This window comes from Streptomyces sp. NPDC005374 (genome assembly GCF_042872225.1).
Taxonomy (GTDB): domain Bacteria; phylum Actinomycetota; class Actinomycetes; order Streptomycetales; family Streptomycetaceae; genus Streptomyces.
Map to the genome: position 1 here is coordinate 171,073 of NZ_JBIAKA010000015.1, position 87,728 is coordinate 258,800.

At 70.3% G+C, this 87,728-nt stretch carries 66 protein-coding genes and 2 pseudogenes (1 of these 68 running past the window's edge); 38 read left to right on the forward strand and 30 right to left on the reverse strand.

Annotation, left to right across the window (positions count from 1 at the left end; genetic code table 11):
- On the forward strand, positions 1 to 265 hold the end of the coding sequence (locus ACFYRX_RS33495) for a metallophosphoesterase (RefSeq protein ID WP_389107929.1). Its footprint begins 956 nt before the window's first position; 265 of the gene's 1,221 nt are visible here — the last part of the coding sequence; the start codon falls outside the window, past its left edge; it ends in the stop codon at positions 263 to 265.
- A 397-nt stretch (positions 266 to 662) separates the two neighbouring features.
- On the opposite strand, the gene ACFYRX_RS33500 is transcribed toward ACFYRX_RS33495, so the two are convergent.
- Positions 663 to 1,589, reverse strand: coding sequence for an NAD(P)H-binding protein (locus ACFYRX_RS33500; protein WP_389107932.1), 927 nt, complete (start codon positions 1,587 to 1,589; stop codon positions 663 to 665).
- Positions 1,590 to 1,723: 134 nt separating this feature from the next.
- Between ACFYRX_RS33500 and ACFYRX_RS33505 the strand changes: the two genes are divergently transcribed.
- Entirely contained in the window at positions 1,724 to 2,248 is a 525-nt protein-coding gene (locus ACFYRX_RS33505; protein WP_389107935.1) for a MarR family winged helix-turn-helix transcriptional regulator, read from the forward strand.
- A 389-nt stretch (positions 2,249 to 2,637) separates the two neighbouring features.
- Here ACFYRX_RS33505 and ACFYRX_RS33510 read toward each other — a convergent pair whose 3' ends face one another.
- The 5 genes from ACFYRX_RS33510 to ACFYRX_RS33530 form a co-directional block, all read right to left on the reverse strand.
- Complete coding sequence (locus tag ACFYRX_RS33510; protein ID WP_389107938.1) at positions 2,638 to 2,796, reverse strand: hypothetical protein; 159 nt, start codon at positions 2,794 to 2,796, stop codon at positions 2,638 to 2,640.
- 303 nt (positions 2,797 to 3,099) lie between these two features.
- Positions 3,100 to 4,002 (reverse strand): carbon-nitrogen hydrolase family protein, encoded by a 903-nt coding sequence (locus ACFYRX_RS33515; RefSeq protein WP_389107940.1) that lies wholly within the window; start codon positions 4,000 to 4,002, stop codon positions 3,100 to 3,102.
- A 326-nt stretch (positions 4,003 to 4,328) separates the two neighbouring features.
- On the reverse strand, positions 4,329 to 6,686 hold the full coding sequence (locus ACFYRX_RS33520) for an alpha-L-fucosidase (protein ID WP_389107943.1): 2,358 nt from the start codon (positions 6,684 to 6,686) through the stop codon (positions 4,329 to 4,331).
- A 272-nt stretch (positions 6,687 to 6,958) separates the two neighbouring features.
- The gene (locus ACFYRX_RS33525; protein ID WP_389107946.1) at positions 6,959 to 7,228 is read right to left on the reverse strand and encodes a transposase; all 270 of its coding nucleotides are present in this window, start codon (positions 7,226 to 7,228) and stop codon (positions 6,959 to 6,961) included.
- A 104-nt stretch (positions 7,229 to 7,332) separates the two neighbouring features.
- On the reverse strand, positions 7,333 to 8,160 hold the full coding sequence (locus tag ACFYRX_RS33530; RefSeq protein WP_389107949.1) for an SDR family oxidoreductase: 828 nt from the start codon (positions 8,158 to 8,160) through the stop codon (positions 7,333 to 7,335).
- A 63-nt stretch (positions 8,161 to 8,223) separates the two neighbouring features.
- Here ACFYRX_RS33530 and ACFYRX_RS33535 point away from each other — a divergent pair, with 63 nt between their 5' ends.
- Complete coding sequence (locus tag ACFYRX_RS33535) at positions 8,224 to 9,450, forward strand: acyl-CoA dehydrogenase family protein (protein ID WP_389107951.1); 1,227 nt, start codon at positions 8,224 to 8,226, stop codon at positions 9,448 to 9,450.
- Between the two features lie 133 nt (positions 9,451 to 9,583).
- Positions 9,584 to 10,078 carry a MarR family winged helix-turn-helix transcriptional regulator gene (locus ACFYRX_RS33540; RefSeq protein WP_389107954.1) on the forward strand — a complete coding sequence of 165 codons (495 nt, stop codon included), beginning with the start codon at positions 9,584 to 9,586 and terminating at the stop codon, positions 10,076 to 10,078.
- A gap of 36 nt (positions 10,079 to 10,114) precedes the next feature.
- Here the strand turns inward: ACFYRX_RS33540 and ACFYRX_RS33545 are convergent, their stop codons facing one another.
- The gene (locus ACFYRX_RS33545) at positions 10,115 to 10,246 is read right to left on the reverse strand and encodes a hypothetical protein (protein ID WP_389107957.1); all 132 of its coding nucleotides are present in this window, start codon (positions 10,244 to 10,246) and stop codon (positions 10,115 to 10,117) included.
- A gap of 303 nt (positions 10,247 to 10,549) precedes the next feature.
- On the reverse strand, positions 10,550 to 11,821 hold the full coding sequence (locus ACFYRX_RS33550; protein WP_389107959.1) for an aldehyde dehydrogenase family protein: 1,272 nt from the start codon (positions 11,819 to 11,821) through the stop codon (positions 10,550 to 10,552).
- Positions 11,822 to 11,957: 136 nt separating this feature from the next.
- Here ACFYRX_RS33550 and ACFYRX_RS33555 point away from each other — a divergent pair, with 136 nt between their 5' ends.
- The gene (locus ACFYRX_RS33555; RefSeq protein ID WP_389107962.1) at positions 11,958 to 12,119 is read left to right on the forward strand and encodes a hypothetical protein; all 162 of its coding nucleotides are present in this window, start codon (positions 11,958 to 11,960) and stop codon (positions 12,117 to 12,119) included.
- A gap of 66 nt (positions 12,120 to 12,185) precedes the next feature.
- Here ACFYRX_RS33555 and ACFYRX_RS33560 read toward each other — a convergent pair.
- A pseudogene (locus tag ACFYRX_RS33560) lies at positions 12,186 to 12,767 on the reverse strand (SDR family NAD(P)-dependent oxidoreductase); the annotation flags it as partial.
- A 56-nt stretch (positions 12,768 to 12,823) separates the two neighbouring features.
- Between ACFYRX_RS33560 and ACFYRX_RS33565 the strand changes: the two are divergent.
- Positions 12,824 to 13,671, forward strand: a protein-coding gene (locus tag ACFYRX_RS33565; protein WP_389107964.1) for an IS5 family transposase whose coding sequence is annotated in 2 segments (ribosomal slippage) — positions 12,824 to 13,181 and positions 13,181 to 13,671 — 849 coding nt in all. Because the reading frame shifts where the segments join, the coding sequence is not laid out codon by codon here.
- On the opposite strand, the gene ACFYRX_RS33570 is transcribed toward ACFYRX_RS33565, so the two are convergent.
- Positions 13,668 to 14,012, reverse strand: coding sequence for a DUF2750 domain-containing protein (locus tag ACFYRX_RS33570; RefSeq protein WP_389107967.1), 345 nt, complete (start codon positions 14,010 to 14,012; stop codon positions 13,668 to 13,670). The genes ACFYRX_RS33565 and ACFYRX_RS33570 overlap by 4 nt on opposite strands.
- Positions 14,013 to 14,261: 249 nt before the next feature.
- Positions 14,262 to 14,417, reverse strand: coding sequence for a DUF6131 family protein (locus ACFYRX_RS33575; RefSeq protein ID WP_389107970.1), 156 nt, complete (start codon positions 14,415 to 14,417; stop codon positions 14,262 to 14,264).
- A 386-nt stretch (positions 14,418 to 14,803) separates the two neighbouring features.
- On the opposite strand from ACFYRX_RS33575, the gene ACFYRX_RS33580 reads away from it, so the two are divergent.
- The 3 genes from ACFYRX_RS33580 (at position 14,804) to ACFYRX_RS33590 (ending at position 17,555) form a co-directional block, all read left to right on the forward strand.
- Complete coding sequence (locus ACFYRX_RS33580; protein ID WP_389107973.1) at positions 14,804 to 15,025, forward strand: hypothetical protein; 222 nt, start codon at positions 14,804 to 14,806, stop codon at positions 15,023 to 15,025.
- Between the two features lie 645 nt (positions 15,026 to 15,670).
- On the forward strand, positions 15,671 to 16,441 hold the full coding sequence (locus ACFYRX_RS33585; RefSeq protein ID WP_389107976.1) for an NPP1 family protein: 771 nt from the start codon (positions 15,671 to 15,673) through the stop codon (positions 16,439 to 16,441).
- A 127-nt stretch (positions 16,442 to 16,568) separates the two neighbouring features.
- Complete coding sequence (locus ACFYRX_RS33590; protein WP_389107979.1) at positions 16,569 to 17,555, forward strand: Ig-like domain-containing protein; 987 nt, start codon at positions 16,569 to 16,571, stop codon at positions 17,553 to 17,555.
- Positions 17,556 to 17,665: 110 nt separating this feature from the next.
- Here ACFYRX_RS33590 and ACFYRX_RS33595 read toward each other — a convergent pair whose 3' ends face one another.
- From ACFYRX_RS33595 to ACFYRX_RS33610, 4 genes are all read right to left on the reverse strand, one after another.
- Positions 17,666 to 18,499 carry a PIG-L family deacetylase gene (locus ACFYRX_RS33595; protein WP_389107981.1) on the reverse strand — a complete coding sequence of 278 codons (834 nt, stop codon included), beginning with the start codon at positions 18,497 to 18,499 and terminating at the stop codon, positions 17,666 to 17,668.
- Between the two features lie 364 nt (positions 18,500 to 18,863).
- Complete coding sequence (locus ACFYRX_RS33600) at positions 18,864 to 19,085, reverse strand: hypothetical protein (RefSeq protein WP_389107984.1); 222 nt, start codon at positions 19,083 to 19,085, stop codon at positions 18,864 to 18,866.
- 534 nt (positions 19,086 to 19,619) lie between these two features.
- Positions 19,620 to 21,356, reverse strand: coding sequence for a B12-binding domain-containing radical SAM protein (locus tag ACFYRX_RS33605; protein WP_389107987.1), 1,737 nt, complete (start codon positions 21,354 to 21,356; stop codon positions 19,620 to 19,622).
- A gap of 391 nt (positions 21,357 to 21,747) precedes the next feature.
- Positions 21,748 to 22,947, reverse strand: coding sequence for a MalY/PatB family protein (locus tag ACFYRX_RS33610; protein WP_389107990.1), 1,200 nt, complete (start codon positions 22,945 to 22,947; stop codon positions 21,748 to 21,750).
- A 365-nt stretch (positions 22,948 to 23,312) separates the two neighbouring features.
- Between ACFYRX_RS33610 and ACFYRX_RS33615 the strand changes: the two genes are divergently transcribed.
- Positions 23,313 to 25,715 carry an amino acid adenylation domain-containing protein gene (locus ACFYRX_RS33615; protein ID WP_389107993.1) on the forward strand — a complete coding sequence of 801 codons (2,403 nt, stop codon included), beginning with the start codon at positions 23,313 to 23,315 and terminating at the stop codon, positions 25,713 to 25,715.
- Positions 25,716 to 25,768: 53 nt separating this feature from the next.
- On the opposite strand, the gene ACFYRX_RS33620 is transcribed toward ACFYRX_RS33615, so the two are convergent.
- The 4 genes from ACFYRX_RS33620 to ACFYRX_RS33635 are packed head-to-tail and all read right to left on the reverse strand — an operon-like array spanning position 25,769 to position 37,546.
- Positions 25,769 to 27,001, reverse strand: coding sequence for a cytochrome P450 (locus ACFYRX_RS33620; protein ID WP_389107995.1), 1,233 nt, complete (start codon positions 26,999 to 27,001; stop codon positions 25,769 to 25,771).
- Positions 26,991 to 27,200, reverse strand: a complete 210-nt coding sequence (locus ACFYRX_RS33625) for an MbtH family protein (protein WP_389107998.1) — start codon at positions 27,198 to 27,200, stop codon at positions 26,991 to 26,993. Before ACFYRX_RS33625 ends, ACFYRX_RS33620 begins: the two co-directional genes overlap by 11 nt.
- A 42-nt stretch (positions 27,201 to 27,242) precedes the next feature.
- Positions 27,243 to 34,250 carry an amino acid adenylation domain-containing protein gene (locus tag ACFYRX_RS33630; protein ID WP_389108001.1) on the reverse strand — a complete coding sequence of 2,336 codons (7,008 nt, stop codon included), beginning with the start codon at positions 34,248 to 34,250 and terminating at the stop codon, positions 27,243 to 27,245.
- 20 nt (positions 34,251 to 34,270) lie between these two features.
- On the reverse strand, positions 34,271 to 37,546 hold the full coding sequence (locus ACFYRX_RS33635) for an amino acid adenylation domain-containing protein (RefSeq protein ID WP_389108004.1): 3,276 nt from the start codon (positions 37,544 to 37,546) through the stop codon (positions 34,271 to 34,273).
- Between the two features lie 361 nt (positions 37,547 to 37,907).
- Here ACFYRX_RS33635 and ACFYRX_RS33640 point away from each other — a divergent pair, with 361 nt between their 5' ends.
- The 11 genes from ACFYRX_RS33640 to ACFYRX_RS33690 all read left to right on the forward strand — a co-directional run bounded on the left by ACFYRX_RS33640 (position 37,908) and on the right by ACFYRX_RS33690 (position 53,886).
- Positions 37,908 to 38,144 (forward strand): phosphopantetheine-binding protein, encoded by a 237-nt coding sequence (locus ACFYRX_RS33640; protein WP_389108007.1) that lies wholly within the window; start codon positions 37,908 to 37,910, stop codon positions 38,142 to 38,144.
- A 3-nt stretch (positions 38,145 to 38,147) separates the two neighbouring features.
- Complete coding sequence (locus ACFYRX_RS33645; protein WP_389108010.1) at positions 38,148 to 41,225, forward strand: amino acid adenylation domain-containing protein; 3,078 nt, start codon at positions 38,148 to 38,150, stop codon at positions 41,223 to 41,225.
- Between the two features lie 88 nt (positions 41,226 to 41,313).
- Positions 41,314 to 44,322 (forward strand): type I polyketide synthase, encoded by a 3,009-nt coding sequence (locus ACFYRX_RS33650; RefSeq protein ID WP_389108013.1) that lies wholly within the window; start codon positions 41,314 to 41,316, stop codon positions 44,320 to 44,322.
- The gene (locus ACFYRX_RS33655; protein WP_389108016.1) at positions 44,319 to 45,440 is read left to right on the forward strand and encodes a MupA/Atu3671 family FMN-dependent luciferase-like monooxygenase; all 1,122 of its coding nucleotides are present in this window, start codon (positions 44,319 to 44,321) and stop codon (positions 45,438 to 45,440) included. Before ACFYRX_RS33650 ends, ACFYRX_RS33655 begins: the two co-directional genes overlap by 4 nt.
- Entirely contained in the window at positions 45,437 to 47,245 is a 1,809-nt protein-coding gene (locus ACFYRX_RS33660) for a condensation domain-containing protein (RefSeq protein WP_389108019.1), read from the forward strand. Before ACFYRX_RS33655 ends, ACFYRX_RS33660 begins: the two co-directional genes overlap by 4 nt.
- Positions 47,242 to 48,537, forward strand: a complete 1,296-nt coding sequence (locus tag ACFYRX_RS33665) for an MFS transporter (protein ID WP_389108022.1) — start codon at positions 47,242 to 47,244, stop codon at positions 48,535 to 48,537. Before ACFYRX_RS33660 ends, ACFYRX_RS33665 begins: the two co-directional genes overlap by 4 nt.
- Positions 48,530 to 49,828: a condensation domain-containing protein gene (locus ACFYRX_RS33670; RefSeq protein WP_389108025.1), complete on the forward strand. Its 1,299-nt coding sequence runs from the start codon at positions 48,530 to 48,532 to the stop codon at positions 49,826 to 49,828. The genes ACFYRX_RS33665 and ACFYRX_RS33670 overlap by 8 nt, the downstream gene beginning before the upstream one ends.
- A complete protein-coding gene (locus ACFYRX_RS33675) occupies positions 49,825 to 50,514 on the forward strand; it encodes a thioesterase II family protein (RefSeq protein ID WP_389108028.1) in 690 nt (229 codons plus the stop codon). The genes ACFYRX_RS33670 and ACFYRX_RS33675 overlap by 4 nt, the downstream gene beginning before the upstream one ends.
- Positions 50,515 to 50,684: 170 nt before the next feature.
- On the forward strand, positions 50,685 to 52,298 hold the full coding sequence (locus ACFYRX_RS33680; RefSeq protein WP_389108030.1) for an amino acid adenylation domain-containing protein: 1,614 nt from the start codon (positions 50,685 to 50,687) through the stop codon (positions 52,296 to 52,298).
- A gap of 50 nt (positions 52,299 to 52,348) precedes the next feature.
- Positions 52,349 to 52,843: a DUF6234 family protein gene (locus tag ACFYRX_RS33685; protein ID WP_389108033.1), complete on the forward strand. Its 495-nt coding sequence runs from the start codon at positions 52,349 to 52,351 to the stop codon at positions 52,841 to 52,843.
- Between the two features lie 53 nt (positions 52,844 to 52,896).
- The gene (locus ACFYRX_RS33690; protein WP_389108035.1) at positions 52,897 to 53,886 is read left to right on the forward strand and encodes a hypothetical protein; all 990 of its coding nucleotides are present in this window, start codon (positions 52,897 to 52,899) and stop codon (positions 53,884 to 53,886) included.
- A 53-nt stretch (positions 53,887 to 53,939) separates the two neighbouring features.
- Here the strand turns inward: ACFYRX_RS33690 and ACFYRX_RS33695 are convergent, their stop codons facing one another.
- From ACFYRX_RS33695 to kdpF, 6 genes are all read right to left on the reverse strand, one after another.
- Complete coding sequence (locus tag ACFYRX_RS33695; RefSeq protein WP_389108038.1) at positions 53,940 to 54,950, reverse strand: cytochrome c oxidase assembly protein; 1,011 nt, start codon at positions 54,948 to 54,950, stop codon at positions 53,940 to 53,942.
- A gap of 238 nt (positions 54,951 to 55,188) precedes the next feature.
- Entirely contained in the window at positions 55,189 to 55,872 is a 684-nt protein-coding gene (locus ACFYRX_RS33700) for a response regulator (RefSeq protein ID WP_389108040.1), read from the reverse strand.
- 94 nt (positions 55,873 to 55,966) lie between these two features.
- Complete coding sequence (locus ACFYRX_RS33705) at positions 55,967 to 56,635, reverse strand: potassium-transporting ATPase subunit C (RefSeq protein WP_389108043.1); 669 nt, start codon at positions 56,633 to 56,635, stop codon at positions 55,967 to 55,969.
- A 5-nt stretch (positions 56,636 to 56,640) separates the two neighbouring features.
- Positions 56,641 to 58,767 carry a potassium-transporting ATPase subunit KdpB gene (kdpB, locus tag ACFYRX_RS33710; RefSeq protein WP_389108046.1) on the reverse strand — a complete coding sequence of 709 codons (2,127 nt, stop codon included), beginning with the start codon at positions 58,765 to 58,767 and terminating at the stop codon, positions 56,641 to 56,643.
- Entirely contained in the window at positions 58,764 to 60,428 is a 1,665-nt protein-coding gene (gene kdpA / locus ACFYRX_RS33715; protein WP_389108049.1) for a potassium-transporting ATPase subunit KdpA, read from the reverse strand. The genes kdpB and kdpA overlap by 4 nt, the downstream gene beginning before the upstream one ends.
- Positions 60,429 to 60,436: 8 nt before the next feature.
- Entirely contained in the window at positions 60,437 to 60,526 is a 90-nt protein-coding gene (gene kdpF / locus ACFYRX_RS33720) for a K(+)-transporting ATPase subunit F (RefSeq protein WP_389108052.1), read from the reverse strand.
- A gap of 381 nt (positions 60,527 to 60,907) precedes the next feature.
- On the opposite strand from kdpF, the gene ACFYRX_RS33725 reads away from it, so the two are divergent.
- The 4 genes from ACFYRX_RS33725 to ACFYRX_RS33740 all read left to right on the forward strand — a co-directional run bounded on the left by ACFYRX_RS33725 (position 60,908) and on the right by ACFYRX_RS33740 (position 64,575).
- Positions 60,908 to 61,450 carry a DUF1707 domain-containing protein gene (locus ACFYRX_RS33725; protein ID WP_389108055.1) on the forward strand — a complete coding sequence of 181 codons (543 nt, stop codon included), beginning with the start codon at positions 60,908 to 60,910 and terminating at the stop codon, positions 61,448 to 61,450.
- Between the two features lie 240 nt (positions 61,451 to 61,690).
- On the forward strand, positions 61,691 to 63,646 hold the full coding sequence (locus tag ACFYRX_RS33730; RefSeq protein WP_389108058.1) for an APC family permease: 1,956 nt from the start codon (positions 61,691 to 61,693) through the stop codon (positions 63,644 to 63,646).
- Positions 63,647 to 63,751: 105 nt separating this feature from the next.
- On the forward strand, positions 63,752 to 64,273 hold the full coding sequence (locus ACFYRX_RS33735) for a hypothetical protein (RefSeq protein WP_389108060.1): 522 nt from the start codon (positions 63,752 to 63,754) through the stop codon (positions 64,271 to 64,273).
- 119 nt (positions 64,274 to 64,392) lie between these two features.
- On the forward strand, positions 64,393 to 64,575 hold the full coding sequence (locus tag ACFYRX_RS33740) for a hypothetical protein (protein WP_389108063.1): 183 nt from the start codon (positions 64,393 to 64,395) through the stop codon (positions 64,573 to 64,575).
- A 76-nt stretch (positions 64,576 to 64,651) separates the two neighbouring features.
- Here ACFYRX_RS33740 and ACFYRX_RS33745 read toward each other — a convergent pair whose 3' ends face one another.
- The gene (locus ACFYRX_RS33745; RefSeq protein WP_389108066.1) at positions 64,652 to 65,698 is read right to left on the reverse strand and encodes a LacI family DNA-binding transcriptional regulator; all 1,047 of its coding nucleotides are present in this window, start codon (positions 65,696 to 65,698) and stop codon (positions 64,652 to 64,654) included.
- A gap of 96 nt (positions 65,699 to 65,794) precedes the next feature.
- Here ACFYRX_RS33745 and ACFYRX_RS33750 point away from each other — a divergent pair, with 96 nt between their 5' ends.
- The 8 genes from ACFYRX_RS33750 to ACFYRX_RS33785 all read left to right on the forward strand — a co-directional run bounded on the left by ACFYRX_RS33750 (position 65,795) and on the right by ACFYRX_RS33785 (position 76,284).
- The gene (locus ACFYRX_RS33750; RefSeq protein ID WP_389108069.1) at positions 65,795 to 67,096 is read left to right on the forward strand and encodes an ABC transporter substrate-binding protein; all 1,302 of its coding nucleotides are present in this window, start codon (positions 65,795 to 65,797) and stop codon (positions 67,094 to 67,096) included.
- Between the two features lie 38 nt (positions 67,097 to 67,134).
- A complete protein-coding gene (locus tag ACFYRX_RS33755; protein ID WP_389108072.1) occupies positions 67,135 to 68,034 on the forward strand; it encodes a carbohydrate ABC transporter permease in 900 nt (299 codons plus the stop codon).
- Positions 68,035 to 68,042: 8 nt separating this feature from the next.
- Positions 68,043 to 68,909, forward strand: a complete 867-nt coding sequence (locus tag ACFYRX_RS33760) for a carbohydrate ABC transporter permease (RefSeq protein ID WP_389108075.1) — start codon at positions 68,043 to 68,045, stop codon at positions 68,907 to 68,909.
- Positions 68,909 to 70,684 carry a DUF2264 domain-containing protein gene (locus tag ACFYRX_RS33765; protein ID WP_389108078.1) on the forward strand — a complete coding sequence of 592 codons (1,776 nt, stop codon included), beginning with the start codon at positions 68,909 to 68,911 and terminating at the stop codon, positions 70,682 to 70,684. The genes ACFYRX_RS33760 and ACFYRX_RS33765 overlap by 1 nt, the downstream gene beginning before the upstream one ends.
- Positions 70,681 to 73,353 (forward strand): discoidin domain-containing protein, encoded by a 2,673-nt coding sequence (locus tag ACFYRX_RS33770; RefSeq protein ID WP_389108081.1) that lies wholly within the window; start codon positions 70,681 to 70,683, stop codon positions 73,351 to 73,353. Before ACFYRX_RS33765 ends, ACFYRX_RS33770 begins: the two co-directional genes overlap by 4 nt.
- Positions 73,354 to 73,397: 44 nt before the next feature.
- The gene (locus tag ACFYRX_RS33775; RefSeq protein ID WP_389108083.1) at positions 73,398 to 74,087 is read left to right on the forward strand and encodes a polysaccharide lyase family 7 protein; all 690 of its coding nucleotides are present in this window, start codon (positions 73,398 to 73,400) and stop codon (positions 74,085 to 74,087) included.
- Between the two features lie 7 nt (positions 74,088 to 74,094).
- Positions 74,095 to 74,847, forward strand: a complete 753-nt coding sequence (locus ACFYRX_RS33780) for a polysaccharide lyase (protein ID WP_389108086.1) — start codon at positions 74,095 to 74,097, stop codon at positions 74,845 to 74,847.
- Between the two features lie 204 nt (positions 74,848 to 75,051).
- Positions 75,052 to 76,284: an MFS transporter gene (locus ACFYRX_RS33785; RefSeq protein WP_389108089.1), complete on the forward strand. Its 1,233-nt coding sequence runs from the start codon at positions 75,052 to 75,054 to the stop codon at positions 76,282 to 76,284.
- A gap of 195 nt (positions 76,285 to 76,479) precedes the next feature.
- Here the strand turns inward: ACFYRX_RS33785 and ACFYRX_RS33790 are convergent, their stop codons facing one another.
- Entirely contained in the window at positions 76,480 to 77,397 is a 918-nt protein-coding gene (locus tag ACFYRX_RS33790) for a LysR family transcriptional regulator (RefSeq protein WP_389108092.1), read from the reverse strand.
- A 116-nt stretch (positions 77,398 to 77,513) separates the two neighbouring features.
- On the opposite strand from ACFYRX_RS33790, the gene ACFYRX_RS33795 reads away from it, so the two are divergent.
- Entirely contained in the window at positions 77,514 to 77,687 is a 174-nt protein-coding gene (locus ACFYRX_RS33795) for a hypothetical protein (protein WP_389108095.1), read from the forward strand.
- Positions 77,688 to 77,799: 112 nt separating this feature from the next.
- Positions 77,800 to 78,855, forward strand: a complete 1,056-nt coding sequence (locus ACFYRX_RS33800; RefSeq protein ID WP_389108098.1) for a DUF5937 family protein — start codon at positions 77,800 to 77,802, stop codon at positions 78,853 to 78,855.
- Between the two features lie 8 nt (positions 78,856 to 78,863).
- On the opposite strand, the gene ACFYRX_RS33805 is transcribed toward ACFYRX_RS33800, so the two are convergent.
- Positions 78,864 to 83,039, reverse strand: a complete 4,176-nt coding sequence (locus ACFYRX_RS33805; RefSeq protein WP_389108101.1) for a beta-galactosidase — start codon at positions 83,037 to 83,039, stop codon at positions 78,864 to 78,866.
- A 229-nt stretch (positions 83,040 to 83,268) separates the two neighbouring features.
- Positions 83,269 to 83,967: an NADPH-dependent F420 reductase gene (locus tag ACFYRX_RS33810; protein ID WP_389108104.1), complete on the reverse strand. Its 699-nt coding sequence runs from the start codon at positions 83,965 to 83,967 to the stop codon at positions 83,269 to 83,271.
- 169 nt (positions 83,968 to 84,136) lie between these two features.
- Between ACFYRX_RS33810 and ACFYRX_RS33815 the strand changes: the two genes are divergently transcribed.
- The 3 genes from ACFYRX_RS33815 (at position 84,137) to ACFYRX_RS33825 (ending at position 87,375) form a co-directional block, all read left to right on the forward strand.
- Complete coding sequence (locus ACFYRX_RS33815) at positions 84,137 to 85,366, forward strand: PP2C family protein-serine/threonine phosphatase (protein ID WP_389108106.1); 1,230 nt, start codon at positions 84,137 to 84,139, stop codon at positions 85,364 to 85,366.
- A 208-nt stretch (positions 85,367 to 85,574) separates the two neighbouring features.
- Entirely contained in the window at positions 85,575 to 86,249 is a 675-nt protein-coding gene (locus ACFYRX_RS33820; RefSeq protein ID WP_389108109.1) for an SDR family NAD(P)-dependent oxidoreductase, read from the forward strand.
- Positions 86,250 to 86,379: 130 nt separating this feature from the next.
- Positions 86,380 to 87,375 (forward strand): alpha/beta hydrolase, encoded by a 996-nt coding sequence (locus tag ACFYRX_RS33825; RefSeq protein ID WP_389108112.1) that lies wholly within the window; start codon positions 86,380 to 86,382, stop codon positions 87,373 to 87,375.
- 167 nt (positions 87,376 to 87,542) lie between these two features.
- Here the strand turns inward: ACFYRX_RS33825 and ACFYRX_RS33830 are convergent.
- Positions 87,543 to 87,728 (reverse strand): annotated as a pseudogene (locus ACFYRX_RS33830) (TetR/AcrR family transcriptional regulator); the annotation flags it as partial.

The window sequence follows — 87,728 nt, forward strand, 5'->3', positions numbered from 1 at the left end:
CCAGCCCAAGTTCGTCGACCGGGCGGCAGCCGCCGGTATCGACCTCCAACTCTCCGGCCACACCCACGGCGGCCAGATCTGGCCCTTCCACCACCTGGTCCGCCTCGACCAGCCCGCCCTCGCCGGCCTCAGCCACCACGGCCCCCGCACCCTCCTCTACACCAGCCGCGGCACCGGCTTCTGGGGCCCGCCGTTCCGCGTCTTCGCCCCCAGCGAGATCACCCTGCTGGTCCTCCGCTCCCCGAACCTGCCCACTTCGATCTAGCACTCGGGGGGGGCCGCGCACCCGCCGGAGCACTCCACAAGCCAGCGGGAGTCGGCATCGAGTGGGGCTCAGGCCCACCTCGCCCAGAACGCGATCCGAACACCGTGAGCCAGGGCAGGTTCTCGCGCCCCGCCGCGGGCGATGCCCTGCTTGGCCATTGCGTCAGCCGCGACGAACCGCCTCTCCAGATGGGGCCTGCAGAGGGCATGCGGGAGATCGTGAGGGCGATCCCCTATCAGCCACGGACGGGCTGTCAGCGGCGATACCTGCCGCGCGAGCTGCCACTGCGCTCGGTGGTGCACTACCGCTTCGGGCTGTGGCGGGCGGGACGACGGCACGGTCCTGACGGACCGCTTGCAGGGCCGGCCAGCGAGCGGGCGCGCGCCTACGGGCGCGACTAGCTCGCCACCAGCGCCGTCGCGAGCACCTCGCGCAGCCCCGTCGGCGCCCGGCCGGTCAGCGCCTCGACGTCGCCGCTCAGCTGGTTCAGTTGCCCCTCGCGGATCGCACGGCCGAACGAGGCCAGAAACCGCGCGACCTCCTCCGGCAGCCCGTGCGAGACCGCGCCCGCCACGAACCCGTCGTCGTCGAGTGCCACGCCTGTCACCGCCGTGCCGCCGATCGACGCGTACAACTCGGCCAGTTGAGCACCGGTGAACAGCTCCGGCCCCGTGATGTCGTACGCCTTGCCCGCGTGCTCGTCGCCGCCCGCCAGGACTGCCGCTGCCGCCGCGGCGCAGTCCTCGCGACTCACGTACGCCGTCGCGCCGGCACCCGAGTTGTAGGCGAACGTCCCGCTCGCCACCGCGCCTTGGGCCGGGGCGACCTGCATCTCCGCGTACAGCCCGTTGCGCAGGAACGTCCACGCCACGCCCGACACCCGCAGCGCCTCTTCCGTCGCGGCGTGGTCCGGCACGATCGCCGCGGTGTTGACGCCCACCACTGGGTTCGGTATCGACGTGTAGGCGATCAGCGACGCACCGGCGGCCTTCGCCGCGTCGATCGCGTTCTGGTGCTGCACCCGCGCGCCGGGCGGGCGTGTCGAGATCAGCAGGACGCGCGAGGCGCCCGCGAACGCCCCCACCAGCGACGCCGGTTCGTCGAAGTCCCCGAACCGCACGCTCGCACCCCGCGCACCCAAGTCCTCCAACTCTCCGACCTGCCGCGTCACGAGCACCACGTCTGACGCGTCGACGTCCTTGCGCTCGAGCAGCAGCTCGGCAGTTCGGCGGCCCAGGTGGCCGCTCGCTCCAGTGATGACCAGGCTCCTCTTCGTCCCCGTAACGCTGCTGTCGCCGTGCTGGTGGTAACGGACTGCCTTCATGGCGTGCCTCCTCACACATTTGCTTCGAATTCGAAGCATGTGAAGACTCTAACCTGCTTCGAATTCGAAGTAATAGCTCTGGCTCGTGTGAGGGTCATCACCTGCTTTGAATTCGAAGCAGGTACGGTGAGGGCATGACCGACGACCCCGGCGCCCTCCAGCCCGAGCAACTGGGCGCCGTCTTCGCACTCATGGAGGCAGTCGGCCTCCTTCAGCATTCGATCGAGCTGCAGCTACGGGCCGAGGGCGACCTCAGTTGGGTGCAGTTCCAGATTCTGGCCCGGCTGGCCGACGCCCAGGGGCAGCTGACCATGACCGAACTGGCCGACGGCGTCATCTACAGCCGCAGCGGCCTCACCTACCAGGCGTCCCTGCTGGAGAAGGCCGATCTCATCACCCGCGGCCCCAGCCCCGACGACGAACGCTCCACGCTGGTCACGATCACGCCCGCCGGCCTCGCCCGCGTCGCCCAGGTTCTGCCCGGCCACATCCAGGTCGCCCGCCGCCTGCTGTTCGACCCTCTCACCGATGCCGATCTCCACCATCTCGGCGACATCATGACGCGCGTACGCGACCACATGCGCGCCCAGCCCGCCCGCTCCGCCACCCCCCGCAAACGCCGCGCCGCCCCCGTGCCCCGGGCCGAGGGGACGGCCTGACCGGATCCTGAGTGACGCTGAGGCAGGGCTGCTGGCCGCGGTGCTCCACCACTCACCGCTTCGGCCGCGGGACGAGCGGACCCCTTGTCCTGCGGATTGCTCGTCGGACGGTCGCGGTGTGCTCGGCGACCTGGTCGGGCAGGACGGCGCCGACGGCGTTGTCGTGGGTGTTCGCGGCGATGACAGGGCGGTGCTCACCTGGCCGAGCACGTCCCCGGCCAGGCCCAGCTTGCGGCCCGGCACTCGTTTCGCCGGGTCCAGACCGGTTGTGGAGTCAGGAGCCCCGGCGGTTGCGTGGACACTCTGCGTGTCCAGCACCACCAGGGCCGGGTCCTCTATCGTCGGGCCCTCTGACACCGGTGCGGGCCTGGTAGACGATCAACGCCAGGTCAGTTACCGGCCTTCTTGTCGAACCATCCGAGCGACTGAACGACGGACGCGCCGAAGGAGAGGATGCCGAGAGGAACGATCGTGAACCAGATGGCATCGGCTTTCATGGCGGCGAGCAGGCCGATGGCGCCAATGGCCAGCACCAGGAGCACCAGCATGCCCACCAGGACACGAATCTTGGAAACCAACGGAGGACTCTCCCATGTTCAGGCGGCTCTATCGACCAGACAGCGTTCGCTACCCGTTGGACCGCCGGCGACGGTTGCCCAGCAGACAGGCAGCAAGCTCCCCGGCGTGACACCACGGCTCCGTCAGGAAGCTCATGGGGCGAGTCTCCCAACACCGCCTTCCGGAGTCTCCAGTGAAACTACGTAATCGAATACGTAGTTTCTCTGGCCGGGCCACGCACGGCCGCCGGGCAACCTCCCGGTCACCGACGTATCCCGCACCGTTGGAGATCTCTAAAAGGCCGCTGTCCGGTCTTCGCTGCGTGGGTCGCTCACCTGATGCTCCGTGTAGATGCCCGCGCGCGCCTCGCGACGCCAGGGACGCCCGTAGGTCACGGCGTCGGCGGCGGCCTCGGAACTGTCGTCGAGGTTCACGACGGCCACCGACGGCGAACCGTCCGCGGGGCACCGCGCGAGCCAGTCGCCGTTGGGAGCGACGATTCCTGACGGTGTGGTGGCGCTGAGCTCTGAGGGCATGGACAAGCTGACCCAGTAGCTGTTGACGGTGGCGTGACCTTGGGCTTGGGCAGCGGTGTTACCCGGGGTGCCGCTTGTGGAGAACAGGACGCAGCCGACATCAAGCTTCTCGTACTCCGCGAACAACTCCGGGTAGTGGATCTCCATACCGAGCAGGCAGCCGAAGCGCACACCGTCGACCTCGAAAGTCACCGGTGAGACGCCCGGCGAGTACATGTACGAAACCTTCGTCTTCGACAACAGGCGCTCGTCATAACGCGTGACGACCTCGCCGCCGTCGGAGATGACGTAGAGGCTGTTGTGTGGACGGTTCGGGTGGGTCAAGCGGTGTACCGACGCGATCACCGTCCACAACCGCAACTCGCCGGCCAGCGCGGCGATCGCAGCCAACTCCGATTGGAGCACCGGCCACTGGCAGCGATCCCAGTCCGCCGGGCCGACCTCGTCAGGGCCGTCGACGGACATGACGAACTTGCTGGGAAAGCACAGCGCGCCTTCCGGGAAGTGCACGATCCTCGCTCCCTGAGCCCTGGCCTCACGCATCAGAGCACGGACCTCACGCCCGCTTTCGCGCAGCGCTTCAACGTCACGGGGGTCGTCGCGTACGGGGCTCTGCGCTACGGCGAGCCGCACGCTCTTGACATTCCTTGCTTCCGACATGGCTTCTCCTGATGGAGTCGGAAGGAAGTGCCGGAGTGCGGACGTGTAGGACTCACTGGTCTTGGCGGCGCGGGCACGCACCTGGCGTTTGAAGTTCCTACGGGCTGTCATCGCGGCCTTCCACGCCTAGAGCGACGGTCCCCCAGCAACCTCGCCCGAGGCGATCGGGCTGCGACAACGACCTGAGACGCTGGTCCCTTTGCCTCCGACGGGAGACCGTGCTGGGGACGGTCGCGGGAGGTTCGGCGTAGGCCACGCAGTCGGTCATCATGCCGTCACTCGCAGGCCCCGTCAACAGCGTGCACGACGCACGATCACGGGTAACTTCAGCCGTGCCACGCCACCTTGAACACCCACACGTGCTCTCCCGCGGTACGGGCCGCCTCGGGTATGTCGATCACGAGGGAGCCGTTGCTGACGGTCCAGGTCAGCGGGCGTCCGTGGCCCAGCATCGTCACCTTGTCGCCGCCGCGGATGGGCACCGGGGCCTCGACAGTGAGCTTCGCACCGGGCCGGGCCAGCGAGTGGATGTAGAACGCCTCGTTCTGGCGGACCGTGAACCGCAGGTCCTCCCCCAGCTGTGCCATGCGTGACCAGTACGTCGTGTCGTATATCGCCTCGCCGTTGGTGCGCAGCCAACGGCCCGTCTCGCGCAGCCGTGTCTGCATGATCTCCGGGATCGTGCCGTCGGCGCGCGGCCCGATGTCGAGAAGGAAGTTGCCGTTCTTGGAGACGATGTCGACGAGACTCCGCACGACCTCCTCGGTCGTCATGTAGGCGTCGTCGGGCGTCGCCTGGTTGTAGCCGTAGCTGAACGGGTCGAGACCCCGGCTGGACTCCCACTTCGCGATCACCGTGTTCTCGTACGTCGTGTATTCCGGGGTCGTGAAGTCGTGGAAGCCGATCCCCGAACGGTCGTTGACGGTGACCTCGGTGGGCCGGCGCCGGTTCTTGGCGTGGTTGAAGTACTCCGCGAGCACGTGAAGGCTGTCGTTGGCACCGCCGATGTCGCACCAGATCAGCTGCGGGTCGTAGCCGTGGATCAGTTCGAGCATCTGCGGGGCCTGGTAGTCCTTCACGAAGTCCTTGCCCGCGGTGTAGCCGGTGTACGGCTCCGGCTGAAGGGTGTACGGGTTGCGCGGAGCGTGGCCCATCCACGGGTTGTCGGGGTTGAACCATTCGGGCATGGAGAAGTACAGGCCGCGGTGGAGTTCGGGTGTGTACCGCTTGGAGGCGTCGAAGAGTTCCTTGAGCAGGTCCCGCCGCGGCCCCATCTTCACGGAGTTGCGGTCGGAGACCTTCGTGTCCCACAGGGCGAAGCCCTCATGGTGTTTCGACGTCAGCACGTGGTACTGCGCGCCCGCGTCCCGGAACAGCTCCACCCACGCCCGGGGGTCGAACCGCTCCGCGGTGAAACGGGGGATGAAGTCGTCGTACGCGAAGTCCTCGCCGTACTTGTCCCGGTGGTAGGCGTAGACGGCGTTCGCCGGGTCCTGCATGTGGTTCCAGTACCACTCGGCGTACTGCTTGCCGACGGGCGACCAGGCAGGCACCGAGTAGACACCCCAGTGGATGAAGATGCCGAACTTCGCGCCCTGGAACCAGTACGGCGCCTGATGGCCGGTGAGCGAAGCGTCGGTGGGCTGGTAGTCGGCGACACCGAGGGTCAACTTGCTTTCCCTGGAGGTGACTTGTGCGCCCCGTCCGCTGACGGTCACCGTGCCGTCCCGCGTGGTGCCGGGCGTGGTGCCGGTGCGGTTGCGGATGCCGACGCGGACGCGGGCCTGCTCTCCGGGGTCGAGGCGGCGGACGCGGGCGGGCTCACTCGTGCGGGCGCCCGGCACGTCGACGCCCACGGACACGGCGTCGGCCGCCAGGACCGCGACCGTGCCGGCGTTGACGACGGTGGCCTCGACGCTCTGGGCGCCCGTGGACTCCAGCAGCGAGTTCGTGGAGCGTGCGTCCCGCAGGGCCAGTGCCCGTCCCTGGGCGGCCGGCTGGAGGGAGAGGGCGAAGACGTGCAGGGACGATTTGCCGGCCTCCGCCGGGTTGGTCGTCGGCAGCGTGAGTGCGATCGCCTCCCGTCGAGGATCCGTCCACAACTCGGACGTGCCGATCCCTACGCGGTGCTCGTCCATGGTGCCGTCCGGCTTGTAGCGGTACGCGGCCGCCAGTGAGCCGCCGCCCGCGTACCAGTCGGAGCCGCCGAGTCCGGCAGTCGTGCTCGAACCGTCCGCGTAGTGCACGGTGGCCGTACCGGAGGCGTTGCCATAGCTGCCCGCCGTGAGGAACAGGGCGGACAGGTAGCGGCCCTTGGGCAGCTCGATGCGCTGGCCGAGCGCGACCACGTTGTTCTTGGCGCCCGCGGCGGACGCCGGGAAGAGGAAGGGGACGCCGTCGACCTCGACCCGGCCGGCGGGAAGTTCCTCGCCCGGGAACGTGTAGCCCGAGCCGTCGAAGTCGCCGCCGCGAGCAGTGGCGGTGTCGATGCCGTCGTTGTCGAAGAGGGCGTCGAGCGGGACGGGTATCGGGTCGGGAACGGGAACCCACTGCCCTGCCTGCCCCGCTTGCCCGGCAGTCGGCTCCGCGGCCTGCGCCTGAGTGCCCAGGGCGATGGGAAGAGCTGCCACAGCTGTCGCACCCGCCGCGGCACCCAGAACCTGACGTCTTCCATACGTACTCACGAGCGGCCCCTATTCATCGGATGTCTGATGGTCCGGTGGGCCACAAGGCGCTGTCAATGGGCCGTTGAGTAAAGGACGTTGCACCAGTGGTCGGATGAAACGTCGCCCCGTGGGCAGCGGTAGAGCCGGCGCCACACGTCCGGGCGGGTCAGACCGCCTCGGGACGGCAGTCGCTCGCGGGCGGTCGACCGGTCCGCCGTCGCGCCGGTGGCCACCGGGGCCAGAGCGGGCGAGATCTGACGGCGAACCTTTGCGTTGGACCGGCGTCCGCCTCACGTCTTGCCGCCCCTCGCGGCGATGGAGTGCGCGGTGAGGCCGGCGCTGCAACGGGCTTGGACCGGGCCCCCATTGCGGCTGTTGCCGCTGCCGGCAGCAGCCAGGTCGCGCCTCTCGTGGCCAAGGTGATCGGTGATCTCGCCTTCGAGAGCGGACTCCAGCACGCGTTTGGTCAACTGCTGCACCAGCCCGCCCTCACCGGTCAACGGCAAACCGCTCGCGCGGGCCTGGTCGATCAACTGCCCGATCAGCTGCTCGTCCGGCATATCCCCGGCAACGCGGTCGGACGGCCCTCTTCAACCGCCTCAGCGGAGACAGAGACATCGCTCATCGGGTGCTACTTCCATGATCGGGAGCTGACCGTGGCGAATCAGGCCGGGTCGACGAATATGTCGAGCGCGAGACCGCCCGCGAAGCCGACAGGGCTGTAGGCGGTCAGATCGGTGACGCCTTCCTCCGACAGGACCTCGTCGTCGATGAACAGGTTGGCGGTGCACTTGCGCGCGTCACGCGTGAGGACGGCGTACGCGGCGTCGGCCATGATCTGCGGGCTACGGGCCTGTCCGGCGCCGCCGACCACGTTGCGTACGGCGGCTGTGTCGATCAGGGTCCGCGGCCACAGCGAGTTGGCGGCGATGCCGTCGACGGCGAGTTCCTCGGCGAGCCCGATGGTGCACAGGCTCATCCCGTACTTCGACAGTGTGTAACCGAGATGCCTGCCCACCCAGTGCGGCGCGAGGTTCAACGGCGGCGAGAGGGTGAGGATGTGCGGGTTCTCCGCTTCCCGCAGGTGCGGGATCGCTGCCTTGCTCAGCAGGAACGTGCCTCGCGTGTTGATGTCCTGCATCAGGTCGTACCGCTTCATCTCCAGCTGTTCCGACGACGACAGGTCGATCGCGCTGGCGTTGTTCACCACGATGTCGATGCCGCCGAAGGCACTGACCGCGGCGTTGACGGCGGTGCGTACGTCGTCCTCGTTACGGACGTCACCGACGACAGCCAGCCCCTTGCCACCCGCGCGCTCGACCTCGTCGACAGCGGTGTGGACCGTGCCCTCGAGCTTCGGGTGCGGTACGGCGGTCTTGGCCAGCATCACCACGTTCGCACCGTCGCGGGCCGCGCGCAGGGCGATGGCGAGTCCGATGCCGCGGCTGCCTCCCGACATCAGGACGGTCTTGCCGGCCAGCGTCCGAGTCATGGTCGAACCTCCACAATCGATTGAGGAACTAATCATACGTGGCACGAATGATATCGTCCGCGCATGACTTCCACTCCCGCACGCCAGAGCGACCGGCTCTACCACGAGCTCCTCGCCCCCAAAGAGACCCAGTCCGTACGCGCCGCCGTACGCCGGATCGCGGAGCACGAGGTGGCTCCGCACGCTGCGGCGATCGCGAACGGCGACGAGCGCACGGACGGCTTCCCCCGGCAGGTGTTCGACGCGCTCGCATCGGCGGGGGTCTTCCGGATCCCCTTCCCCGGCGAGGTCGGCGGCGACGGTCTGACCCACCCTGCGACCGCCACCGCCGCGGCGATCGAGGAGCTGGCCTACTACTCCAGCAGCGTCGCGGCCGTCTTCGACGTGCACTGCATCCTGGCGGGCAACGCGCTGCGCCAGGGCACCGAGGAGCAGCAGCAGCGCTGGCTGCCGAAGGTGGCGGAGGGTTCGGTGGTCGGCGCGTTCGCCACCACCGAGCCGGACGCCTCAAGTGACCTGTCCCCGCAGGCCGTTCGGACCGAGGCCGTGCGCACCGAGACCGGCTGGGTACTGAACGGCCACAAGCGGTGGATCTCCAACTCGCCCGTGGCCGCCTTCGTGGTGGTTCTCGCCCGCACCGGCGAGCGACTGAGCATGTTCATCGTCGACACCACACTTCCCGGCGTTCAAGTCGGCCTTGCCGACCGCAAGATGGGCAACCGCGGCCAGCTCACCGCCGACATCCGCTTCACGGACGTACACCTGTCCGACGACGATCTCCTCGGCGGCGAAGAGGGACACGGACTGCGCCACGCGCTGTCGACACTGACGTACGGCCGGATCGGCATCGCGGCTGCCGGAGTCGGCATGGCACAGGCCGCCTTCGACCACACCGTGGCCCACCTCCCGACGCGACACGCCTTCGGCAAGCCGGTAGCCGCCAACCAGCACTGGCAGTTCCTGCTCGCCGAACGTGCCACCGAGATCGACAATGCCCGCACCCTCGTCACCAAGGCCGCCCTGCGCCTGGACGCCGGCAACCCGTCCCCGGAGCCCGAGGCCGCGATGGCGAAGTACTACGCCACCAAGCTGTCGGTGGACATGGCGCGAGACGCCGTCCAGGCGTTCGGAGGCCTCGGCTTCGCGCGCGAACTGGGTGCCGACGGCAGCCCCGGCCCCGTCGAGGCGATCTACCGGGACAGCAAGATCGGCGAGATCTACGAGGGAACCAACGAGATCCAGAAGTGGGTCATCGCCCGGCAGATCTTCGGCCGGACCATCACCGGCTGACGCACCCGCGCATTCCCGCTCCTACGAGCCCCGCTTCCCGCGCACCGAGATCGCCGACCCGGTTCGGCCACCCCGAGCCTTCTCGTACGATGGACCAGACGCTACGCAGGGCTAACCATGGGTGGGATAAACGATGTCCGAGGCTCCTCTGGTACCGGGGACAGTGGCCGAACACACCATCTGCCTGCTGATCAAGCTCGGGCAGGTGGCGTTCAGGCTCGCCGAAGAAGGCATCAGCGGTACCGGCCTGCGAGTGCGTCACTACAGCGTGCTGCAGGCCTTGGCCGACAATGGAGCCATGCCGCAACTGGCGCTCGGCTCGTTCCTGCGCATCGACCCGGCGACGATGGTGACCAGTCTCGACGACCTGGAGCGGGCCGGATACGCCGAGCGGACACGCGATCCGCAGGACCGACGCAGGTACGCCGTCGACATCACCGACGACGGGCGCAAGGTCCTGGCCGACCTCAACCGCACACTCGTCGGCCTGGACAGCGAAACCCTCGCCGACCTCGGCACCGCTGAGCAGCGCTCGCTTCACGCCCTGCTGAGCAGCCTCGCCGAGAGCCCCGCCCTCACCTCCATGTTCGACACCGTCCGCGAGCAGAGTGGTGCGAAGAGGGCCTGACGGCCGTACCAGATCTTCAAGGCGGCGTGTTGGCCGCTACGACGGGTGGGCGGGCTCCTGTCCGGCGTCGACATGGAGGGAGCGGGCCAGGTGGAGCTGGGGTGTGGGCACGATGACCGGCCAGGTCCACGGGTCGGCGTCGGCGTCGGCGCGACCGGCTCGCTCCATAGGGCATCGCCGCCGTAGGGGTCCTTTCGGTGGGCGATGCGGCGCTCCTCGCCAATAAAGACCGGAGCTAATATCCGATGCGACACGTCGGCGAATCAGGCAGGACAGGACGAGCGAAGACGCTGCTCGGTCGCGGTCCCGACGCCGCAGAGTGCCGCAGTCTGAACGCGATGTCCGCCGACGGCCGGCCGGAGCTCTGGCAGCCCCCCAACCATGCTGCAGCCCCTGCCAGTTCGGCTGGCATGCCAGTTCAGCTGGCATCGAGGCCCGGGGCCAGTGACCGCGCCTCGATGCGGCGTCGGTTCAACTGTGCATGGACGCGGCGGGTCGCACGACGTACTGGCGCAGATACAGGTCGCGGTAGGTGACGGGGCCGCGGGGGCCGGGGACGCGGTCGATGTTGATGCCGGTTTCCGGCAGGCGCAGGAGCTTGAAGCCGTCGAGGAGGCGTGTGGTGGAGTTCCAGAAGACGCCTGAGCCGCCGTAGGCGTCCATGAACCGGTCTGCGGTGTCCGGGTCGTGGGTGGCGATGGCGGCGGCCAGTCCGGAGGTCTCCTCGTTGGCAATCCGGGCAGCTTCGACCGGGCCGTCCGCCTCGTCGATCGTCACCGTCGCCGCATGCTCGGAGTCCAGGGACCACTCGTAACCGCGCGCGTGGGTGTGCGGCGGCAGCGATGCCGTGATGCCCAGGTGTTCGAGGGTCTTCAGAATGCCGGGCAGCAGCTTGTCGTGGACTGCCCGGTCGATGAGGAGCAGATTGAGCCGGTTGCAGACGCCGAGCCGGTCCAGGCTGCTGGTGACCAGCTCGTGCACCAGCTTCTCGTCGGCGTCCCGGGCCACATACAGCACTCCGCCGCCGTCCGCGTGGGCCAGTGTGCGCACACCGTGCCGGGCGGCCTCCCGGCCGAGTTCCCGGGTGCTGTCGCCGCTGCCGCGCAGGATGACCAGGGGGACGGTCTCGGGCAACGACACCAGCGCGTAAGCCGCCGCTCGGTCCTCGCTCGGCACCAGCTGGATGGCGTCCGGGTTCAGTCCCGCCTCGATGAGAGCGGGCGTGATCACGTGGGTCACCAAGGCCTGGGAGGAGCGCAGGGCCGCCGAACCGGTGCGCAGGACGCCGCCGTTGCGGGACTTGAGGAACTGCGAGGCGACGTCGAGGGTCACATTCGGACGCGCCTCATAGTTCGCGCCTATGACACCCACCGGGCGGCGGCGCTCCAGCAGGACCAGGCCGTCGGGACGTTCCTCGAGGACGGTGTCCCGCAGCTCGTGCGGCACGTCCGCCAGCGTACGCAACGCCGCGGCCATGTCCTCCAGGCGGGGGCCGGTCAGCCGCAGGCGGTCCTGCAGTGCCGCCGACATCCCGCTTGAGGTGGCCGATCGCAGGTCGTCCTGATTCGCCGCTGTCAGCACGTCGCGTGTCGTGTGCAGCCGCTCCGCCATGGCCCGCAGCGCGGTGTCGATCTCCACGTCCGACGCCCGGGCCAAGTCCGCCGAGCCCTGCGCCGCCCGGACTGCGCAGGCGTGAACCGCCTCCTGGACGGAACGGGGCACGCTCATCTCGTTGCTGCTCACATCGGTCCCTTCATGGTCCAAGCGCGATACGCGGCAGATTGGCGACAGGAGGATCGTTCAACAATCCTCGAACCGGCTCCACTGTAAAACGCTCGGTTTCCTCATGGCAAGGGAAGGGTGCCTGTAGCGCGTTCCCATGGGATCTACGCGAAGCGGACTGTCGATCGAGGTGCCGATGTTGACGGGCGACTCGGTGCCGGGCTTCTCCAGGCCCACGGCGGGGGCGTGGCCGCGCAGGCCCATCGAGTCGATCATCTGGCGGAAGACGACCTTGTCGCCGTTCGTGTCCAGCGTGTAGTCCGCGCGTAGTCCGCGCCGCCTCCGGTGATCTCCTTGATGCGATGTGACAGTGGTCCGGAGAGTGTCAGTGCCCGCCAGGCCGACTCGAGCGCATCTGCCACTGGGTCATGGCGCCGAAGGCCAGAGCGGTGGCTCGGCGTGTGGTGAAGCGGGAGATGAGGGTGCCCACCCAGTTGAACGTGCCGGAGACGACGCTGGGCGGCGGGTTGCGCCGGTCCAGCGCGCGCAGTGCTGTGGTGACCACCTGGCGCGGGGTCTGCATCCGGGCACCGCGGGCCATGTCGTCGGAGCCGACCGCGTCGAAGAACTCCGTGCGGGTCGGGCCCGGGGAGAGAGCGAGCACGCGCAGCCCGGTGCCTCGCGATTCCTGCCACAGCGCCTCGGTGAAACTCGGCACGAAGGCCTTGGTCGCCCCGTAGACGGCGGCGTTCGGCCAGGGCTGGTACCCGAGCGTGCTGGCGACGTTGACCAGGAAGCCGGACAACTGGTCGATGAACGCCCTGGTGACGTCGACCAGGCTGGACACGTTCAGGCCGATCTCCTGCTGGACGCGTTCCGGGTCCTCCTGACGGAAGGGGGCGTGGGCGCCGAAGCCGGCGTTGTTGACGAGGCTGGTGACGGTGATCCCGCGCCGGGCCACTTCCTTGGCCGGCGCCTCTCCCGCGGCCGGCGCTCCGAGATGGTCGGATCACTCCAGGACCGATGATCCGGAGGTGCCGGGTGGCGCGGCCGAAGCCATGGGAAGTCGATGACGAGCTGTGGGCGGTGATCGAGCCGTTGCTTCCCAAGGTTGAGCGTCGGATCCGGCACCCGGGACGCAAGCGGCATCCGGACCGGCTGGTGTTCCAGGGCATCCTGTTCGCCCGGCACACCGGGATCGCCTGGGAACACCTGCCGCAGAAACGTGGATTCGGCTCCGGCATGACCTGCTGGCGCCGCCTGGCCGAGTGGACCGACGCCGGCATGTGGCCCCGGCTGCACGAGGTCCTCCTGGCCAAGCTTCGCAGCGCGAACGCGCTGGACTTCTCCAAGGCGGCGGTCGACGGCTCCCACATCCGCGCGTCAAAAGGGGAGCCAAAACCGAACGAAGCCCTGTCGACCGGGGCAGGACGGGCAGCAAACACCATCTGATCACCGACGCCGAAGGCATCCCGCTCGCCGTCACCTTGACCGGCGGCAACCGCAACGACGTCACCCAGCTGATCCCGCTCCTCCAGGCCGTGCCGCCCGTGCGGGGCAAGCGTGGCCGACCTCGGCGCCGACCGGACGTGGTCCTGGGCGACCGCGGCTACGACCACGACAAGTACCGCCGCCTGGTCCGGGACCTCGGCGTGAAACCGCTTATCGCCCGGCGCGGCACCGAGCACGGCTCCGGGCTCGGCACCCAACGCTGGGTCGTGGAGCGCGCGTTCGCCCACCTGCACTGGTTCCGCCGCCTGCGGGTCCGCTGGGAGATACGCGACGACATCCACGAAGCCTTCCTCACCGTCGGATGCGCACTCATCTGCCGGCGGCGACTGCGCTCCGTGTTGAGCGGCGCCGTGGGCTAGTCACCGGCCGCCAGCCGGTTGAGAACTTCCATCGGGGCGAAGCTCCAGCCAACGAGGAGCGGTCCGCTCCAGTTGATGCCGATCATGTATCCCTCTCGGGCGGCTTCAGGCAGATCACGATCGCGCCAGGCATCCAGGGACATGGATTCCACACGTAGCCCATGCCCCCAGATCTTCGCCGCCCTCTGGGCCCGGGCTGAGGTCGACCAGTAGGGAAGACTTCGCGTGCCGTCCGCAGAGAGGGGAGCCGGGCTTCCCTTGTCATCCCGAACAAACCAGACCACTCCGCTCTGACGGGCATCTCGGAAGAATGCTGCCGCTTGCGAACCGCTCTGACTCATGCCAATGACCGTAGCGTTCCCCGGCACTCATTTCGTTAGTGGTTCTAAGCGACTGAACACCCTACGGCAGCACGCCGTCCAACCCGGGGCGAGCACCGGCACCGCTCCGTCGCCAGCCGCGACCACGTCGAACGAGAGCGTAAGCCCGCCGCGTCACAGCACGGCCGGAAGCCGGTACCCACCCACACGCGGGTACCGGCTTCCGACCTGCCGTGGTGAGGCAGGCACCGTTCGAGAGGTGGGTCGCCGTCACCAGTAGTGGCGTCGGCCGGCGACCGCGTGCCCCATGGATCCCATGATCCAAAAGGCTGCGCCGACCACAGCCAGGATGATGCCGAGGGTCCACAAGATCGATATGCCGGTTAGGAAACCGATGACGAGCAGGATGATGCCGAGAGCGATCATGATCTACCTCCTGGAATGACCTGACGCGTTATCTCCCGAGTGCCCCGAAGCGGCACCATCACCCCTCCCCGAGAAGTGAGAAGCCTTCCGGCAGCGCAGACACCTCAGGCATCCAACTCGTCAAGCTGCGCTTGAACGGGTGCTGGGGGAATCGAACACCAACGGTTCGTTCTCTGGGCTTGCGCGTGGATCTCTGATCGCGCGAGGTTCGGCTGACGCAGGATCCAAGGTTTGTTGCGGCGGGACGGTGACACAGACGTGCGGCACGGATCCGGCCGCCATGCCCAGCAGCGATCCCGGTGCTGTTGCACGGTCTCTTCGATCAGGCTGCCGCGCCAGAGGCCAGGCGCGTACTCACCAACTCCCTTCTCAACAGGGTCCGGGAGATGAACCCGGCGGTGCCGACAGTGCTGCCGTTCCTGTTCCGTCTTGCGGGCAACCCACGGGTTCCTGTGCAGTCCGACCTGCTGCAACTACTGGTTTCGATCGCTGGATTCTCCGAGCCGATCGACGGACGCAACGAAGCTGTGGTGCGCTGGTTCGGCAGTGACAGCGATCATCCCGAGCGGGAAAAGTGCCGGCTGTGTTCGCGGAGAACGCGAGCGTAGTGGCGATGTCGGCGGAGGATCTGCCCCGTTCTGGCGATCGAACGAGGCTTCGGCAGGCCGCCGGACTCGTGTGAGTTCCCGCGTTCAGGCCGCTTCCGCGACTGCAGGTGGTGATGAAGGGAAGGCGACGTTCCTGACGCCGACCGAAGACACCACGCGACCTGACACGGCCGCCGACGGGGTGCTGTCCGTCTGGCACGGCGACTGCGGACAGACCCCAGCGACCCCCTCCCCACACCAGAAACTGCCGTAGTGGCCGGAAGCAGCGCCCACCGCACGGCGGATCCTGCGCCGCTGCCACCGGCAGACGCTGCTCCCTGCCGGCCGCAGATCACCACAACGGTCGACGCCGAACTCCCCTCGCGGGCCTGGTCGTTCATGACCGGAGGGGGCAAGTGTCTGCTGAACAGCCCATGTCGAGGGCCTCTCCGTCGGCCAGTACCGCAGGGGGCGTGTCGCGACGCCTGTGGGTGTGCCGACCTGACTTCCGCGCTCGCCCCATCACCCGGCGGACGTCGATCAGTTCGGCAAAATACCGCCATGAGTTTGGCGGAAAGCCCCTCCATCGGCCTCTCGGCTTGCCAGTCTCTGTCTGCACACGCCGGATGTCATGTCCGCGATCACCACATCGTCATGGAGACACCCATGCCTCGAACCGTCAGCAGGACCTCCCGGCTTGTCAGAGCCGCCGCCGTCACGGGTAGCGGCGCCGCTCTCGCCGTGACCCTGACGGGCAGCGCCTCCGCGGGCGTGCTGCAGAATCTGCCTGAGAACGCCACCACGTTCCAGAAGTACTTCGAGCCCGTGTACGACTACGACACGGACTCCTGCTATCCGGCCGCCGCCATCGACGCGAACGGGACCCTCAACGGCGGCCTGAAGCCGACCGGACCCATCACCGGGCAGTGCCGCGGCGACCACCTCGACCATGCCAACACCTACTCGCGAGCCAAGTGCGACAACGGCTGGTGCGGGATCATCTACGCCAGCTACTTCGAGAAGGACGAGGCCTCTCCGGGAATCGGCCACCGCCACGACTGGGAGTGCATGGTCGTGTGGGTCCAGCAGGGGGCGGACACGCCGTCGTACCTGTCCGCCTCCGCCCACGGTGGCTTCAGCACGCACCCGATCGCCGACGTTCCGATGAGCGGCCGGCGGGTCATGGCCGTCTACCACAAGGACGGCGCCAGCACCCACGCCTTCCGCTTCGCCAAGTGGGGCGAGACAGCCGAGAACGACACCGGCGTCTGGCACCAGGAGAACCTGCTCACCTGGGACAACCTCGCACCCAACCTGCGCACCGTCCTGAACGGCTCCGACTGGGGCAATGCCAACCTCCCGCTCCAGGACTCCAGGTTCAACGACACGCTCAACAAGGCCAAGCCGGGCGAGATCCCCTTCGACCCGTACGCATGACACAGAGTCATGACAGGGAGTCTTGGGACACGTTTTACGTGCCGCGTGCAACTGCGACCTACGCCCTCACTGTCTGACAGGGAGACGGGCCCGTCAGGGCCGAAGAGCGAGAAGACCGGGGCAGTTCGTGGGACGGCGCAAGGGCAGCATATGGATCGCATTCGTCACGGGCGTGGTGCTGATGGGCGCGAGCGCCTGCGGTGGCGGCGGCAGTGACAAGGCGAGCGGGGACGACGCAGAGGCGTCAGGCAAGCCGGGCGCGAGCACCTCTCCGTCACCGACGACGCCCGCGGGCCCGCCGATGCTGCTGGAGACGATAACCCCGCAGACGGGAACCACGGTCGGCGTGGCCATGCCGATCTCGGTGATCTTCACGAACCCCGTGGCGGCCAAGGCGCGGGCCACAGTGGAAAAGCACATGAAGGTGAGCGCCTCACAGACGGTGGCCGGCGCCTGGCACTGGATGGGCGACAAGCGCGCCGACTGGCGCCCGAAGACGTACTGGCCCTCCGGTACGACGGTGAAGATCGACGCCGACATGACGGGTGTCAGCAACGGCAACGGACGCTATGGCGTGCACAGTTACACGCACACCTTCAAGGTCGGTGACGACGTGCGCGCGGACGTCTCGGTGACCGGCCACACCATGAAGGTGACCCGGAACGGCGCACCGGTGCGCACCCTGTCGATCAACGCGGGCAGCGCCGAGTATCCAACGTGGGACGGCACGATGGCCGTCATCGACAAGCAGGAGAAGGTCCACATGACCTCCTGCAGCGTCGGCATCAGCTGCGACAAGGGCAGCCCCAACTTCTACGACCTGACGCTGCCCTGGGACATCCACCTCACCCAGTCCGGCACCTACGTCCACTACTCGACCGGCGACCCGAACCCGGGCAGCGGCAGCGCCCGCGGCTCGCACGGCTGCGTCCACCTGTCCCTGTCGGACGCCAAGTGGTTCTACGGTCAGGTGAAGCAGGGCGACCCCATCACCATCACCGGCTCACCGCGCGGCAAGGCCCCGGCCGACAACGGCTACGCCGACTTCAACCTGGGATGGGACCAGTGGCTCGCGGGCAGCGCCTCCGGAGAGGGAACGACCGCCGCCCTGTGACGGGCGCCGGTGACTGCTGTGCTCGCTTGAACAAACCCCCGGGTCTGTGACCCGCTGGATCACGCCGTGCTGTCCAGGCGCTTTCCCAGCGGGTCCATCGGTCGGGCGGGTCAGCGCAGGCCGGCGAAGAGATCGTTCTCGGGTGTCGCCGTGCCGGTGGTGTCCTGGACACGTACGAAGGTCTCCGTGCCCATCAGCTCGCCGAACCTCTCCTTGCCCATCTTGAGGAAGAAGATGTTCTCGCCCTGACTGGCATGTGCGGCCAGCGCGTCGAACTTCTGACCGCTGAACGCGGTGGTGTCCACCCACGTGCTGATCTCGTCGTCGGGCAGGCCGATCTCGGCCAGCGCGGCGGCCTCGGCGGGGTCCGGCTCCGGCATGTCCTCCTGGAACTCGCGCATGGTCTCGCCGAACCGCTGCATCATCGAGCGCGGCATCGTGGTCCAGTACACCTTCGGTGTCAGCTCGGTCATCTCCAGCGCCGTCATCGTGATGCGGTGGGCCTGTATGTGGTCGGGGTGGCCATAGAAACCGTTCTCGTCGTAGGTGACGACCACATCGGGGCGGTAGTGCCGCATGAGTTCCGCGAGCCGGGCCGCGCCTTCCTGCACGGGGGTCTGCCAGAAGGATCCGGGGACGTCGTTGCTCGGCCAGCCCATCATTCCGGAGTCGGCATAGTCCAGCATCTCCAGATCGCTGATCTTCAGGACGTCACAGCTCGCCTCGAGTTCTTGCCGACGCAGCAAGGCGACCGCCGCCGGATCATGTCCGGCATCGCCGGGCTTGACACCTCCCGGCCCATCACCGCAACCGCCGTCGGTACACGTCACGAGAACCGTACGGATGCCCTCCGCCGCGTACCGCGCCAGGACCCCTCCGGTTCCGGTGGCCTCGTCGTCGGGGTGGGCGTGTACTGCCATGAGCGTCAAGGGCCGGTAAGTCACGAAGCAGTCCTCCTGCAGAAATACGTCTTGGTCCGAGTCCACGGCGGGTGCACCGTGGTTCTGGGGCCCGGATCCTGGTGGCGCGGACGACCGTGTGGTCTCCCTCTTCCCCACCCATGCGGCGCCGGTCCCTCCGTCGATGCAACCGTGCCGACCGGACCGGCTGTTCCCGACTCGGCCACTGGCCTTCCATCCGTCCGAACACGGAGTGCGGCCGACCGGTCGGGCAGAACGTGGTGAGCGAGATCCCGGCATTGGACGCGCTGTCGGCCGGCGCTTCTCGCGGCCGCCGCCGGCGGGCCGGTCGCTTTCGGTGACCTGATGCAGGCGACACGATTCCCGGCGGTGGGCCGGCTCATACGGTTCACTGGGCCGGGCTCACGTGGTTCATCTGCTCCGGCACCGCAAGCTCGGCTTCGGCCTGAGCCGTGCGCTGGACGATTCGCCACTGTCCGGCCGACGGCTTGGAGGCTGGACGGCGTCGACTGGGGTCGTCGACGAGGTAGACACGCAGCACGGCCGTGTCGTCCTGGTCAGTACGGAGACCCAGACACAGGACCAGGCGGTCAGCCGGCTCATGCACCATCGGCCTGAACCCCTGGCGGAACCTTCCGAGCCGTCCGGCCCGGAAGGACGGCGGGCCCAGCCGCGGCCCCAGCCGAACCTGACATCCCTCCGACTTCAGCCCGCCCGTCTGCGGGCCGAGCACGTCCGGGAGGCTGTCACCGGATTCCGGGACGGTCACCCGGCCAGGGCCGGACCGAAGGCGAGTCGCGGCCCGCCTTCGGTCCGGCCCGCACCACACTGATGCAGCGCCGGAAGACCGAGGCGGAAGAACTGACCGGCCTCCAGCGCATGAGCGAGCACACGACCCGCGCGGCCACGTGAGTGAAGTCGGCGCCCCAGGCCCGGTTGGGGCCAGGCGCTCAAAGAGCTCCAGGCCGTGCGAAAGCAGGCCCAGTAGCCGCCTTGGGAATCTCGACTCATCCAGGTTCATCCGGGACACACTCGACACCACGCCGTTCGCGATCATGCGGTGTTCCTCCCGGACCGTGCAAACAGGCTGCTGCCGACCCCCGTCGGCGGGCGGGTAGTCGAGGTCGTACAACAGGCCCGAGGATCACGGGATCGCCTCGGTCGGGGACGATCCGTTGCGGACGATGCCCCAGTGGATGCGTGTCTCGTTGTGGATGTGCCAGATGTCGCCCTCTGAGAGAAGGACCGAGACCACGCCGGGGAAGGCCTCCTCGAAGTAGATGTAGGGCTTCCTGTTGTCGATGCGGGGCGAGTGGTAGTCAAGCCGGTCCTGCATGCCGTGCTGGGCGGTGACCGGGGTCGCGGGATGGTAGGTGAGGATGTTGGGGCTGGCGAGGTCGATCAAGCCGTCGTCGATCAGCCGCCCCACCTCGTGGATGGTCTCGTCGATGCTGGCGCGCGTCTCTCCGTCCAGGCCGAAGAGCACCGAGGTGCCCAGTTGCAGCCCCTGTTCCTTCACCAGGCGGGCCGCTTCCCTGACCTTCGCCTTCCAGGGGCGGCTCTCGTCCCGGCGGAGGTTCTTGTGGATGTGGTCCATGACCTGCGTCGACATGCTCTCGATGCCCATGTAGACGTAGGTGCACCCGGCGGCCTTCATCTTCCTGAGGATCTCGGCGGACTGCTCGGGCGAGTGCAGGGCCACGAGCGTGTCCACGGTGAGCTGGGCGCCCCACTGGAGCCGGCGCAGCCGTTCGAGGTCGTCGGGGTCGCCGAGGTGCGCCGCGTAGCGGGCAGGGATCTGGTCGCCGTCCGCCGCCTGCAGCTCGGCCAGTGCGTCACAGAAGTCCGCGATGTCCCGGTAACGTCCGCTCCAGAACACGGAGTCGTCGAAGAAGAGCGATTCGGCGCCGTAGTGGACGTACTCGCAGACCCGCTCGACAGCCGTACTGATCGGGTCGCGCCTGAAGCGCTTCAGGGTGCCCGCCACCTGCACCGACTCCGAACAGAAGTTGCAGCGGTACGGGCAGGCGTTGGAGACCATGAAGTGGGCGGTGCGCAGGACCGCACCGGTGTCGGGTGCGGTGAAGATCGGGAAGTGCGAGCGGATCGCGAATGCCTCGTACGGCGAGGGGAGGTCGGCGAGGTCGAGCGTTCGACCGCGCAGCGGTACGGCTTCGAAGCCGTCGTCCGAGGCGACGACGGCCAGGGCCTGGCCAGGGCCGGGGCCTTCCTCGGCGAGCAGTGCCTGGAGGAGTCCGAGGACCCGGTCGCGGTCCACCCACTGCCGCTCCAGGTCGACGGCGAGGGCCACGGCTCGCATCAGCAGGTCCACCGCGTGGTGGGCCTCGCCGGTCACGACGGCGTCGACGACCCGGGGCGCCTTGCCCTCCTGGATGACGGACAGCGGGCTGCTCGGCTTCAGGAGGACCCTCAGACCGTCCGGCGTACAGGTGATGGTCTCGTCCGCGTGCCGGCCGCCGAGGATGACGAAGGCCTCGGGGAGTTCACTCTTGACGAGGGAGGCGATCTCCAGCGCGTAGCGGTGCGCAGGCGAGACCGCGCTGATCAGGACGACCCGGGGGCGGACCTCGCGCAGCAGCCGGATCCAGCGCACTCTGGCCGCGTCGTCCCAGACCCGCGGGTCGAACACCGTCTGGTCGGTGTTGGGGTCGCTGCCGTACGGCCGGTAGCCGTCGGCCGCGGCGGCCAGCCGGTACTCCTTGGACGGTAACCGGGTCCACTCGGGGGCGAAGTCGTTGTAGTGCGTGGCCTCCGCCAGGGGGCCCGCGTCGTCGACGGCGCGGTGCACGGCCACGGAGATCGCCGTGTAGAGGCACATCGGATCACCGGGGTAGGTGATCTCCCCCTCGGCCTGGGTCATGACGGGCGCCAGGACCGACAGCACCGGGAAGTAGCGGCTTGCCGTGCGTCCCTGTGCCAGGTCCTCGAGCAGTTTCTCCCGGCGTACGCGGCGCAGTTGCCGGAAGGAAGGGATATCCGCCGAATCCCCCGGCCTATGTACGCTTACATTTCCGCTGGTGAATTGCACGCTTTCGACAGTGTGAATGGTCATCAGCCCTCCGGATCGTTAGGCGGCACTGATTGGGTGGGCCGTCTGATCCCGATTGTTCGGGTTGACACGGAGCGCCTGACAAATCGGTTCGACTGGCATGGTCTGTCGACCGTGCGTGTAATCAAGAAAAGCCCCCGTGATCTTGGTTTCCACCTTACTAGGCGTTGCCCGGTGCGAGTCAACAGGACAAAGGAGACAGTCACTTCCTTAGACGCCGGACCGCGGTGTCCATACGGTCCAGTGTTTCGTCCAGCACGTTGAGGGAGGTGCCGAAATTGAGGCGCACGAATCCGTTTCCCGCCGCACCGAAGGCCGGGCCGGAGAACAGCAGCACTCTGGCCTCGTCGCGGAAGAAGGCCATGGGATCGTCGCCCACGTCCAGGCGGCGGCAGTCGAGCCAGGCGAGGAACCCTGCCTCCGGGATCCGGTAGGCGAGCCCCGCGGGGAGCCGCTCGGCCACCCGGTGGCGGTTGCGGTCGAGCAGCGCCATGACCTCGTCCAGCCAGGGATCGCCCGAGGTCCAGGCGGCCTTGAGCGCCTCCACCGCGAGCACGCCCACCTGGCCGAAGGACAGGCCCTGCCGGGCATCGATGGCGTCACGCACGGCTCTGGGGCCCACATGGGCGACCGCGCAGCGGACCCCGGCCAGGTTGAACGCCTTGCTGCCCGAGGTCAGGGTGACGGTGCGGGCCGCCACCTCGGGACCCAGCGAGGCGAACGGAACGTGGCGGTGCGGGGCGTGGGTCAGATCCGCGTGCACCTCGTCGGAGACGACCAGCAGGTCGTGACGGAGCGCCAGTTCGGCGAGCGCCTCCAGTTCGGCCCGCCGGAACGCCCTGCCGGTGGGATTGTGCGGGTTCACCAGGAACAGGGCGCGGCACCGCCCGGGCCCCGCGTCCGCGACGGCGCGCTCCATCCGGTCCGGATCGAATCCCCAGCCCGTGCCGTCGTCCTCGATGGGCACGGTCAGCGGCCGGCGCCCGATCCGTTCGATGACCTCGACGAACGGGGGGCAGGCCGGGGTGTGCACCAGCACCGCCTCGCCGGGGGCGGTGGCCAGCTGGAGGGTGGCCAGCATCGCCTGGTTGATGTCGGTGAACAGCCGCACATGGGTGGGGTCGGGGGTGTGTCCGTATCGGCGTCGGGTCCGCTCGGCGAACACCTCGCCGAGCGGACCGCCCTCCGACTCGTCGAACCACGTCGGATAGCCGAGGTCCCCCGCGGCCCGGCGCGCCACCGCCTCACGGATCGCGGGTGCCGTGGGAAAGTCCATGTCCGCGACCCAGGAGCCCAGCACGTCCGCTCCGGCATGCGCCCATTTCTCCCCGTCCCGGCGTGACAACTCGCCGATGTCGAGAGAATCGAGTGCCGACTGTGCGGCCAAACCGGCGGATTTCATGGTGCGACCTCCCGGCCGGTCGGAAATATCCCGTTGCGGAGCCGAGACCCTGAAAGACATTGCATGAGGCAGTGCTCCCACTTCTCAAAGAAAATACTGTGACGCTCGTCACCTTGTAATGATCTGAGGTGATCGATAATCTCGCCAACCAGTTGTTGTCGCAATGTATTTGGCAATATGTCGGTCAGGGACGGGTTCGCGTGTCGAATACGCGCGTATGCGCCGCCCGGAACCACGAGACGGAAGGCGGGGAATTGACTTCCTATGCCGTTCAACTCCCAGGCGACCTGACGAGTGGCGGTCCCCGGACGAGTGGCGCTTCCCGGCCGCGCCGCACGGGAACGGCGCGCCGGAATGTCCCCGCGATGCACGACGCCGGCCTCGAAACGCTGGCGAAGGCCTGTGGCACCACCCGGGAACGCGCGGCACTCGCCGCGTTCGCCGTTCTGCTGTACCGGTACACCGGCCGCAACCACATCGAACTCGGGCCGAGCCGGGACCGCACCGAGGACACCGCTCTCCGTCTGGCGGTCACCGGGGAGGCCACCTTCCGCACGCTGGTGAAGGACGCCGAAAAGGACGCCGAAGCGGCACAGGAGCACCTGGCGGGGGGCCGCGTCCCCGTCCGCACCGGAGCGACGGTCCCGGCCGACCTCCCCTGCGAGGCGCAGCTGGTGCTGCCCGCCGTGGGCGACGGCCCGCTGCCGATCGAACTGCGCTACGACGAGTCGGTCCTCGACGCCGCCACGGCCGAGCGACTGCTCGCCCATTTCGACGCCCTGCTGACCGAGGGGCTCGCCCGACCGGACCTGCCCCTGGCCAAGCTGGAGTTCCTCGGCGAGAGCGAGCTGCACCAGATCCTCGTCGAGTGGAACGCCACCGCGGCGGACCTGCCGCACCCGCGGTCGTGTCTGCACAAGGCGTTCGAGGATCAGGCCGCGCGCACCCCGGACGCCGTCGTCGTGGCCCAGGACGACCGCCTGCTGACGTTCCGCCAGGTCAACACGGCCGCCAACCGGCTGGCCCACCGTCTGCGGAGACTCGGCGTCGGTCCCGACCGGCGTGTCGGCCTCTACCTCGACCAGTCGACCGATCTCCTGGTCGCCATCCTCGGCGTGCTCAAGGCGGGCGGCGCCTACGTACCGCTCGACCCCGGCTACCCGAGATCGCGCGTGGCCACCATGATCACGGGCGCCTCCTGTGTGGCCGTGATCAGCCGCAGCGATCTCGCCGACGGCCTCCCGCCGGCCGAGGGCCCCGGAGCCCGTCTGATCGTCCTCGACCGCGCGGCCGATGAGCTGGCCGCCGAGCCCGACCACGATCCGGAGCCGCTGGCCGGTCCGGACCACCTCTGCTACGTCATGCACACGTCGGGCTCCACCGGCACGCCCAAGCCCATCGCCCTGTGCCATCGCGGCGTGATGAACAACATCGCGGACCTCAACACCCGCTTCGGCGTGGGACCGGGCGACAGGGTGCTGGGCCTGTCGTCGCCGAGCTTCGACATGTCGGTGTACGAATTCCTCGGTGTACCCGTCGGCGGAGGCACCCTGGTGCTGCCCTCGCCCGGCCGCACCAGGGACCCCGCGCACTGGGCCGAGCTGTCGGCCCGCCACCGCATCACCCTCTGGAACACCGCGCCGGCGCTGCTGGACCTGCTCCTGGAACACCTCGACCACACCGACCGGTCCGCACCCGACGAGCAGCCCGCCCACCCGCAGCCGTTCAAGCGGGCGCTGCCCCTGCACGACCTGCGGCTGGTGATGCTCGCCGGTGACTGGATCCCCCTGCGGATGCCGGACCGCGTCCGGTCCCGCGCACCCCAGAGCCGTTTCATCTCCCTCGGCGGCGCCACGGAGGCGTCCATCTACTCGACCCTCTTCGAGGTCGAGGCCACCGACCCGGCCTGGACGAGCATCCCGTACGGGCGTCCGATGGCCAACCAGCGGGTGTACATCCTCGACGAGACCCTGCGGCCCGTACCGCCCGGCGTCACGGGCGAGTTGTACCTGGCCGGCACCGGGCTCGCCCGCGGGTACCTGGACCAGCCCGAGCGGACCGCGGAGCGTTTCCTGTCGTGGTCGTACGGACCTGTCAGCGAGCGCCTCTACCGCACCGGAGACCTGGCCCGGTTCGACGCCGACGGACTGATCGAGCTGATCGGCCGGGTCGACCTGCAGGTGAAGATCCACGGCCTGCGCGTCGAACTCACCGAGATCGAGGCGGCGCTGCGCGACCACCCGACGGTCAAGGAGGCCGTGGTGACGGCACAGACCGACGCCGTCGGCGCCCCGGTCCTGGTCGGCTACGCCGTGCCGCACGACAGCGCCGCCTTCCGGGCCGACGACGTACGGGAACACCTGGCATCCCGGCTCCCGCCGCACATGGTCCCCGGCGCCCTGCTCACGCTGCCGGTGCTGCCGCTCAGCCCCAACGGCAAGATCGACCGCAAGGCCCTTCCCGCCGCCTTCGCGCCCGTACCGGCCGGACCCGAACCCGCGGTGCCCGCCGAGGACCGGCCGCAGGGCCCCTGGGAGGAACGGCTCGGCGCGGTCTGGCAGCAGGTGCTGGGCGTCGCGTCGGTGCGCCGCGACGACGACTTCTTCATGCTCGGCGGCGATTCGATGAGGGCCATGCGCACCATGACGCTGGTACCGGGCTTCACCCTGGTGGACCTGTACCGGTGTCCGACCCTGCGGGAACTGGCCCGGCATCTGGAGGACTCCGCGGACGACCCGGCCGCCGGGCCGCCCGGTGCCCCCGCCTGACCGGCCGGCCGCAGCGGTGGGCGGCACCGTGGTGTGCCGCCCGCACCACCCCGTCACGAACTTGCCGAACATCGCACCGGGAGCCTGCTCACGCCGGTCAGGAAACTCGAGGCCATCCGCTCGACCGGCCCGGCCGGCTCCAGTTCACCGACCTGAGCGCACAACTCCTCCAGCATGACGCGCAGTTCCACCCGGGCCAGCGGACCGCCCAGGCAGAAGTGCGGGCCGTGACCGAGGGTCAGGTGCCGGTTCGGAGCGCGGGAGATGTCGAAACGGTAGGGGTCCTCGAAGATCTCCTCGTCCCGGTTCGCCGAGATGTTCCACAGCGTGACGATGCTGCCGGCGGTGATCCGCCGGTCCCTCAGCTCGATGTCCACAGTTGCGGTACGGCCGATGTGCGTCACCGGAGTCGTCCAGCGCAGCACCTCCTCCACCGCGGGATCGAGCAGTCCCTCGTCCTGGCACAGCCGCTCCCACTGCTCCGGGTGCTCCATCAGTGCCAGCGCCGCACCCGCGGACGACAGCCGTGTCGTCTCGTCCCCACCGATGATGATGTTGTAGCAGTTCAGCAGCACCTCGGCGTCGCTGAGACGGGCACCGCCGGCCTCCTCGGTGGCGAGCAGGCTCACGATGTCCTCGCCGGGCGCCTTGCGGCGGCCGGGGAGCAACCCGGCGTAGTAGAGCAGGATCTCCTGCTGGGCCTCCGCGGCCTCTTCCTGGGACTCCCGCGTACCGTCCGCGCCCAGCGCGGCCATGGTCATCTCCAGCATCGCGGCGCGGTCCGACGGCGGCACGGCGAGCAGCTCGCAGATCGCGACGAGCGGGATCTGCGCCGCGACATCGGCGACGAAGTCGCCCCCGCCCGCCTCCACCAGGGCCGCCACCAGACTCCGGGTGGCGGTTCTGACACCGTCCACGACCGGGGCCATGGCGCGGGCCGAGAACGCGCCCGTCAGCATGCGGCGCAGGGCGGTGTGCCGTGGCGGATCGGTGACCACCAGCATCTGGCCGCCCGCGGAGTCCCCGCCGGTGAGCAGGGTGCCGAGCATGTTGCCCTGCTCCGAACTGAGCCGCGCGGTGTCCCGGTAGACCGAGGCGATGTCACGGTAGCGCGTGACCGCCCAGAAGCCCGGGCCGCCGTCGCCGGTCTCGCACCGGACGACCGGGTGCTCCGCCCTCAGTTCGCGCCAGGTGTCGCAGGTGTCCGGGTCCGGATGCACGGCCGGGTCGATCAGGTGGAAGGGGAGCGTGGGCCCATCGACGACACCGGCGAGGTCAGCGGTCATGCGATGCCCCGATGAGGTCGTCCGCCCAGGATCGTTCGATCAGTTCCAGGCAGTCCGTCCGGGCGGCGGGCCCGTACGCGACCGACCACCCTGCCGGTACGTCCGCCGCCGCGGGCCACAGCGAGTACTCGTGCCGGTCGTTGACCAGAGCGAGGAAGCGGCCCGCGGAGTCGGCCGGGGCGTCGAAGGGACTTCTCACAGGTGTCTCCTGACAGGTCGGGCAGGATGCCGGCGGGATCGTTCACGCGGTGTGGTCCGGTCCGTCCAGGCGCCGGACGAGGACGGCGGCGATCTCGGCCAGGGGGCCGGGGGCGAGCATGTCACCGTGCCGGCAGGCGACCGGGTGACTCTCGATCCGCCCGCTCGTGTAGGGCGCCCAGTCGTCCGGCCCCTCGGGATCGGGCGCCTTGTCCTCCATCGCTTCGAAGAACAGCACGTCCACGTCGACGGGCCGCGAGTCGTGGCGCCGCTGAGCGCTGACGTTGTTGGTGAACACCCGTGCCACCGAGGCCAGTTGATCGCTCGACAGCGTGCTGAGCGGGCTGCCGTGCTCGGTCAGGATGCGCAGGGCCGTCGCCGGGTCGAGCGGCGGCGCGCCGCCCGGCTGCCGGAGCCCGAGCGAGTGCAGTACCTCCGCGAGCGCCTCGGGCTGGTCGTAGTCCACCGGGCGGGCGTCCGGGCGCCGGGGATAGGAGTCGAGCAGCGTCAGCAGCGCGACCTCCTCGCCCTCGGCGCGCAGCAGCCGGGCCGCCTCGTGGGCGAGGATGCCGCCCATGGACCAGCCCAACAGGTGGTAAGGGCCGTGGGGTTGGACGGAGCGCAGCTGTGCCACATGGTCCCTGGCCATCGCGGCCAGGTCAGGGACCAGGGCGGTGGGGTCGTCCAGGCCGCGGGACTGGAGGCCGTAGATCGGGCGCTCGCCGTCCAGATGGCGCAGCAGACCCGAGTACACCCAGCCGAGGCCGACGCCGGGGTGGAAGCAGAACAGCGGCTCCCGGACGCCATGCGGCCGCAGCGGGATCAGCACGTCCAGCGCGCCGTCGGGGTCCGCCTCCGGCGCCGGACCGTCGAGAAGTGCGGCCAGACCGGCGACGGTCGGGGTGCGGAACAGCGTGTCGATGCCGAACCGGGCCCCGAACCTGGTGCGCAGCCGCCCCAGCAGCCGGAAGGCGAGCAGCGAGTGACCGCCGAGGTCGAAGAAGCTGTCGTGGGCGCTGAACCGGGCTGCCGGTCCGTCCGCGCCCAGGACCTCGCCGAAGAGCGCGGCCAGCTCCTTCTCCAGGGCGGTGCCGGGCGGCCGCTCCTCGCGGCCCGCCGCGCTGCCGGGGTCCGGTGCGGGCAGCGCCCGCCGGTCCAGCTTGCCGTTGGGGGTGCGGGGCAGGGTCGGCAGGGTGACGACCATCGGCACCATGTGCCGGGGCAGGGCGCCCTCGACGTGGCGGCGCAGCGCCGGGCCGTCGACCCCGGCGCCGGGTTCCAGGACGACGTAGCCGACCAGCCTGCGGTCACCGGGCCGGTCCTCGCGGACCACGACGGCCGCCTGGACGACGTCGGGGTGGTCGGCGAGAGTCGCCTCCACCTCGGCCAGTTCGATCCGGAAGCCGTTGATCTTGACCTGGTCGTCCAGCCGTCCGAGGAAGTCCAGGTTGCCGTCCGGCAGCCAGCGCACCAGGTCCCCCGTGCGGTACATCCGGGCTCCCGGCTCGCCGTACGGGTCGGCGACGAAGCGCTCCGCGGTCAGCGAAGGCCGGCCGAGATAGCCGGTGGCGAGGCCCGGGCCGCCCAGATAGAGCTCGCCCGGCACACCCACGGGCACCGGGCACAGTCCCTGGTCGAGAACGTAGGAGCGGGTGTTCCAGGACGGGCGGCCCACCGGGGGTGCCTGGTCGAAGGGCCCGTCGCCGAGCCAGCCGGTGGCGTAGACGGGGGCCTCGCTGGGGCCGTAGACGTTGGCGACGCGCGCGCCGGGGAACGCCGCCGCGATCTCGTTCGCCACCGCGGCGCCCAGCTGTTCGCCGGCCAGCACCACCGTTCCCGCGGTGATCGCCGGGTCCAGTCGCCGGATCAGGTCGGCGAAGACCGAGGGCACCCCGCTGACCAGGGCCGGGGCGGTGACCGGGCCGTCCGCCAGGGTCTCCTCGTCGGCCAGGGCGAGCAGATCCCGGTGGATCCGGACGGTGCCGCCCGTGGCGAGCGGGCCGAAGATCTCGAAGACGGAGACGTCGAAGCTGACCGAGGTGGTGGCCTGCACCTGGCTGAGCCCCTCCGTGCCGAGGAAGCCGGCCAGCCAGGCCAGCAGGTCGGCCATGTTGGCGTGCGAGACGACCACGCCCTTGGGCCGCCCGGTGGACCCGGACGTGTAGATGATGTACGCCGGGTCGGCCGGGTTCAGGGGGCGCGGACGCTCCGCGTCGGTGACATCGCCGTCGGACCGGGCGGACAGGTCGACCGCGGGGTCGTCCAGGACGAGCCGCGGGACGTCCGCCGCGGGCAGGGCACGGTCCGTCCCGGCGGTGGTCACCAGGAGCGTCGGCCGGGCGTCCGTCAGCAGCAGGGTGATCCGGTCCCGCGGGTACTGCGGGTCGACGGGCAGATAGGCGGCGCCGGTCTTCAGTACCGCCACCAGGGCCACGAGCAGCTCGGCGGAGCGGGGCAGGGCGAGGGCGACGATGCGGCCGGGGCCGGCGCCGCGGGCGAGCAGTTCCCGGGCCAGCCGGTTGGCCCGCGAGTTCAGCTCCGAGTAGTCGAGCGTGGTGCGGCCGTCGGCCACGGCCGGCGCGTGCGGCCGCTCCTGCGCCCGGTCCTCGAACAGCTCCGGGAAGAAGCGGTTGCCGTCCCGGGGGACGGGATCGCCGTGCCACCCGCCGAGTCGGCGCAGCTCCGCCTCGGAGAGCAGCACGGTGTGTTCGTACCGGTCCCCGGGAGCGGTGGCCAGCGCGGTGAGCGTCCGACGGTAGTAGCCGCCGATCTCGGCCACCTGCTCGTCGGTGAACCGGTCGGCGTCGTAGCGCAGATGCAGGAGTACCGCGGCCGAGGTCAGGTCCTGGGAGAACTCCGCGCCGAACGGGATGCTGGTGTTGGTGACGCGTCGCTCGTCGAGCACCTCGAGTTCGGCCGTCCGGTCCAGGACCGAGCGGTAGACGTGGAAGCGGGTGAAGTTGAAGAAGCTGTCGAACAGCTCCCGGCCGCCGACGGCACGCTTGATCTCCGGCATCGGGAAACGGCGGTGCGGCTGTACGGCGATGTCGGTGCGGTTGACGGCGGCCACCAGGTCGTCCCAGGTGCCTCCGGTCAGCCGGGTACGGAACGGGAGCGTGTTGAGGAACATGCCCAGCACCCGGTCGCCGTCGCGGTCCTCGGTACGACCGTTGTAGACGACGCCGGTGACGACGTCGGGGCTCCCGGTGAGCAGGGAGACCACGCGCAGGTGGGCGGCGAGCAGAAGGGTACGCACGGGCACCCCGAGCCGTTCGGCGGCCTCGGTCAGCGCCGACGCCTCGTCCGGCGGCAACTCCACGGGGACGAGGCGCATGTCGGGCCGCCCGGTGGCGGGCCACAGCCGGGGCAGGGCCGCGAACTCGCAGTCGGCCAGGTGCTCCGCCCAGAAGGCGCGGTGCTCCTCGTCGGCCACGGCGGCGCGTTCCTCCGCGACGAACGCGCCGAACCGGGCGGCGGGCGGTTCCGGGAAGGCGATCCCGGATGTCCGGGAGTCGTCGACGCAGCGCAGATAGCGGTCGAACAGCTCGGTGATCAGCGAGCGCTCACTCCAGCCGTCGAGGATCACGTGGTGTTCCGTGACCCACAGCTGGAAGGTGTGGTCGGTCAACCGCTGCGCGTGGAACCGGATCAGCGGGGCCTGGTCCCAGGAGAACGGGGTCTGCTTCTCGGCGGTGAACCGCTCGTCCAGGGCGGTTCGCCGGCCGGCCTCGTCCAGGTGGCGCAGGTCCTCGAAGGAGACCGGGGCCGTGACACGACGGTGCACCAGCTGGAGCGGTTCACCGAAACCCTCAAGGTGGAAGGAGGTCCGCAGGATCTGGTGGTCGGCCACCATCGAGTCCAGGGCGGTGCGCCAGGCGTTCTCGGACCAGGCGGCCCGGATGTGGTACCCGCAGACGTTGTGGTAGATCCGCTCGGCCGCGTCCAGCCCGCTGTGGTAGAGCATGCCGGCCTGCAGCTGGGAGAGCGGAAAGGCGTCCTCGACGTCGGCGGGCAGCGCGGCCCGGTCCTCGGCGGTCAGCAGCGACAGCGGCCGGTACTGGGAGCCCCCGCTGCCGGGGGCGACGAGTGAGGTGTGCGGGGCCAGCTCCCGGATGGTCTGGTACCGGAGGAGGTCCTGGAGCCGGAAGTCCAGCCCTCTCTCCCGGGCCCGGCTGAGCAGGGCGATGGTGCGGATCGAGTCGCCGCCCAGCAGGAAGTAGTTCTCGTCGGTGCCCACCCGCTCATGGCCGAGCACCTCGCTCCAGACCTGGACGAGGATCTCCTCCGCATGGCTGGCCGAGGCGGTGACCGGCGTGTCGGCCGCACGGGACGGGGCGGGCAGTCGGCGCCTGTCGACCTTCCCGTTGACGGTGAGCGGGAAGCGGTCGAGCACCACGAAGGCTGCCGGAACCATATGGGGAGGCAATGTGGCGAGGAGGTGGTCCCGCAGCTCTGCGGCGCCCAGGCCGGCCCGCTCGGTAACGACGTGGGCCACGAGCCCCGGGCCGCCGTCCCGGCCGTCGTCGAGGGCCGACACCAGGGCCTCCCGTACGTCCGGATGCCCGACGAGTGCTGCCTCCACCTCCCCCGGCTCGATCCGGAAGCCCCGGATCTTCATCTGGTCGTCGGCCCGGCCGCAGTACTCCAGTTCTCCGCCGGGCAGCCGCGCCACCAGGTCGCCGGTGCGATAGGCCCGGCCGCCGGGCAGCGTGACGAAGCGGGCCGCGTTCAGCTCCGGGCGCCCGAGGTAGCCGCGGGCGAGTCCGGCACCGCGTACGTACAGTTCGCCGACGACACCGTCGGGCACGGGGCGGCCCCGGTGGTCGAGGACGTCCAGCGCGAGGTCCGGGATGGCGACGCCGATGACGCTGCCGGTGCCCTCCTCGGCGTCCTGCGCGGAGATGGGCCGGTAGGTGACGTGGACGGTCGTCTCGGTGATGCCGTACATGTTCACCAGGCGCGGTCCGCCGGGATGCCGTTCGAACCACGGGCGCAGCGTTCGCGGCTCCAGCGCCTCGCCGCCGAACACCACGTATCTGAGGGCCGGTACGGCGACGTCCGCGCGCTTCTCCTCGCGCATCAGCACGGCGAACGCCGACGGGGTCTGGTTGAGGACGGTGACCCCTTCGGCGCCCAGGAGCCGCAGGAACGCGCGGGGGTCCCGGCTGGTCTCGTAGGAGACGACGACGAGCCGGCCGCCGTGGGCAAGCGCACCCCACAGCTCCCACACCGAGAAGTCGAAGGCGTAGGAGTGGAACAGCGTCCAGACGTCGTCGGGGCCGAACCCGAACCAGTGGCGGGTCGAGGTGAACAGCCGGGCGACATTGCGGTGCGGGACGAGGGTGCCCTTGGGTTCCCCCGTGGAACCGGAGGTGTGGATGACGTACGCCAGGTCGTCCGGACGGACCTGGTGGTCCGGTGCCTCGGCAGGGTGCGCGGCGATGACGGCCGCGTCGTCCCGGAGCGAGACGACGGCGCCGGTGAAGCCGTCCAGCCAGGCGCCCGGGGGTTCGTCGACCAGTACATGGGTCAGCGCGGTGTCCCGCACGATGAAGGACAGCCGGGCGTCCGGGTACGCCGGGTCCAGGGGGACGTAGGCGCCGCCGGCCTTCTGGATGCCGAGGATCGCCACGACCAGGTCCAGGGACCGTTCCGCGCAGAGGCCGACCAGGACCTCGGGGCCCACACCGAGTTGCCGCAGGTGCCGGGCGAGCCGGTTGGAGCGCCGGTCGAGCTCGGCGTAGGTGAGCTGTTCGCTGTCGTGGCGGACCGCGACGGCGTCGGGCCGGTCGGCGGCATGGCGGGCGAACCGGTCGAGGACGGTCTCCTCGCTCGCCTCCGGTGCCGCGTGGGCGGTTTGCCCGGTGGTGGGCACCGCGAGGGTGTGCACCGGATCGCTCGGGTTCCGTACGACCTCGGTGAGGAGCTGGGCGTAGTGCCGGGCGAACTGCTCGGTCAGCCAGTCGGGCCAGGCGGCGTCGAAGCGGGCCTGCCCGTCCGGCGTGACGGTCAGCCGCAGCGTGTGGGGGTGCGGCGCGGGGGTGTCCTGGCGGGTGACGACGACCCCGTCCGGCAGCTCCCGCACGCCGGTGTGCGTCGCGCGCGACTCGAAGGCGACGGGGAGCGGCGGCTGTTCGTCGGGCCAGTCGGCACCGGCGCCGCGAGGGGCCAGGTGCCGGAGCCTTCCGAGTACGGTGCGGAAGTCCGGGTCCCCGGTCAGGTCCGCGTGGACGGTCGAGGGAGTGGTGAACGGGCCGACGGCGGAGGCGAACGCGGTCCCGCGCTCGTCACGGGTGGTGGCGATGAGGATGTCGTCGGTGTCGGTGTACCGGGCGACCAGCAGGGCCAGCACGGCGGTCAGCCCGTCGTCGTAAACGGCGCCGGCCTCCGCGCACAGGTCGCGCAGACCCGCGACGGCCGCAGCCGGCAAGCGCAACCGGTGGGGGGCGGCCCGGTCGGGAAGGACGTTCGCGAGCCGCGGGGGTGTCAGGTCCCCGGCGTCCTCGTACGCGGCGGCGGGGCCGTCCGCGGCGTACTCGGTGAACTGCGGTGCGGGTGAGGCGGGCAGGTGTGCCGCCTGCGGTCCGTCCTGGGCCTGCCAGGCGGTCAGGAGGTCCTCGAGGAGAAGGTCGAGAGACCGTTCGTCGGCGACCATGCGATGCAGGGTCAGTGTCAGCCGGAGACCGGTGCGGCCGACGGGTTCCACGGCGGCCCGCAGCAGCGGTCCCCGCTCCGGGTCGAAGGCGGCGTCCGGCTCCGCCCACAACGACGGCGGTTCGCTGTGCACCGACTGCACCAGGGTGGTGCCCTCGAAGGCGAATCGGGTGCGCAGCGCGTCGTGGCGCCGGACGCAATCGGCCACGGCGGACCGCAGCCGCGCGGCGTCCGTGGTGCCTTCGAAGGTGACGGTCAACCGCAGCTCGTGGGCTGTGTGGTCCGGCGTCAGCTCATGGGCGACGTACAGCTGCTGCTGGTGCGGTGTGGCCGCTACGGCGGTCTGCGGCAGGGTGGCCGTGGGTGTCTGCGCGGGGCCCGTCTGACGGGTGCTCACTGATCATCGACCCTTCGTCGTCACGGGTGTCGCTGCTGGGATCGTTCGGTCCGTCGGCGCCACTCGCCCAGTGCCCTGGCACGGGCGGCACCCCGGGCGGGTGTGCGGGCCGGGCGGTTGTCCGGGGTCTCCGCGTCGCCCGGGCCGCCCGGTGGGGCGTCGAGCCGCAGGGCCAGGCCTCGGACGGTGGTGTGACGGAAGAGTTCGGCGGCGGTCAGCTCCGGATACCGGTCTGTCAGCAGGACCAGCACCCGCAGGAGTCCGGCGGAGGTGCCGCCGAAATCGAAGAAGGTGGTGTCCAGGTCGGCGACCGGAGCACCGAGAACGCGTTCCCATGCCTGGCGTACGGCGTCGAGGGCCCGCCCGGCGGGCTCCGCGGCCGGCGGGCCGGGCCGGGACGACAGCGCCCGCGCCGCCCAGCCGCACGCGGTGGCCCGGTCCAGCTTGCCGTTGGGCAGCTGGGGCAGTTCCCCGACGAGCAGCCACACGGCGGGCACCATCGCCGGTACGAGAGAGGCGGCCGCGTGCCGCCGTATCTCTTCCGCCAGATCTGGTGGCGCCGGCACCGGCGTGCCGGGATCCGGGGTGTCTGGATCCGGGGTGTCTGGATCCGGGGTGTCTGGATCCGGGGTGTCTGGATCCCTGGTGCCGCTCGCGGGAACGAGACACGCGGTGACCGTGGCGCCGTCGGCGGCGACGGCGACGAGGGCGTCACGGACCGCCGGGTGGGAGCGCAGGACGCTCTCGATCTCAGCGAGTTCGACCCGCTGGCCGAGGATCTTCACCTGGCCGTCGGCACGGCCGAGGAACCGCAGACCGTTCTCGGGGTCGAGAACCGCGAGATCGCCGGTGTCGTACCCGGCGCGGCCGTCGTACTCCCGGAACCGGTCGGCGGTGAGGTCGGGCCGCCGCCAGTAGCCGGAGCCCACGCCCGCTCCGAGGATCACCAGCCGGCCCGGCACTCCGGGCGGCAGCGGCCGATCATGGGGGTCGGCCACCAGGCACTCCTCGCCCGCCAGGGGGTGGCCGATGTGCACGGGTACGTGCGGCCGTACCCGCCACACCGTCGACCACACCGTGGTCTCGGTCGGGCCGTAGCAGTTGAGCACCTCGCCGGGGACCAGTGCGTCCAGCCGGTCGGCCAGGTCGCGCGGCAGTTGCTCACCGCCCACCAGCAAGGTGCCGAGCCGGCCCAGCAGACGGCGTCCGTCCGGGTCGTCGGCCAGGATCCGCGCCACCGTGGGGGTGCACTGGTAGAGGGCGCCCGTGGGTACGTCCTGACCGGTGACCTCGCGGTGCCCGGTCAGCAGGACGGTGCGGCCCGCGGTGAGCGGCCAGTACAGCTCGAGTGCGCTGATGTCGAAGGAGACGCTGGTGGCCGCGACGGTGACGGCGGGCGGGCCGGACAACTCCCGGTCGAAGGCGGCGAAGAGCGCGGACAGGTTCTGGTGGCGGACGATCACGCCCTTGGGTCTGCCGGTCGACCCGGACGTGTAGATGACGTAGGCGGGGTCCTCCGGGCGGATCCGCGGCCATCGCGCGGGTTCGGGGGCCGCCGCGTCCGGTGTGAGGGCCACTCCCGCGGCCCCGGGGTCGGTGCCGGGCACCGGGGTGCCGATGATCGCGGACGGCTGGGCGTCCTCGATCATCAGCCGGAGCCGGCCGGCGGGGTAGTCGGGGTCGAGCGGCACATAGGCGGCGCCCGCCCGCCAGACCGCGAGCAGTGCCACCAGGAGATCGGGAGTGCGCGGCAGCCGCACGGCCACCCGGTCTCCGGGCCGTACCCCCGCCTCGATCAGTGCGGCGGCCAGTTTCCCGACCCGGTGGTCCAGTTCGGCGTATGCGACCTGTGCGCCGCCGTACTCGAGCGCGGTCGCCCCGGGGGTACGCCGGGCGTGCTCGGCGAGGTGGTCGGGGACGGACGGGAGGGACTTCGGGTGCGGCTCCTCGCCGGCCTTCTCAGCGACTGCGGGATCGCTCCTCCCGGCGCCGGTGCCGGCCCCCGGACGGCTCTCGTCGGCGTCCGCTTCCGGGCCGCCTTCGCCGGTCAGCCGCAGTCGGGTGAGCGGGACGGCCGGTTCGGTGGTGAGGGCGGAGAGGGCGCGTAACAGGTGCTCGGCGAACAGTTCGGCGGCGCTGGTGGACAGGTGGGCGCGGTCGTGTTCGACGCTCAGGCCGGCGCCGCCGTCGGGGGCCCGGTGCAGGGTCACCGCGAGCGGGTACTCGCCGGCCGCCACCGAAGGCGGGGTGAGCTGCCAGACCAGGCCGCTCGCGGTGAGCCGGGCGGGGGCGGACGCCTGGGTGCAGATGATCCCGGTCAGGGGTTTGCGTCCCGGACTGCGCTCGGCGCGGCTCACCCGCAGGATGTCCTCCACGGGCAGCTCGGCGTGGTCGAGCGCGTCGAAGAGGGCGTCGGCGGCACGGTCGCACACGGACGCGGTGTCGGCCCCGGCCAGCCGGAGTCGGACGGGCAGGGTGTTCTGGAGACAACCGATGACGTCCTGGTCGGCCTTGGCGCGGGTGGTGGCGACGGTGGCGAGCACGACGTCGTCGCTGCCGCCGTACCAGTCGGCCACCACCCCCAGGGCGGCGAGGACCTGGGCGAACGCGGTCGCCCCCGTCTCCCTGGCCCGCCGGTGCATCGCCGCGCTCAGCGCCGCCGGGATGCCCAGGGTCACCGTGGCATGGCCGGGCGGTTCGGCGGACGCGATGCGGGGCAGTGCGGTGTGCGCGGGGCAGCTGTCGAGTTCCCGGGACCAGAAGGCCTCCAGTGCCGCGAGGCGGTCGGAGCCCGGTGCCGGTCTGCGGTCGTGGGCCCTACTCAGCGGTGTGCCGTCGTAGGCGTCGGCGAGCAGTCTCAGCAGGACGGCGGCCGACTCCTCGTCGAACACCGCGTGGTGGACCCCCACCAGGCAGTGGGCGCCGTCCCCGGTGACGACGACACGGATCCGGCACAGCGGCCCCTGTCCGTGGACGAACGGGGCACCGGTCTCGGCGATGCGCGCGGTCAGCGCCGTGTCGTCCGCGGACCGTTCGGCCGCGATGTCGACCTCGGCGGCGGGGTGCAGGCGCCGCATCAGGCCGTCGGCAGTGGGATGCAGGGACGTCCGCAGCGCCGGCTGGGCGGCGACGACCGCCCGGAGGGCCGCCGTCAGCCGGTCGGGGTCGACCGGGCCGTCGACGCGGATGTGATGGAGCAGGGTCGCCCGGCCGCCCTGCTGGTCGAGCAGGAAGAATCTCGTCTGCTCGGCACTGGCCGGACCGATCGCATTCTCTGGATCTGCATCGTCAGACATTCTGAGAGCCCCCGCCTCAAATCCGTGCGACGAAATAACAGAGCCACGTTAGGAAGATCTTTTTCCGGTGTCAAGGAGGAATTCCGATTGGCCTTTCCCGGGGCGCACCGGTGGATTTCCGCGTGTAATGGGACATCGTCGATGTGACGTGCGTCACGTTGATCATCGATGGGTGGCTCTGTAGCGTGGCCTGGGTATTCAATCTGTAGGTCCTTGAGATCGTGGGCAGTTGAGGCGGCGGCCTAGTGACAGGCGCCTGGCAGGACCGGGAAATTTCCCGCCTCAGACGCGTGTGGCGAAGATTTCGGGCCAATGGAATTCGGGGGACTGTTCAGTGGAGTCGAATTCATATACATCCGGTGTGTCCACCGGTGATGCCGCAGGTCTGGCGAAGAGTCTTTGGAGTGAGATTCTGGGATCCGACGCCGATACCGGAACCGGATTTCTGGAGAACGGTGGCGATTCGTTCCGTGCAGTCCTGCTGACCACCCGTCTGTACGAACTGACGGGGCGTGAGATCGAGTACCTCGACGTGCTCGAGGCGGACGGAGCCGGGGCGATCGCCCGTCTGCTCACCACCGACACCCCAGGGAGCTGACCCATGGGCTGGGAACTGGCGCCCAACCAGATCGACCTCTACACCGCCGACCAGGCCACCGACGACCCCGCCACCTACCTCGTGAACGCGGTCTACCGGATCACCGGTCCCGTCGACCCGGACCGCCTCGCCGGAAGACTCCAGCGGCTCTGCGCCGCGCACCCCGTGCTCGCGGCCCGGGTGGTCCAGGACGGAGCCTCCTGGTTACTGGAGGAGGTGCCCGACCGCCCCCAACTGCTGTGCGTCACACTCGACACCGACCCGGACGGCACCGCGGCCCGGCAACGGGTGCACGACGAACTGCGGGTCCCGCTGGACCTGGCCGAGGGCCTGCTGCTGCGGGCCGTCCTGCTCCGGTACCGGCCGGACACCGCCGATCTCCTGCTCGTGGCGCACCACCTGGTCGTCGACGGGCACTCCATGGCACTGATCGCCCGCCGGCTGCTGACCGACGAACCCAGCACGTCCGGCCCCGCCTTCGCCGACTGGGCAGGGACCGCCCGCGACCGGCAGACCGCCCGCACCGCCGACGCGGCCGCGATCCGTGCCGAACTCGCCGCCGCGGACAGCGCGCCCTCCCTCGACTGGGCCGCGCCGGACGGCCCCCCGCCCCAGGACGAGCCGACCGGCGGAGTCGCCGAGGCCCTCGTCCCCGCCGCTCTGCACGAGGGCATCCGGCAGCTGAGCGCCGACCTCGGCATCACGGCCCACTCGGTGGTGCTGGCCGCCGCCGGGCTCGTCATCGGCCGCAACTCCGGCTGCTCCCGGCCGGTCGTCGGTACCACCGTCTCCCGCCGCCCGGCCGCCCACGCCACCACGGTCGGGTACTTCAACACCACCACCCCGGTGCCCGTCGGCCTCGACGACGGAACCACCATCGCGGACTTCCTGCGCGCCGTGCACCGGCGCGGAATACGGGCGTACCGCGAGTCGGACGTGCCCCTGTCCGCCGTCTGGCCCTCCTCCGCCGGCACCACACCACAGGTCGTGCTGGCCGCCATCGACGCCCTGCCGCACCTCACCGACGGTGAGGTGACCGCCGTTCCGCAGCAGGACCAAGGACTCGGCACGGCCCACTTCCCGCTCACGATCGGCCTCTACCAGCAGCCCGACCGGCAAGGCGGGATCCGGATGCTGCTGCGGCACCAGCGCGCCCTGGTCGACGACTCGGCCGCCGGCCTCTTCTTCCGGCAACTGCTCCACGTACTCGGCGAGTTCACGAAGTCTCCGGAACGACCACTCGGTGCTGTGGACACCCTGCCCGGCCCGGAGCTCCTCGCCGGGCTCGACACCGGGCGCGGCGAACCGCTCGACGTACCCGCCCGCACCCTGACGGAACTTTTCGAGCAGCAGGCCGCCGCCGTCGCCGACAGGACCGCCGTCGTGTGCGGCGCGGACCGTCTCACCTACCGCGAACTCGATGAGCGCTCCAGGTCCCTGGCCCTCGCGCTCGGCGAGGCCGGGGTACGGCCCGGCGACCGGGTCGGCGTCTGCCTGGACCGCGGCACCGGCCAGGTGACGGCCGTCCTCGCCGTGCTGCGCGCCGGAGCGGCCTATGTGCCCCTCGACCCGGACTATCCGCCGCAGCGCCTCGCCTTCGTCGTCGAGGACACCGGCCTGCGCACCGTCATCACCCAGGAAGGACTGCTGCCCGGGACGCAGGGGCTGCGCGTGGTTACGGTGGACGCCGAGCCCGGGAATCCGGACCGGCCGCTGCCCTCCCCGACTCCCGACGCCACGGCCTACGTGATCCACACCTCGGGGTCCACCGGCCGGCCCAAGGGCGTCCTGGTCAGCCACCGCAACGTGGCCGCGCTGCTCGCCGCCACCGAGCGGGAGTACGCACCCGGACCGGACGACGTCTGGTCGTACTTCCACTCCCTGGCCTTCGACTTCTCCGTCTGGGAGATCTGGGGCTGTCTGCTGAGCGGCGGCCGGCTCGTCGTCGTCCCCTACGACGTCTCGCGTGACGCCGAGGCGTTCCACACCCTGCTGCGTGCCGAGGGCGTGACCGTCCTCAACCAGACACCGTCCGCCTTCGCCCAGCTGGTGAACACCCGGGCCTTCCAGGACGGCGGCCTCGCGGTACGGCTGCTCATCTTCGGCGGCGAGGCCCTGGACCGCGGCATCCTGCTGCCCTGGATGGACCGCTATCCCGAGGACGTCTGCCGCGCCGTCAACATGTACGGGATCACGGAGACCACCGTCTTCTGCACCTGGCACACCGTCGACCGCGCCGAGGCACGGCGCGGCAGCCGCTCCATCGGACGCCCCATTCCCGGCTGGGACATCCACGTCCTGGACGGTCGCGGACTCCCGGTCCCCCCTGGCGTGCCCGGGGAGATCCACGTCGGCGGTGCCGGCGTCACCCAGGGTTATCTGGACCGGCCGGAGCTGAACGCCGAGCGGTTCCTGGACGGCCTGCCGGTCCTGCCCGGCCTGCGCCTCTACCGCAGCGGCGACCTGGGCCGCTTCCTGCCCGACGGCCGACTGGAGTACCTGGGCCGGCTCGACGAACAGGTCAAGATCCGCGGACACCGCATCGAGCCCGGCGAGATCCGGCACTCCCTGCTGGAGGACCCGCGCGTACGGGCTGCCGCCTGTGTGGCGCGCACCCCCGGCGGGCCGGACACCGCGCGCGTGGACGCCTATGTCGTCACCGACCGTCCCGACGCCCTCGGCGACATCCGCCACCGGCTCGCCGACCGGCTCCCCGGCCATGCGCTGCCCGCCACCCTCACCGCGGTGCCCGAACTGCCCCTGACCCCGAACGGCAAGCTGGACACCGCCCGGCTGCCCGAGCCCGCACCGGCCGTGCCCACCGCCGGCCGGGACTCCGGGCCGACGGAACCCGACGGCCCCTGGGCGGCCGTGGCCGCGACCTGGCAGGAGGTCCTCGGGGTGCCCGTCGGCGCGGACGACAACTTCTTCGACCTCGGCGGCACATCGGTGCAGGCGGTCCTGCTCATCAGCGCCCTGCGCGAGGCGAACTACCCCGACGTCCGCCTGCGGGACGTCTTCCGCAACTCCACCCCCAGGCGGCTGGCCGCCGCGCTCGACCAGCGCCCGGCGCAGTCATGACCCGACGAGTCCGGTCCGGGGGAACGGACCGTCCTCGACCCGGTCCATCGTTCCCGGCCTGGTCGCACGCACCTGAAGGAGCACCGGCATGACTGAGTCGGACCGTCCGGACAACGCCGTGGCCGTCGTCGGACTGGCGCTGCGGGTCCCCGGGGGGTCGGACCCCGGCACGTTCTGGGCGAATGTCCTCGCGGGCCGGGTCTCCCTGCCCGCCGCCCGGGAGGATCACGCGGACCCGGCCGACGGGCGACTGATCGCGGGCCAGATCGACCGCTACGCCCGGTTCGACGCCGAACTGTTCGGCATGACCCACGCCCAGGCGGCGACCACCGACCCCCAGCACCGCGTGCTCACCGAACTGGCGTGGGAAGCCCTGGAGGACGCCGGACTCGACACCGAGCGCGACGACGGCCGGGTCGGTGTGTTCGTCGGCTGCGGACCCGACGACTACCTGCACCACCACGTGATGCGCAACGACCGCGTGGTGCGCACCCAGGGCACCGAGCAGATCCTGTTCGGCAACTCCCGCGACTACCTCGCCACGGCCCTGTCGTACCGACTCGGCCTGACCGGCCCCAGCATGACGGTGCAGACGGCGTGCTCGACCTCCCTGGTCGCCGTCCACCAGGCAGTGCGCAGCCTGCTGACCTACGAGTGCGACATCGCCATAGCGGGCGGCGTGACCGTCTTCCCCGTCGAACGGCCCGAGTACCGGTGGTCCGAGGGCGGCATCTACGCACCGGACGGCCGCTGTCGCGCCTTCACCAGGGGTAGCGGCGGGACCGTTCCGTCCGGCGGCGCCGGGGTGGTGGTGCTACGGCGATCCGCCGACCTGCCGGAGCCGGGCCGGGCCGCCCGGGCCCACATCGTGGGCAGCGCCGTCAACAACGACGGCGCCGACCGGATGGCCATGTCCGCTCCGAGTCCGCGCGGACAGGCCGAGGTGATCCGCGAGGCCCTGGAGGTCGCCGGACTCGCCCCCGAGGACATCGGCTACGTCGAGGCGCACGGCACCGGCACGGTCCTGGGCGACCAGGTCGAACTGGCCGCGCTCGCCGAGGTGTACGGCGACGCGACGCCGGGCTGTGCGATCGGCGCGGTGAAGCCGAACATCGGCCACACCGACACCGCCGCCGGCGTGGTGGGCCTGATCAAGACGGTGCTGGCCCTCCAGCACGACACCGTGCCACCGGTCCCCGCCCAGGCGGGCGACGGCCCGGACGCCGAGTTGGGGGCGGCCAGGTTCTTCATCCCCCGCAAGGCCCAGCCGTGGAGCGGGACGGTGCCGAGTGGCGCCGCCGTCAGCTCCTTCGGGCTCGGCGGCACCAACGCGCATGTGATCCTCTCCCCCGCTGCCGCCGGACCCCGGTCGGTCGACGAGCCGGAAGCCGCCGACGGCCCCCGGGTGGCCGTGTTGACGGCCGCCACCCCCCAGGCCCTGCGCGACCGCGCCCGGGACCTCGCCGCCTGGCTGGACGGCCCCGGAACGGACACCGGCCTCGGCGAGGTTGTCGGCACCCTCTGGCACGGGCGGCGCCGTCTGGCGCACCGGGCCGCGATCGCCCTGCCCCCTGATCCCGGGCAGGCACACGCGGCACTGCGACAGGGCCTGCAGGAGGTGGCCGAGGGCGCGGACGTGCCACCCGCCCGGCCCGATCCCACCGTGGCCGTCCTGCTCCCCGGTCAGGGCGTACGGCTGTCGGCGGCCGATGCACCGGCCGACCGGGACCCGGCGTTCGCGGCCGACCTGACCCGGTTGCAGGACGCCGTGCTGCGCGCGGGCGGACCCGACCTGCGGGACTTCACGGCCTGGGACGGCGACGACCCCCGGCTGCTGGACACCGCGGTCGTGCAGCCGCTGTTGTTCACCCTCGGCCTGGCCCACCTGTGGTGGCTGGAGCGCTGGGGCGTACGGCCCGGCATCCTCCTCGGCCACAGCATCGGTGAGCTGACCGCCGCCGCGTACGCCGGGGTGTTCGACGTGGAGGACGCCGCGGCGGCCGTGGTCCGGCGCGGGGCGCTGATGGGCGAGGCGCCGCCCGGAGCGATGCTCGCCGTGCCGCTCGACGAGGCGGCCGCACGGGTGATCGTGGCCGGTCTCCCCGCCGACCTGTGCGGGGTCAACGGCCCCGACGACGTCGTCCTCGGCGGCGATCCCACCACCGTCGCCGAGATCGAACGGCGGTGCGCCGAGCGCGGACTCGCCACTACCCGCCTCGCCACCTCCCACGCCTTCCACACCCGCTCGATGGAACAGGCCGCCTCCCGCTTCGAGGAGTTCCTGCGCACCCTGCGACTGTCCGCGCCGCACACCAGGGTGATCTCCAACGTCTCTGGTGCGGAGCTGACGCCCGAACAGGCCACCGACCCCGGCTACTGGGCGGCCCAGCTCCGTGGGACGGTACGGCTGGCCGACGGCGTCCGCACCCTGCTCGCCGTGCCCTGCGACGTGGTCGTCGGTGTGGGCGGCAGCCGGTCGCTGACCAACCCGGTGCGCCGCGCGGCCCGAGCCCAGGGCACGGCACGACCGCCCCGGATCATCGACATGCTCGGCGGGTCCGGCCAGGACGTGACGCTCGCCCGTCACACCGCCCTGGCCGGGCTGTGGGCGGCCGGCTGCGCCGTCGATCTGGCGCCGCCCCGCCCGGACCGCCCCGCCCCCCTGCCGCGCTACCCGTTCGCGGACACCCGGCACTGGATCGAGGCGCCCGGCACGCCGTCCGAGGAGGTGGGCGCCACCCCGCCCGGCGTCCAGGAGACCGATCCGCCCGCCGACGACGACCGTCCGTCCGTCCCCGCCGCGCAGCCGGCCGGGCCGAGCGAGATCGCCACCGTGATCACCGAGATCTGGCAGGACGCCTTCGGCGGGGCGCCCCTCGCCCCCGAGGACAACTTCTTCACCCTCGGCGGCACCTCGCTGCAGGCCGCGCAGCTCACCAGCGTCATCAACGACACACTGCTGCTCGCCCTGGTGCTCGGGGACCTGTACGAGCACTCCGACCTGGCCGCGTTCATCTCCCGGGCCGAGGAACTGGCCGGCGAACGCGACGACGAGGAACTTCTCCGGCTGCTCAACGAGATCGAGGAAGTGCCGTGACCGACCTGTCCGACCGTCTGGCCGCCCTCTCCCCCGAACAGCGCAGGCTGCTCGGGCGCAGGCTCCAGAACCGCACGGCCCGCGAACCCGCCGAGGCCTCGCCGGCCGGCGCTCCGGAGCGGCAGAGCCTCTACTTCTTCGCGAGCGCCGACGCCGTCTCCGCTCCGGAGTACTACCGCTTCGTCCTCGACGCGGCACGCCGGGCCGACGCCGCCGGACTGCACGCCGTGTGGCTGCCGGAGCGCCACTTCGTGGACTTCGGCGGGCACTCGCCCAACCCGGCCGTCCTCGCCGCGGCCGTCGCCGTGCAGACCGAACAGGTGCAGATCCGGGCCGGCAGTGTCGCCGCCCCCCTGCACCACCCGGCGCGCATCGCCGAGGACTGGTCCGTCGTCGACAACCTGAGCGGCGGCCGGGCCGGCATCTCCTTCGCCAGCGGCTGGCATCCCGACGACTTCGTCCTCGCCCGCACCGACTACGCACAGCGGCGCGAGACGACCCTGCGGATCATCGACCAGGTACGGGCCCACTGGCGGGGCGAGAAGGTGAGCCACCCCACCACCGCGGGCGGCACCGCCGCCGTCCTCACCGGCCCCGCACCCGTACGACGCGACATGCCCGTCTGGCTCACCTCGTCGGGCAACTCCGCCACCTTCGCGTCGGCCGCCCGCGCCGGGCTCGGCGTGATGACCGCGCTGCTCGGCCAGACGATGCCTCAGCTGCGGGAGAACATCGCCCACTACCGCGAGGAGTGGCGCCGCGCCGGCCACCCGGGAGACGGCGACGTGGTGGTCATGGTGCACGCCTACGTCAGCGAACGCGCCGACCTCGAGGACTTCCTGCGCCCCGCGATGCACGGCTACCTGAGGGCGTACCGGAGCCAGACCACCGCCCCCGGCGAGGACGAGACACTGCTGCTGGAGAGCGCCTACCTCAACTACCTCGCCGGCCCCTCCCTGCTGGGACCGGCCGCCAGGGCGGCCACCGTCCTCGGCCAGCTGCGGGAGGCGGGCGCCGACGAGGTCGGATTCCTGGTCGACTTCGGTCTGCCCACCGCCGAGGTCCTGGCCGCCCTGCCCGCCCTGTTCGCCTGCGTCCCCGCGGAGCGTGACCGATGACCGCAGCCGCCGACAAAGCCGCGCTCACGGCCCGGCTCGCCGGCCTCACCCCGCAGCAACGGGCCGCTCTGGCGGCACGGTTGTCCCGCAAGCGCCAGGGGCCACCTCCCCTCGTGCCACGGACCGGACCGCGCGACACCGCACCGCTGGGCATGGACCAGGAACGCCTGTGGATCCTCGACCAGCTCTACCCCGGCACCGTCACCTACACCCTCGGCTTCGGACTGCGCTTCGTCGGGGAGTTCCACCACGAGGCGTTCACGGAGGCCGTGGCCACCGTGGTGCGCCGGCACGAACTGCTGCGCAGCACCGTCGAGGTGGACGGCGCGCAGCCACGGCTGCGCCTGCACCCGGACCGCGGCGCGGACCTCACCTTCGTCGATCTGTCGGGAGGTCCGGCCGCAGAGAAGGAACTGCGCCGCAGGGAGTTCGTACGGCAACAGGTGCGGCGGCCGTTCGACCTGTCCCGGGATCCGGTGCTGCGCATCGGCGTGGCCGACCTCGGCGGCGACCACCAGATCGTCCAGACGATGCCGCACTCCTTCACCGACCAGTGGTCGTACGTGCGGCTCAACCGAGAACTGCTGGAGGCCTACCGGGCCCGGCTGGAGGGCCGGGAGCCCGAACTGCCGGACCTCCCCGTGCAGTTCGGCGACTACGCGCAGTGGCAGCGCGCGTACTTCGAGACTGAGTACGGCGAACGCCACCGCGCGTTCTGGCGCGACTACCTGGCGGACGTACCGGACGTGCCCCTGCTGCCATACGACCACCCGGTCGAGACCGAGGACCGGCTCGGCCGCCAGCACAACTTCGTACTGGACAAAGACACCGCCGCCGCGTTCATCAACCGCGCCAAGGCCGCCCGCAGCACTGTCGCCAACGCCATGGCGGCCGCGTACGCGGCCCTGCTGTACGAGGAGAGCGGCGAGCGCGACATCCTGATCGGGGTGCCCAGTGTCACCCGCGGCCAGGTCGCGGTGCGGGATCTGGTCGGCTTCCTGCTCACCAATGTGCCGCTGCGGATCCGGCTGCCCGAGAACCCCACTCCGAACGACTTCCTGGCCGCGGCCCAGGCGGCGGGCGCGGCCGTCGCGGCCCACCACGAGACGCCGTTCGGCGAGATCGTCCGGACCGCCGCTCCCGAGCGGACCGCACACGGCTATCCGCTGCTGCGCACCATGCTGGTCCACCTGGACCTGGCCGAGACGGTCTCCTACGAGGTGCCAGGCGCCACCGTCTACGCCAACGCCGTGCCCGAGGGCATCTCCTCGATGGACGTCACCGTCGCCTGGTGGCACCTCGGAGACCTGGTCTACGGCCGGTTCGAGTACCGCACCGCCCTGTTCGAACCGGAGACCGTCGACCGGCTCGCCCGACGGCTGCTGCAGCTGGTCGAGCTCTTCGCCACCTCCCCGGACACCCCGCTCGTGAACCCCGCCGCCCGGGCCCGTGACACCGTCGCCGCCGCCTGGCGCGAGGCGCTCGGCCGGGACACCGCCGGACCGGACGACACCTTCGCCGCGAGCGGAGGCACCCCGCTGCTGTCCGCACGGCTGGCCCGGCTGCTGCGCGGGGCGGGCTTCGACGCCGGCGCCCGAGACATCGAGCCCGGCACCACGCCCGCCGAACTGACCGCTCGGCTCCTGGCGCGCGGGAACCCGCTGCGGCCGGGCACTCCGCCGGATGCCGCGGTACCCGGTGCGGTCGGGGTCTCGGAGGATCACCTGGAGCGCCTCTTCGCCGACGCGAGCGGTGCCCCGGTCCGCGAAGTCCTGCCCCCCACCAGTCAGGAAGACACCTCATGACCACTGCCGCGGAACCCGGGCGAGCGGTGCCACGCCGTCGGCCGCTGTTCGTACTGCTGCTGGCGCACTACCTGTCCTCGTTCGGCAACGCCGTCACGGTGATCACCGTCCCGCTGTACGTCCTCCACACCACCGGCAGCTCTGTTTCCACCGGACTGGCCGGCTTCGCCAACACCCTTCCGCTGATCTTCGCGGGAGCCGTCGGCGGGGTCTGGATCGACCGCGTCGGCGGCAAACGAATGAGCGTGCTGAGCGATGTCGTCGCGGGCGTGTCCATCGGGCTGGTCCCCCTCATCGACAACACGGTGGGACTGCCGCTGCCCGTCCTGATGGGACTGCTCTTCGGCCGCAGCCTGGGCTCGACGCCGACCGGCGCCGCACGGCAGAGCCTGATCAGGCCACTCGCGGAGCAGGGCGGGATCCGGCTGGCCACCGCGAACTCCTGGATGCAGGGTGCTCCCAGGCTCGGCCTGCTGGTCGGCGCACCGCTGGCCGGCCTGCTGATCGCCGTGTCGGGACCGGTGACCGGCATGTACGTCGACTCCGCGTCCTTCCTTCTCTCCGCTGTCCTGGTCGCGGTCGGCGTGCCCCGCAGTTCAAGTCCCGCCTCCGCCGCGCAGCAGCGGGAGGGGTTCCTGCGGCAGCTCGCCGAGGGCGCGAAAGTGGTCCGCGGGATACCCGTGGTCGGCGCCATGACGGCGTTCGTCTTCGTCACCAACTTCCTCGACGACGCCTTCACCCCCGTCATCCTGCCGGTCTACTCGGACCAGGTGCTCGGCAGCGGCCAGTACCTGGGCTGGCTGGTGGCCGCCTCCGGTTGCGGCGCCGTCGTCGGCACGTTCGGCTACAGTCCCGTCAGCGCCCGCTGGTTCACCAGCAACCGCTGGACCCTGCTGGGCTGCTTCCTCGTCATCGGCGCCCTGCGCCTGGCACTCACGGGCATGCCGGGCGTGGTGCTGAGCATCGTGATCTCCTTCCTGCTCGGCCTCGCGGCCGGTCCGCTCAACCCGGCGCTGTCCACTGTGATGATGGAAAAGGTCCCGGCAGCGCTCTTCGGCCGGGTCTTCGCCCTCACCTCCGCCGTCGGAATGAGCGCCGCCCCGATCGGCATCCTCGTGGCCGGCTGGTCGATCCACGGCATCGGGCTGCGCGGAACCCTCCTCTGCTTCGGCGCCACGTACATCGTCCTGGTGCTCGTCTCGCTGCGCAGCCGCGCGCTGCGCGACATGGACACCCCGGCAGCTCCGGCCGAGGAGTCGGCGGACGCCGACAAGGAGGTAGTTCGTGAGTGACGACTCCCCGGTCCGGGTGCAGCGGGCATCCGCGCTGGAACGGCAGTTCTGGGTCGGCGAGCAGATCGCGCCGTCGACCCGGGCCAATCGGGCCCTCGCCCTGATCCGTGCCGACGGTCCGGTCGAGCACGGTGCGCTCGGGGCGGCGCTGAGCGCGGTCGCCGCCCGCCATGAGGCGCTGCGCACCGCCTTCGTCGTCGAGCGGGGGGAGTTGGTGCGCAAGGTGCTCCCTCCCCGGGACGTCCCGCCCCCGCTGTACCTCCCTGCGGAAACCGGCAGCCACGACGCGGTCGCCGCCCTGCTGGCGGACGACTCTCTGGACCTTGGCGCGGGACGGCTCTTCCGGGCCGCTGTGGCACCAGACGACATGGGAGCCACGGTCTACCTGGCGGTGCATCACATCGCCTTTGACGGGATGTCCCAGGAGATCTTCGCCGCCGACCTGGCTCGCGCCTACGCCCTGGCCGTCACGGGCGAGAAACCCGTGCTGCCCGTCCGCGAACGGGCGGAGCCCGCCGCCCTGGCCCCCGCCCAGCGCGCCGAACTCGCCACCTACTGGCGGACGATGCTCGACGGGGCGGCCGACCTGCCCCTCCCGGGCTCTGCCGTCGGCCCCGGCCCCAGCCAGCGGCAGCTGGCCCAGGCCGATCTGGCGGAGGACAGCCTCGAGTTGCCGACCACCACCTGGCAGGCGGTGCGTACCCGGGCCCGGCACAGCGGCTGCTCGCCGTACGCGGTGCTGCTGGCGGCCCTCGGCCGGGCACTGGCCGAGCTCACCGGCGGCGCCGGCTTCTGCGTCGGGACGCCGGTGGCCGCACGAACACCCGACCAGAGCGACGAAATCGGCTATCTGACGAACACACTGCCGGTGCGCATGCCCGAACTGTCCGGGCCCGGCGTCGTCGAACGGGTCTGGGGAGCCCTGCGCGAGAGCGTCATCGGTTCCCCGCTGCCCTGCGACGAGATCATCCGTGCCGCGCGGACGACACCCGGTCGGCGGATGCCCGTGTACCAGGCACTGTTCGCCTTCGAGAACTGGGAGCGGGCGGAGCACGCCGCGGGACCGGTGCGGATCCGCGCCCTCCCCGTCCCACCCGTCGGCGGACACGCGGAGATCCAGCTCCAGGTGACCGAGCTGCCCGCCGGCACCCTGCACTGCGTCGCCCAGGCCCCGCTCAGCAGTCCCTGGCAGGGCCGGTCGGCCGCCCTGCTGGGGGCCTTCGCCGACCAGTTGGGGCTCCTGTGCACCGACGTCGCCGCCCGATCCTTCGGTCAGGAGAACGCCGTATGACCACCTCAGTGATGTGCCTGCCGTATGCGGGCGCGGGGGCAGGCGTCTACCGCCCCTGGCAGCTTCAGGAGTCCGTCGCACTGCGCGCCGTGCCCATCCAGGTCCCCGGCCGTGAGCGGGAGTTCGGCAAGCCGTTCTACCGTGACTTCTCCGAGGCCGCCGCCGGAACGGCGCGGCGGATCCGGGAAGCCGCCGCGGACGGACAGCCGTTCATCGTCTTCGGGCACAGCTTCGGCGCGCTGCTCGCCTACGAGGCGGTCCGGCACCTGGTCGACACCGGTGGCGCGCTGCCCCGGCACCTGGTGGTCAGCGGCTCCGTCAGCCCCTCCCACCGGCAGGCCGAACGGCTCGACGGTGACGACGAGGAGGTCGTCACGCGGGCCAGGGCCATCGCGTGCCGTGACATACCGGAGTACTCCGACCCCCGGCTGCGGGACATCCTGCTACCGATCATGAGGGCGGACGTGAACCTGCTGGCCGGTTACACGCCGCCCGCCCGCGATCCGTTGCCCGTCCCGATCACCGCGATCCGCGGTGACCAGGACCACCTGGTGCCCGAGAAGGAGTGGCTGGACTGGGAGGCCTTCACCTCCGCCGGCTTCGACGCCATCGAGTTCGTCGGGGGCCACATGTTCGTGACGGACCGGTGGCCGGAGCTGTGGAAGACGCTGGAGCAACTGGTGTGAGCTTCCCCGAGAGCCAGGTGTGCGCACGCCCGGTGCCCGAGGCGTGCGATTCCCCATGACCGAGCGGCCGCGCGTGCCGGAGGTGCGTGCTCGCTCCCCAGTCCTGCTGTCACTGCCCTCTGCCTCCCTCGCCGTACCGCCCGGAAGCCGCGAAGAACAGGACGTGTCCGATGGAACCCGCCACTCTCGTCGACCTTTTCGCCGCCAGCGCGGAACGGCACCCGGAGCGCATCGCGCTGGAGGTCCGGGACACCGCGCTCACCTACCGGCAACTGGACACCGCGGCAGCCCGGATGGCCGCCGTCATGGCCCGGCAGCTGCCGAACCGGCCGGCCAGGATCGGGCTGCTCGCGGCCCGCAGTCTCACCACGTACACCGGCTATCTGGCCGCGCTCCGCCTCGGCGCGGCCGTCGTCCCGCTCAACCCGTCCTTCCCGGCCGGCCGGCTTCGCGCCATCGCGGACATGACGGATCTGGACCTGATCGTGGTCGACGAGCACGCCACGGCACGGGCCGGCGAACTGGCCACCGCCGAGAGCGCGGACGGAACGGACGGAACGGGCGGCCGGAAGCTGCCTCCCCTGGTCACCTTCACCGACGCCGAGGCGGCCGGCGCGGTAGCGGTCGGCGAGGACGACGTGCAACCGGCTCCCGTCGTGCGGGTGTCACCGGAGGACGTCGCCTACATCCTCTACACCTCCGGATCCACGGGCCGGCCCCGGGGTGTCCCCGTCCGGCATGCGCGCGTGGTGCCGACGCTGCGCTGGCTGGTCGAGTACAACGCCTTCACACCCGAGTCCCGGGTCTCGCAGAACGTGGAGATCTCCTTCGATGTCGCGGTCTTCGAACTATTCGCCACCTGGGCGGGCGGAGGCGCCCTGGTGGTGCCCCGGCCCAACGACGTCGTACGGCCGACGCCCTACGTGAAGGCCAAGCGGGTCACGCACTGGTTCTGCGTTCCTTCGGTGGGCGGCATCGCCGCCCGCATCGGAGCCCTGGCACCGGACTCGATGCCGTCGCTGGAGGCCGTCATGTTCGGTGGCGAACGGCTGCTCGCCGAACAGGCCGAGCAGTGGGCCGCGGCGGCACCTCGGGCACGGCTGTGGAACCTGTACGGGCCGACCGAGGTCGCCATAGTCTGCTCGGGGCAGGACCTCGGTGGGAAGGGGTCGCTGCTCGCGGCGGGCGCCAACGGAACGCTGCCGATCGGTGAGGTGCCACCGCACCTGGACCATGTGATCCTCGACGACTCAGGAGAGCCCGCCGAGACGGGCGAGCTGTGCGTCCGGGGCGTCCAGCGCTTCGACGGCTACCTCGACTCCGCCGACGACGTGGGCCGTTTCGTGGAGTGGGGCCCGGGGCGGGCGGCGGTGGTCCACGACGGCACGGCGCCGCTGACCCGGGACCTCTGGTACCGCACCGGCGACCGGGTGCGCCGGGAGAACGGCGCCCTGGTCCACCTGGGACGCCTCGACCACCAGGTCAAACTGCGGGGCCACCGCATCGAGCTGGGTGAGGTCGACGCGGCGCTGGCCCGGCATCCCGCCGTGCGCGACGCGGTCGCGGTGGTGCAGGAGCACGAGAACGATGCCGAGTTGGTCGCCTACTACACGGGCGAGGCGATCTCGCAGAGCGACCTCACCGCGTTCCTGCGCGCCCGGCTGCCCGTCTACATGATTCCGAGACGGTTCACGCATCTGCAGAAGCTGCCGCTCAACGCCAACGGCAAGGTGGACCGCACCGCCTTCGCGGCCGGACCGCACTCCGCGGCGCGGACCGGCTGAGACCCGGATTCCAGAGAGACATGACATTACGGCGGCCCCGTCGGCCCGGAATGCGTTCAGACGCGCGAAGCGACGGGTTCGCCGGTGGCTGCATAAGCCTGATCGTGCTGCTCATCGAAATCCCGGTGGGTCTTCTGCTGGGGCTGACGTCGGCCTTCCGTGGAGGGGGCCGTCCGGATGAGCGGACCGTGGCATCCCCTCCCCCGCTGGACTGGGTTCCGGTGTTCTGGCTCGGCGGGTTCACCTGCGGCGTGCTCGTGATCGCCGTGATCTTCCTGTACTCGGCACATCCGTTCTCAGCAGCGGTCCAACTGCTCGTGGCAGCCACGGCCCTGTGCTTCACGATCGCCGCTTGGCACCACCAGTACGAGCGGGCCCACCCGCCTCCGCTCCCGACGAAGGCCGGGATGCCGCGCACCGCTTCGCACCACATGCCCGACCGTAGGGCCCACCACGACGGAGACCGAAGCACAGGCCCCACAGGCGCAGTCATGCGCTCGACCCCGCTCGCTGTCAGCCGCTCGCCCGCCGACCGGGTCCCGTAGATTCGGGGCCGAGGGGCCTGCCGAAGGTTCTCCGGAGTGGGGGGTGGTCAACGATGACCGTGGAGTCGATACCGGTGACAATGGCGCCGAGATCGCTGGTGTGGCAGGGAGACGAACTGGTCTGCGAGACCGGAGGAGGTCAGCGCTGGGACAGCGACGGGGTGGAGCGGGACGCGGCCTTCACCTGGGCTTTCCCGTTCGACGCCGGAACCGCTTCGCTCTCGGGGCGGTATTCCGCGGTGTACGAGGAGCGCGGCACCAAAGCACTGTTGCTGGAGGGAGAGCACGTCCTGCGGGAACTGGACCGCAGCTACTACCGCGCCCCGGACTACGACTATCCCCTCGCCCTGGGCAGACTCGGCAACGGACGTGAGGTCGTCGTGCACTGCCCCGACGTGTACAACGTGCTCCATATCGAGGACGCGGAGAGCGGCGAGTGGCTGACCGACGGTTGGCGGGAGCCGAAGGACGTCTTCCACTCCCGGCTCAGTCTGAGCCCGGACGGCCGGCACCTGCTCTCGGTCGGCTGGATCTGGCACCCCTACGGGACCGCCATGGTCTACGACACGGCGCTCGCACTCACCGAACCGGGCACGCTGGACGGCGAAGGTGTGCTGCCGGCAGCGGCGCTCATGAACGGCGAGGTGACGGCAGGCTGCTGGCTCGACGCCGACCGGCTGGTCCTGGCGACGGACGCGGAGGGCTCGAAGGACAAAGAGGGGCCCGCGCTTGCTCCGCGTCACCTCGGTGTGTGGTCGCTGGCCGAGGAAGGGTGGCTCCACCGCAGCCCCACCCCGGATGCCGATCCCGGTGTCGTGCTCCTGCCCCGCGGCGATCAGGTCGTCTCATTCCACGGCCACCCGCGACTGCTCGACACGGCCACCGGACGCATCGTGGCGGAATGGCCGGAGGTCGTACTGCCCGGCAAAACCACATGCTTCGGCTTCGATGACGACCCCACTCCCGTTGCTGCCCTGCACCCCGACGGCACCCGGCTGGCCGTCGCGCAGGAGGAAAGCATCGCCCTCATCACCCTGCCGTGAGCCGACCGACAGTGCCGCAGCCGCAAGTCGCAGTGACCTTCGCCCCACGCCGGTCAGTGGTCCCGAGTCTGGCGTCGGATGCTGTCGGCGACGTCGTTCTGCTCGGTCTCCCACCAGGGACGTACCCGATCGGGGGCCGGTGCCCCTCCGGGCTCCGCTCGCGGCACGGCGGCGAGTTCCGCGTCCAGACGGCGGTCGAGGACCGCGGTCTGGACGCGTTCGACGCGGGCCCACTGGAACAGGATCGCCAGCAGGAAGGGCAGGGCGACCAGCTCGGCGATGCCGAGCATCGCGCCGCCGCCGACCTGCTGGTCGTGGTGGACATCGGGCGACCAGGACGGGGCGTGGCTCAGATACCAGGAGCCCGCGATCAAGGTGCCGTGCGTCATGACGACGATCCCGGGGACCGCGTCGACCACACCGTCGAGGAAGACCAGCGCCACCCGCACCGGATGCGTGCACCAGGACGGCAGCGTCTCCTCGCGGGTCAGCACCGGCACGACGAACAGACAGCCGGCCAGCAGGAGGTGCAGATACATCAGCTCGTGCAGCCAGCCCACCCGCAGGGCCGTGGCGAAGTACGGCGTGAAATACACCGTCAGCTCGGTGGCCAGCACCAGCGCCGTACTGACCAGGGGGAAGGTCAGCGCCCGTACGACCCGTCCGGTCACGGCCCGCCGGACCCGTGCGCCGGCCCGCTGCGGCAGCGCCTCGACGGCGAGCCGCAGCGGATCACCCAGCGCCAGGCCCAGCGGCACCACCAGGTCGAGCAGGACGTTCTGTACGGCGGCCGGCCAGAACAGCACATGGTCGTAGACGGCGAGCCCGGACATCGTCGCCACGACCAGCCCGCCCAGTCCGAGGAGCGCGAAGGCGGCTGCCCTGGCAGGCGGCCAGGGCACACCGCGCCGACGGAGTCTCGCCACACCCCAGCCGTAGAGCGCGCCCAGAGCGACGGCCAGCAAAAGCGCGGGGACGTCCAGTCGCCACGACGACAGCAGACGGCCTGCGGTCAACTCGTCGAGCCGACCGGCCGACAGCTCGGTCACCGTGTAGCCCACCATCCGGATCCGCCTCCTACGCCCGCCTTGAGACGGGTCGCCTCGACCGCACAGCGGGACGGTATGCCCTCGCGCCCGCGGGCCTGGCGGCGGGGGTCCCACAGCGGCCGGTCAGGAGCTGTGCCGGGGGGGGCGCGGACAGGAGCACCGCCGGGCGATCAACACCGGCCAGAGTCCATAGTGGCGGCACACGGCCACGCAGTCGGTGCCCCGCTCCACCCGGCGGTGCGCCTCGACAGGTTCACCCTTCGAAGCGGTAGCCCATGCCGGGCTCGGTGATGAGATGGCGGGGGTGGGCGGGATCCGCTTCCAGCTTGCGCCGCAACTGAGCCATGTAGACCCGCAGGTAGTTGGTCTTGTTGCTGTGGGAGGCGCCCCAGACCTCCTGGAGCAGGTGCGTCTGTGTGATCAGTCGTCCCGGGCTGGTGACCAGGATCTCCAGCAGGTGCCACTCGGTCGGGGTGAGGCGTACGTCGCGGCCGCCCCGTACGGCCCTTTTGGCGAGCAGGTCGATGGTGAATTCCGCCGTCTCGACGAGCGCCGTCCCGGAGTCGAGCGGTACGTCCTCGGTACGGCGGACGGCGGCCCGCAGCCGGGCGAGCAGCTCGTCCATGCTGAACGGCTTGGTGACGTAGTCGTCGGCGCCCGCGTCGAGGGCTGCGACCTTCTCGTCGGACGCCTGGCGGGCGGAGAGCACCAGGATCGGTACGCGGGTCCAGCCGCGCAGGCCTCTGATGACGTCGACGCCGTCCATGTCGGGCAGGCCCAGGTCGAGCATCACGACATCGGGTTGCCTGGCGGCCGCGAGCCGCAGTGCGGTGGCGCCGTCGGGGGCCGCGTCGACCCCGTACCGGCGTGCCTGCAGATTGATGACGAGGGCCCGTACGAGCTGCGGGTCGTCCTCCACCACCAGCACCCGTGTCATGGGCGTGCGCCTTCCTGTTCGTACGCGGCGGCGGGAGCCGACGGCACCGGTACGGTCACCGGCCGCCGACTCCCGCTCGGGTCGGGTAACGCCATCAGCTCTTCGCCACGAGTGCCTTGAGCGCGATGTTGAGTTCGAGCACGTTCACCCGGGGCTCCCCGATGAAGCCGAGGGTGCGGCCGTCGGTGTGCTCGTCGACCAGTCTCTGCACCTGGGCGACGGTCAGGCCGGCCTTCACGGCGACCCGGTGGACCTGGAGGTCCGCGTAGGCCGGGGAGATGTCCGGGTCCAGGCCTGAGCCGGAGGACGTCACCGCGTCGGCGGGCACTTCGGACGGCTCGACCGTGTAGCCGGCAACCGAGTTGTCCTTGACGACGGCGGCCTTGGCGGCGGTCACCCAGGCGATCAGGTCCTTGTTGTCGGCGGAACGGTTGGTCGCGCCGGACAGGATCAGCTTGTACCGGGTGTTGACGCTGTTGGAGCCGAGGCCGTTCTGCGGGCGGCCCTGGAACCACTTCAGGTCGGGCTCGGGGGTCTCCTGGCCCTTCTTCAACGGCAGGTTGTACGCCTGGCCGATGAGCGAGGAGCCGACGACCTTGCCGTCCGCCTTGATCTCGGAGCCGTTCGCCTTGTCGCTGAACAGGCCCTGGGCGATGCCGGTGACGACCAGCGGGTAGATCACCCCGGTCACCAGGGTCAGCACGAGGAGGGCACGCAGGCCCGCCCCGAGCAACCGCACGGTGTTCATGACGGAGTTGTTCATGGCGGTCAGCCGATCCCGGGGATGAGGGAGATGAGCAGGTCGATGATCTTGATGCCGACGAAGGGGGCGATCAGTCCGCCGATGCCGTAGATCGTCAGGTTGCGCCGGAGCATCTTGTCCGCGCTGACCGGCCGGTACTGCACGCCCTTCAAGGACAGCGGCACCAGCGCGATGATGATGAGCGCGTTGAAGACGACGGCCGACAGGATCGCGGAGTCGGGCGAGGCCAGGCCCATGATGTTGAGCTTGTCCAGGCCCGGGTAGACGGCCGCGAACAGCGCCGGGATGATCGCGAAGTACTTCGCGACGTCGTTGGCGATGGAGAAGGTGGTCAACGCACCCCGGGTGATGAGCAGTTGCTTGCCGATCTCGACGATCTCGATCAGCTTGGTCGGGTTGGAGTCGAGGTCGACCATGTTGCCGGCCTCCTTCGCCGCCGACGTACCGGTGTTCATGGCCACGCCGACGTCGGCCTGCGCGAGCGCGGGCGCGTCGTTCGTACCGTCCCCGGTCATCGCGACGAGCTTGCCGCCGGCCTGCTCCCGCTTGATGAGGGCCATCTTGTCCTCGGGGGTGGCCTCCGCGAGGAAGTCGTCGACGCCCGCCTCCTCGGCGATCGCCTTGGCCGTCAGCGGGTTGTCCCCCGTGATCATGACGGTCTTGATGCCCATGCGCCGCAGTTCGTCGAACCGCTCCCGCATGCCTTCCTTGACGACGTCCTTCAAGTGGACGACACCCAACACCCGTGCCCCGTCGGCGTCTTCCACCGCGACCAGGAGCGGAGTGCCGCCGGCCTGCGAGATGCGGTTCGTCGCCGCGTCCGCGTCCTCGGCGCCCGCGCCGCCGCGCTCCTTCACCCAGGCGACGACCGAACCGGCCGCCCCCTTGCGGATATTGCGCCCGTCGACGTCCACGCCGGACATCCGGGTCTGGGCGGTGAACTCGATCCACTCGGCCCCGACGAGCTCGCCCTGATGGCGCTCACGCAGTCCGTACTTCTCCTTCGCGAGTACGACGATGGAGCGGCCCTCGGGTGTCTCGTCGGCCAGCGACGACAGCTGGGCGGCATCGGCGAGTTCGGCCTCCGTCACCCCGCTCACCGGCACGAACTCGGCGGCCTGCCGGTTGCCCAGGGTGATGGTCCCGGTCTTGTCCAGGAGCAGCGTCGACACGTCACCGGCGGCCTCAACTGCCCTGCCGGACATGGCCAGTACGTTGCGCTGGACCAGCCGGTCCATGCCCGCGATGCCGATCGCGGACAGCAGGGCGCCGATGGTGGTCGGGATGAGGCAGACCAGCAGCGCCACCAGCACGACCATCGTCAGATGCGTTCCCGCGTAGTCCGCGAGTGGCGGCAGCGTGGCCACGGCCAGCAGGAAGACGATGGTCAGCGAGGCCAGCAGGATGTTCAGCGCGATCTCGTTCGGCGTCTTCTGCCGGGACGCGCCCTCGACGAGGTTGATCATCCGGTCGATGAAGGTCTCGCCGGGCTTCGTGGTGATCTTGACGACGATCCGGTCGGACAGGACCTTCGTACCGCCGGTGACGGCGCTCCGGTCGCCGCCGGACTCCCGGATGACCGGCGCCGACTCTCCGGTGATCGCCGACTCGTCGACGGACGCGACGCCCTCGACGACGTCACCGTCGCCGGGGATGATGTCGCCGGCCTCGCAGACGACCCGGTCGCCGATCTTCAACTCGGTGCCGGGCACCTGCTCTTCGGAGCGGTCCTGGAGCAGGCGGCGCGCGATGGTGTCGGTCTTCGCCTTGCGGAGCGTGTCGGCCTGCGCCTTGCCGCGGCCCTCGGCGACCGCCTCCGCCAGGTTGGCGAAGACGACGGTCAGCCACAGCCAGACGCTGATGGTCCAGCCGAACCAGTCGCCGGGGTCCTTGAAGGAGAACACCGTGGTCAGCACCGACCCGATCCACACCACGAACATCACGGGCGACTTGACCATCACCCGCGGATCGAGCTTGCGGAAGGCGTCCGGCAGCGACCTGAGGAGCTGCTTGGGGTCGAAGAGGCCCACGCCGACACGGCCCTCGGGCTGCTTGTGCCCCGTCGGCGCGTCCTGGTGGGGCACAAGGGTGGGAGTGGACATGGGGTCCTGCTTCTCTACGTCGGTGGTCATGACGCCAGCCCCTCGGCCAGCGGTCCCAGCGCGAGGGCCGGGAAGTAGGTCAGACCGGTGATGATGAGGATCGCGCCCACCAACAACCCGGTGAACAGCGGCTTCTCGGTACGCAGCGTGCCAGCGGTCTCCGGCACCGGCCTCTGCTCGGCGAGCGAACCGGCCAGCGCCAGCACGAAGACCATGGGCAGGAAGCGGCCCAGGACCATGGCCAGGCCCAGCGTGGTGTTGAACCACTGCGTGTCCGCGTTCAGCCCCGCGAACGCCGAGCCGTTGTTGTTCGCGGCCGACGTGTAGGCGTACAGGATCTCGGAGAAGCCGTGCGCGCCGGAGTTGGTCATCGAGGCGCCGGGCGTCGGCAGGGCCATCGCAGCGGCGGTGAAGACGAGCACCAGGGCCGGTGTGACGAGGATGTAGCAGGCGGCCAGCTTGATCTCACGGGTGCCGATCTTCTTGCCCAGGTACTCGGGCGTACGGCCCACCATCAGACCGGCGATGAACACCGCGATGACCGCCATGATCAGCATGCCGTAGAGGCCGGAGCCGGTTCCGCCGGGCGCGATCTCGCCCAGCATCATGCCGAGCATGGTGATCCCGCCGCCGAGCCCGGTGAAGGAGGAGTGGAAGGAGTCCACCGCACCGGTCGAGGTGAGGGTCGTCGACACCGCGAAGATCGACGAGGCGCCGACCCCGAAGCGGGTCTCCTTGCCCTCCATCGCCCCGCCCGCGATCTGCAACGCCGGGCCGTGGTGGGCGAATTCGGTCCACATCATCAGCGCGGCGAAGCCGACCCAGATGGTGGCCATGGTCGCGAGGATCGCGTAGCCCTGCCTGACCGACCCGACCATGATGCCGAAGGTGCGCGTCAGCGCGAACGGGATCACCAGCAGCAGGAAGATCTCGAAGAGGTTCGTGAACGGGGTGGGGTTCTCGAAGGGGTGCGCGGAGTTGGCGTTGAAGTAGCCGCCGCCGTTGGTGCCGATCTCCTTGACTGCCTCCTGCGAAGCGACCGCACCGCCGTTCCACTGCTGCGAGCCGCCGAAGAACTGCCCGACCTCGTGGATGCCGGAGAAGTTCTGGATGGCACCGCAGGCCACCAGGACGATCGCGGCGACGACGGAGAGCGGGAGCAGGATGCGGGTCACCCCACGCACCATGTCCGACCAGAAGTTGCCGAGTTCACCGGTCCGCGAGCGGGCGAAGCCGCGCACCAGCGCCACCGCGACGGCGATGCCCACGGCCGCCGAGACGAAGTTCTGGACAGCCAGCCCGGCGGTCTGCACGACATGACCCATGGCCTGTTCGCCGTAGTACGACTGCCAGTTGGTGTTCGTCACGAAGGACACGGCGGTGTTGAACGCCTGGTCCGGGTCGATGGCCCTGAAGCCCAGCGAACCGGGCAGGACGCCCTGGAGCCGCTGCAGCAGGTACAGAAACAGCACGCCGACCACGGAGAAGGCGAGGACACCGCGCAGGTAGGCGGGCCAGCGCATCTCGGTGTCGGGGTCGGCACCGATGCCCTTGTAGATCCACTTCTCGACGCGCCAGTGCTTGTCGGTGGAGTAGACCCTGGCCATGTAGGTGCCAAGGGGAATGTAGGCGAGAGCCAGCGCTCCTATGAGGGCGAGCAGTTGGAGAATGCCGGCGAGCACGGGACCCATGTCTTGTCTCAGAACCTCTCGGGGAAGATCAGCGCGAGGACGAGATAGCCCAGCAGGGCGACGGCCACGACGAGGCCGACGATGGTCTCGGCGGTCACAGCTTCGTCACCCCCTTGGCGACGAGGGCCACCAGCGCGAAGACCGCGATCGTGGTGACGACGAAGGCCAGATCGGCCATCGCGAGCTCCTAGGAGAGGTTCGGAAGAGGAACGGACAGGTAGAGGAAACCCCGCGCCCGGCCGGAATCGGTCGGCCGTTGACGACTCCCTTACGGCGACCCCCACACCTTTGACGGGCCCCTTACGGCCGCCGCCCCCGTCGCCCTCCCAGCAGGCGAAAGCGCAGGCGGCAGACGACCTCGCCCGTCTCCCGCCGTACGGCATGGGCGACGACCGCGCCCTGCTGGTTCGCAGCAACCTCCCCCACGCTCGCTTCGTGACGCCGCCCCAGCCGTAGCCGCACGGCAGTAGAGTCGGACGGTGACCTCTCTGCCGGAAAAGTCGTCATCACCGTTGAGCGAGGGCGACCGGGACACGGCGGTGCAACGCCTGCGGGAGGCGTACGCCGAAGAGCACATCTCGCACGAGGAGTTGGACGAACGCCTCCAGCAGGTGCTCACCGCCAGGACACGCGGCGAACTCGAGCCGGCACTGGCCTCGCTCCCGGCGGAGAACCCGCCCACCACGTCCACGATCGCCGCCGCCGCCGGACGGATCAAGCGGCACGGCGTATGGCGCGTACCCCGGAATCTCAAGGTCGAGTCCGCGTACGGAAACGTGCACCTGGACCTGTCCCGGGCTGTCATCGAACACCCGGTGGTCGACATCGAACTGCAGCTCGGCACGGGCAGGGCGAAGATCACGGTGCCTCGTGACGCCGTCGTCGAGTTCGAGGGTCTGAACACCGTGTGGAAGGACACGCGGTACCGGGCCCGGCGGAGCTCCCGACCCGGCGGGCCGACGATCCGGATCTCCGGAACCATGGGGTTCGGCCGGCTGAAGATCCGCCACGCGAGGCGTTGAGGCCCCGTCCGCCCCTGAGACACCGGAAACCCCGGGCCCCGAATGGCCCAGCCTTCCCCGCGCAGTCGAAACAGCCCCTCCTCGACCTGCCGCCGGTGCTGTCGCAGCAGGTCTTAACGCAACCCTGACGCCGACGTGTGATCCATCCCTCGGCCCTTTCGTCACGCTCTGCATACGCTGATGCCGCCGTCCGTGTGATGGCCGGATCCCACGCTGAGCCGCACCACAGGAGAGCCCCCGATGGCCGTCACCGAACACCCACCGCAGAGCCGCCTACGGACGTGGATGCTGCAGGGCCTGTCCGACATGGGCAGGAGCGGCGGCCACACGGGCCCGCACGCGGAACCCGAGCTGCCACACAAGGGCCAGCCCTGGTACCGGGTGATGTGCCTGACCGGTGTCGACTACTTCTCCACCCTCGGCTACCAGCCCGGCATCGCCGCCCTCGCGGCCGGCCTGCTCTCCCCCGTCGCGACCATCGTCCTCGTCATCGTCACCCTGGCCGGCGCCCTGCCGGTCTACCGGCGGGTGGCCGAGGAGAGCCCGCACGGCGAGGGCTCGATCGCGATGCTGGAACGGCTGCTGTCCTTCTGGCAGGGCAAGCTCTTCGTCCTGACCCTGCTCGGCTTCGCCGCCACCGACTTCCTGATCACCATCACGCTCTCGGCGGCCGACGCGTCGACCCACCTGGTCGAGAACCCGCACCTGACCAGCACCCTGCACGACCATCGGATGCTGATCACCCTCGTCCTGGTCGCCCTGCTGGGCGCGGTGTTCCTCAAGGGCTTCCTGGAGGCCATCGGTGTCGCGGTCGCCCTCGTGGGCCTGTATCTGACGCTGAACGTCGTCGTCGTGATCGTCGGTCTGTGGCATGTCGTCACCGCGGGTCACGTGGTCACCGACTGGTCCAGCGCCCTCACCGCCGAGCACGGCAACATATTCGCCATGGTCGGCGTGGCGCTGCTGGTCTTCCCCAAGCTCGCCCTCGGCCTGTCCGGTTTCGAGACCGGCGTCGCCGTCATGCCGCACGTGAAGGGCGACGAAGGCGACACGGAGGAGAACCCCCGCGGCCGCATTCGCGACACCAAGAAGCTGCTGACGGCCGCCGCTCTCATCATGAGCGTGTTCCTGATCGCCACCAGCTTCATCACCACCCTCCTGATCCCGGAGAAGGAGTTCGAGTCCGGAGGCCAGGCCAACGGCCGCGCACTCGCCTTCCTGGCCCACAAGTACCTGGGCGGCGTCTTCGGCACGGTCTACGACGTCTCGACGATCGCCATCCTGTGGTTCGCCGGCGCCTCCGCGATGGCCGGCCTGCTCAACCTCATGCCCCGCTACCTGCCCCGTTACGGCATGGCACCGCACTGGGCCCGGGCCGTCCGCCCGATGGTCATCGTCTTCACGCTCATCGGCTTCCTCGTCACCTGGGTCTTCGACGCGGACGTCGACGCACAGGGCGGCGCCTACGCAACCGGCGTGCTGGTGCTGATCAGCTCGGCCGCGATCGCGGTGACCATCGCCGCCCGCAAGGCCGGCCAGCGCGGCTGGACCATCGGCTTCGCCGTCATCTCGGCGGTCTTCCTCTACGTCACCGTCGCGAACGTCATCGAACGCCCCGACGGCGTCAAGATCGGCGCCTGCTTCATCGCCGGCATCATCCTGGTCTCCCTGCTCTCCCGGCTGGCCCGCGCGTTCGAGCTCCGCGTGACCAGCGTGACGCTCGACGACATGGCGGAACGTTTCATCCGGGACATGGCCAGCCGCAAGATCCGCTTCATCGCCAACGAGCCCGACCAGCGCGACAAGGCCGAGTACCGGGACAAGATCGAGCAGATCAGGGCCGACAACGACATGCCGGAGCAGGAGGACTTCGTCTTCGTCGAGGTGACGGTGACGGACCCCTCCGAGTTCGAGGCGGGCCTGACGGTCCGCGGCGAGGTCCTGCACCACCGCTACCGCGTCCTCACCCTGGAGTCCGCCTCCGTCCCCAACGCCCTGGCCGCTCTCCTCCTGCACGTCCGCGACACCACCGGCTGCACCCCGCACATCTACTTCGAGTGGACCGAAGGCGGCCCCTTCGCCAACTTCCTCCGTTTCTTCCTCTTCGGCCAGGGCGAGGTCGCCCCGGTCACCCGGGAGGTGCTGCGCGAGGCGGAACCGGACCGCGCCCGCCGCCCCCGCGTCCACACCGGCTGAATCCGGCACCCCCGCGTATGGATCCCGTCAGGATCGACCCGTACGGCGTCAGGACCCCGTCAGTGACGGATCCCGGGCCCCGCGCGACCGCCTAGCGTCAGCGGCATGCGATGTTCCGACGACCGGTGGGCCCGGGCCGGTGACCGGCACTGGCGTGGCGACGCCCGGCTCGCGGCGGGCTGCGCCGCACTGTTCGGCACCATGTCCGTGCTGGTCGACTGGGACGCGGGCAGCCTGACTCCTCCGCGCGTCGTGCTGTGGCTCGGCATGTCGGCGGCTCTCTTCGCCGTCCTGCTTCCGCCGCGGGTGACGGCAGGCACCGGCTGGCTGGCGGTACGAGGTCCATGGCGCAGGCGTGTGGTGCGCACGGACGCGCTGACGACCGTACGGCGCTACGACGGCGTCTCGGCCCATCTGGTTCTGTGCGACGCCCACGGTCACCGCCTGGAACTGGACCCCCGTGTCCTGGCCGCCAATCCGCTGATCTGGCACGAACTCGACGCCGGCGTCCGGCGCTCCCTCCGGCGCGGCACCCTGTTGCAGGGCGCGGACGTCCTGGACCGGCTCGGCCGCAGCATCGACGACGAGACCGCGCGAGCGGTTCTCAGGGCGTCCGGGCTCTCATGACCGCGATGACGGGCACGCCCTCCGCTGGGATGGCAGACCTGACTGTCATGTCACTCGGATCCCCTTCCGCCGTAAGAGACGATCGCGCAGGCCGAGCTCCTCAACGCCTGCCCAGGCTGGTGGCGCAGTCGCCGGCACACGGGATCCCGGGTCGACCGAACCGGGGCCGCCCCCAAGGAAAGGCCGACGAACTGATCCAACTGGCCACCGAGCAGGATGACCTGGACGAGTTACGACGCCTGGTCGCCCGGGGCAGCACCACCGCCGCCGCCGAACAACTCGCGGAACTCACCCCCGACTGACCGCGCACCACGGCTTCCGGCACGGCACCGGCACCGTTTGCGCCGCCGCGTATGCGCAAGGTCGCGGCCGCCCGCCTCATCGGCTCCGGCGTCCGCTGCTCTCCCTCACCACCAGTTCCGTCGCCACCTCCACCCGCGTCGTCTCCGGCTGTTCCCCGGAGAGCAGCCGCAGCACCATCCGGGCCGCGAGAGCGGTCATGTCGGCAAGAGGGGTGCGGACCGTCGTCAGCCGTGGGGTCACCCAGTCCGCGAAGGGCAGGTCGTCGAAGCCGACCACGCTGACGTCGGCCGGGATGCGCAGACCCAGTTCGGCGGCGGCCCGGTAGGTGCCCAGCGCCTGATGGTCGCTGCCGGCGAAGATCGCCGTAGGGCGGTCGGGCAACGCCAGGAGTTCCAGGGCGTGTTGGTGTGCCAGGCCGTGGGTGAAGTCGCCGTAGCGCACCAGCTCGGGGTCGAAGGGCAGTCCTGCTTCGGCCAGGGCCGAGCGGTAGCCGTCGACCCGTGCCCGGGAGGTGAGCCGGCGCTCCGGGCCGCTGATGATCGCGATGCGTTCGTGGCCGAGGTCGGTGAGGTGCCGGGTCGCGGCCAGTCCACCGGGCCAGTTGGTGGCGCCCACCCAGGGGGTGCCCGGCGCGGGTTCGTCGATCGGCATGACCAGCGCGTAGGGGATGCCGAGCCGGCTCAGTTCCTCGTGCTGCCCGGGTGTCAGTTCGGGCACCACGAGAATGGCTCCGCGTGTGGAGCGGGTGGCGAGCGAGTCCAGCCACTGACGGGCGCGCCTGGTCCGGCCGTGGGTCGAGGAGACCACCAGGCCCATTCCCGCGTCGTGCAGGACGTCTTCCGCTCCCCGGATCAGCTCGACCGCCCAGGGGCTGTCCAGTTCGTTGATGACGAAGTCGATCAGCCCTCCGGGCGGGGCCGTGGTGGCGGCCGGGTGGTGTTTCGCCAGGTAGCCGTGTTGTTCCAGCAGCCGCTGCACCTTGGCCCGCGTCTCCGCCGAGACATCGGATCTCTTGTGCAGCACCTTGGAGACGGTGGACACCGACACGCCTGCCCGGTCGGCGATTTCGGCCAGCGTACGCCGTCTTCCGTCACTGGATCCCGTCCGAACCGTTGACGTCATCGGATGAATCTCCTACGTTGCCGGGCGATCGACTTTTGCGAAACGTATCGCAATTCCTGTGCGCGGAGTACGGCTCCCGGCGAAGAGGCGGTCTACATGAAGAGATGGCGCGTGGCTTCCCTGGCCGCGGCCGTGGCTCTGGTGCTTTCCGGCTGCGGAGGTACTGGCGGCGGTGACAGCTCCCGTTCCAACGGCGGGAAGGGCGAGTTACTGGTCTGGGTGGACAACACCCGTATGCCCGCGGCCCAGCAGTACGAGAAGGCCCATCCCGACGTGAGGATGCGCATCGTCACCATCCCGCCCGACGCGGGCTACGTGCCCACCAAGATCTCGCTCGCCAACCGCACGAGGAGCGGCTGGCCCGACGTCGTCTTCCTCGCCAACCCGGCCGAGACCGCGACACTCGCGAGCGAGAAGTTCGGCTACGCGGCCCCGCTCGACGACCTGGTGCCCAAGGCCGTCCGCGACGGCTTCACGCCGGGCTCCCTCGACACCTGCACCTTCGGCGGCAAGACGTACTGCCTGCGCAACGACATCGCCCCCACCGTCCTGTGGTACGACGCGAAACTGATGAAGCGATACGGCTACCAGGTCCCCGAGACCTGGGCCGAGTACCAGCAGATCGGCCTGAAGGCGGCCGCCGAACACCCCGGCACCATCGTCGGAGCCGTCAACGGCAAGTACGGCGCCGGCATCTACTTCGGCAGCAGTGGCTGCCCCACCCGCGACACGCTCAGCCTCACCGAGGTCCACATCGACCTCGGCCGTCCGGAGTGCACCCGGGTCGCCGATCTGCTGCAGCCGCTCGCCCGCAGGAAGGCCGTCACCACCGTCGTGCCGATCGACCCGGGCTTCGCCAAGTTCGGGAAGGGCGACAGGATCCTGATGCTGCCGGCCCCGGCCTGGTTCGGCGACTTCATGTTCGCACCCGCCTTCAAGGTGCCTCAGGGCCGTATCGCCGCCGCCCCCATGCCCACCTGGCCCGGCGAGAGCAAGCCGTACGCCGGACAGGTCGGCGGCGGCGCCTTCCTCGTCTCCTCGCACGCCGGCGAACGTACCCGGCAGGCCGCGGACTTGGTGCGCTGGATGACCACCGACGTGAACCTCCAGGCGAAGCAGCCCACTTACCCCGCTTTCACGGCAGCCGCGAACAAGTGGGGCGAGGCCAAGTCGAAGGATCCGTACTACGCCTCGGACCCGATGCCCGCCCTCACCGCGGCGGCGAACACGCTGCGACCCGGCTTCGGCGCGGTCCGCTTCGAGGCCGACTGGCAGAGCAGCTTCAACGACACGTTCGTCAAGGCGGTCGACTCCGGCGGCAACCTCCGTGATTCCCTGGGGAGTTGGCAGGACAAGCTGGAGGCGGCGGCCAAGACCGGCGGGTACACGGTCGGATGAAGACGCTCACGCCCTCACGCCCGCCCACACTCGCCGTCGTGCCGCCGGTGACTTCCCGCCGACGGCGCCGTCCTGGCCGCACCGCCGCCGTCTGGATCCTCGTCGGCCCCTACACGGTGTTCCTCGCGATCTTCGGGCTCGCGCCCGCCGGGTACGCGCTGTGGACCTCCCTCGTCGAGGACGGCTCGTTCTCCGGCGGGCACTGGGCAGCGGTGTTCGACGACTACCGGCTCGGCGACGCGGCCGCCCACGTGACGACGTATCTGCTGCTCTGGCTACCGATCCTGCTGCTGACCGTCCTGTCCCTCGCCTTCACGCTGCACGTCCGACCCGGCCGGATGACGAGCGCACTCCAGCTCGTCTACTACCTGCCCGGCGCGGTCACCGGCTCGGCCGCCGCCCTGCTGTGGCTGTTCATGGTCAGTCCGGACAGCAGTCCGTTCTCGCCCCTGCTCGAGCTGATGGACGTCAAGAGCGCCACGGACGCGCTGTCCGGCGGCAGCCTCGTCGCCGTCCTCACCGTGATGGGCGTCGCGGTGCACGCCGGCGGCTGGATCGTGGTCCTGTACGGGGCGCTCACCGCACTCCCCAAGGACGTCCTGGAGGCCGCGCAGGTCGACGGCGCCTCGGCCTGGCGCACCATGTGGCACGTCAAACTGCCGCTGGTCCGCACCTACGTCGCCTTCGTGCTGATCTCCAGCTTCGCCTCCGGCAGCCAGGTGTTCGTCGAGCCGACCGTGCTGTCCACCGGCGCCCCCGGCCAGATCAGCCCCACCTGGTCCGTCAACCAGCTCGCCTACGTCTACGCGACGCAGGACGGTGACTTCGGCAAGGCCGCAGCGCTGTCGCTGGCCATGCTCGCCGTCGGAGTGCTGGCCGCGTGGATCGTGATCACCCGTACGCGTATGTACGCCACCCACTCCCCCGATTCCCGGTGAACGAGGCGATGAGCGCACTGTCGCGCGGCGCCCGAGCCCTGTTCCTGCTCGGTGCGGCCGTCTTCTTCGGACTGCCCCTGCTGTGGCTGCTGCTGGCCCCCACCCGCACGGCCGACGACCTGACCACCGGCTCACCGCTCGGCTTCGGCTCGCTGGGCAACGTGGGCGACGCCTGGTCGCACCTGACGTCCTACAACGACGGTGAGATCACGCTGTGGATCGGCAACTCGATCCTCTACGCGGCGGCCAGCGTGGCCCTCGCCCTGCTGCTGTGCGTACCGGCGGGCTACGCGCTCGCCAAACACGCCTTCGCCGGCCGCCGGGTGCTGCTCACCCTGTCCGTCGTGACGATGATCCTGCCCCCTGCCGCGCTGGTGCTGCCGCTCTACCTGGAGATGTCGGCGATCAACCTCACCGGCACGGTCTGGTCGGTGATCCTGCCGCTGTCCTTCTACCCCTTCGGCGTCTACCTGGCCTTCCTGCACTTCCAGGCGAACCTGCCCGACAGCCTGCTGGACGCCGGACGCGTCGACGGGGCGAGTGAACTGCGGCTGTTCTGGTCGGTCGCCCTCCCGCTGGCCCGACCCGCCATCGCGCTGATCGCCTTCTTCGGCTTCGTCCGTTGCTGGACCGACTTCTTCCTGCCCTTCGTCATGCTCTCGGACGACCGCACCTTCACCCTCCAGCTCGGTCTGATGTCCCTGCTGCAGTCCACCGGCGCCGTCAACAACTCCAGCGGCTTCGCCGACCTCGACATCCACCAGCCGGAGGCGGCCCTCGCCGGACTCGTGGCCTGCGCACCGCTGCTGATCGGATTCGTCCTCGCCCAGCGCTTCCTGCGCACCGGGCTGCTGGCCGGGGCGGAGAAGGGCTGATGGACGACACGCGTGCCGAACTCACGTCCCGGTTACAGGAGTTGGTCGTACCCGTGGCGTCCCGCTTCAGCACCGGCCGGGCGCGCGTCCGTCTCGGTGTGAACACCGCGATCCACGACGACACTGCCGCCGAACTCGAGGCGTTCGCCCGGCCGTTGTGGGGGCTCGCGCCTCTCGCGGCGGGCGGACAGGCCGTTCCGCAGGCCGGGTTGTGGGCCGAGGGCCTCGCCCATGGCACGGATCCCGCGCACCCCGAGTACTGGGGCGAGCCGGTCGACCGCGACCAGCGCATCGTCGAGATGGCCGCCATCGGCTTCGCCCTCGCCCTCGCCCCGCAGCAGTGGTGGGACCCGCTGAGCGGCCCCCAACGCGACCGGCTCGCACGCTGGTTGCTCAGCGCGCTGCCCCGGGAGACCTCCGACAACAACTGGCTCTTCTTCCCGGTGCTCATCGGTCTCGGCCTCGACCGGGTGGGGGTGCCCTACGACCGCTCGCTGATCACCGCGCGCCTCGACCGCCTGGACACCTTCTGGCTCGGCGACGGCTGGTACGCGGACGGCCCCACCGAACGCCGCGACTACTACGTCCCGTGGGCCATGCACTTCTACGGCCTGCTCCACGACACGCTCACCGGCGGCGACCGCTTCAAGGACCGGGCGGCCCGGTTCGCCGGCGACTTCCGGCACTGGTTCGCCGACGACGGCGCCGCCGTGCCGTACGGCCGCAGCCTCACCTACCGCTGGGCGCAGGCCGCGTTCTGGGGCGCGCTGGCGTACGCCGACATCGACGTACTGCCGTGGGGGCAGGTCAAGGGCTATCTGCTGCGGCATCTGCGCTGGTGGCGCGGTCGGCCGGTGACCGGGCCCGACGGGCTGCTGTCCATCGGGTACGGCTATCCGCAGCCAGCGCTGGCCGAGCAGTACAACGCGCCGGGCTCGCCCTACTGGTCGCTCAAGGCGTATCTGCCGCTCGCGCTGCCGGCCCGGCACGCGTTCTGGACCGCGCAGGAGGAGCCTGCTCCCGCGCTGCCCGGCGTCAGTGCCCAGCCGCACGCCGGTGCGGTCCTCCTGCGGACGTCCGGCGACGTGACCCTGCTCGCAGGACGACAGCACCACCCGTGGGTACGCCATGGAGCCGAGAAATACGCCAAGTTCGCGTACTCGACCCGTTTCGGCTTCAGCCTGCCGAACGGCACACTCGGCCTCGAACAGGGCGCCCCCGACTCGATGCTGGCGTTGAGCGACGACGGCGGGGCGCACTACCGGGTCCGCGAGGAGCCGGCCGATCCACAGGTCACGGCGGACACCGTCCGCAGCACCTGGCGCCCCTGGCCCGACGTGGAGATCACCACCTGGCTGACGGCCGCGGCGCCCTGGCATGTGCGCGCCCATCACATCCGGACCGCCCGCACCCTGCACACCTGTGAGGGCGGCTTCGCCGTCGACCGGGACGCGGGCACGGACCGCGAGACCGGGCCGGCGTACGCGAGGGTGGCGGCCCCCGCGGGACTCACCGCACTGGGCGACCTCGACGGCCGACGTGAGGGCGAGGTCGTCGACTGCCTGCCCGGCACGAACGTCCTGGCGCGACGCACCGCCCTGCCCGTGCTCCTCGGCCGGCTCCCGCCCGGTGAGCACTGGTTGAGATGCGCCGTACTCGGTGCTCCCGACGGCCCCGAAGCCGAGACGGCATGGCGAGAACCCCCGGCCCCCGCACGGCCCCCGACCGCCCACGCTCCGACCACCGCACATCCGACGACTGGAGACGGGACATGAGACCCAGACATCTGTCCGTACTGGCCGCCGTGACCGCGCTGCTGGCCTTCCCGGTCCAGGCGCACGCGGCGCAGTCCGGCCACACCTACCACGTAGCCACCCAGGGCAGCGACCAGGCCCACGGCTCGCGGACGAGCCCGCTGCGTACCATCGGCGCCTGCCTCACACGCGTCCACCCCGGCGACACCTGCCTGATCCACCGGGGCACCTACCGCGAACAACTCACCCCGCCCTCCGGCACCGAGAGCGCCCCCGTCACGATCGCCGCCTACGGTGACGGCCCGGTGACCGTCGACGGAACCGAGCGGATCACCGGCTGGCAGGACGCCGGCGGCGGTCTCGTCGCCACCGACACCGCCCTGCCTCCCGACCCGGACTTCAACGCGGTGTTCCTGGACAACGCCCGTGCGGCAGAGGGCCGTTGGCCCAACTCGGGCGCCGATCCGCTGAACGCCACCTGGGCCGAGGCCGACAGGACCTCGACCGACCAGAACATCGACGACAGCGACCTGCCCGACGCCGTCTGGACCGGTGCGACCGTCCACCTGTGGGCGGGCTCCAACCCCTGGGCCCAGCAGACCGGCACCGTCACCGCGGCCGCACCCGGCCAACTGGACTTCAAAGGCGGCAACTACCGCTGCCCGCCCCTGTGCATGGGCGACCAGACGTACCGCAACTACTACCTCGTCGGTTCGAAGGCCACCCTCGACCAGCCAGGAGAGTGGTACTACGACAAGACCGCGCACCGGCTGTACATGGTCCCCCCGAAGGGCGGCATCGCCGGACACACGGTGACCGCCAAGCACCGGCTGTGGGGCGTCGATCTCAGCGGCAGCTCGTACGTCACCGTGCGAGGCCTGGACCTTTGGGGAACATCCCTGCGAACGGGCAAGTCGAGTACGGGAGTTGTGGTCGACGGGCTGCACGCCGCATACATCTCCGAGTTCTCCACCCTGCCCATGCCACCGGACAGCGATCTCGCGGTCGAGCCGTTCGAGGGCCACATCGTCGCCTCCCGCATCCTCGACTCGGGCGTGCAGATCCTCGGCACGGGCAACACCCTCAAGAACAGCGAGATCGCGCAGTCGGCCGGCGACGGCGTCCTGGTCCGCGGCAGCCACAACACCGTCACCGGCAACTACATCCACGACGTCGGCTGGATGGGCAGCTACACCCCCGGCATCGAGATCAACGGAAACGGCCACACCGTCACCCACAACACCGTCCGGCGCACCGGACGGGCAGCCATCGACACCGCCTGGCAGCTCAACGGCACCGAGTTCCACGACAACCGCATCGCCTACAACGACATCTCCGAGGCGATGCGCACCTCCCGCGACGGCTCGCCGTTCTACGTCTGCTGCAGCCTCAACGGCTCCGGCACCGCCATCGACCACAACACCGCGCACGACGCCGACGGCCAGAACGGCTACTACGTCGACAACTACTCCGGCCACTTCCGCCTGCACCACAACGTCGCCTGGAACACCGGCAGTCGGGGCGTCTACTTCAACGGCCACACCGGCCCCAGCATCGCCAACGAGGACCACAACTCCAGCTACGGCATGGGCATCAACGTCGCCTCCTCCGCGCTCGGCGGTGCCACGGACGCGTCCGGCTCCTACTTCAGCAACATCATCGGACCCAAGCCGGTCACCGCGACGCAGACCGGCAACCCGCTGCCGGTGGTCCGTTCCAACCTGATCAGCGACAAGCCCGGCTACGCCGACGACGTCAACGGTGAGCTGTGGCTGACGCCGGGTTCGCCCGCCATCGACGCGGGCGAAGTGGTCGACGGCATCACCACCGACGTCCTGGGCACGGCTCCCGACCAGGGCGCCTACGAGTACGGCGCACCGATCTGGTCGACCGGCTGCGCTCTGCCCGGTTGCCAGGAGCGGGTGCGGCACGGCAGTTGGACCGCCACCGCGAGCGAAGGCACCGACGCCTCCGCCACCGTCGACGGCGACATCAACACCCGCTGGACAGGCGGTGCTTCGCAGAGTGCCGGCCAGTTCCTGACCGTCGACCTCGGCGAGAGCAAGGCCTTCGACCGGCTCGCCCTCGACGCGGGCCGCGACACCAGCGGCCAGCCGTACGGCTTCACCGTCTCCGCCAGCCGTGACGGCACCCACTGGGGCGAACCACTCGCCCGGGTCTCCGGCCGTTCCTTCACCCAGGACGCGGTCCTCTCCCGCCCTGCCACCGCCCGCTACCTGCAGATCACGCTCACCGCGAGCGGGCCCGCCCCCTGGGTCGTCAACGACATCCGGCTGTACGGCGACGGGCCCGACGCCGCCTCGACACTCCAGGCGGAGCGGGCCACGGAGGTCCGTGGTACGGACCGCGGCACCGCGGCGATCTCCCTCGGGGGCGGTGACCGGGTGGGCTTCCGCGCGGCGAACGTCAGCGGCAGGCACCTCACCGTGCGCGTCGCCCCGGCCTGCCAACGCGGATGCTCACTCCAGCTGCGCCTGGACAGGCCGGACGGCCCCGTGGCCGCCGACGTGCCCCTGAACGGTACCGGCGCCTGGCAGGAACGCTCCGTGACCCTCACACACACGGTCACCGGATCGCACGACCTCTACATCCTGGCCAAGGGCAACGGCCGCGTGGCCGACCTGGACTGGCTGACCATCGGACCCGCCACCGCGGACCCCACGACATGACCCGGTACGGCGGCGTCTCCCGCCCCCATCAGAAAGGACTCACGATGAACAGGAGAACACTCCTACGGACCGGTGCCGGCATGCTGGCCGGCGGTGCCGCGCTCACCCTGCCACCGACCCCGCTCGCGGGAGCGGCACCGGTGACGGCGGCCGCCGACCCGACCGACGGCTGGACGCAGACCTCGTTCACGTACACCTGGCAGAAGCCCTGGAACCTCGACCTCAGCGAGCGGCACAGCTACAGCGGCGGCGTCCACCGCATGTGGGTGTACGCCGACGATGAGCCCTTCGAGGAGGGCAGTTCCACCGATCCGCGCACCGAGATGCGCTGGAAGGTCGACTACACCACGGGCAACCGTATGTGGGACGCCGACGTCTATCTGCCCGCCGGCACCGACGGCGCCTCCTTCGTCCAGATCCTGCGCGGCGTCCACCCCTCGGGGACCCCCGCCACCGACATCATGCTCAACATCTACGACACGGGCGGCGGCACCGTGCGGCGCTACGACGGCACGGTCCTCAAGACGGGCGCGTACGACACCTGGTTCAACGTGAAGATCGCCCACCAGGCGAGCAGCGGGACCGGAACCATCAAGGTGTACTTCGACGACTCCCTCGTCCTGACGGTCGCCGACCGGGGTCCCGCCACCCGCTACTTCAAGAACGGCGTGTACGACCACGGTTCCGGCCGTGCCGAGGCGCGCTTCCGCGACATCCGCTACTGGACGAGGTGACCGGGCGGTGCGCAGACGACAGGCTCTCGCCGTGCTCGGTGGCGCCGCCCTGGCAGGCACGGTCGGCGCGACCGGTCCTGCGGTGCGCGCGTACGCCGCGGACGAGGTGTACTTCCAGAACCGTGGCAGTGTCGAGGGCTGGGACCACGCCTACACACAGAAGGACGGCGTGATCGCGACCACCGACTCCCCGGTCTACAAGGGCGCCCACTCGCTGGCCGCCACCCAGACGTACATCGGGGAGACCGGCGGCTACCACTCGGAGGTCATCGAGCGCGGTGCGCAGAGTGTCGGCGAGGACAAGTACTACGGCCAGGCCATCCGCCTCGCGCCCGACTGGGAGTTCCACGACCAGAACGTCACCTTCCAGCAGTGGTCACCCGAGGATCCCGAGGGCCCCTGGCTCCTGATGTTCGTCATCGGTGACGAGATCCGCTTCGGCGGCTCCGGCGGCATCAAGGGCACGGTCGGCTCCATCACGTCCCTGCGCGGTACATGGCTGCGTGTCGTCGCCCGCCTCAAACTGGCCGGCACAGGCGCGGGTGCCTTCGAGGTCTGGCTGAACGGCAGGAAGACCGTCAGCCTGACCGGCATCGCGGCACTCCCCTCGACCTCGCGGACCATCCGCTGGTCGAACGGGATCTACTGCACGGCATGGCGGGACGGCACACCCAGCGGCCCCGACGTGCTGACGATCCACCACGACAATCTCCGGATCGCCTCGTCCTACGCGCTCGCCGAACCGGCCAACTGGTCCTGAGCGCAGGCTCCGGTCGTGTACGGCGGCCCCGTGTCCGCAGCAGTGGACGCGGGGCCGCCTGATCGACGGGAGCGCCAGGCATTTGGCGCCTGACCACCGACTGACCAGAGTTCCTCGTCGGTCGCGTCGGAGGGTCCGGGCCAACTGCTAGAATGGACCCGTTGGCCTTCGGCGCCCCAATCGGTGCGCGCGGAGGCTTTTTTCATGCCTTCTGACACCTCTGTTTCCAGCACGCTTCCTACGACCAGTTACCGTGACCTGCTCCGCAACCGTGAGTTCGTCGGGTTGCACGCCGGTTTCACCGTGACGGTCGCCGCGAGCACCTTGTCGGGCTTCGCCCTCGGCACACTGGTCGACCGTCAGACCCAGTCCCCTTTCCTGACAGCCGTGAGCATGTACGGCGCCACGTTCGCGACGGTGCTCGGTGCGTTGACGCTGATGTCGGTCGCGGACGGAAACCGGCCTCGCCGAACGCTCGTCGCGCTCCAGTGCGTCTCGCTCGTGGGCGTTGCCGCACAGGCGGTCCCCGGGCTGCCGCTGGCTGCCCGGTTCGGCCTGCTCCTCGTGCTGGGGTTCTTCCAGTCCCTGGGGACCGGAACGCGGATGGGACTGCTGGCCGAGGTGGTGCCGACCTCGGCGTACGCACTGGCGCGTTCGCTGATGAACATCACCTCGGGCGGCATGGCCATCCTCGGTTACGCCATCGGTGGCGTACTGCTGAGGTACCTGAGCCCACAAGGGGTCTTCGTCGTCGCTACGGCCCTGACCGGAGCCGGAGTAGTCATTGTGGCGGCGACTGTCCGGGAACACTCGATCCGTCTCACCCGTCGCCCCGGACTGCGCCAGACCTGGACAACGAACATCGCGCTCTTCTCGCACCCCGGCCAACGCGCGCTACTGCTGAACCTGTGGGTCCCCAACGGCCTGATCGTCGGCTGCGGGGCTCTGTTCATCTCCTACGACCCCCGTCACGCCGACGTCTTCCTGGCCGCGGGATCAGCAGGCATGCTCCTCGGTGACCTGACTGTCGGGCGGCTTCTCACCGCCGAGCAGCGACGCCGCTGTGCGTTCCCCCTGCGACTGCTGCTCGCCGTCCCCTACCTGCTGTTCGCCGTCCACCCGCCCGTGCTGATGGCGACAGGCGCGGTGTTCATCGCCAGTGCCGGATTCGCCGCCACCCTGCCGCTCCAGGAGCAGCTTCTCGCGTTGACTCCGGATCCGGTCCGTGGCCAGGTCCAGGGAGTCGAGTCCGCCGGCCGGATGACATGGCAGGGTCTCGGAGCCGCGATCGCGGGCGGCGTTGCCCAGTACTTCACCCCCGCCACGACCATCACGGCTGTGGCCGCAGTCTCCGTCGTCATCACGGTCTCCTCCCGACCCTTCGTGGTCCGCGCCCGAGCTGGCAGCCGACTGCCCGAGCCTGGCACGACGGCATGAGTGGCGGACGCGCCGGCCAACTGTGGGAACTGGTCGGGCTGTTGTTCAGCGGCGAGGATCTCTTCGCCCTGGCAGATCTGCCCGTGGTCCTGTCGGATGCCTGCGCTTGACCGCGTCAGGCTCCCCGGAGCCGGGCCCGCGTGCCGTAGGGCGAAGCGTGCACCTGTCTGCCTTCACCTCGACCCGGCTGAGACGTCACACCGTCCGGCGAGCCGCCTCGCGCAGGGCGGAGACGGCCGGTTCGTCGCGCTTGTCCGGGAGCCAGGCGAGTTCGGCCGTCGAGAGGCCCAGTTCCGGGCAGTCGACGTAGGTGATGCCGGGGCGCGGGTACAGGCGGCGGGCCGCGGAGGGGAGGAAGGTGATCGCACGCCCCTGGGTGACGGCAAGGACCATGGCCTCGGTGTCTCTGACGACGGGACCGAAGCGGACCCTTGTGCCGTCGGGACGGGGGTTGACCGTGAGGTGGTTCCACCAGGAGCGGGGCACCTCCGGCGGCATGTCGACGACCAGGCGGTCGGCGAGGTGGTCGAGAGTGAGCACGTCCCGGTCGGCGAGCGGATCGTCGGGGGACAGACACACCACCCGCGTCTCGGACGCCAGCCTCAGGGACTGGATCCCGCCGGGCAGGGGGCCCCGGAGGAAGGCGGCGTCGACCGCCCGGCTGAGCAGAGTGCTGAACATGTCGACGAAGGTCAGGTTGCGGACCTCGATCTCCAGGTCAGGGTGTCGGCTGCGCAGGTGGGCGAGGATGGCCTGGGCGTAGGGCATGGCGGCCTCGGCCCCGAGGCTGCCGATCCTCAGGAGCCCGCGCGCCGCACTGGCATGACGGTCGGCCGCCTCCCGCAGTCGCGCCATGGCGTCGACCACCGCCCTGGCCTCCTCGGCGAGGGCCTGGCCGACCGCGGTGAGCCGCACATCACGGCCGCCGCGCTCGACAAGCACGACACCGAGCCGCTGTTCCAGCGACCTGATCTGCTGGCTGAATGCGGGCTGAGTGACGTAGACCCGCGCTGCCGCCCGTCCGAAGTGAAGCTCCTGAGCAAGGACGAGAAAGAGCCGGAGCTGGTGGAGACTCGGCTCCCGTACAGCACCGGATCCGCCACCAGGACTCATAGGCGAAAGGTTATCGACAAGAAGGCCATCCTCTTCGGCCTCTCGGCTATCCCGTCCAATCCCACTCGATCAGGATCTATGGGGTTCCTGAATCGCGAACGGGTGGAGGCCGACAGATGCGGTTCTGCAAGAGCGTGGTGACGTTGGTGTTCGTGGCGGCGTTGTCGTCCGGAGCGGTCGGCTCGGCGACGGCGGCTCCGATGCCCTGGGAGACCAGCAAGGTCCCGACCGTGACGACCGGGCACAACAACGTCAACATCGTCCTGTGCGGTAATCCCTGCTATCAGTAGCTCCTCTTGGGCGGGCACTGCACCCGCGGTTCACGCGGACCCGGCTCAACTCCCGCAGACAGCTCTCTCCATCGCGTCCGCCCGCATCGCCGTACTCGAGGAGTCCCTTCCCTTGCTTCGCATCCACTTCGACTCGCGCGATCTGCAGAACATCCGGATCGCTCAACAGCCTGATCCCCTGTGGGAGTTGATGTGCGCGGTGTGCCGTCTCCAGACGTGTCAGGGCCTTGTGGAGTTCGGGCACTGGCGCCGCGAGACGGCTCAAGGGCTGTCGCGGGACCGTCGCGCCGCACAGGCCCTGCGCGTCCTGCGCACCGTCATCCCGGCCTCCGGCTACATCCCAGACTTCCTGACGCCCGCGGTCACGGGCGAGCCTCTGGAGGCCGGACTCGAAAGGGTCCGGGCGACACCTCGTGACCGACTGACGGCAGAGCTGACGCGGTTCGCCGACACGAGACCGGTGCCGGGCTGGATACACGGTCCTCACGAAGCACCCGGCGCCTCACTCAAGCTGGTGTCCGGCGCCCTGCATGCCTCGTTCCGGGCACTGCTGGAACCCTACTGGCGGCAGGTGCGTTCGGCGGTGGGCGACGACGTGGCAGTCCGCACCCGCTCCCTGCTCGACGAAGGGACAGCCGCTCTCCTGGGAAGCCTGCACCCGTTCGCGCGATGGAACGCGCCGTATCTGGACGTCGACTACCCCACCCACCGGGAACTGCGGCTGGACGGACGGGGGCTGATGCTGGTGCCGTCGTACTTCTGCTGGCGCAGACCCACCGCGCTCGCTGATCCCGGCCTCGACCCCGTCCTCGTGTACCCCGTCACGAAGCGGCCGCTCGACATCGCGCGAACAGGCGAGGAGCGGCTGGAACGGCTGCTGGGCCGGACGAGAAGCGCGGTTCTGGCCGATGTGGCGGATCATCCGGCGCGCACCACCACCGAGGTGGCGCGAGCCCTCGAACTGGCACCGGCCAGTGCGAGTTATCAGATCGGCGTCCTGCGCGAGGCAGGTCTCGTGGTCAGCAGGCGTGACGGCAAGCATGTCGAGCACTCGGCGACGCCTCTGGCTCACGGCCTGCTGGCCGCCGGCACGGGGACGACGTCTCGAACGGTCACCGATCGTCGTTTCATCCCGGTGGGCGGCGGCACTGGTCCTCGTCGGTACTGACGCGCCGCTCAGGAGCACGTCAGTGTCGGCACCCCCCAGTCGCCGTGGTCGTTGCCGTTGCCGTCACCGGCGTCGCCGACCTTGAGGTCGACCACCTGTGCGCCGCTGACGTCGACGTCGATCGGCACGGCGGCCTGTCGGCCGCGGATCGTCGGCGTGGTCACCAGGGTCCTGCCGTCGGCGATCACGGAGAAGGTCACGGTTCCCGCACCGCTCGTCTCGTCGTCGACGCCCACCTCCGCCGTCAACCGCGAACAGTTTCCGCCGAGGTAGATCTGGACGTCGCTGAGCGCATTGGTGCCGAGGCCCTTGGCGTAACCCACGCCGGCCACACTGATCGCACGGCCGTCCCCGGCCGCCTGCTCGCCGACGCTGCTGTCCCGCTCCACCGGCCCCCATCCGTTGGTCGCGGACAGGAACGGCAAGTCGCTCACCGCGCTCTTCCCGGCTGACGGAGCCGGCGGGATCCCGCCGATGATGCGCTCGTCGCCACCGGTGGCCTGCCGCCCGTTCTGGACGTAGTGCACCGTGGTGGTCAGTGCCGAGGCGGAGGGCAGAGTCCCGGCCGGTGGCTGGACCTTCCAGGTGAAGGCGGCCGATCCGCCCGGCTGCAGGCGCTTGAGGGACTGGGCACTTGTGGCGCTCGCGCTCCAGCCGTCGGGTACGGCGAGCGAGGCCGTCAGCCGGGACGCGGACGACGCGCCCTTCGGCACCCGCACGGTCGTCCGGGCAGTGAAGGTCTGCCCCGGCTGAGCGGTGTCGGGCACGTCCAGCGCGACATCGGCTCCCGGACGCTTCGGCATGGCGTACTTCCGGGCGTCGTAGCGCGGGCTGTCGTTCTGCGCGACGCGCAGGGACGAGGCGTAGCTGCCGTAGTCGGTCAGGGAGACCTTGCCGAGGCCGCCGGTGCTGCCGTCCAGGTTCCACACGGCGATGGCGATGCTGTTGCGGCCGTTCGGGTTCAGGATTCCGTTGGGGACGGGGAACGTGTGCTGCGGACCGAGGTAGTTGACGTAGTTGCCGACCTGCCAGCCGTTCACGAAGACCGTGGCACGGTACTTGCGTGACGGGTCGTCGGTGAACGTCAGGCCGAGTGAGGTGTCCTGGCCGCGGGGCAGGTCGAGCTTGACGTCGTCGCGGTACCAGGAGACGCCGGGGCGGGTGTCCTTGGACGGCAGGGACACCTGCTTCCAGTTGCCGTCCGGGTAGCCCGGGAGGGACCAGCCCGCCCGCTCGCCGTACAGGCCGCCCGTCGACAGCGGGCCGCGCACGGTGTCCTGGAGGTCCTCGCCACCGCGTACGCCCTGGAGCCGCCAGGTGACGGAGGTCAGCGGGGCTCCGACGAGGGAGGCGCTGGTCAGGCCGCGCGCGGTCTTGTTGCCGTTGGTCGAGTTGTAGTCCTCCTCGTGCCCCATGTTCACGGTGAGCACGGAAAGGACGTTGTCGCCCTCGGACTTGACCGAACCGGCCGGGAAGGTGAAGTCGGCGCTGCCTGTGGTCGAGCTTCCCAGGAACGTTCCGTTGAGCCATGCGGTGAACGCCTGGGCACCTCCGCCGGAGTCGGAGACCAGGTGGATGCCGGTCTCCTTGCCGGTGGCGTGGAAGCGGCCGCGGTACCAGGTGTTGCCGGTGTGGAAGCCGTAGTCGTCCGCGTAGAGCACCGGCAGCGCGTTGACGCCGGAGACGCTGTTGGTGGTCGCCTTGTCGGCCACCTGCCAGCTGGTGTCGTCGAAGCCGGGGGCCGCCTCCGGGGACTCCTCGGCCTGCTTCCAGTTCGTCAGCGCCGGCAGGTGGATCGCGGCGGCCGTCTGGATCTTCCCGGTGAGGCTCCGGGTGTCGCCGGCTTTGGTGTCCACCTTCTGCCCGTTCCAGGTGACGCGGGCCGCCGAGGTGAACACCTCGATGTTCTTGTCGTCGGCGTTGTCGCCGGTGAGCGCCACGGTACGGCCGCCGTTCAGGCTGGTCGCCGTTCGCAGCAGGTGCGTGCCGCGTACGAGGACCGGGCCGGTCGCGGTGTCCTGGCGCCAGAAGGTCTTCGCGGTAGCCTTGTCGCCCACGAGCAGCAGCAGCGGGCGCTGTCCGCCGCCGCTGACGCTGATCCGAATCAGACCCTTGTGGGTGTAGTCGAGCCGCAGATCGCCGGTGGCCGGGTCCCAAGTGGTCGTGACCGTACCGCCGGTGGCGGTCACGGTGGGCTTGGAGGAGTAGCGCAGGACGGTTTCGCCGTCGCTGTCCGCGTCGCCGTAGAGCACGGCGACGTCCCGGTCGCCGATGGTCGCGTTGGTCATCATCTCCGAGGTCGAGTACTGCAACTGCGCGTCCCCGAGCCGGTAGTTCGCCACGATCACGTGGGAGTCGCGTCCGTCGAGGGTGATCGCGGTGCCGGGCTGCTGGGGGACGACCGGGTAGGTCGGCTCGTCCGCGGCGGTACCCGTCGGCACGTCGATGGCGTCGATGGCCACGTAGTTGTCGGTCGATCCCGAGCCGTGGTTCCCGGCGACGACGATCTTCAGGGTGTGCGCCCCGGGCGTCAGGCCGGTCTTCTGGAAGACGACCGCCTGGTTCTCGGCGCCGGAGTCGTCGACCGTCGCCACCTTGGTGCCGTCGAGGTAGACGTCGGCGTTGCCGTGGTTGTTCGTCTTCGAGCCGATCCAGCGGATCGCGGTGCCGTCGAAGGGGACGGTGAGCGAGTCACCGGCCTTGTTGGAGAACGACTCGGTGTGCTTGTAGTCGCCGCCGGTGTAGCTCTGGTCGGCCACGTGCGACCACGAACCCGTGTACTGCAGCGTGGAGTCGGGGTCGTCCCAGGTGTAGCTGGTGTCCCCGGCCGGCTGGGCGTTGAAGTCCAGCGAGATGTGCGTCCTGTCGACCGCCGTGGACGTGGAGTTCCCGTGCCGCAGCACGTGGAACTGCGTCTTGGTGTCGGGGTTCATGCGGGCGGTGTCGACGACCGCGGAGTCGTCCGGCGGCGTGGTCCTGATCGCGTCGGTCTTGGTCAGCGGGGCCATCGACTGGGTGAAGTAGCCGATCAGCTTGTCCTCGTCGTACTTCGGATCGAGCTGCCGTGTCTCGCGGATCGCGGCTCCGTAGTCGTAGGACGTGTAGTTCTGGGGCATGCTCAGCCAGCCCCAGTTGGTGCCGCCGTAGGTCATGTAGAAGCTCTGCGCGGTCGCGCCGACCGCGATGTTCTGCTTGTAGAAGACGTTGGCGAACTGGTCGTTGATCAGCTGGGCGCACTTGTCGTAGCCGGGCCCGCCCCACGGGTCGAAGGCGCCGCCCTGGAACTCCGGGGAGTACAGCGGCTTGCCGGCCGGGTGGTCGTAGCTGATGTCGGGGACGCCGTTCCACTTCGAGGGGTTCGAGCAGTCGAAGCCCTGCGGGTAGGAGTCCGGGCCGTCCACGTCCAGGGCGCCGGCACCGGAGTTGAAGGTGCCGTTGTTGTTGCCGGTCAGCGGCACGGTGATGCCGTCGGCGCGGGCCTTGTCCTCAAGGTGCTGCATGTAGGAGCGGGCGGCCGCGGAGCCGTTGTAGTACTCGTTCTCGACCTGGTAGGCGATGACCGAGCCGGTGCCGTTGGTGAGTTGGTGCCGGGCGATGATCCGGTCGATCTGCGTCAGCCACTCGTCGGCGTACTTGAGGAACCGCGGGTCGTCACTGCGGTTGTTCTCCGCCTTGGTGGTCAGCCAGCCGGGCAGACCGCCACTGTCGACCTCCGCGTTGATGTACGGCGCCGGGCGCGCGATGACGTACAGCCCGGCTTCCTCGGCCATGTCGAGGAGCTTGTCGACGTCGCGCACGCCGCTGAAGTCGTACACGCCCGGCTTGGGCGAGTGGTATCCCCAGTCGAAGTACAACGAGGTCGAGTTGAAGCCGGCGGCCTTCATCTTCTGGAAGATGTCCCGCCACAGGTCGGGGCTCGGGAGCCGGAAGGAGTGGAACTCGCCGGACCAGAGGTAGGTGCGCTTGCCGTCGACGAGGAACGAGTAGCCGTCGAGACTCACCGTGTGCGCCTGTGTGTCGGCGGCGGGCGCCGCGACGGCTGCTTGGCCGCCCGCCTCCCGTGCCATGGCGGGTGCGGTCAGGCCCGCGCCCAGGGCGATGGTCGCGGCCGTCGCGACGACCGCCCTCCACCACCTACGGCGACCGGGTCTGGCTGTCTCCGAGTCGGTCCGAACACCTCGCACTGCGGCCTCCTACCGCCTGAGCAATCAACATCGAACAGACTCAGGCAAAGCCGAACAGTAGGGGGCCGCACGGCTCAACACAATGGGGCGGGAGAACATGGTCGAGGCCGAGGGGGCGCAGGAGGCCGGGCACCGCTCCGACGCCGATCGTCACGGCGGGGCCCGGTAGCGAAGGCAAAGGTTGCGGGCCTCAAGTCGGTGACAGTCCAGCAGTTGCCGAAGTCGGCGATCAGGCTCCGGGGCGGGCGCCCTGGACATGGAAGTTGAAGTCGCCGTGACCGAGCGCGCCGTACAGGCGCAGCCAGATCGGCAGGAGCATCTCGGTGCCGCGGGCGGTGGTGATGTCGCCCAGGTCGATGACGCTCGCTTCGGGCCAGCCGAAGGAGCCCAGCATGGCGGTGACGGCCTTCTTGGCGCCGGTGTCGTCACCGCTGACGAACACCGTGTGGTCCCCTGCCACCCGGGCCGGCTCCACCATGACGAGACAGTTCATCGTGTTGAGGGTCTTGACCACCTTCGCGTCAGGGAAGGCACGCTGGATGCGTTCGCCGAGACTGTCGGTGTTGACCGGGTCCAGCGTCGGCGGCATCCCGGCCGAGAAGTCCAGCGGGTTGGCCACATCGATGAGGACCTTGCCGTTCAGGCTGGGTGCGCCGGCAGCCTCCAAGGCCTCGAGGCTGCGCTCGCCGGCGGTGGTGTTGACGATCGACTCGCCGAAGGCCGCCGCCGCCTCGAAGGTCTCCAGACGCACCTGACCGTGGTCGGCGTGCCACTGGGCGAACGGCGGGTTGCCCATACCGTCCGGTTCGGTACGGGCGAGGGTGGCTCCGGGATCGCGGGTGCCGATGACCACGTCGTGGCCGAGGGAGGCGAGCTTGCCGGCGATGGTCCGGCCGACGATGCCGGTACCGAGGACTGCATAACGCATTGAAGTGGGTCCTTCCGGGACTGGGACGACCGGGCAGCGGCCACGTGCACGACAAAAACGAACCCAGCCGTTCGGTATCGCGTGATGACGGTAGCTGTCGAGACGTCGGCCTGTTCGCATCTATCGTGGAAAATCACATCAGGATGGCTCATGCCGAGGCAGGCTGCACATGAGGAAACCGCAGATCGACTACGCAGCGGTGTTCCGGGCCCTGCCCGGCATGGTGGCACTGCTGACACCCGAGCTGGTGTACGTCGACGTCAACGACGACTTCGTACGGCTCACCGGTCGCGCCCGCGAGCAGTTGCTGGGCCGCTACATCTTCGACGTCTTCCCCGAGAACCCCAATGATTCGGCCGCGGGCGGCATGCGGGAGACCCGGGACTCGATGCTTCGCGCGGTGGCCACCGGCGAGCGCGACACCATGGCGGTGCTCCGCTACGACATCGAGGACCCCCGACGGCCCGGTCACTGGCTGGAACACTTCTGGAGCCCGGTCAACGCACCCGTACTCGGCGCCGACGGGAAAGTGACCCTGCTCGTACACCGGGTCGAGGAGGTGACCGAGCTCATCCACGCCCGCGGCGGACCGAGCGGCGGCAGCCGGGCCCGCGTGCTGGAGGCCGAGCTGTACACCCGCGCCAGAGAGCTCCAGGAGGTGAACGAACGCCTGCGCAAGGCACACGCCCACGAACGCGAGGTCGCCCTGGCACTCCAGGAGGCCCTGCTGCCGGCTCCCGGCCCCCTGGACCACCATCAGGCGGCCGTACGCTACCGGCCCGCCGTCGGCGCCCTGAACGTGTGCGGTGACTGGTACGACCTCGTCGACCTGCCCGACGACTGCCTCGCGGTGGCCGTCGGTGACGTGGTCGGCCACGGCCTGGCGGCCGCCTGCGTCATGGGCCAGCTGCGCAGCGCGCTGAGCGCCGCCACCCGCGTCGCCGACGGCCCCGCCCGAGCCCTGGAGGCCCTCGGGCTGTACGCCCGCTCCGTCGACGGCGCCGAGTCGACCACGGCGGCGACGGCCTTCATCGACTGGGGCAACCGCACCCTCACCTACAGCAGCGCGGGCCACCTTCCGCCCGCTCTGCTCAGCCCCGACGGAACGGTGACCTTCCTGGACCAGGCCACCGACCCGCCGCTGGGCGCCAGCCCCGAACACGCCACCCGCCCGGAGGCCACCATGCCCTTCGACGAGGGCGCCGCGCTGGTTCTCTACACCGACGGCCTGATCGAACGCCGCACCGACGACATCGACACCGGCCTGGACCGTCTCGCCAAGGCCCTCACCCGCCATCGGTACGCGGACCCCGAGGATCTGGCCGACGCGCTCCTGACCGAGCTGCTCCCACCCACCGGCAACACCGACGACACCGCTCTCATCGTCATCCGCCTCTGACCCGAACCGGGCGTTTCTCCCGCCGCCCTGGCCGGCCGTCAGGGTGCCGGGCACCGGCGTTTCTACGGCCCACCCGGCAAGCGGTACACCCTATCCATTTCTGGTGGTAGGCTGACCGTGTCGAACCGGAAAGACCTATCCGAATCTCGATATGGATAGGTCTTTCCGAATACCTTCTCCCTTCGCCACGCTTTTGGAAAGGATCGCTGTGACCAGCATCGCCATCATCGGAGCCGGCCCCCAGCTGGGCCTGGCCATCGCCCGGACCTTCGGCTCCCAGGGCCTGGACGTCGCCCTGATCTCCCGCAACCGCGACAAGCTCGACGGTCTCGTCGCCGAGCTCACCGCCGAGGGCATCACCGCCGCCGCGTTCCCCGCGGACGTTCTCGACCGCGACGCGCTCACCCAGGCCCTCAAGGACGCCGCCGCGCAGTTCGGCGGCATCGACGTCCTGGAGTACTCCCCGGTCGCGGGCCTGACCACGACGATGGTCACCCCCGCCGCGGCCGAACCGGCCCACGTCCAGCACGAGATCGAGTTCCAGCTCTACGGGGCCATCGCCGCCACCAAGGCCGTACTGCCAGCGATGCGGGAGGCCGGCTCGGGCACCCTGCTGTTCACCACCGGCGCCGGTTCCATCGACCCCGTACCGCAGGTCGGCAACGTGAACGCCGCCGCCGCGGCGCTGCGCAACTGGGCGATCAACCTTCACAAGGAACTCGACGGCACCGGTATCCAGGCCGCCCACGTCGGCATCGACGTGTCGATCGGCACCCCGGCCGTCCCCGGCTTCCCGACCGCCCAGCCCGAAGAGATCTCCCCCGTCTACTGGGACCTGCACACCACCAAGCGCGACCAGGCCGAACTCGTCTTCAGTCTCTGAACAGAAGCCGACCTGTTTCCTGCCCGGTCGAAGCAGGATCGCGCCGCCGCGGCAGTCCACCGCGGCGGCGCGATCCTCCTCAGGCGCAACCCTTGCCCACCGTCCTCGCCCGTCCACTCGAGGTGATCCCATGACCTACGCATACGACCCCGAGATCACGCCCTGGCTCGAAATGCTCCCGAACGGACCGTTCGCGGACTTCCGTGAACTGCGCGCCATAGGTGAGGCAGCGGTCCGCAACGGACTGCCGTCCTACGAGCCGGACATCCCGATCACCAGCCGTGACCTCACCGTCCCCGGCCCCGAGGGCGCACCCGACGTCCTGGTCCGCGTCCACACGCCCGCCGAGCGCGACGGCCTGTTGCCCGGCCTGCTGTTCCTCCACGGCGGCGGGTTCATCATGGGCAGCGTCGATCAGTTCGACGCCACCGCCACCCGCATCGCCGCCGAGGTCGGCACGGTCGTGGTCTCCGTCGAATACCGGCTCGCCCCGGAACACCCCTTCCCCGCCGGGCTGGAGGACTGCTATGCGGCTCTGTTGTGGACCGCGAAGGCGGCGAGCGAACTGGGCATCGACCCCGAGCGCCTCGGCATCGCCGGGGAGAGCGCCGGAGGCGGCCTCGCCGCCGCGGTGACCCTCCTCGCCCGCGACCGGGGCGGACCCGCACTGTGCTTCCAGTACCTGGGCGTCCCCGAACTCGACGACCGCCTCCAGACACCGTCGATGCGCGCCTACGACGACGTCCCACTGTGGAACAGCCGCGCCACACAGGTCAGTTGGGACTGCTACCTCGGCGAGGGCCGCCGCGGCAGCACTGACGTCTCCCCCTACGCCGCACCCGCCCGCGCCGAGGACCTGTCCGCACTGCCTCCCGCATTCATCTCCGCCTGCCAGTACGACCCGTTCCGCGACGAGGACATCGACTACGCCCAGCGCCTCGCACACGCCGACGTCCCCACCGAACTCGCCCTCTACCCGGGGGTCCTGCACGGAGGCCTCATCCCCGAGTCCGCGGTGGGCAGACGCGTACTCGCCGACATGCTCACTGCACTGCGCCGCGGCCTCGGCACACAGGGCAGTCGACAAACACGCCTCCCGACCGCTGGCGGCATCCCACGGCACTGACCGTGCCGCTCCTGCGCTCGGGGTCGGCCTCCACCTGCCCCAGTCCGGCTCACCGACGGCCGAAGCCCTCAGGATGCTGCTGAGCTGGGTCGCCGACCGCCCCCCTCCCCGGCCGTAGAGCCGAACTCGGCAACCGCCTGAGCAACGTCTCAGCATGGTTCCCGAGGTCAGTTGTTCTTGCCCGGTGTCGGTGTGGAGGTGGTTTGGCCTGCGCGGAGCATGGCCTTGTAGAGGGGTTCGTGCCCGGGTGGGGCCGGCAGGGTGCCGCGTGCCGGGGCTTCGAGGGAGTGGATGAGCAGGGCGACGACGCGTCGCCAGGCGTCGGGGGCGGCGTCGCCGGTGGCGTTGACGAC

What these genes read in the sequence shown, in the direction of transcription:
- ACFYRX_RS33500 (WP_389107932.1), bottom strand. Translation starts at nt 1,589, where the DNA reads ATGAAGGCAGTCCGTTACCACCAGCACGGCGACAGCAGCGTTACGGGG.
- ACFYRX_RS33505 (WP_389107935.1), top strand. Translation starts at nt 1,724, where the DNA reads ATGACCGACGACCCCGGCGCCCTCCAGCCCGAGCAACTGGGCGCCGTC.
- ACFYRX_RS33510 (WP_389107938.1), bottom strand. Translation starts at nt 2,796, where the DNA reads ATGCTGGTGCTCCTGGTGCTGGCCATTGGCGCCATCGGCCTGCTCGCC.
- ACFYRX_RS33515 (WP_389107940.1), bottom strand. Translation starts at nt 4,002, where the DNA reads ATGTCGGAAGCAAGGAATGTCAAGAGCGTGCGGCTCGCCGTAGCGCAG.
- ACFYRX_RS33525 (WP_389107946.1), bottom strand. Translation starts at nt 7,228, where the DNA reads ATGCCGGACGAGCAGCTGATCGGGCAGTTGATCGACCAGGCCCGCGCG.
- ACFYRX_RS33530 (WP_389107949.1), bottom strand. Translation starts at nt 8,160, where the DNA reads ATGACTCGGACGCTGGCCGGCAAGACCGTCCTGATGTCGGGAGGCAGC.
- ACFYRX_RS33535 (WP_389107951.1), top strand. Translation starts at nt 8,224, where the DNA reads ATGACTTCCACTCCCGCACGCCAGAGCGACCGGCTCTACCACGAGCTC.
- ACFYRX_RS33540 (WP_389107954.1), top strand. Translation starts at nt 9,584, where the DNA reads ATGTCCGAGGCTCCTCTGGTACCGGGGACAGTGGCCGAACACACCATC.
- ACFYRX_RS33545 (WP_389107957.1), bottom strand. Translation starts at nt 10,246, where the DNA reads ATGGAGCGAGCCGGTCGCGCCGACGCCGACGCCGACCCGTGGACCTGG.
- ACFYRX_RS33555 (WP_389107962.1), top strand. Translation starts at nt 11,958, where the DNA reads ATGGGATCTACGCGAAGCGGACTGTCGATCGAGGTGCCGATGTTGACG.
- ACFYRX_RS33570 (WP_389107967.1), bottom strand. Translation starts at nt 14,012, where the DNA reads ATGAGTCAGAGCGGTTCGCAAGCGGCAGCATTCTTCCGAGATGCCCGT.
- ACFYRX_RS33575 (WP_389107970.1), bottom strand. Translation starts at nt 14,417, where the DNA reads ATGATCGCTCTCGGCATCATCCTGCTCGTCATCGGTTTCCTAACCGGC.
- ACFYRX_RS33580 (WP_389107973.1), top strand. Translation starts at nt 14,804, where the DNA reads ATGAACCCGGCGGTGCCGACAGTGCTGCCGTTCCTGTTCCGTCTTGCG.
- ACFYRX_RS33585 (WP_389107976.1), top strand. Translation starts at nt 15,671, where the DNA reads ATGCCTCGAACCGTCAGCAGGACCTCCCGGCTTGTCAGAGCCGCCGCC.
- ACFYRX_RS33600 (WP_389107984.1), bottom strand. Translation starts at nt 19,085, where the DNA reads ATGGTGCATGAGCCGGCTGACCGCCTGGTCCTGTGTCTGGGTCTCCGT.
- ACFYRX_RS33605 (WP_389107987.1), bottom strand. Translation starts at nt 21,356, where the DNA reads ATGACCCAGGCCGAGGGGGAGATCACCTACCCCGGTGATCCGATGTGC.
- ACFYRX_RS33610 (WP_389107990.1), bottom strand. Translation starts at nt 22,947, where the DNA reads ATGAAATCCGCCGGTTTGGCCGCACAGTCGGCACTCGATTCTCTCGAC.
- ACFYRX_RS33615 (WP_389107993.1), top strand. Translation starts at nt 23,313, where the DNA reads ATGCACGACGCCGGCCTCGAAACGCTGGCGAAGGCCTGTGGCACCACC.
- ACFYRX_RS33620 (WP_389107995.1), bottom strand. Translation starts at nt 27,001, where the DNA reads ATGACCGCTGACCTCGCCGGTGTCGTCGATGGGCCCACGCTCCCCTTC.
- ACFYRX_RS33635 (WP_389108004.1), bottom strand. Translation starts at nt 37,546, where the DNA reads ATGTCTGACGATGCAGATCCAGAGAATGCGATCGGTCCGGCCAGTGCC.
- ACFYRX_RS33645 (WP_389108010.1), top strand. Translation starts at nt 38,148, where the DNA reads ATGGGCTGGGAACTGGCGCCCAACCAGATCGACCTCTACACCGCCGAC.
- ACFYRX_RS33650 (WP_389108013.1), top strand. Translation starts at nt 41,314, where the DNA reads ATGACTGAGTCGGACCGTCCGGACAACGCCGTGGCCGTCGTCGGACTG.
- ACFYRX_RS33660 (WP_389108019.1), top strand. Translation starts at nt 45,437, where the DNA reads ATGACCGCAGCCGCCGACAAAGCCGCGCTCACGGCCCGGCTCGCCGGC.
- ACFYRX_RS33665 (WP_389108022.1), top strand. Translation starts at nt 47,242, where the DNA reads ATGACCACTGCCGCGGAACCCGGGCGAGCGGTGCCACGCCGTCGGCCG.
- ACFYRX_RS33675 (WP_389108028.1), top strand. Translation starts at nt 49,825, where the DNA reads ATGACCACCTCAGTGATGTGCCTGCCGTATGCGGGCGCGGGGGCAGGC.
- ACFYRX_RS33680 (WP_389108030.1), top strand. Translation starts at nt 50,685, where the DNA reads ATGGAACCCGCCACTCTCGTCGACCTTTTCGCCGCCAGCGCGGAACGG.
- ACFYRX_RS33685 (WP_389108033.1), top strand. Translation starts at nt 52,349, where the DNA reads ATGCGTTCAGACGCGCGAAGCGACGGGTTCGCCGGTGGCTGCATAAGC.
- ACFYRX_RS33690 (WP_389108035.1), top strand. Translation starts at nt 52,897, where the DNA reads ATGACCGTGGAGTCGATACCGGTGACAATGGCGCCGAGATCGCTGGTG.
- ACFYRX_RS33695 (WP_389108038.1), bottom strand. Translation starts at nt 54,950, where the DNA reads ATGGTGGGCTACACGGTGACCGAGCTGTCGGCCGGTCGGCTCGACGAG.
- ACFYRX_RS33700 (WP_389108040.1), bottom strand. Translation starts at nt 55,872, where the DNA reads ATGACACGGGTGCTGGTGGTGGAGGACGACCCGCAGCTCGTACGGGCC.
- ACFYRX_RS33705 (WP_389108043.1), bottom strand. Translation starts at nt 56,635, where the DNA reads ATGAACAACTCCGTCATGAACACCGTGCGGTTGCTCGGGGCGGGCCTG.
- kdpB (WP_389108046.1), bottom strand. Translation starts at nt 58,767, where the DNA reads ATGACCACCGACGTAGAGAAGCAGGACCCCATGTCCACTCCCACCCTT.
- kdpA (WP_389108049.1), bottom strand. Translation starts at nt 60,428, where the DNA reads ATGGGTCCCGTGCTCGCCGGCATTCTCCAACTGCTCGCCCTCATAGGA.
- ACFYRX_RS33730 (WP_389108058.1), top strand. Translation starts at nt 61,691, where the DNA reads ATGGCCGTCACCGAACACCCACCGCAGAGCCGCCTACGGACGTGGATG.
- ACFYRX_RS33735 (WP_389108060.1), top strand. Translation starts at nt 63,752, where the DNA reads ATGCGATGTTCCGACGACCGGTGGGCCCGGGCCGGTGACCGGCACTGG.
- ACFYRX_RS33745 (WP_389108066.1), bottom strand. Translation starts at nt 65,698, where the DNA reads ATGACGTCAACGGTTCGGACGGGATCCAGTGACGGAAGACGGCGTACG.
- ACFYRX_RS33750 (WP_389108069.1), top strand. Translation starts at nt 65,795, where the DNA reads ATGAAGAGATGGCGCGTGGCTTCCCTGGCCGCGGCCGTGGCTCTGGTG.
- ACFYRX_RS33760 (WP_389108075.1), top strand. Translation starts at nt 68,043, where the DNA reads ATGAGCGCACTGTCGCGCGGCGCCCGAGCCCTGTTCCTGCTCGGTGCG.
- ACFYRX_RS33765 (WP_389108078.1), top strand. Translation starts at nt 68,909, where the DNA reads ATGGACGACACGCGTGCCGAACTCACGTCCCGGTTACAGGAGTTGGTC.
- ACFYRX_RS33770 (WP_389108081.1), top strand. Translation starts at nt 70,681, where the DNA reads ATGAGACCCAGACATCTGTCCGTACTGGCCGCCGTGACCGCGCTGCTG.
- ACFYRX_RS33775 (WP_389108083.1), top strand. Translation starts at nt 73,398, where the DNA reads ATGAACAGGAGAACACTCCTACGGACCGGTGCCGGCATGCTGGCCGGC.
- ACFYRX_RS33785 (WP_389108089.1), top strand. Translation starts at nt 75,052, where the DNA reads ATGCCTTCTGACACCTCTGTTTCCAGCACGCTTCCTACGACCAGTTAC.
- ACFYRX_RS33790 (WP_389108092.1), bottom strand. Translation starts at nt 77,397, where the DNA reads ATGAGTCCTGGTGGCGGATCCGGTGCTGTACGGGAGCCGAGTCTCCAC.
- ACFYRX_RS33795 (WP_389108095.1), top strand. Translation starts at nt 77,514, where the DNA reads ATGCGGTTCTGCAAGAGCGTGGTGACGTTGGTGTTCGTGGCGGCGTTG.
- ACFYRX_RS33810 (WP_389108104.1), bottom strand. Translation starts at nt 83,967, where the DNA reads ATGCGTTATGCAGTCCTCGGTACCGGCATCGTCGGCCGGACCATCGCC.
- ACFYRX_RS33815 (WP_389108106.1), top strand. Translation starts at nt 84,137, where the DNA reads ATGAGGAAACCGCAGATCGACTACGCAGCGGTGTTCCGGGCCCTGCCC.
- ACFYRX_RS33825 (WP_389108112.1), top strand. Translation starts at nt 86,380, where the DNA reads ATGACCTACGCATACGACCCCGAGATCACGCCCTGGCTCGAAATGCTC.